This window comes from Bacteroides uniformis, assembly GCF_025147485.1.
GTDB lineage: Bacteria > Bacteroidota > Bacteroidia > Bacteroidales > Bacteroidaceae > Bacteroides > Bacteroides uniformis.
Window position 1 is genome coordinate 3042718 of the sequence record NZ_CP102263.1, and the last position, 115343, is coordinate 3158060.

Here is a 115343-nt window from a genome sequence, read left to right on the forward strand (position 1 = left end):
CAAGGATGACGAGATGGTCCAGCAGATTCTCGAAGTCGTGCGCCTGATGGGTGGAGATGAGCAGCGTGCTTTCATCGTCCATGCTGCGGCTGATGATACGTTTCAAGGCTTGGCGGGAGGTGATGTCCAGCCCGTTTGTCGGTTCGTCGAGCAGGATGTATGGAGTATGCAGGGCAAAGGCGTATGCCAGCATTGCCTTCTTCTGTTGTCCGTAGGAGACGGAAGAGAGTTTTTGTTTCCGGTTGATTTTCAGCTCTTCCAGGTTCAGCTCGAATTCTTCCTGATTGAAATGTGGATAGAATACGGAATGGCGTGCAGCGAAGCTGACGATACTCTCGGTTGGCATCTGCATCTCTTCGGGCAGGAAGAAGTAACGGTTCAACCCTTCGGGCTGTCTCTCCGCCGTGTTTCTTCCGTCTATGCTGCACTTTCCGTTTTTGGGGAAGAGTAGTCCGCAGATGAGATGCATCAGCGTCGTTTTGCCTACGCCGTTTTCTCCCAGAAGTCCATATATGCCGTTTCCTATTTCCAAAGATATGTTGTTGAAAATAAGTGGATTGGACTTGTAACCGTAGCTCGTATTCTCTATCGTTATCATAATTTTATTAGTGTTGCACTGATGTACAACACTGCAAACGTAGGGTAAGTTATGGAGAAAAGCAAGGGGGAGAGATACTTATTAACTTCTTTTAGCTGTTGTGCGCTTGCCGTTTGCTTACAGCATCTTCACCAGTATGTCCCATACAGCCACCATGTGGCAGGCTGAACCGCCCAATACAAAGAAATGGAAAACCGAATGCATGTACCGTGCCTTGCGCAAGGAGTAGAAAGCAGCTCCCGTGATGTAGCATACTCCTTCGGCAATAATCCAGTAGCAGGCTGTAGGGGAGAGGGCGAAAAGCTGCTTGAATACTACCAGTACGGACAGTCCCATCAGGATGTAACACACTGTTTCCACGTAACTGTGCTCCTCCATCTTGCGGAAGCTGACAACAGTGCCGATGATGGCGCATAGCCAGACGAAGCCGAAAAGTTCCCATCCCCAACCGCCGTCCTCTCTCAATGCAATGAGCGTGATGGGGGAGTAACTGCCTGCAATGTGCCAATAGATGGCCGCATGGTCCCAATGCCGCAAGCGCCGTTTCCACGGATTATGATGTTTCAGGGAGTGGTAGAGTGTGGAGGCAAGATAGGAGCCGCCCATGCCGAACAGATAGAGCCATACGCCGCATGCTGCCCAAAGGTTCTGTGCCTGGTAGCATTTTATCAGGAATAGTGCACTTACAATTACTCCCATGGCAATGCCGATGCCATGGGAGATGGAATTGATGGTTTCTTCTTTTTTACTATAAAATAGTCCGTTACGCTTTCTTTTCATCAGTCGAAGCATCCATAGCATGTGGGCAACAGTTTACGGTCTCCCAACGTGTTGTCTACGCGTGCCACGTTCACCCAGAACTTGTTTTCGCGCACGCTTTCTATCGGGTAGGCTGCCTTTTGGCGGGTATAACTGTGCTCCCATGTGTCGGCTACCACTTCGTATTCGGGATGCGGGGCATTCACCAGCACGTTGTCCGTCTTGTCGACTTCGCCGTTCTTCACCTCTTGAATCTCGTCCCAGATGGTCAGCATCACGTGGACAAAGTTGTCGAGTTCGGCAAGGCTTTCGCTCTCCGTCGGTTCAATCATCAGTGTGCCGTGTACCGGGAAGGAGAGGGTAGGGGCATGATATCCATAATCCATCAGGCGCTTGGCGATGTCGTTTTCGCTGATGCCCGTCTCTTCGTGCACCTTACGGCATTCCAATATCATTTCGTGTCCTACGAAGCCGGTAGCACCGCGGTAAACGATGCCGTATGTATCCTTGAGGCAGGCTGCCAGGTAGTTGGCGCTGAGGATGGCTATCTTTGTGGCCCGTGTCAGCCCTTCTGTTCCCATCATGCGGATATAGCCGTAAGTAATGGGGAGGATACCTGCACTGCCGAAAGGAGCTCCGGACACCTGGTTGGCGGCATTGCCGAACAATTTGTGTCCCGGAAGGAACGGAACCAGATGCTCTGCCACGCAGATGGGACCTACGCCCGGTCCGCCGCCACCGTGAGGAGAGGCGAACGTTTTGTGCAGATTCAAATGGCAGACATCCGCACCGATAAAGCCGGGATTCGTCAAGCCTACTTGGGCATTCATATTGGCGCCGTCCATATATACCTGCGCACCGCAGGCGTGTATGATGTGGCAGATTTCCACAATTTCCGTTTCAAAGATACCGTGTGTGGAAGGGTAGGTGATCATTAGGGCGGCGAGGTCCGCCTTGTTTTCTTCCGCTTTGGCGCGCAGGTCGGCCATATCCACATTGCCTTGTGCGTCGCAGGCGCAGGTCACGGTGGTAAAGCCTGCCTGGATGGCAGATGCCGGGTTGGTGCCGTGTGCGGATGCAGGTATCAGTATTTTATTGCGGTGCCCTTGTCCTATACTTTCCAGATAGGCGCGGATGACGCGGAGTCCTGCATATTCGCCTGCCGCACCGGAGTTGGGTTGCAGGCTGACACCGGCAAAGCCGGTAATTATCTTCAGCTCTTCACTGAGGTTGCTTATCAGTTCGCGGTAACCTTCGGCCTGGTCCTCGGGCACCAGGGGATGCATGTTCATGAATTCCGGACGGCTGAGCGGCAGCATCTCTGCGGCAGCGTTCAGCTTCATGGTGCACGAGCCGAGGGAAATCATGGAGTGTGCCAGTGAGATGTCCTTGCGGTCGAGACGCTTGATGTAGCGCATCATCTCCGTTTCCGTATGGTATTTGTTGAATACTTCATGTGTCAGATAGGTGCTTTGGCGTTTCATCTCCGCGCTGATGCTGCTTGCCATGGGTACGTCGCTTGCCTTTTCCCAATCCCTTCCGGCGGCAATGGCAAAGATGGAGAGCAGTACGTTGACGGCAGTGATGTCCGTAGTCTCATCGATGCTCATACCTACGTCCCCATTCTTGAAATAACGCAGGTTCACTTCCTTGCTCAAGGCGATGGTACGTATCTGCTGTGCCGAAATGGTGTCGGGCAGTGCAAAGCGGAGCGTGTCGAAATATTGTGCATTGACCTGCTTGTACCCCAGTCTGTTGATACTTTCTTCCAGAAATACGGCAATGCTGTGGATGCGTTCTGCAATGGTGCGGATGCCTTCCGGACCATGATATACGGCATAGAAGCCAGCCATCGTGGCCAGCAGTGCCTGCGCGGTACAGATGTTGGAAGTCGCCTTTTCACGCTTGATATGTTGCTCGCGGGTTTGCAGCGCCATGCGGTAGCACAGCTTGCCGTATTTGTCTTTCGACCAGCCGATGATGCGTCCCGGCATATTGCGCTTGTACTCGTCGCGGGTGGCAAAGTAGGCTGCCGACGGCCCGCCGTAGAACATCGGTGTACCGAGCCGTTGTGTGGTTCCGAAGACGATGTCAGCTCCCCATTCTCCCGGAGGGGTGAGCAGGGCGAGGCTCAGAATGTCGGCGGCAACGGCCACTTTGCAGTTGGCCGCATGGGCTTTTTCCACGAAGGCGCGATAATCTTCCACGTTGCCGGCGGCGTTGGGATATTGCAGTACGCAGGCGAAGATGTCCGGCGTGAATTCCATTTCATGGTATTTTCCTATACGCAGCTCGATACCTTGCGGAATGGCGCGGGTAGTCATTACCGCCAGTGTCTGCGGGAAGACGGCTTCGTCTACAAATACCACGTTGGCACCCGATTTCTGCATGTCGCGCGGACGCAGGGCGTACATCATCGTCACGGCTTCGGCTGCGGCAGTCGCTTCGTCCAGCAGGGAGCAGTTGGCAAGGGGCATGCCGGTGAGGTCGCATACGGCAGTCTGGAAGTTCATCAGGGCTTCCAGGCGTCCTTGTGAGACTTCGGTCTGATAGGGGGTATAGGAAGTGTACCAAACGGGGTTCTCGAATACATTCCGTTGGATAACGGCAGGAGTGATGGTATTGTACCATCCCATACCGATATAGGTTGTGTAAAGTTTGTTTTTGGCAGCCAGTCCTGCAATGTGCTGTCCGAATTCATACTCCGTCATTGTCTTGGGCAGAGCCAGCGGTTCTTTCAGGCGGATGTTGGCAGGAATGGTTTTATCAATCAGCTCGTCCAGGCTTTTCACTCCTATTTTTTGGAGCATCTTCTCCTCGTCTTTTTCGCTGATGCCGATGTGGCGGTAGGCCAATAGGTCGTTTTTCATGGCTGTAATGATTTAAAAGTTTGCTGTATATTTACCGGAAGAACGGATTCTCCGCTTTTTCTATTCCTATGGTAGTCGGTGCTCCGTGTCCGGGATAGACAATCGTGTCGTTGGGCAGGATGAACAGACGGCTGCAAATATGCTCTATAAGTTCGTCGAAGTTGCCGCCGGCAAGGTCGGCACGGCCGATGCTGCCTTGAAACAGCACATCCCCCGAGAACATGCAGTGGTCTGCCGCGCAATAGTACACCAGGCTGCCTGGCGAGTGTCCCGGCACATGGATGGCTTCCAGTTCTGTATTGCCGAAGGTGATGATGTCTCCATCGTGCAGATAAGTGCCCAGGGGCACGGGGGCTTCCTGCAGTTGGAAGCCGAACATGCGGCTTTGTTTCGGCGCTTCGTCAATCCAGAACTCATCGGCCTGGTTGGCTTCGGCCTTCAGACCGAACTCTTTCAGCATGAAAGGATTGCCGAAGATATGGTCCAGATGCAGATGGGTATTCAGCAGATGTTTCACATTCAGCCCATTCTTGATGATGAAGTTTTTCAAGGCCTGCTTTTCTTCCTCATAAAAACAGCCCGGGTCAATGACGACCGCTTCATTGGTTTCGTCCCAAAGCACATAACAGTTCTCCGGGAACATATTAAATTCGAATCTCTTTATTTTCATATTATGTATTTAGATTTATCCCCCTACATATACTACTTTCTTTGTCTCGAAGAACTCCTCTTCAAAGAACTCCTTCAAGTCCCACAACGTGGTCTTGTTCTTGACGGGCATGGTTTCATTTCCCAATTCGCCCCCCTTGAGGCAAATCAGTCCGTTGGGCAATGCATTCTGCTGTTTGGAGGAGATGTTCTTGCGGATAATCTTCAGTAGGTCTGTCAGCGGCATCACGGCACGGCTCACCACAAAGTCGAACTTCCCTTTTTCCTCTTCTGCGCGGGCATGGCGGAAGGTGATGTTTTTCAGCCCGATGCTGTTGGCTATTTCGGAGGCTACGCGTACTTTCTTTCCGATGCTGTCCACCAGATGGAATTGTACTTCGGGGAAAAGGATGGCAAGCGGGATTCCCGGAAAGCCTCCTCCCGTGCCGAGGTCCATAATTTGTGTCCCCGGTCTGAACCTGATTACCTTGGCTATGCCCAGAGAGTGCAGCACATGGTGTTCGTACAAGTTCTCTATATCTTTGCGTGAAATGACATTAATCTTAGAGTTCCAGTCCAGATAGAGGTCGTAGAGTGCGGCAAACTGCCGTTTCTGTTCTTCCGTCAAGTCCGGGAAATATTTGAGTATTAAATCCATTGTGAATTTTATATTGATAGACAATTGATTACAGTTCCTATTCGCCGTCTGTTTTTATAGCGCTGCTTAATACAATGAATTTACCGTTCATCAGAGGGGCTATGTCCTCATAAGACAACGTGATTTTGGTTGCTCCCATTACGTATGGGGCAATTTCATATACATTATAATAGAAGGTGATTCCCGTTGGGTCCAGGTAGAAATTCTCGATAGGCTCCAGGTCACCGGTGGTGGCGTAACCCATGTCCTCCAGCTCTTGGCGGGTGCTGACGTTGTTGTCTGCCATCAGCTGTTTCCAAAGCAAGTCGGTCAGCGCTTCCTTATAGTCGCCTTCAAAGAGGTCGTCCAGGCGGATGGGGCTTAGGGTCTTTAGGTCGAGGTTGAGGAAGGTGGACATATAGATGCCGTGTGCGCCGCCGGTATATTCGTTGTAATCTATACGGTAGGTCAGTACCAAGGTATTGCACAACTGCACATGGCTTTCGATTCCTTTATAATAGGAATACCAGGCTCCTATGCTTTCTTCGTCCTCCTTGTCCTGCTCATCCTTTTTGTACATAGGCTCCAGGTCATTGCGGTAGTCGCCGACATATTTCTCCGTATATTTCTTGACAGCTTCTTCGGGTGTCATCGCCATGTACTTGTCGCCGAAGCAGGCGGAGAGGAAGAAGGCGTTCAGACTGTCTTTCAGCCTCACGTCGGATGACTGGCTGGCGTAGGCAACGTTGAGGATGAGGTTGCAGGCCGGCTTGGCTGTGTCTCCGAAGAGATGTACGGTTTCGTTTACTTGTATACTGTCGAACTCCAACGCGTATGCGTTTTTGTTCACGGTGTTACCGCAGGAAAAGAAAAAGCCGCTTGCCGCAAGCAGAAGGACAAGTAGGCTGACAGTTTGCTTTTTCATATTGAATTTCGTTTATAAATCAACATATCAATCAAAAAACTTTATCGACAAATATAGAACTTATTAACGAACTGCACACATAAAAAAGGAAAAATTAATTCCGGCAAACGGTTAAAACTTTCTATCTTTGCAGCGCTTATGAAGGAACTCCGTTACATACTGGCTGTACTCTTTTCCTCCCTTATCATTATAAGCGGAGTGGGGATTTCTGTAGTTCAGTATTGCTGTGCCGGATGCGAGACGACGCAAAGCTGCTGCACTTCCGGCTGTTCCAAATGCCATAATACACATCGTGCCTCACGGCAAACATGTAAGGATACCGGCTGTACAGCCGTCTACTACAAGGTGGATTTCGTGAAGCATGCACACGAGTCTGTTTCGTTCGTGCCATTCCTTACACTGTTTTGCGAGCAACTGCCGCTGTTTGATCACTCCTTGCCGCAGGTGGCTTGTACTCCGAGAGTTGTTTCAGGAGCACCGCCATATGTCGTCGGCTCGCGTCATTATCTGGCGCTCTATTCCACGCTTCTCATTTAGTGTTGTTTTATACGGGGCAATGACATGAATTGTCCGGAGGGAACTGTTTGTTTTTTAATCACTTCTTTAAGTATAAAACAGAAATGAAATATAGTTTGATAGCCATTCTTCTGTTCTCTTTCACCGCCTTGCAGGCGCAGGTAAAGGGAACGGTAAAGGATAATTTGGGCGACCCGATTGCGGGTGCCAACCTCTTCTGGCAGGGAACCACTCAAGGCACCACCACTTCGGCGGACGGTACTTTCTCCTTGTCCAAACCCAATGACAAGCATATGCTTGTAGTCAGCTTTATCGGTTTTGAGAACGATACGATACACGTCAGTAACCGCAATGAGACGCTCGACATTGTCTTGCGCGAAGGGGTGGAACTGAGCGAGGTGAATGTGGTCAGCCGTAAGTTGGGCACCATGAAGCTGCGCAACAGTGTGATGAATGAAGATATGATAAGCAGCGCCGAGTTGAGTCGTGCCGCCTGCTGTAACCTGGGAGAGAGTTTTGTGACCAATCCCTCGGTGGACGTCACCTACTCTGACGCCGCCACCGGTGCCAAGCAAATCAAGCTTCTCGGCTTGTCCGGTACGTATGTGCAGATGATGACGGAGAATATCCCCAACTACCGCGGCTCTGCCGCCCCCTACGGACTGGGTTATGTACCCGGGCCATGGATGCAGAGTATTCAGGTGAGCAAGGGCAGTTCATCCGTGAAGAACGGCTATGAGGCCATCACGGGACAAATCAATGTGGAATTCAAGAAACCCCAGTTGCCCGAAGCCGATTGGTTTTCCGCCAACCTCTTTGCCAGCAGCACCAACCGTTATGAAGCCAATGCCGATGCCACGGTGAAACTCTCCAAACGTTGGAGCACCTCTTTGCTGGCGCATTACGAGAATGAGACCAAAGCTCACGACAGCAACGACGACGGCTTTGCCGACATCCCCCGCGTGGAGCAGTACAACCTCTGGAACCGCTGGGCATACATGGGCGACCGTTACGTCTTCCAGGCAGGCATCAAAGTGCTTACAGAAGACCGCAACAGCGGGCAAGTCAGCCATGGCAAAACGTCCCTGGCAGACCCTTATAAGATAAGTATAGGTACCGACCGCTACGAAGCTTTCACCAAGAACGCCTATATATTCAACAAGGAGAAGAATACCAACCTGGCATTGATTCTCTCCGGCTCCCTGCACAAGCAGGATGCCTTGTACGGACGGAAAATCTACGATGTGGACCAGCACAACGCTTATGCCTCCTTGCTGTTCGAGACGGAACTGACCAAGCGTCAAAGCCTTTCTGCCGGACTGAGCTTCAACTATGACTCCTACGACCAGCACTACCGCCTGGACAATGACGCCGCACAGCCTTTGACAAAGAAATTCACCAAAGAAGCCGTCCCCGGTGCCTACGTGCAGTACACCTACAACTGGGACGATAAACTGGTGCTGATGGGCGGTATCCGCGGCGACCATAGCAGTGAGTACGGCTATTTCGTCACTCCGCGTTTCCATGTGAAGTACAATCCCAACGAGTATGTACATTTCCGTCTTTCGGCAGGAAAGGGATACCGCACGAACCATGTGCTGGCCGAGAATAACTACCTGCTGGCAAGCAGCCGCCGGATAGACATCGCCAAACGTCTTGACCAGGATGAGGCCTGGAACTATGGCGCAAGCACTTCCGCCTATATTCCCTTGTTCGGCAAAACCTTGAACCTGAATGCGGAATACTATTACACGGATTTCAGCAAGCAGGTGGTGGTGGATATGGATACGGACCCGCATGCCGTTCTGTTCTACAACCTTCACGGCCGTTCCTGTTCGCAGGTAGTGCAGGTGGAGGCAAGCTATCCGTTCTTCCAGGGTTTCACCTTTACCGCGGCTTACCGTTGGACGGATGCCAAGACGAATTACAACGGAGAGCTGATGGAGAAACCCCTTACCAGCAAGTATAAAGGTTTGCTGACGGCTTCTTATCAGACACCTTTGGGATTGTGGCAGTTTGATGTGACTTTGCAGTTGAACGGTGGCGGGCGCATGCCGGCTCCATACGAACTGACAGACGGCAACTGGTCGTGGGAAAGGCGTTATGGCGGCTTCGAGCAGTTGAGTGCCCAGGTGACGCGCTATTTCCGTCGCTGGTCTATATACGTCGGTGGCGAGAACCTGACAAACTTCAAGCAGAAAAACCCCATCATCGATGCTTCCAATCCCTGGGGAAGCAACTTTGATGCTACGATGGTGTGGGGACCGATGCATGGGGCAAAAGCCTATGTAGGTGTCCGTTTTAACTTGCCGAGAATATAATATTATTTATTAAATCAATAGCAAAACAATGAAAACAAGAAGATTTTTAGTTGCTTTGGCAGCCGTACTGTTCTGTACGACTGCCGCAATGGCAAAAGACATCCGTACAGCCGTGTTCAAGGTGGCACAGATGAAGTGTGAGAACTGTGTAAGGAAGATAAACAATAACATCCGTTTTGAGAAGGGACTGAAGGACTTCCACACAGACCTGAAGACAAAGACGGTAACCATCACGTATGATGCCGACAAGACCAATGTGGAAAAGTTGAAAGAAGGTTTCCAAAAGTTCCATTATGAAGCGGAGTTTGTCAAGGAAACCAAGCAGGACGATAAGAAGTAATTGAACAAACTGCTCATTCCAGTTGTTGCTTTATTAAAGCGGAACAACAACCATCTAAAAAATAAATCGAATGAGCAATATAATTACTAAGGCACATCCCGTGCCGGATATGCACAGCACGGGATTGCGCGTCGTCGGTGCATGGCTTTTTGCCATCGTACTGATACTGTTTTCTACAGTCTTTGTGCATGTACCCTATACCCGTGAAATACAGATGGTACTGGCAATTCCGGTACTGCTGTTTTTCGGCGCTCCTTTTTATGCCGGTGCCTGGAAGGGAACCCGGTCGGGCCGCAACAATATAGACCGTCTGGTGGCGCTTACCACCTCTGTGGCTTTTCTGTTCAGTGTGTTCAACACTTTCTTCCCGGATTATTGGCTGGGCATCGGGCTGGAACCGAATGTCTATTATGGGGTTGCCGCCGTCATCATCGCCTTTTCCCTGACCGGCGACTTTATGGAGGAACGTGCCCGGCGAAATGTGTCGGCGGCTATCTGCCGGTTGGGAGGCTGGCAGCATAACGCAGCCCGCGTACTGCCGGAGAAGCAACGCATTGACGACCGTGTTGCCGAGCTTTTTGTCCCGGTCATTCTCATCATTTCCCTGCTGACCTTTTTTATATGGGTGTTCTTCGGAGGCATAGATGTAGTGTCACACGGTCTGTTTGCCGCTTTGTCCGTATTGGTGGTGGCTTGTCCGTGTGTGGTAGGGCTGGCCACTCCAGTAGCTTTGGCGGCGGGCCTCAATAAAGCTGCCCGCAATCATATCCTTATCAGGGACACTTCCGCTTTAGAGCAGATGCGTAATGTGGATGTGGTGGTATTCGACAAGACCGGGACTCTGACAGAAGGGCATCCTACGGTAATAGGCTGGCTGTGGGCGCAAGGGCAGGAGGAGCATTATAAAGATGTACTGCTTGCCGCCGAGTCTACTTCGGACCATCCTCTGGCAGAAGCTATCGTTACGGCCCTGGAAGGGGAGGAGCAGGTTATCCCTGCCCATTTGGACGGTTTCGAAAGCATTGCCGGAAAAGGTGTCAGAGTGGCCTATCAAGGTGCGGAATATTGGGTAGGAAGCCATAAACTGCTGAAAGATTATCAAGCCAATTTGTCGGATATTCTGGCCGATATGCTGACGCAATATGAATCGGACGGAAACAGCATAGTCTACTTTGGGCGTGAGAACGATTTGCTTGCCGTTATTGCCATCAAGGACCAGTTGAGGGTGACTTCTATGGAAGCTATCCGGGAACTGCGTATCCAGGACATCGAGATATGCATGCTTACGGGAGACGGTGAGCGTACGGCTTCTTCCGTGGCCGGCAGTTTGGGTATCATGCGTTTTGTGGCCGATGCCATGCCCGATGACAAAGAGGATTTCATCCATAAGCTGCAGCTTCAGGGTAAAACGGTCGCCATGGTAGGTGACGGCGTGAACGATGCGCGAGCCTTGAGCTGTGCTGATGTAAGCATTGCCATGGGAAAGGGGACCGATACGTTGATGGACACCGCCATGATTACTCTCAGGACTTCAGACCTGCTGCTGTTGCCCAAAGTTTTCCGGTTGTCTCGCCAGACTGTGAGCCTCATGTACCGGAATCTGTTCTGGGCTTTCATCTATAATACAGTAGGTATCTTTGTCGCAGCCGGAGTACTCTATCCCGTCTATGACATCCTGCTGAGTCCTGCGCTGGCAGGTGCTGCCATGGCTCTTTCCTGTGTATCCGTGGCTTTGAGCAGCCTTCGTCTGAGTTCCAGGTTCTGACGGCTGTATTCTCAGCTGTTCCTATACTCCAGCGGACTCATGCCCATGTGCCTCTTGAAGTATTTTCCAAAGAAGGAAGCACTGGGGAAGTTTAGGGAATAGGCAATCTCCTGAATGGTCATGTTGGTTGATTTCAGCTTGGCTTTCACGTCTACGATGACGACGTGGGCGATGATGTCCAATACATTTCTGCCGGTCACTTGCCTCACGGTGGTGCTGAGGTGTTGCAGGGAGATGCCCAGTTTGTCGGCATAGAATTGCGCGCGGCGTTCGCGGGTATAGTTTTCGATGACGAGCTGCACCAGTTCGCGGCATATTTCCTCTTTCCGGCTCTTATTCCCTTTTTGCATCTGCGGACGGTGGCAATACATTCTGTCTATGCCGCTGAGGAGCATGTTCAATGTGCTTTGAGCCATTTTTGTATCGGGAGGATAGGGACCGGTCGTGATGCGTGCCCATAAGGCAAAATAGTCCTTGAAATAGGAGGCGACGGTAGGGTTGACAGCCAGTACCGGATACTCCAGTATGTTGGAGAAGGAGCTTAATGTAGACTGGATGAGGTTGACTCCATTGAGGCAATGGGAAGAAAACCCCACGAATCCCAGGCATACTTTTTCCTTTTGTTCGTAAAACTGTATGATGGTTCCGGGAAGCAGGGTAATGAAATCCCCTTGCTTGATTTCCGTATCCATCAGATTGATGGATACCGTGATGGAACCTTCTATGCATAGTGCAAAGATGCATGCTTTCAGGCGGCACGACTGTTTGTATATGTTTAGAATGTCTTCCGTTACTTCAGTCCATGCAATCATGTCTACTGGCAGGTCGACTTGAGGAAATTCCATACGCTTTGTCGTTTAGAGTTCGCACAAAGGTAATTCTTTTCCGGGAAAAAGTAACGGAAGACATTCTGTTTTTAAAATGAAATGTTCTTTTTAGAATTCAAAAAAGTGCTATATTTGCTTGCATGAAACTGGAAATATCAGATTGGGACATGATTCCTTATGCCGGGGCGTGGAGCCGGCAGACGGAGTGGTTTGACGCACTTGTACATGCCAAGCAGGCAGGAGAGGGCTATGTCAATCATATTGTGCTCTGCGAGCATCCCCATGTCTATACATTGGGGCGTAGTGGGAAAGAAAGGAATATGCTGCTGGGAGAAGAACAACTGCGCAGGATAGGGGCTACGCTCTATCATATTGACCGTGGTGGAGACATTACGTATCATGGTCCGGGACAGTTGGTCTGTTATCCTATTCTGAACCTCGAGGACTTTTCTTTGGGGTTGAAGGAGTATGTGCATCTGCTGGAAGAGGCGGTAATTCGCGTTTGTGCTTCGTTTGGCATCGCTGCCGGACGCCTGGAGAAGGCAACGGGCGTATGGCTGGAGGGCGATACTCCCCGTGCCCGTAAGATTTGTGCCATCGGCGTGCGCAGCAGCCATTTTGTCACCATGCATGGATTGGCACTGAATGTGAATACCGATTTACGTTATTTCAGCTATATCAATCCCTGCGGATTCATAGACAAGGGTGTCACTTCTTTGCAGAAAGAGCTGGGACACGAGGTGCCGATGGAAGAGGTGAAGGAGTGTCTTTGCAAGGAGCTGGTAAATCTTTTGTCATGAACTACCTGGCACATATATTCCTTTCCGGTTCGAACAGAAAAGTACAGTTGGGCAATTTTGTAGGCGATGCCGTAAAGGGAAGCTCCTATAAGAATTATCCGCCGGATATAGCCAAGGGTATTCAGCTTCACCGCGCTATTGACGACTATACCGACCATCATCCGGCAGTTTGCGAGGTGGTGCATAGGCTTCAACCTGAATTCGGACGGTATTCGGGGGTATTGCTGGATATTTATTTCGATTATTTGCTGGCTTCCCGTTTCGAGTCGTTCTCCGGAGTTTCCTTGAGGAGGTATACCCGGACTTTCTATCTTTCCCTCCTCATCAATTACCGCTATCTTCCGGTACGGTTCAAACGTTTCATCTGGCATTTTATCCTGACCGACCGTTTGCAGAAATACGCCACTCTGAACGGAATAAGAGAGTCTTTGAACATCATGGTGGAATATCATCATATTGATATATCCGTAGACAAGGCTATTCGTTACCTTGAAGAGCACGATGAGGAACTGTTTGCTGTGTTCCAGCCATTTTTTATTGAATTGCAGAGGTTTTGCACTGAATACCGGCATGATTATAAGGTATAGTTTTAAGGACGAAGAAGAAATTCATATCGTGTCGGCAAGGAATTAATTTCCTGCCGGCACGATATTTGTTTTTTGTATCACACGTTATTGATTTCCTGCATGACATGTTATTGATAGCTTGTGTCCTGCGGAATCAGCTTCCCGTACTCCGCTTCTCCCTCGCCAGTACCGAGATGATGTATCCTCCCTTGCTGTTCACCTTGCTCCAGTTCGTCCCATTGAATATTTTCCAGACGTAGTTTCCCAGCCTACCGTAGTCCGATAACTTCAGAATCTTCCTGATTTCCTCCCGGTCGGTGATGTAGAGCTTTTCCAGATTCAGCATGAGGCATTCCAGGTTGTGTGTATTCCTGTTGTAGGCATATCCGGGAATGTCTAAATCAGGATTTCCCTGCGCTCCTCCGCTTTCCCCGGGGGGAGTAAGAGGGGGAAGTGCTCTACTTTCTTTTGCTTTGCTTTCTTTTACTTTGCTTTCTTTGCTTTGTTTGGAATTGCATGCATTTTCGGGGAAAATGTCTGTATCCTGCGTGCAATTTTCCCGTTTTTGCGTACAAGTCTTGTCCTTGTCCGGCTTGTCCTCTTCCGTCTCTACCAGCAGATAGGGCAGGGTGGTGAGGTCCCTTTTTCTTCGTTTGGTGGCTTCCAGCCATACCTTCTGTATCTCGGTAGAGGTCAGCACCCCTTGCTCCTTATAGGTTTTGGGGTCGAAAAAGGCTTTCTCCACCAGGATGTCCACGATTCCCTGCATCTCCTGCTCGTTGATGTCCTTTCCCGCCTTGTTTGTGAACAGTGTGCATTGCTCCGCGTTCCATTTCAGGTAATATCCGTTTTCCTTGTGTATCTTGCACAGCAGCTTCATTACCGCCGCCGTTCCTTTCAGTCCGAACTTGGCTTCCACCAGTTCCACTGCTATCTCTTCGAATAGATTTACTTTGAGGGGGAAGTATAGCATTCCCCCGTACATCATGGCCATTGTTTTTAGTGTTTAATGATTAGTGATTAATGATTAGTGATTAATGATTAATGATTAATGATTAATGGTTAGCATACGGGACTCCATTCGAGGACGTTTTCCAGCTGGAAGGTTTTCCATGCCTGCAGTTCCACGTCCCAGAAGGCTATGGTGCTTGTGACTCTTGTGATGTCATAATCTTTTCTGAAGTCTGCCTTGTAGGGCAGTAGGGTGGCTTTCGCCAGCCTGAATGTCCCGTCCTGCTTGTGGTAGGCTATGAGTGCGTGTCCGTATTGCATGTGGTCTATCAGGCTTTCTATCCGTTGGGCCATCCATGTGGCGCATGTTTCCGTGTAGTTCTTTTCCAGCATGATACGTATTTTCCATAGGTTTCTCAGTGCCTCGTGAAGTGGGGCGTTCTTTGTCGACTTTCTCATCTTGTTGTCTTTAAAATTAATAATTGTATTAGTTTGGCAGGAGGTACGCTTGTATATAAAAAAGATGCCGCATTCGTTGAGAAAGCGGCATCTATAGGCGGTGTGGCTTCATCCTTACCAAAGTGGCGGCAAAGATAAGTGGTTTATTCCTTAAGTTGTTTATATTTAATTGTTGTCAATAAGTTTCGTGGTTTCTGCCCTTTTTTGTTTTATTCCCTATATCTCTCCTGCTACCTTCATTTCCCGCCACACTTCACCGAACTCTTGTATTATAGTATTTTCTGACAGTCTTTTATAGTCTGGCGTTCTGAAGTCGAAATGTGAGTATGCCCATTGTGCTAATGCCTTGTTGCTTGTCGGCTTTTCTTCTATAAAGTATCTTGATTTTTTCCATAGGATGATGTCTTTAATGACTTCTTTCCTATATTGTGGCAGTATTCCTATAACCTCCCCACTTGAGGGACGTCCTACTCCCGCTTTCGGAGCTGATATGCCGTGCTTTACATTCGTTTCTAGGGGGGCTCTTTTTGTTTTTTTTCCTTACTTTGGAGTGTCTCTTTTGCCTTCATTTTCTAATGTTTTTGGGTTAATAATTAAAATTACTGTAGTTTGTAAAATAAATGCAAAGGTATATCAAGTTTTTTGTTTTTGCGGAGTAAGGATGGAGATAAAAAGCTGGGTTTTATCTTTATGATGGGTTAATGCGTTGATATATAAATGGAAATGACTTTGACTTGGAAGTGTTTTTTAAACGTTCGTTTAATGGACGCAAAGATAAGACTGTTTTTTATATCCTCAAAATGTTTAATAAAAATATTTTGGAAAACCCATCGTATTTCAGTTTAATCTACAGTAATTCAGTATATTAAGTATCTTATTTAATATTTAAAATTTCCATTCCCTTTTATTAACTCATTCCCTATTTCATTTCCTGAAATTTGACGTCCATTAAACGAACGTTTAAAAAACGCTTTTTGTTTGTAATCCGTTCGTTTATAGTCTCTTACCAGAAGGTAATGACGAACTGCAAAAAAACTGTTGGCAAGAAGGGCACAATGCTTGCTGTATTTTACATAAGTTGCTCGCAAATGATTGGATACCAGGTATATATCGAGGGTTCAAAGCCCCAGAGGAATACTCTTTTGTGAACAAAACAACGAAAATGGAAACGGATAACGAGGTTGAAGTCTGGCATGCCATGCGTGCCACATACCGCAGAGAGCTTGATGCGGTGCATCTTCTCGAGAAGGAGAACCTCGGCTGTTTTGTCCCCATGCAATATAAGGTAAGTATCCGTAAGGGTAAGAAAGTCCGTACTTTGGTTCCCGTCATCCGTAATCTGGTTTTTGTCCATGCACGTCCTTCCGACGTACAGCGTGTTAAGTCTCAAATTACTTATTTGCAATATATAACCGATACTCGCAGTGGTCAGAAGATAATTATTCCCGACCATGAGATGCAGCGCTTCATCGCCGTTGCCGGAACCTATAACGACCATTTGCTTTATTTCCAGCCCGAAGAGTTGAATCTGTCGAAAGGAACTAGAGTCCGTATTACGGGTGGTGACTTTGCAGGTCAGGAGGGTATTTTTCTGAAAGTAAAGGGTGCACGTGACCGCCGTGTGGTTATAGAGATACAAGGTGTCATTGCTGTTGCCATGGCCACCATCCATCCGGACCTTATAGAAGTGATCAAATAACGATCACTATGTAGGATGTGGCGAAGTATCTTTTTTCCTCTTTAGAATCTAAAATCATAAATCTGAAATAATATGTCTCTTTTAGAAGAAGCACTCCTCCTTCAGCGTGCTGCGCACGATCTGATGTATTTGGGTATGGACGGGAGTCCTATTTATAGTGATGACTTGTCGCGTCGTAATGGTGAAGTTTATCGTTTGACTACAACTTTATATAATTCCGGCACTTGGGGCACTACAGTGGAGGAACAGGCCAATGTATGTCTCGCTCTTTTAATGGGTTATAGTGCCTCGTTTGTCGACCACGGTGAGAAACAGCAGCATGTGCAGGAGGTTCTGAACCGTTGTTGGGATATTCTGGATACTCTTCCCGCATCTTTGCTGAAGCTCCGTCTGCTCACTGCTTGTTATGGAGAGGTTTTCGATGAGCCTTTGGCAGATGAAGCTCACTCCATCATTGCCTCTTGGAATGCTGCATTGCTGACTGCCGAACAGCAGGAAGCTGTTGATGAGTTTCAGAACGTGATGGAGAATCCTTATCCGTGGGAGGAAGTGAAAGACTAAGCGTCTCGCAATGTTCCCATTTGATGACCATTCATGCAGCTTGTTTAAAAAGAAGTTTGTTGCAAGCTAATGTTAAATTCAAAACTAATTAATTAACAAAACTCGGTTTAGGTCACAGTTATGTGCCCTTTCAAAGGGAGAGGCCCTGAATAGAGTGCTTACCATATATATGTTTAACTTAGAAAAATTTATAGCTGATTCGGTGACTTCACGTCCTGTCAGCATGTTTGCAGCAGATATTGAGGCGAACCGGAAAACACTTATCGCTGAAATTAAGAATAAGAAAGTATGTGTCATAGGTGGTGCCGGATCAATCGGTTCCAGCTTCATAAAGGCGGTGTTGCGCTTTGAACCAAAAAGTGTCGTTATCGTTGACCTCAACGAGAACGGACTGGCTGAGCTGGTTCGTGATGTGCGTTCTACTGAAGGACTCTATGTGCCAGAGGAGTTCCGCTGTTACACCCTCAATTTTGCAGATTCTATCTTCGAGCGTATCTTTCGCGAGGAGAAAGGTTTCGATATTGTAGCCAATTTCTCAGCTCATAAACATGTGCGTTCTGAGAAAGATCGCTATAGTGTACAGGCACTTATTGAAAATAACGATATCAAGGCAAAGAAGTTGATGGATTTGCTCACTGTATATCCACCAAAGCATTTCTTCTGCGTTTCTACAGATAAGGCCGCCAATCCAGTGAACATCATGGGCGCATCAAAGCGCATCATGGAAGATTTGGTAATGGCTTACAACAAGTATTTTAAAGTTACAGCTGCACGTTTTGCTAATGTAGCATTCTCAAATGGTTCACTTCCTGATGGATGGTTGCATCGTTTGCAGAAAAAACAGCCATTGGCAGCACCTTCTGATGTAAAACGTTATTTCGTATCACCAGAAGAATCGGGTCAGATCTGTATGTTGGCTTGTATTCTTGGTAAGGGTGGCGAAGTATTCTTTCCTAAATTGGGAGAAGACCAGATGCTGACCTTCTCTGCTATCTGTGACGACTTCGTGAAAGCTGAAGGCTTCAAGAAAGTCGAGTGTGATAATGAACCTGCTGCTAAGCAGTATGCAGCCAATATGAGTTACGAAAGTGATTCTTATCCTGTTGTTTATTTCAAGAGCGATACGACCGGTGAGAAGGCTTACGAAGAATTTTATGTTCCTGGAGAACAAATCAATATGGAGCGCTATATGGCGCTTGGTGTTGTAGAGGAAACAACAAGACGTCCTATGGAAGAGGTTAATCAGTTTTTCATTGATCTTGAAACCCTTTTCTCTAATGAAGATTTCACCAAGGCTCAGGTTGTAGAAGCTATTAAGAAGTTTATCCCTAACTTCGAGCATGAAGAGACCGGTAAGAACCTTGATCAGAAAATGTAATATTGAAAAGTATCCTTGAGAGTTTAACTCGAAAACAATAGAGAATAAACATGGCTGATTATAAAAATACGGTAGACTTTATTAAGTCAGTATATGGTAACCAAGAGTTTACCCCACTGGCTGTTCCCGTTTTTGTGGGCAATGAAAAGAAATATCTCAATGAGTGTATTGATACCACCTTCGTTTCTTCTGTAGGTAAGTTTGTTGATCGCTTTGAAGAAGATATGGCTAAATATACAGACGCTAAGAAGGCTGTAGTTTGTGTGAGCGGTACCAATGCACTTCACATGGCATTGCAGTTGGTTGGCGTCAAAAAGGATGATGAAGTGCTTACACAGGCGCTGACCTTTATCGCTACTTGTAATGCATTGAGTTACATTGGTTCTCATGCCGTATTTTTGGATGTTGACCGTTCTACAATGGGACTCTCTCCAGATGCCATGAAAGCATGGCTCCAAAAGAATGCAGAGGTTCGTAAGAACACTCGCATTGGAGAACTCGATAAGAGTTTTGATTTTGCATATCAAGAAGATGAACTTGCATGTTACAACAAGAATACTGGTCGTAGAATTAAAGCTTGCGTACCAATGCACTCATTCGGTCATCCAGTACGCATAGAGGAAATTGCAGCACTTTGTGCAGAATGGCATATCGAACTTGTTGAGGATGCTGCAGAATCTATAGGTTCAACTTATAAAGGCAAGCATACCGGTACCTTTGGTAAGGTAGGTGCTATCAGCTTCAATGGTAACAAAACAATCACTACTGGTGGTGGTGGTATGTTGCTTTTCAATGATGAGGAGTTTGGTGCTTATGCTAAGCATATAACCACTCAGGCTAAGATATCCCATCGTTGGGAGTTCCGTCACGATCATGTAGGCTACAACTATCGTATGCCTAACATTAATGCTGCCCTTGGTTGTGCCCAGCTAGAAAATCTTGATAAGTATGTGGCAAGCAAGCGCAAGGTTGCTGCAAAATATGAAGCATATTTCAAGAATGTAGAGGATATTGAGTTCTTTGTAGACTCTCCAGATACATATTCAAACTATTGGCTCAATGCTGTTATTCTCAAGGATAAGGAAGCACAGATTGATTTCCTTACTCAGACAAACGATAATGGTGTTATGACTCGTCCTATCTGGGAACTCATGAATCGTTTGCCAATGTTTGAGAATTGTGAGAATGACGGATTGAAGAACACTATCTACTTTGCTGATCGTGTAGTTAATATCCCAAGCTCTGTACGTCCTTCTGATTTATCAAGGGAATAATGAATAAACCACTAATACTTATAGGCGGAGGCGGTCATTGCAAGTCAGTGATTGAAGCTGCTGAGAGCGCTGGCTACAGCATTCTTGGGATACTTGATATGCCTGAGGATGTAGGTAATGAGGTACTCCCTGGTTATAAGGTGATTGGTACTGATGATGATATTCCTACATATGTTGATCAGGTAGAATTTGTCATTACTGTTGGCTTTATCATGAATCCGATCATTCGTATAAAGATTTTTAATAAAGTAAAAGAGGCTGGCGGTAAGTTGGCGACTGTTGTTGCCTCAACTGCTCTTGTATCTAAATATGCAACAATAGGTGAAGGTACAGTTGTTCTCCACCATGCATTTGTAAATGCAAGTGCAAAAGTAGGCAAGAATGTTATCATTAACACTTTTGTTAATATTGAACATGATGCCGAAATTGGCGACCAATGTCATATTTCAACAGGGGCAATGATTAATGGTGAATGCAAGATAGGAGAACGAGTATTTGTCGGTAGTCAATCTGTATTGGCTAATTGCATCACAGTCGGTGAAGACATAATTATTGGAGCCGGTTCCGTTGTCAGAAAATCTATATCAAAGAAAGGTATTTATGCAGGTAATCCAGCCATTATCAAAGTAAAAACGAAATGAATGATACTGTCATATTGACTTTTACTTATCCTCTGATAGAACCTTATTTTGAAGATTTTTTAAAATCTTGTGAAACTCAGACAAATAAGGAATTTGACATTATTATTGTGAATGATGGGCTTACATCATTACAATCAATGATCGATTGTCATCCATCACTGAATGTTTCTATAAAAGATTACAAAGGTACAATTTCAGAGAATCGTATTTATGGTTTGAATCTAGCTAAGCAGAAAGAATATAAGTATGTTATCCTTGCAGATAGCGACGATTTCTTTTCTGCAAACAGAGTACAGAAAACGAAAGATCTTCTATCCAAGTATGAGATTGTTGCCAATGAGTTTGATTTGGTTAATATAAATGGGGAAGAACTTGTTACTAATTATATTTCTCACAGATTGAAAAGTGGGATTATAATAGGTTTTGAATTTATCAAGGAGAAAAATGTAATAGGTTTTTCAAATTCTGCATTTCGTGCAGAACTCATACCGGAGAAACTATCAATACCCCAGGATGTTGCAGTAGTTGATTGGTTCTTTTATACATTACTACTTCATGCTGGACATAAGGCTGTCTTTTCAAATGAGATGATTACATATTATCGTCAGTATAGTGATAATATGATTGGTATCAATAATGAAACACTAGATAACTATAAAAAGAAATTGGCACTAAAAGCAATGCATTATAGATATCTTTCATCTTCTTTTACGGAATTTGAAGAATTAGCAAAAAAATATAGTAAAGAGAAAAATCTGACTGATATTCAGGTTTCTACTTTATTGCAAAATAATAAAATTACATATCCTCTTTGGTGGGAAAATATTAAAATATAAGATATGGGTAAATATCCTTACATCGTAGCAGAAATAGGTGGTAACCATAATGGTGATATCGAGTTAGGAAAAAAAATGATCAAGGCAGCAAAGGAATGTGGTGCTGATGCTGTTAAGTTTCAACTCTATAGAAGAGAGGATCTTTGGACAGAAGATCATTTGAAGGAACTTAATGATGGAGTTGTAAAATTGGAAAACGTTTCTAATTGGTCAACTAAGGAACTTGGGCTTAACAACATCTTTGAGCAGGTTGATAAGTTTGCAGTACAAGAGCAGGAGCACATTGAATTTTTTAATTACGCTCGTGAACTTGGTATTGATTATGGTACATCTGCATTCACAAAGAAGGATGTTGACTTCTGTATTGATCAGAAATGTGCAAATCTCAAGGTTGCATCTTGTGATGTAACAAATCTAGATCTTATAGAGTATGTAATTTCTAAAGACTATCCTACACAGATAGCACTCGGTATGGCAAGTCTTGCAGAGATTGAAGCTGTTGTAAAGCTTATACCAGAGAGATTCAAGCATAATGTGACACTTTTACATTGTGTTTCGCTATATCCTCCTAAGGATGAATATGTCAACCTCAATTTCCTTCATACACTTCGTCAAGCATTTGGCATGGAAGTCGGCTATTCTGACCATACATTTGGATTTTCTATACCTCTAGCGGCCATTGCACTTGGAGCTACTGTAATTGAAAAGCATTTTACTCTTGATAAGAATCTTCCAGGTTGGGATCACAAAGTATCTGCAAATCCTGAAGAAATGCGTATTATTGCATCAGAGTCTAAGCGAATTGTTGATGCGTTAGGAAATGGAATTAAGGTTGTTTCTGATGATGAAATAGCAAAGCAGAAAAAATTCCGTAGAAGCATTACAACTGCAGATTCGCTTAAAGCTGGTCAGGAAATCACTTATAACGATATTCTCTTCAAACGTCCTGGAACAGGAATCCCGGCAGATAGGTTTAAAGAAGTTATCGGTCGTCACGTAAATCGTGACATTGAGGAAAATAAAACTTTGTTTTGGGAGGATCTCGTAAAATGATAGCTATTATTCCTGCTCGTGGAGGTTCTAAAGGACTTCCAGGAAAAAATATCAAGGAGATGTGTGATAAGCCTCTGATTGCATATACAATTGAGGCAGCCCTTAAATCCAAATCTATTGATCATGTCATTCTTTCTACTGATGACGAGGAAATAGCTGCGGTTGCTAAAAAATATGGAGCAGAGGTTCCTTTTATGCGTCCTGCAGAATTGGCTTCAGACACTGCAATGGCTGTAGATAATTATATCTATACCATTGGCAGACTTGAAAAAGAATGGAACACAAAGATTGATTCATTTGTTGTTCTTCAGCCAACATCCCCTTTACGTATAGCTGAAGATATTGACGGTGCAGTTGAATTATTTAATGCTCGCAATGCAGACTCTGTTGTAACTTACGTGAAAGAAGCTCATCCTATTTTCTGGCATAAAAAAATAGACGAAAATAATAAGCTCGAAGATATTTTCGAAGGTACAATTGCTAATAGACAGGAACTTCCTATAACATATTATCCTAATGGGGCTGTATATGTATTCTCTACAGAAATGATTCGCCAAAAAAAATATTATACAGATAAATCTTATGCTTATATTATGCCGAGAGAAAGATCTATTGATATTGATTTTATTGACGATTTTAAGTATGCAGAATTTCTTATGAGCAATAGTAAGGACAAAAAATGAATTAAAATTTTATATTCTTTCTGATAGAATGATGTTGTATTTCATTATTCTTTTTTTAGAAGAATTATGAAATTATTTTCACCAGATTAAAAAATAATTACCTAGAATGTTTAAGGAAAACATCATACTATAGGCATCAAAATGGTCGTTTAAATTTATTATCCTATAAATATAATCAAATAAGACTGATAAAATTGTCATATATTCTTGGATTTAGTATCGGATTCGATTCTTTGGGATATGGATACTATCTACCCCATCATGGAACAATTGTTATAGGTGATAGTAATCTAATAGGCAAATATTCACAAGCATCTGGCTTACTGATATTGGTAAGGTGATTGATGATTCATGTTTGATTGGATCTGGTGTAATTATGACAAGTAACCTTACCTTGGGTAATAATGTTCAAATAGGAGCTAATTCACTTGTTAATAATACTTTCAATCAAAATGATATACTTATAGCAGGCTCACCTGCTCTTGTTCGAAAACAAGAACTTTCACCTTGGTGGGGGACTCAAAGGATATATAAGATTGAGCAACTAAAGAAATCAATGAATTTAGATATATAATCATATGTCAGAGAATATTATTTTGAGTACTGCTACTGTTATTGAGGCTTTAAATAAACTGGAATTTATTGAAAATAAAGTTTATACGCTCTTTGTTTTAGATAAAAGAACACTTCAATTAATAGGTACACTTACGGATGGGGATATTAGGCGTTATCTAATAAATGGTGGTTCTGTAAATGGTAGTATATGTGACGCAATGAATACTAACTTTAAGTATATTCTTGGAACTGATAAGAATACGCTTAGTAATTTGCACAAATTTCGTGAACTTGGAATTTGGGTAATACCAGTATTGGATAATGAGAAACATATAATTGAAGTGTTTAATCTTCGAACCCATAAATCTCTACTACCTATTGATGCCGTATTGATGGCTGGTGGTAAAGGCGAACGATTAAGACCTTTAACAGAAAAGATACCAAAACCATTAGTAAAAGTAGGTGATAAGTGCATTATCGATTACAATATTGATAGACTTATTGAGTATGGGGTAAAGCATATTAACGTAACTGTTAATTACCTAAAGGAACAAATGCACGAGCATTTCACCAAACCTTTTAACGGAGTTAAGGTAACAACTATTGAAGAACCAAAATTTCTTGGTACGATAGGAAGTGTTCAGTTCGTTAAAAAATTCTATAATGATACTGTGCTACTTATGAATTCTGACTTATTTACAAATATAGATTTTGAGGACTTTTATTTGCATTTTAAAGAGCATAATGCCATGATGAGCGTTGCTGCAGTTCCTTATAATGTTAATATTCCATTTGGCATACTAGACTTAAATGGAAGAAATATTAAGGGATTACTTGAAAAGCCTAATTATAACTATTATGCTAATGGTGGTATTTACCTTATCAAGCGTGAAGCACTTGATTTGATACCAAAAGATGAATTCTTTAATGCAACGGATTTAATTGAAAGACTTATTGGCAATAATCATAGGGTTATTCGATATCCATTAAATGGAACTTGGATTGATATAGGACAACAGGCTGATTTAGCTAAAGCAAGGGAGTTGGTAAAACATTTAAATAATAAGTAATATGAAGAAAATAGTATATATCGTACATGCAATTGATACAGAAGGTCCTCTTTATGAATCAACAAAAGCAACTTTTGAACGATTGGAATCTACTTTTGGTATTAAATTAAATCCAACATATGATAATCTGCAGAAGCTAAGAAATGAAGAAATCAAGCTTAATGGTATAGAGAATGAAGTGGCAAAATTTCTTGAACCAACCTTGCAAAATTATCATGATACATGGGATAAAATTGAATCTATGTTGTCAAAAATTATGTCTAAGGAGTTTAGATTTAAATATCCTGATTCATTCGGTGGAGGTTGGGTGTATAACTGGTTTTGTCTCGATCATGTTGGATATAAAGAAAATCCTCGCCATAGAGATATTGGATACAACAATGTTCATGATAGGTATGTTGAATTCTTAGATAAATATGGTGAATTTAATGATGATATACAATGGCATTTTCATCCGATGTCTCATTATCAAGAAGCACATAGAGCTGGAAAGTCTTATGAACACTCACATGAATTCCATAAAATACTTTCACATCGTATTATTGACAGAAATTTCTTTCCATCTTGTTTCAGAGCAGGTTGCGTAACAGAAAGACCGGATGCCAATTGGTTTCTTGAGCAATGGATTCCTTTTGATTGTTCAAATATGGCTGTCGAAAATGATAATAAGGAGAAGCATAAAGATCAAAGAAATGGACAGGCTGGTGATTGGAGAAGAGCGCCAAAAGATTGGAGTGTTTATCATCCAGATATTTATGATTATCAAATACCAGGATCATGTCATCGTGTTATAGGAAGATTTATGAATCTTGTATCACGTTATGGTAATATCACTTCTGATGAAATTGAGAAGGCTTTTAAGCGAGCAGATATTGGATTGCCAACTCTGTTAGGTATTTTTAATCATGATTTCCGTGATATGGGGTGGGAAATTGAATACTTTTGGGATTTGTTACTTCCTATTGTTGCAAAATATCCAGAGGTTCAGTTCAAGTACGAAAGAGCAAAGGATGCTTTTAATGCAGTACTCGGAAATGAACCTGAACCTTTTGAACTGGATGTTAATCTCGAAGGTAACGAATTGTCAGTTAAAACTGTAAAAGGAAAAGTTTTTGGACCGCAACCATATCTTGCTGTTAAGACAAAATCTGGACGATATATTCATGATGAATTTGATTTTGGTCTTGATGGTAAATCATGGTATTATGTTTTCAGTGAAAATATGATAAGATATGAAGATATTGATACTATAGGAATAGCATCTAATGATCAGTATGGGCAGACCTACATTAAAACAATTAAAATAAATAGTTAGAATTTTATATGGCAGGTGCATCATTCATGAGGGCTCTCATGAAACAGAGTAGCTGGTATTTTATATGTAATGCCTTAAATAATGGTCTTGCAATTATACTGCTCCCTTTTTTAAGTAGGTATTTATCCACAGAAGAATATGGTATAGTACAGCTTTCTACTGGAATTGGCTTGTTTTTACCTATGTTGTTTTGCGGAGGAATTGATAAAGCTATTTATCGATTTTATCATGAATTTAACGATAAAAAGAAGTCTGAATTAGTATCCACAATCTTTTGGTTTGTTGTTACTTCTGGCTTTATTATACTAAGCCTTTTTGTATTATCTTCTGGTTTATGTTTTGAAAGATTCCTTCATATACCCGCGTATCCTTATAGTTACTTGTTTGCATATCCATATCTGTTCCTTCAGATTGCGACAATAGGACTAAGTGTTTGCCAGCAGACATTTAATCTAAAAACAATGACTATAATAGAAGTTGTAGGTACAAGTATAAACTTGTTTTGCTCAATATTATTTGTCCTCTATGTATTTGATGATGGAGCATTCGCCAGATTACTCGCTATTTCACTTAGCTATGTTTTTAAAGCAGCTGCATATATTTTGCTACTATTGAAATTCAGATTGCTAAAGTTGAGAATATCCTTTAGATTAATCAAAAGTTCGGTTAGTTATTCTTTACCACTTTTACCAAATAGTATTGCATTATGGCTTATTAGGACTTTTGATAGGGTTCTAGTATCATACTTTTGTGGTCCTGCGATATGTGGTGAGTATTCTGTTGGCGTTCAAATTTCATTTGTCGTTTATTTTATTCAAGACTCTGTAATGCAAGCATTAGGCCCTTTGCAAATTCAATCTTTTATAGATGATAAAATTGCAGCCTTAAAAAGGTTATTTTCATTATCTCATATGCTATGGTTAATGATGGGCTTTATGACTTTTTTATATTGCACTGTAGTTCCAGAACTAATGAATATATTTTTGGACCATAAATTTGTACCTAATTACCTGACGGTGATTTTTTTAACATGTGTATATATATTCCAAGCACAGTATAGGCTTTTTTCAGATGTACTCAGTTTTCATAAAGTGACAAAATGGTTTATGTATGCTGCGGTTGTACAAGCTGCAATCGGTCTTCTCTTGAATTTTATATTAATCCCTAGTATTGGTTATGTGGCAGCTGGTATATCGAATTGTGTATCAGTGATTACTTACACTCTAATTATTATATTTGCTTCAAAACGTTACGAAGAAATTGATGTGAATTGGAAATTCTATTTATCACATCTTTCTTTTTGGGTTATTTCTTTTGGTGTTTCGTATTTTTTTATAGATAATATTTTGATCAAGTATAGTTATCTATCGATATTTATAATAATTTATTTAAGGTCTTTGTATAATGAAATCAAAAACAGACATATTGTCATTCACTTATTCAAGTAGAGGACGAGACGTTGATATTGTAGAGCCTGTTTTATCTAAGCTCGAGAAAGATTTAGATATAACTATTACAAGAAAATGGCTTTATGATAATTTCGTATTCGATATCTTGAAATATAGACCCAAATTAGTAATTGATGCAAATGCAATAGGATGTAGAAATCATCTTTGGGCATGCCGATTTGCTTCTATGATGGGGTGCAAAGTTGTTACTTTCGTGTCCGAAGGAGATTATAGATATATTGATGGTTCAATTACTACGATGCTGTTTGGATGGAATACTAAAGAGAGGCTTTATGAAGATCTACATTTAGAATGGTCTCAAAGAAACATTGAATATTTCAAAACAAGTAAAGGCTATGATAACAATAAGATAAAGTTATCTGGTGCAACAGGTTTTGATAAATATTCGTTGTTATCTTTTATGGATCGTCAATCTTTACTTTCAAAATATAAAAAGGATAAATTCACCAAAGTGGTCACCTTGGCAGGTTATACTTTTGATTTTATGTTTAATGAAAATCACAGTACAGGACCTATTTACTTCGGTAAGGAGTTGGAAGGTATTAAAGCCTCGTTGTTTGCTCTTCAAGATGGCTATCTAGAGCTTGTTAAAAATAATCCAGACATTTTGTTCATTGCCAAAAAACATCCTTTAACTGAAAATAAAAATTATGATGAGTTCTCCAAAATCGAAAAATTCAAGAATGTTTTGATTTTACAAACTGAAGAAAACGTATTCGACGTAATTAATGTTTGCGATATTTTAATAGCTTTTGAAAGCACAACAGCTTTAGAAGCATGGCTCTTGAAGAAACATACTCTATTATATAATCCAATTATTCAAAAGTTTAATAGGTCATCAATTTCTGAAGGCAGTCCTATTATTGAGAACATTGAAAATCTTCAAAAAGCTATTGATGAATATTATAGTACAGGAGGTATAAAGCTATTTGCAGATAAAGAGAATGATAGATTGAAGATAATAAAGGATGTTATCGGTTTTGCAGATGGCAAAAATTATCAAAGAGCAGCAGCTTATATTGAGGATTTATATTTGAATAAACAGAAGAATAAGATTGAGTTTTCTTTTTTTCTTTTTTATTCATATGATAATTTTGGGTACAAGAAACTATTTAAGAGATTTAATTGTAAATACGAAAATTTTCAGAAGATTTGCAAGAGTAAATCATTTCTATCTACGTACTCTTAATGATTATACAGATATAGAACGAATCAAATATAAGGGAATATATAGTAAAGCTATAGATAAATTTGAAGGAATAAATTAATTTCTTGTAATGAGTAAGTTTTTAGTATCCATTATAAATTATTTTTTTCTGCTTTTGTTTAGGAGGGAGTTGCATGTGATTTTCCATGCTTTTCTAGTCCGTTTTTTGTTATAAAAAAAACAAAAAATCTGCATAAGGTAATTTTAGCAAGTTCTTTTATTGGACGAGATGTAACATTATCAGATGGATGTTGTTTTCATGACAAAGCAATTTTATTCGGAAAGATAAGTGTCGGGCGGTATACATCAATTAATGGCCCTGGTACTCGTATATTTGGTGCTAAATATGGTGTTAATATAGGATCTTTCTGCTCTATTGCCTCAAATGTAATTATTCAAGAGCATAATCACAACATGAAAACAGTTAGTACTTGTGATGTAGTAGGTCATGTACTTGGAATTAAAAACGATAATATAGCGGTATCAAAGGGTGAAATAGTAATTGAGGATGATGTTTGGATAGGATCTAATTCTGTTATCTTATCAGGGGTAAAAATTGGCCGAGGTGCTGTTATTGGTGCAGGTTCTATTGTTACAAAAAATGTCCCTAAATACGCAATTGTTGCAGGAAATCCTGCAAAGGTAATTAAGATGAGATTTAATGACGAAGAAATATCAAAATTAGAAAAGCTTAAATGGTGGGAGTGGAGTTATGATAGAATCAAAGAAAATGCTGATTTTCTAAAAGACAATTTTATTATTAACAAATGTGAATATCCAGACTAAATCATATAAATATGAAATTAGCAAGATATGCAAAATATATATTTATAGTACTGATAATTTTAGCATTCTCACTTTCTAGTGTTGGTAATACATATTATCCACTATTGAATAAAATTCTTCAACTAATTGCTATTATATGGATTGTTCTTTCGTATTTTTTTAATTTTCGTTATTTTTCTTTCCATACTAAAAGAATATCAGTTATTTTATTTTTTTTATTGTTTGTATATTCACTATTCTATATCACTAGACTTGATGATTTATATACTTTAATAGTTACTTTTATAGTTCCAATATTTCTAGGCATGTACCTTAAAAGTAGGCAAGACAATTCTCAGATTATTTATTGGACTTTTATTTCAATAATTATTTTAAATTTTCTTGCTCTGGCAAATGAATTGATTACTGGTCAGGTTTTAGTTAATATATCAGAAGGATATGAAATTTATATTGGTGGACCTATTTATCATTTTGGTTTGTTCTCGGATCCTAAAAGCGGTGGAGTTTGTATAGCATTGATGACAATATGTTTGCCCCCAAAATATAAGTATGTATATTTTATCGCTTTTATTGAAACTATCTTAAGTGGTTGTAGAACATCTACAGTATTATTGATTTTACCTATCTTGTATTTCGTAAAAGAGAGTTCGAGACTGTCGAAGTTCGTTGTTATAGGATTTATCGTCTTTAGTTTCTTTGAAATTATATCTTATCTAAATTTAGATAGTAGAGTCCTTGAGAGACTTCTTAATGTTTTTAGCTTTGCTGATGCCGGAAATGAGGATAGAACTTTCTACATGCAAAAGCATTTCAATATATGGGTTAATCATTACAATCTCTTTCAGTATATTTTGGGAGATTATAACTATAGTAGAAAAATTGTTGGTAATGGAGCCGAATCAGCTATATTAAGTCTTTTGTTAGATTGTGGGCTAATAGTTTTACTTTTATATATGGAAGTATTATTTAAAAAAATAAAAAAACTTGTGATTTGATTGATAAGGCTAATTATTTTGTTTTATTTGTTCTAATGTTTGTCTCGGGTCTCGGTGTAGGTATCAATTCAGGATATATATTTTGGTATCTTATTTCCGATGGTATGAGTGCAAAAGGAAATAATAAAATCGGTATAGGTGTTTAGGGCGCATTTACAAAACTCCCTATTTAAGGCGTTTCGGCTATTATTTACCATTCTACGGAGGAGCACATCGAAGATTGTGCCCATTTGACTCCTTCTGTTGAACCTAAAATTCTCATCGAGATAACCTTGAAGACGTTTCTTCGAACAATGGTGGTGTATTTCACAAAGCCATCCTTTGATATTCATGATATGAATATGCATCTGCGGAAATCCTTTACCGTCATTAGATGAACGTTGCAACAAACGAGATAGTCATTTTTTATGGTTTGTATCCATTCCATTCATTGGTAATAACAGTAGTATCCTTGTTAATGTAGGTTTCAAAGGACGGTTTGAAAGACTTAGAGGAAACATCGTCTATAACTTGAGCATAGGCTTTGCCAAACTCTACTCCTTGCATTTCTAAGGCAACAACAATGAGTTTCTTTTTTCCTGCTTTTTGTCCAACGACACCTTCTTCCTCTTCACCAACATAGAATTCTCGATATGTACTTCTTCTGTAAATAGATGTGTTTTTAGAGCTTTGCATTGCTTGTTGTATTTTCCATTTAAATTCCCAACAAGTTTTCTGACGCAAACCATATTCTTCAGACAACTCCAATGAAGACATGCCTTTTTTCTTTGTACTAATCTTGAATGCTATGTGGAATGTCTGTTCAATGGAAAATTTGCACTTGTCAAACATTGTTCTAGCTGTTGGACTTTCATCGTACTTACATCTGGTACAATGACGAGAATAAGAAAGGCGGCCTTTACAGTAATGAATGTTTTCACACTTCTTGCATACATAGTCGTCTTTCCATTTGATTTCAGATAGATACTCATAGTATGGTTCTTCTGAATTGAAGCGATGGTAAAAATCAATAGACTTCACGCCTTTAAATATATTTCCTCTTCCCATATACGGTAAAGGCACGGAATTATTTTAATCGGTGTGCCCTAAACGCCTATACCGATAATAAAAATATTTTAATATAATTATGAAGACAGTCATGTTAGTTTTTGGCACTCGTCCAGAGGCCATTAAGATGTGCCCGCTGGTGAAAGAGTTCCAGAAGCACCCAGATGAGTTTAAAACTATAGTATGTGTTACAGGTCAGCATCGCGCAATGCTTGATCAGGTGCTTAACATTTTTGATGTGAAACCTGATTATGACCTCAATATTATGAAACAAGGTCAGGACTTAACAGATATTACTGCTCGTGTCCTCATAGGTCTTCGTGACCTGTTCAAGGAGTATCGTCCTGATGTAGTACTTGTTCATGGTGACACAACCACATCTACTGCGGGCGCTCTTGCTGCATTCTATGCACAGATTCCTGTAGGTCATGTAGAGGCAGGCCTTCGCACTCATAACCTTTATTCGCCATGGCCAGAGGAGATGAACCGCCAGGTTATAGGTCGTATTGCTAATTATGACTTTGCACCAACTCCTCTTTCTGAAAAGAATCTCAAGGAAGAAAATGTTCATGGTGAAATTTTCGTAACAGGTAACACTGTTATAGATGCTCTCCACATGGTTGTAGAGAAACTCAAGACAGATGGTTCTCTTCGTGCTGAACAAGATAAGGTTTTGTTTGAAGCTGGCTATGACGTTACTCGTCTTGCTGATGGCAAGAAACTTGTTTTGATTACAGGGCATAGACGTGAGAATTTTGGCGATGGCTTCATCCGTATGGTTTCTGCTATGAAGGATATCTCTGAGAAATATCCAGAGGTTGATTTTGTCTATCCAATGCACTTGAATCCAAACGTACGTAAACCAATTCATGAAGTTTTTGGAGAGGATCTTACTCGTCCAAATTTCTTCTTCATCGAGCCTTTGCAGTATCTTGAGTTTGTACACTTGATGAACAAGGCTAATATAGTTCTTACTGACTCAGGTGGTATACAGGAAGAGGCTCCTAGTTTAGGCAAGCCTGTACTCGTTATGCGTGATACCACAGAGCGTCCTGAAGCACTTGCTAGCGGTACCGTTTATCTTGTTGGTACTGATTATGATAAAATTGTCAGTAAAATTAGCACCTTGCTCGATGATGCATCTGCATATGAGAAGATGAGCAAAGCAGTCAATCCTTATGGTGATGGCAAGGCATGCTCACGCATTATTGCTGCTCTTAATGGTGAGAATCCTGCGCCTTACGGCAAATAAGTAAAAATAGAAATTTCAAAATATTAAAATCATGATTAATGTAGTTGGATTGGGTTATATCGGCCTTCCTACCGCCCTCATGATGGCGTCTCATGGCGTTGAGGTAATCGGTACAGATTACAACAAGGAATTGGTTGACACTCTCAACCAGGGTAAGACAACTTTCAAGGAAGATGGTCTTGATGAACTTTTCAATGCTGCGGTAAAGGCAGGTATTAAGTTCACCACTGAGTATCAGAAGACAGATATATACATTGTATCTGTACCGACTCCTTATGACAAGTTCTCTAAGAAAGTTGATGCTTGTTATGTAGTGGGTGCAGTTAAAGAAGTAATGAAGGTTTGTCCTAAAGGTACAACTGTCGTTATCGAGTCTACTGTTTCTCCTGGTACTATCGACAAATTCGTTCGCCCTGTAATTGAGGAGAATGGTTTTAAGATTGGTGAGGACATTAACCTTGTTCATGCTCCTGAACGTATCATCCCTGGTAATATGGTTTATGAGTTGGTCCACAACAATCGTACTGTTGGTGCTGATGATAAGGCTATTGGTGAGAAGGTAAAGAGCTACTATGCTTCATTCTGTCAGGGTGACATCGTTGTTACTGACATCCGTACAGCAGAGATGACTAAGGTTGTAGAGAACACATTCCGTGCTGTTAACATCGCTTTTGCTAACGAGCTTTCTCGTATTTGCCGTCACGACAACATGGATGTTTACGAGATCATCAAGATCTGTAACATGCACCCACGTGTGAATATCCTCCAGCCAGGACCAGGTGTAGGTGGCCACTGTATCTCTGTTGACCCTTGGTTTCTTGTAGGTGACTACCCTCAGCTTGCAAAGGTTATTGATGAGTCAATGAAGACAAACGATTCTCAACCAACATTCGTACTCGAGCGTATCTATGAGATCATGAAGGAGAATAATATCACAGACAATCGTCGCGTTGGTCTTTATGGCTTAACATACAAGGAGAATGTAGATGACTTCCGTGAGTCCCCAACACTCCAGATGCTTGATATCCAGCAGCGCCATTTGGCGCGTCCTTTGAAGTGCTATGATCCATTTCTCGAGAATCATAAGATTGCAGAGAATCAGTTCTCTGACTTTGATGAGTTCTTGAAGAATCTTGATATGGTTGTTGTTATGGTTAAACACGATCATATTAAGCAGAATTGGGATAAACTCAAAGGTAAGGTAGTATTGGATTGTTTCAATATTTGCCCACTCGAGGGTGTTTATCACATTTAATAATAAGGTTATCCGTCAACATAGGTGGGTCTTATGCTTATAGTTCGATATTGTCTGACGGAACAATTAAAAAAATTAATATGAAACCAAAAGTACTTTTGCTTAAAAATGACATTTCTTCCTATAATGTTCCTATTTATAATACTATAGCAGCTAATTATGATTTAACAGTAGCATACTATCGTAGTAATGGAGCGAAGGAGAAATGCTTATTTAAATTGATAAAATTAAACTTTTCCAAATTAGGTCCCTTTATATTTATTAAAGGAATTTGTCGCTTGACAAAACAATATGATCTTGTAAGCTTTGTGCCAGATCCTCATGTATTTAGTTATTGCATACTACCATTTTTGCCACATAAGTATGGACTTTTAAATTGGAGCATTGGATTTAGAGTATCATATACTCATCCGTATATTACAGATCGTAAACACACTATTATTGATAAGTTATATCAGACAATCTTTAGTCGTTGTGATGCTTCAATTTTCTATATGGAAAAAGCTAAAGAGTTTTGGAAGAATAGTTCTTTAGATATGGATAAGGTTTTTGTAGCACCAAATACCACGCTGGTAAAAAAAATCGATATAGAGAATAAGACAAAGAAAGATTTTCTTTTTGTAGGAACTTTATACAAAGGGAAGGGATTAGAGGTACTATTGGATTCTTATAAAAAGGCTATTGATAATTTTAATCATCAAATTCCTAAGTTGCGAATAGTAGGAGAAGGTGAAATGAGACCTTTTATAGAAGATTTTATTAGAAAGAACAAGTTAGAGAATAATATATCACTAGAGGGTGCTATTTTCGATGAAAATGTTTTAGCAGAGCAATTTAAAAAAGCAATTCTCTGTTTTTCTCCTTTGCAAGCTGGATTATCGGTGCCTAAGAGTATGGGATATGGGGTTCCTTTTGTTACTCAAAAAAACGCTATAACAGGTGGTGAATTATATCACATAACTTCAGGAGAAAATGGTGTTATGTATGATAATTCTGAAGAATTAGTTGAAATTATGAAAGACGCTATTTTAGATTCTGTTAAATATATTAATATGGGAATAGCGGCCCAGCAATATTATTATGGGAAGGCAACTGTGGATCATATGGCTCAAGGAGCTATTAGTGCATTTGATTTTGTTTTGAGTAAAAGGGAAAACAATTAAACTGCAAAATATGCCAAAATTATTGCAAATAAATGTGTGTAGTAACATATTAAGTATAGGGAAAATATCAGAGGATATTGCAAAAGTTGCTAAGAGGTATGGTTGGGAATGCTACATTTCATATGCAAGGATGCATAGAGACAGCATTAGCGAAGAGTATAAAATAGGTACGTTGTTCGATGTATATGAACACTATTTTGAGCATTGTTTTTTTGATAGAGAAGGTTTAGCCTCTAAACTTTCAACAAAGAAACTTGTGTCTTATATAAAAAAAGTCAATCCAGATGTTATTCAACTTCATGACATTCATGACCATTATTTAAATTATCCTATTTTATTTGAATTTTTGGCGTCTACAGATAAACCTGTAGTTTGGGTTCAGCATGATTGTTGGGCTTTTACGGGGGGGTGTATGTATTATGATATGTTAAACTGTCATCAATGGAAGACAGGCTGTCATTCATGCCCGCAAAAACGTGCTCTATTCAGAAATATTGCAGATAAACAATACCTTTTAAAGAAGTATTATTTTTCAAAGGTTAAACATTTATATTTAGTCTCAGTATCACATTGGATGTCAAACATGTTAAGTCAATCTTTTCTTGGCAGTAGAAGAATAGAGACTATTCATAATGGTATCGATTTGAATATATTTAAACCTTATGAGGAATCTAAGAAAAAGGATAACATTATAAAACTATTGGGGGTCGCAGCTGTTTGGGATGCAAGAAAAGGCCTTAATGATTTTATAGAACTTCGCCATAGGTTACCAGAAAATTATCAAATAAAATTGGTAGGATTAAGTAATAATCAAATAAAGAATCTACCGGATGGTATTCTAGGTATATCTAGAACGACTAATATGGAAGAATTGGCTCAAATTTATTCAGAAAGTACTGTATTAGTTAATCCCACATATTCAGATAATTTTCCTACAACAAATATTGAAGCACTTGCTTGCGGTACTCCTATTGTTACATATAATACTGGTGGAAGTCCAGAAGCTATAGATGACAAAACTGGTATTGTTGTTGAACAAGGCGATGTATCTTCATTAATAAAAGCGATTATGGATATTTCTAAAAATCCCCCTTTACAATATGATTGTCGGACTCGTGCAAAAAATCTTTTTGATAAAGACCAACAATTTAAAAAGTATATTAATTTGTATAATGAAGTTCTTAAGCAGGTATAAGGACGATTTTAAAGTTCAACGTTGTGGATATTAATAGACTTATACATTCAAATAATCCACTTCTAAAGATTGCTTTTAGAGTTTATAAGGTAATAAAATCAGAGTTGCTTAATTCTAATGAAATTGGTAATAATATTAAATTCCCACATTGGCTTGAAGGAATAATTTTGCATGGGAATACAACTGTAGAAGATAATGTTACGATATTCCATCAAGTAACTTGTGGTAGAGGCGACATATATAATATTGTTGATGACGCCCCTGAATCAAAGTTTGAAGGGGTGTCAGAGGGTTGTGTGTTATGTATTGGCTGTAAGGTTATTTGTAATGGCGGAACAGAATAGGCTTCGTGTTTTCTGAGCTCAGCGAAGAAAATCTGAAGTAGTAGTTGAACATTCATTGTTGTATAAATTATTTGTGGGGAGAGAAATCTGTTATCCCTCAGTATAATAAGTGGTGTATCAGACTCAAGAAGTAAAATTCGGGATATAATGTCGTCTCAAAACCCTTATTTAGGGCTTTTAAATGTTAAATTATTAAGTCGTACAACTTTTTATAGGTCAATTAAGATGATAAAAATAATTTATTTATGAGGACTTTGGGAAGAAGCGTACGCTTACTGAATAATCAATGCTATTTATGAAAATCTCTGTAATCACTGCTACTTGGAATAGCAGTGTAACTTTGTGTGACACTATGCGTAGTGTTGTCGAGCAAATTCCTGCTCTTTCGGAATTGAACGCAGAACTTGAATATATTATCATCGATGGTGCTTCTAATGATGGTACGGTTGATATTATTTGTGAATTTGAATCGCAGTTTGGTGATTGTCTTAAATGGATATCTGAACCGGATAAAGGTATCTATGATGCTATGAATAAGGGTATTGAAATGGCGACAGGTGATGTGATAGGAATATTAAATAGCGATGACTTTTATACTTCAAATGATTGCTTAGCGACCATTGTTAATGAATTTAGTCTTGATAATAATTTAGATGCTACTTATGGTGATATTCATTTTGTTAATGACAATAATCTTAATAAATGTGTTCGCTATTATTCTTCAAAATTATTTCGACCATGGATGATGCGATTTGGCATGATGCCCGCTCATCCGTCTTTCTATTGTAAACGTGAGATATATAAGAGATATGGTGTATTCAATATTGAATACAAAATTGGAGCAGACTTCGAAAATCTGTTAAGATTGATATTTAAAAATCATATTAAGACAGTATACATATCAAAAGATTTTGTTACGATGCGTACAGGTGGCGTAAGTACAGATGGATTGCAAGCTAGAATACGAATTATGCAAGAACATATCAAGGCTTTTAAAGCAAATGGAATATACTCAAATAGACTTATATTATCATTACGATATATTTATAAGATATATGAATTAATAAGAAAATAATATGATATCTAAGCAAAACATTGCCTTAATAACAGGCATCACAGGTCAGGATGGTTCTTTTCTTGCCGAACTTCTATTAGAGAAAGGATATGACGTGCATGGTACTATACGTCGCTCGTCAGTGGATTTTCGTGAGCGTATTGTTCATTTAGAGGGTAAGCCTCATTTCCACCTTCATTATGCAGATTTGGGTGATTCGATGAGTATTATTCAGGTGATGAATAAGGTGCGTCCTACTGAAATATACAACCTGGCCGCTCAAAGTCATGTGCAGGTAAGTTTCGATTCCCCTGAGTTTACGGCTGATGTGGATGCTACGGGCGTACTTCGTGTATTGGAAGCAGTACGTCAGTGTGGACTGGCATCTACTTGCAGAATTTATCAAGCTTCAACATCTGAACTCTATGGTAAGGTAGAGGAAGTGCCACAAAGTGAAAAGACTCCTTTTCATCCTTATAGCCCTTATGCCGTAGCTAAGCTTTATGGCTATTGGATAGTGAAAGAGTATCGTGAGGCATACAATATGTTTTGCTGTTCGGGTATTTTGTTCAACCATGAATCGGAACGCCGTGGTGAGACTTTTGTTACTCGTAAGATAACACTAGCTGCTGCCCGTATAGCACAAGGCAAACAAGATAAATTATATCTAGGCAATCTTTCATCTCTTCGTGACTGGGGGTATGCAAAAGATTATGTGGAGTGTATGTGGTTGATTCTTCAGAATAAACAACCAGAGGACTTTGTGATTGCTACTGGTGAACAGCACTCGGTTCGTGAGTTTTGTTACTTAGCATTCAAGCACGCAGGTATTGAATTGGAGTTCCAAGGTGAGGGAATAGATGAGAAGGGGATCGATAAGGTTACCGGTAAGGTGCTTGTAGAGGTATCGGAAGATTTTTATCGCCCTACTGATGTGGTTAATCTTTGGGGTGATCCTACTAAGGCTCGTACTGAGTTAGGTTGGAATCCGGGTAAAACACCACTAACAGAACTTGTTCGTATCATGGTGGATCATGATATGGAGAAGGTTGCCGTGGAACGTGTACAGGATGAAGTAAAGACAAACTTGGCAGAATATCTTGAAAAGGGCATCGTTAAGTAATTTAATTACCATGTTAGATAGAAACAGTAAGATATATATAGCAGGACACCACGGTTTGGTGGGTTCTGCCATTTGGAAGAATTTAGAGGCTCGTGGCTATCATAATTTGGTTGGTCGCAGTCACGATGAACTTGATTTGACCGATCAATATCAGGTTCAGAAGCTTTTTGATGAAGAGCAGCCGGATGCTGTAATATTGGCTGCTGCTTTCGTAGGTGGTATTATGGCTAACTCTCTTTATCGTGCCGACTTTATCATGCAGAATATGAAGATGCAGTGCAATGTATTAAGCAATGCACATTCTCATGGGGTTAAGAAGTTGTTGTTTTTGGGTAGTACTTGTATATATCCTAAAAACGCTCCTCAGCCAATGCGTGAGGATGCTTTGCTTACCAGTGAATTGGAGTTATACCAACGAGGAATATGCCATTGCAAAGATAGCAGGTTTGAAGATGTGTGAGAGTTACAACCTGCAGTATGGTGATAACTATCTTGCAGTAATGCCTACTAATCTTTACGGTCCTAACGATAATTTTCATTTGGAGAATAGTCATGTGATACCTGCCATGATGCGAAAAATCTATTTAGCTAAATTGATTCATGAGGACGATTGGCAGAGTATTGAAAACGATATGGACAAACGTCCTATCAATCCAAATGAAAAGTTGAAAGCTATAATAGGAGAGGGAAATGTAGATGGCTCAAATTCTCATGACCGCATTCTCTCGGCTTTAGAGTTTTATGGTATCTACGGCAACAAAGTGGTGCTTTGGGGTACAGGAACTCCTCTTCGTGAGTTTCTGTGGAGTGAGGATATGGCAGATGTCAGCGTACATGTATTGTTGAATGTTGATTTCAAAGATATTATCGGTATTGATAAGTATTCATCTGTACAATATGGTGTAAAGGCTGATGGTGCAGTTGACCGTAACAACTCAGATGGTCGTGGTGGTGCTATTCCTTCTCTTGGTGAGATTCGCAACAGCCATATCAATGTAGGTACGGGAAAGGAATTAACCATCCGTGAACTTTCTGAACTGGTGGTTAAGGTTGTAGGTTTTTCGGGAATGGTTGAATTTGATACTTCCAAACCTGATGGTACCATGCGCAAATTGATTGACGTTTCGAAGCTTCATTCTCTTGGTTGGTCGCATAAGGTTGAAATAGCAGAGGGTGTACAGAAATTATTCGAATGGTATCAAGAGAGTCTTCAAAATCATAGATGAGTACAAGAGTATTTGTTTCTGGTTGTTACGATCTACTTCATTCGGAGCATGTGTAGTTTTTTCTGCAAGCTGCACAATTTGGTGATCTGTCTGTAGGCGGCAAGACCATTATATAGACTCTTTGATGGAACGTGAGAAGCAGATTGAGAATGTCAAGAGAAAATGTCAAAGACACATGACACGTAAGGCAGAAAAGTGTCAAAGTCTCAATCTGTGGCAGATTTCTCCGTAGTAGTGTTGAAGTTCTTGTAGTGAGAAGGGAGGGGGAGCGAAGGGGGAAACGTATTCAGCGGATTGTATCGCGCAACTTGATAAACAGGACACAATGCAAGAAGCAAAACCATTTCAAATAGACAAAAGAATAATCTTTGAAGCCTTTAAGAAAGTAAAGTTTAATTAAGGTAGTTCAGGCATTGATGGTAAGAGATGAGCACTTATGAGCAAAATTGGGGTTTCAATCTTTATTATCTATGGAATTGCATGAACTCCGGTAATTATATGCCAAAGCAGTAAAATTTGTAGAAATACCGAAATTCAATGGCGGTAAAAGACCTTTAGGGATTCCCACTATTGAAGACCGTATTGCACAAATGGCTGTTGTAAATGTCATTGGGCCCCTCATAGAACCTTGTTTTTATGAGGATTCATTTGGATATCGTCTGCATCGCTCTGCTCATGATGCCATAGCTAAGGCAGAAAGGCGGGGAAGTATGCATGGGTTTTAGATATAGATATATCCAAATTCTTTGATACAATCGCTGTGGCTTATTAATAAAAGCGGTGGAGAAGCATATCAAGATAAAATGGACGCTTCTCTATATGAAACAATTCCCTTGGGTCTACTTGATAGGAACCATTCGAAAGCTTACTACTATAACTCACTTCATTACGGTAGTGATGCCGGTGCTGAAATGGCTGTAACTTATCACAGTGTGATTGGAATGATAAAGTTTCATAGTAGTTCTATCTGGAACTTCATCGGAACTTTTTTCAAAAATATCTTTAACGGTTACAAGGATTATGTTAACGTAGTTCCTGACAAAATCACCTTGGCTGCAAGCCAGTGTTAAATTCAAAACTAATTAATTAACAAAACTTGGTTTAGGGCACTGTAATGTGTCCTTTCAAAGGTGAATACCCTAAATCGAGTGCTTGCATGCATACGGTTCATGAGTTTGTAACTTTGTCTTTCAAGAAAGTCGGTGTTGAACTTTGTTGGGAAGGTGAAGGTGTGAATGAGAAAGGCATTGATGTGAAGACTGGCAGAACGCAGGTTGAAATCGATATCAATATTTTCGTCCTTGTGAGGTTGAGCAGTTGTTGGGAAATCCTATGAAAGCCAAGACGCTCAAGATACTACTGAGGGGGGAGTTCTACGAAGACAAGCTTTCCGGAATTAGTGAAGATGATGGTGGAGCATGATATGCGGTTTGTGAAGAAATTGTATCTGAAATCGCAAGTTGTTGAATGATTATTAGTATATCTCAAAATAGGTAAGTTTTTTTGTAAGAAAATGGAAGCTATGGGTAAGATGAAATCATATAAAGAACAAAATGAGAACAAACAAGTTGTTGGTGCTATAAAATATGTTCAAATAGCTCGCGAGGAAAGGACAGATGATTTCCAATAAGGTTGTATACGGATTGTTATCTGAAAAGTTAGAATGGAAGTAGTTTGGTCTGATTTATGGAAAGAAAACAGTTGATGATATCACCATTAAAATCATTTCCTTTATAGAATCATTGGGGCACGCGCCTCATTTGGGTAAGAAGGTGTTACGCTTATCTCAGTATGGAGAGATTAAGTGTGTTTTTTATAAACAGAACCATATTTATTATCAAATGTTTGAGGATAGAATTGAGATAATAATAGTCTGAGATGGACGGCAAGATCCTCGTCGTTTGCAAAATCTTCTAATTGATTTTCTTACTAAATAAGTGAAGATTTAAAGTTTTATTTTACTTCATGAACATACTTATTACTGGAATCCACGGTTTTGTGGGTTCCAACTTTGTTGTTGCCTTAAAGGAGCGTCATAACCTTTATGGGCTGGATATTGTCGTACCAGAAAAGGAAGGAGTGGTAAAGACTTTTTCTTGGAAAGACATTGAACCGGCTTCTTTTCCGATGCGGAATCTTCCGAAATTCGATGCCATTATCCATCTGGCGGGCAAGGCTCACGATACGAAGAACCGTTCTGCAGCCCAAACTTATTTCGGCATCAATACCGGATTGACCCAAAAGATATTTGATTTCTTTCTGGAATCGTCCGCGAAGAAATTCATATTCTTCAGTTCGGTAAAAGCCGCTGCCGACAGTGTGGTGGGGGATATGCTGACTGAAGATGTGGTGCCTGCCCCGGTAGGGCCGTATGGGGAAAGCAAGATAGCTGCGGAGAATTACATCCTTGGCCGGTTGAAGACTGAGGATGGCAGATTGAAAGCTAATCTATATGATGGCAAAGATGTCTATATCCTGCGTCCCTGCATGATTCATGGTCCCGGCAACAAAGGCAATCTGAATCTTCTTTATAATGTGGTGAGGAAAGGCATTCCCTGGCCTTTAGGGGCTTTTGAGAACAGAAGGTCTTTTACTTCAATAGACAATCTCTGCTACGTGGTGGAAGGTCTTTTGACCAAGGAGGTGGCGAGTGGTATCTACCACATGGGAGATGACGAAGCCTTGTCCACAAATGAGCTGATAGCTTTGATGTGTGAGGCTTTGGAGCGTAAGCCGCATATCTGGAAGATAAACAGAGGACTGATGGAGTTCTGTGCCCGTTTTGGGACTCTGCTCCATTTGCCTTTGAATGAAGAGCGTCTGCGCAAGTTGACAGAGAATTATGTGGTGAGTAATGCGAAGATAAAGGCTGCCCTGGGAATTGACAGAATGCCGGTGAGGGCAGAGGAGGGGATAGTGAGAACGATAAAATCGTTCTCAAATTAAAAGTTAAGAATTAAAAATTGATAATTAAAAATTAAAGAGGAAAATACTGTTATGTATTATCTGCTAATACTGGTTCTGCTGTTTTTAGCAGAACTTTTTTATTTTAGAATAGCTGATAGGTGTAATATCATTGACAAGCCCAATGAGCGCAGTTCCCATACGAAAGTGACTTTACGCGGTGGTGGGATTATTTTCTATTTCGGAGCGTTGGCTTATTTCCTGACGAGTGACTTTGAATATCCCTGGTTCCTGCTTGCCTTGACACTGGTGACGTTCATCAGCTTCGTGGACGATATAAAATCCACCGGACAGATGACAAGACTGCTTTTTCATTTCTCTGCCATGGCCTTGATGTTTTATCAGTGGGGACTGTTCTCCTTGTCTTGGTGGTGGATAGTCATAGCCTTGATAGTCTGTACGGGCATCATCAATGCCTATAACTTTATGGATGGCATTAACGGCATAACCGGCGGTTATTCTCTGGTTATTCTTGCTGCGTTGGCTTATGTCAATAAGGAGGTGGTTACTTTTGTGGAAGCGGATTTCATATATACCGTTATCTGTTCTGTTCTTGTCTTCTGTTTCTTCAATTTCCGCAAGCATGCCAAATGCTTTGCCGGTGATGTGGGTTCGGTGAGCATTGCCTTCATCCTTCTTTTCCTGATAGGCAGGCTCATCATTGAAACAGAAGATTTCAGTTGGATAGTCCTTTTATCCGTTTATGGTGTGGATAGTGTGCTGACTATCATTCACCGCCTGATGCTTCATGAGAATATCGGACTACCGCATCGTAAACATCTGTATCAGATTATGGCGAATGAGCTGAAGATTCCTCATGTAATGGTTTCTTCTATTTACATGGCAGTGCAGGCAATCATAATCGTAGGATATATAATGTGTTTGGATTCAGGCTACTGGTATCTGCTATGTACCATCCTCTTGTTAAGTCTTATTTATGTCTGTTTCATGAAGAGGTATTTTGGATTACATCAATCAATTTGAAATAAGCTTTCCTTTTTTTGATTAAGTTGGCTTGCCTAATCTGTCGACTTGTAAATCAATACTTTATAAACTTATCTCAGAAAACAGCTTCAGCGAGGCTGTTTTTTTTGTTTGCAGGCAAATATATCCTCACCTTTGCATTGTTGATCAACAAAACGAGATTAAAAACCATGTTGAATTAAAAATGTAAAAAGGAGAAAGAAAGTATGCCTTTATTTTATTATGCAAGACAGTCGTCTCTGGCGACAAAAGAGGGTGCCAAACTTTGGCATCTGAGTTTGAAGAAAGTGGGAAGAGCCGTGGATGCGCAACAGCTGGCTGAGGTGATTGCCGAGAAATCTTCCCTGACTCCGGGTGACGTACATAATGTAATCCGTAACCTGATGACGGTAATGAGGAGCCAGTTGCTGAACAGCCGTACGGTGCGTCTGGATGGCCTGGGCACATTCACCATGAAGGCCCGTACGCGAGGTAAGGGAGTGGTCAAATCTGAAGACGTGAATCCCAATCAGGTGACTGCTTTGCGCTGCCAGTTTACTCCGGAATATACGCGCCCGGCTGCCATCGGCACTACGCGTGCCCTGCTCCAGGGTGTGGAGTTTGAGAAATGGACGGGAGTGGTGACTGACGGTAAGGATGATGCCGGTGATGGTGGTAATTCCGGTGGCGGTTCCGACGGTGACCAGGGAGAGAACCCGTTAGGATAAGATGTATTTACTAATTTTGAAAGATTAAGACTATGAAAAAGAACGTTTGGGACAAAATTTTGAAGGTAGTGATAGCTGTTGCTTCCGCCATATTGGGAGCTTTAGGCGCCAATGCAATGAATGTATAAATTGTAGATTCATGTAGTAATATTAGGGGAAAGGCGGTGAAGGAAAAGCACTTCATCGCCTTTTTGTTATTTTCTTCATTTATAATTCCCTGCCAACCAAAAAATCTTATTACCTTTGCAGGTCACTTTTGGAAACAATAAAAATGTAATGATATGAATATCTCTTATAATTGGTTGAAAGAGTATGTCGATTTCGATTTGACACCGGATGAAGTTGCTGCGGCACTAACCTCCATCGGACTGGAAACGGGAAGTGTGGAAGAGGTGCAAACCATTAAAGGCGGACTGGAAGGACTGGTCATCGGCGAAGTGCTGACATGCGAAGCTCATCCTAACTCAGACCATATGCACGTCACTACGGTGAACCTGGGACAAGGTGAACCCGTGCAGATTGTATGCGGCGCTCCGAATGTAGCTGCCGGACAGAAAGTGGTAGTAGCCACGTTGGGTACAAAACTGTATGACGGTGACGAATGCTTTACCATCAAGAAATCAAAACTTCGTGGCGTGGAATCTGTCGGCATGATTTGTGCTGAGGATGAAATCGGTATCGGTACGGACCACGCAGGCATCATCGTACTGCCGGAGACAGCTGTTCCGGGTACGCTTGCCAAGGACTACTATAACATCAAGAGCGATTACGTACTGGAAGTGGACATCACTCCCAACCGTGCCGATGCTTGCTCACATTATGGGGTGGCACGCGACTTGTACGCCTACTTGATACAGAACGGTAAGCAGGCTACCTTGAAGAAACCTTCGGTAGACGCTTTTGCGGTAGAAAATCACGACTTGGATATTAAAGTAACTGTAGAGAACAGCGAAGCATGTCCCCGATATGCCGGCGTTACGGTGAAAGGGGTTACAGTAAAAGAAAGCCCCGAATGGTTGCAGAACAAGTTGCGTATTATCGGCCTGCGTCCTATCAATAATGTGGTGGATATTACCAACTATATCGTTCATGCTTTCGGCCAGCCGCTGCACTGCTTCGATGCGGATAAGATTAAAGGCGGTGAGGTGATTGTAAAGACCATGCCGGAAGGTACTCCGTTTGTAACTCTTGATGGCGTGGAGCGTAAATTGAACGAACGCGACCTGATGATTTGCAACAAGGAAGAGGCGATGTGTATTGCCGGTGTGTTCGGCGGTCTGGATTCCGGTTCTACGGAAACCACCAAGGATGTGTTCCTTGAAAGTGCCTACTTCCATCCCACATGGGTACGCAAGACAGCCCGTCGTCATGGATTGAACACAGATGCTTCTTTCCGTTTTGAAAGAGGTATTGACCCGAATGCCACTATTTACTGCCTGAAGCTGGCTGCTTTGATGGTAAAGGAACTTGCCGGAGGTACCATTTCTTCTGAAATAAAAGATGTGTGCGCCGCTCCTGCCAAGGATTTCCGTGTGGAACTTGCCTATGAGAAAGTGAACTCACTGATTGGTAAAGTTATTCCGGTGGATACCATCAAGAGCATCGTGACAAGTCTGGAAATGAAGATTGTAGACGAGACAGCCGAAGGGCTTACACTGGATGTTCCTCCTTACCGTGTGGACGTGCAGCGCGATTGCGATGTAATAGAGGATATCCTGCGTATCTACGGATATAATAATGTGGAGATTCCGACTACCTTGAAGTCTTGTCTGACTACCAAGGGTGAATATGATAAATCCAACAAACTGCAAAACCTGGTTGCCGAGCAGCTGGTGGGCTGTGGTTTCAATGAGATTCTGAACAACTCGTTGACGCGTGCCGCTTACTATGACAACTTGGAGTCTTATCCGTCGAAGAATCTGGTAATGTTGCTGAATCCGTTGAGTGCAGACTTGAATGCCATGCGTCAGACACTGCTTTTCGGTGGATTGGAAAGCATCTCGCACAACGCCAACCGTAAGAATGCAGACCTGAAATTCTTTGAATTCGGTAATTGTTATCACTTCAACGAGGAAAAGAAGAATCCGGAGAAAGTGCTTGCCGCTTATTCCGAAGACTATCATCTTGGTTTGTGGGTGACTGGCAAGAGGGTGACCAACTCATGGGCTCATCCGGATGAGAACAGCTCGGTATATGAGCTGAAGGCATACGTTGAGAATGTCTTTGCCAGATTGGGGCTGCACATGCATGATTTGGTTGTCGGCAATCTGACTGATGACATCTATGCTGCCGGTTTATCCGTACAGACAAGGGGTGGAAAGCGGTTGGCTACTTTCGGTATTGTAACAAAGAAGCTGCTGAAGGCATTCGATATTGACAACGAGGTTTACTATGCCGATTTCAACTGGAAAGAATTGCTGAAGGCCATCCGCAATGTGAAGGTGAGCTATACGGAAATCTCCAAGTTCCCTGCCGTGAAACGCGACTTGGCGTTACTGCTCGACAAGAAAGTGCAGTTTGCGGAAATTGAGAAGATTGCCTACGAGACGGAGAAAAAGCTGCTGAAGGAGGTTTCTCTCTTTGACGTTTATGAGGGTAAGAATCTGGAAGCCGGTAAGAAGAGTTACGCGGTGAGCTTCCTGCTGCAGGATGAGAATGCCACGTTGAACGATAAGCAGATTGACAAGATTATGTCCAAACTAGTGAAGAACCTGGAGGACAAGTTGAATGCCAAGCTGCGTTGATTCATTATTCAGAATTTATAATTCATAATTTAAAATACAGTTCCAATGGGAAGAGCGTTTGAATATAGAAAAGCTGCCAAATTGAAAAGATGGGGTCACATGGCAAAGACCTTTACAAGACTGGGTAAACAAATTGCTATTGCGGTGAAGGCCGGTGGTCCGGAGCCGGAAAACAACCCGACACTGCGTTCGGTTATCGCTACTTGTAAGCGTGAAAACATGCCGAAGGATAATATTGAACGTGCTATCAAGAATGCGATGGGTAAGGACCAAAGCGACTATAAGGGTATGACTTATGAAGGATACGGTCCTCACGGTGTAGCTGTTTTTGTGGATACACTGACCGATAACACTACCCGTACAGTAGCCGATGTGCGTTCCGTATTCAACAAGTTCGGCGGTAACTTGGGAACAATGGGTTCACTGGCTTTCTTGTTTGACCACAAGTGCGTGTTCACTTTCAAGAAGAAAGACGGTATCGATATGGAAGAACTCATTCTTGACTTGATAGACTATGACGTAGAGGAAGACTACGAAGAGGATGAAGAAGAAGGTACTATCACTATTTATGGTGACCCGAAAAGCTATGCAGCTATCCAGAAACATTTGGAAGAGTGCGGTTTTGAAGATGTCGGCGGTGAGTTTACCTATATCCCGAACGATATGAAGGATGTGACTCCCGAGCAACGCGAAACCATCGACAAGATGATAGAGCGTCTCGAAGAGTTTGATGATGTACAGACGGTTTATACTAACATGAAACCGGAAGAAGGCGGAGAATAATGACATATACATACAAGACGCAAGGTACGTGTAGCAGTAACATCGAACTGGATGTGGAAGATGGTATTGTGAAAGAAGTGGCATTTTGGGGTGGATGTAATGGAAACCTGCAAGGACTTTCACGTTTGGTGAAAGGCATGCCGGTAGATGCGGTGATTGCCCGTTTGGAAGGAATTCGCTGCGGAAGACGTTCCACTTCCTGCCCCGACCAATTGTGCAAGGCATTGCACGAGATGGGGTATTGAGCCTACTGCCTGAAAGAATGGATGAGAGCCCTTGACATTGAAAGATGCCAGGGGCTTTTTTTGAACCTAACATGGAGGTATTTGTTATTATTTGAGTATTTTTACGCTCTTAATTGAACAGACACAATGAAGAATATTTTTAAAGACTTGAAACGGAGAGACCACAAACGCTATCTGGGCGGTCTGGACGTTTTTAAATATATAGGTCCCGGACTGCTGGTGACTGTGGGCTTTATTGACCCGGGGAACTGGGCATCTAATTTTGCGGCAGGGTCTGAATTTGGCTATTCGTTGCTGTGGGTCGTGACTTTATCCACTATCATGCTGATTGTATTGCAGCATAATGTGGCGCATCTTGGCATTGTAACCGGCTTGTGCTTGTCCGAAGCCGCTACCAAATATACTCCTTCCTGGGTGTCGCGTCCCATATTGGGTACAGCAGTGCTGGCTTCCATCTCGACTTCGCTGGCAGAGATATTGGGAGGTGCCATCGCTTTGCAGATGCTGTTTGACATTCCCATCATATGGGGTTCTGTCTTGACTACCGTATTTGTAGTCGTCATGCTTTTCACTAATTCCTACAAGAAGATAGAACGTTCCATCATTGCTTTTGTTTCGGTCATCGGGCTCTCCTTTATCTATGAGCTGTTTCTGGTGAAGATAGATTGGTCGCTGGCTGCACAAGGGTGGGTGACACCTTCGTTCCCGCATGGGAGCATGCTGATTATCATGAGTGTGCTCGGTGCGGTGGTGATGCCGCATAATCTGTTTCTGCACTCGGAAGTGATACAGAGCCATGAATATAATAAGAAAGATGATGCATCCATCCGTAAGGTGTTGAAATATGAATTGTTCGACACGCTGTTCTCTATGATTGTGGGATGGGCCATCAACAGTGCCATGATACTGCTGGCAGCGGCAACTTTCTTTAAAAGCGGTATTCAGGTGGAAGAGTTGCAGCAGGCCAAATCTTTGCTGGAGCCGTTGCTGGGGAGCAGTGCTGCCGTGGTTTTTGCATTGGCATTACTGATGGCGGGTATATCTTCCACGATAACCAGCGGTATGGCGGCAGGTTCTATCTTTGCCGGTATTTTCGGAGAATCCTATCATATCAAAGACAGTCACTCGCAGGTGGGTGTGATTCTGTCGCTGGGCATTGCGCTGCTGCTGATTTTCTTTATCGGAGACCCGTTCAAAGGACTGCTGATTTCACAGATGATACTGAGCATCCAGCTGCCGTTCACGGTTTTCCTGCAAGTAGGACTGACTTCTTCGCGCAAGGTGATGGGGCAGTATGTAAACAGCAAATGGAGTACATTTGTACTTTATGCCATTGCTGCGGTGGTCACTGTGCTGAATATCATGCTGCTGGTATCCGAGTTGACATCTTGAATAATTCATTTTTAAGAAATCAAATAAGTAGTATGAAGATTATTACATATAACGTAAATGGGCTGAGGGCTGCCGTGACAAAAGGTTTTCCCGAGTGGCTGGCACAAGAGCAGCCGGATGTGCTTTGTTTGCAGGAAACAAAGCTGCAACCGGAACAGTATCCGGCAGAGGCGCTGGATGCTTTGGGGTATAAGCATTACCTATATTCTGCACAGAAGAAGGGGTATAGCGGAGTCGCTATTTTGAGCAAGCAAGAACCGGACCATGTGGAATATGGTATGGGTATTGAAGAATACGATAACGAAGGGCGCTTTATCCGTGCCGACTTCGGCGATGTGTCCGTTGTGAGTGTTTATCATCCTTCCGGTACCAGCGGTGATGAACGCCAGGCCTTCAAGATGGTCTGGTTGGAGAAATTCCAGGAATATGTATTGGAGCTGGAACGTACGCGTCCTAAACTCATTCTTTGCGGCGATTATAATATCTGCCATGAGGCAATAGACATTCACGACCCTATCAGGAATGCCACCAACAGTGGCTTCCTGCCTGAAGAGCGGGAGTGGATGACGCGCTTTCTCAATGCGGGATTCATAGATTCCTTCCGTTGGCTTCATCCCGACAAGCAGGAATATACGTGGTGGAGCTATCGCTTTAATTCACGTGCCAAGAACAAAGGGTGGCGCATTGATTATTGCATGGTGAGTGAACCGGTGCGCCCGATGTTGAAGGAGGCGAGAATATTGGGTGACGTTGTTCATTCGGACCATTGTCCGATGTTGTTGGAAATTACAGAATAATGATGATGGAAACAAAAAACAGAATCGAAAAAGCTGTGGAGCTTTTCAAGAGTGGCTATAACTGCTCGCAGTCGGTGGTGGGAGCTTTTGCAGATATGTATGGCTTTACAGAAGAGCAGGCTTTCCGGATGTCCGCCTCTTTTGGTGGTGGCATAGGTCGTATGAGGCAGACATGTGGTGCTGCATGCGGCATGTTCCTATTGGCCGGATTGGAAAAAGGAGCTGTGGAAGGCAAGGATCGTGAAGGTAAGGCGGCAAACTATGCGTTGGTGCAGGAGCTGGCTGCTGAGTTCAAGAAACGAAACGGCTCTTTGATATGTGCTGAATTGTTGGGGTTGAGAAAACCGGAAGGTTCGTCCGTTCCGGAAGCCCGTACCGAGCAGTATTATGCTAAACGCCCGTGTGCCAGGATGGTAGAGGTAGCTGCCCAAATTTGGACCGAATACCTGGAAAAAATGTCCTCAAAGTAAGAAAAAAGAACTTTTTTACCCCTTAGTAAGAAAAAAAGTGCCTAATAACGTGTTGTATAACATAAATATACCTATCTTTGCAGCGATATAAAAACACCGACATCTCTATCTTTGGAGATGAGGATAACGTTTAACTAAAAGCAAATAGAAATGTTAAAAGAAAAAGCTGGTAATGTTGCAGGACAGATTTGGACTGCACTGAATGGCACAGATGGCTTGACTCACAAGCAAATCAAGAAAGCAACTAAACTGATCGACAAGGACTTCTTCCTGGGATTGGGCTGGTTGTTAAGAGAAGACAAGGTCTCTACTTCTGAAGTGGAAGGCGAATTGTTTGTAAAGCTGAACTAAGCGAGGAATTGATTGGAATGTTATAAAAAGATGCGTTGGTACATGAATATGTTATCAACGCATTTTTTTTATTTGCTCTGTTTTCACTATCTTTGCGCACCCAATTAATAGATAGTTATTGACAATGAAGAATATACGAAATTTTTGCATTATTGCCCATATCGACCACGGTAAATCAACTTTGGCAGACCGTCTGCTGGAATTTACCAATACTATACAAGTAACTAACGGACAGATGCTGGATGACATGGACCTTGAGAAGGAAAGAGGTATCACCATCAAGAGCCATGCCATACAAATGGAGTATACCTATAAAGGTGAAAAGTATATTCTGAACTTGATAGACACTCCGGGACACGTGGACTTCTCGTACGAGGTGTCACGTTCCATTGCCGCTTGTGAAGGAGCCTTGCTTATTGTAGATGCTTCGCAAGGAGTGCAGGCGCAGACCATTTCAAACCTCTATATGGCGATTGAGCATGATTTGGAGATTATTCCCGTCATCAACAAATGTGACATGGCAAGCGCCATGCCCGAGGAAGTGGAGGACGAAATCGTCGAACTGTTGGGCTGCAAGCGTGATGAAATTATCCGTGCTTCTGGCAAAACAGGCATGGGAGTGGAAGAGATTCTGGCTGCGGTCATTGAGCGTATCCCTCACCCGGAGGGTGACGAGGAAGCTCCGTTGCAGGCGTTGATTTTCGATTCTGTCTTCAATTCTTTCCGTGGTATCATTGCATATTTCAAGATAGTGAACGGTGTGATTCGTAAAGGGGATAAAGTGAAATTCTTCAATACAGGCAAGGAATATGATGCGGATGAAATCGGAGTGCTCAAAATGGAAATGATGCCACGTCCGGAGTTGCGTACGGGGGATGTGGGCTATATCATCTCGGGTATCAAAACCTCTAAGGAAGTGAAAGTAGGTGATACGATTACGCATATTGCCCGTCCTTGCGAAGAGGCCATCGCCGGTTTTGAGGAGGTAAAGCCGATGGTTTTTGCTGGTGTGTACCCCATCGAGGCAGAAGATTTTGAGGACTTGCGTTCTTCTTTGGAGAAGTTGCAGTTGAATGATGCTTCGCTGACTTTCCAGCCTGAGTCTTCATTGGCTTTGGGCTTTGGTTTCCGTTGCGGTTTCCTTGGGCTGCTCCATATGGAGATTGTGCAGGAACGCCTTGACCGTGAATTTGACATGAACGTTATCACCACCGTGCCCAACGTTTCCTACAATATCTATGACAAGCAGGGAAATATGACTGAAGTGCATAACCCCGGCAGCATGCCCGACCCTACCATGATAGACCGTATTGAGGAGCCTTATATCCGCGCCTCGGTGATTACCACTACTGATTACATCGGCCCTATCATGACTCTTTGTCTGGGCAAGCGTGGCGAGCTGGTGAAGCAGGAATATATTTCAGGTAACCGCGTAGAAATATACTATGACATGCCTCTTGGCGAAATAGTTATCGATTTCTATGATAAATTGAAGAGTATCTCTAAGGGATATGCCTCTTTTGACTATCATCCCAACGGTTTTCGTCCTTCCAAACTGGTGAAGCTGGATATTTTGCTGAACGGTGAGCCGGTGGATGCTCTTTCTACCTTGACACACTTTGACAATGCCTACGAATTGGGACGCCGGATGTGCGAGAAGTTGAAAGACCTGATTCCGAGACAGCAGTTCGATATCGCCATTCAGGCTGCTATCGGTGCCAAGATTATTTCCCGGGAAACGATTAAGGCTGTGCGTAAGGACGTAACGGCCAAATGTTATGGAGGTGACGTGAGCCGTAAACGAAAATTGCTTGAGAAACAGAAGAGAGGTAAGAAGCGTATGAAACAGATTGGTAATGTGGAGGTACCTCAGAAAGCGTTCCTGGCAGTCTTGAAGCTGGATTGATGTCGAAAGGATGAAATCTTAAATCAAATATACTTCTTTATGATTATTTTACGTACTGTGAAAAACTTCTCGTCGCTGAATATAGCGGCGAGCATCTTGCTGTTTTTGATGGCTATTTTGGCGGCCGTTATTGCTAATTCGCCGATGGCTCCGTTGTATCAGGGCTTTCTTTTGCAAGAACTGCATCTGCGCATCGGAGACTTTAATTTGTTCTCCCATGGCGGTCATCCGTTGAAAATGATTGAGTTTATAAACGACTGCTTGATGACTGTTTTCTTTCTGGCTGTGGGGTTGGAGATAAAGCGGGAACTGCTGGTGGGTGAACTTTCTTCCTTTCGTAAGGCTTCTTTACCCTTTGTAGCGGCATGTGGCGGTATGCTGGTGCCGGTCATTGTCTATTCACTTTTGGTCGTTCAGGGTACTCCGGAAACGCGCGGTATGGCTATACCGATGGCTACGGATATTGCTTTTTCATTGGGTGTACTCAGTCTGCTGGGTAAACGGGTGCCTTTGAGTCTGAAAATTTTCCTGACGGCATTTGCAGTGGTCGATGATATTGGCGGCATTCTGGTTATTGCCATTTTCTATAGTTCCGAAGTGGCATACGGATATCTTATTGTAGCTGCTGTCCTTTATTTCTTCCTTTACTATATGGGGAAATTCGGTATGACACAGAAGATATTCTTCCTGCTTATCGGGGTAATTATTTGGTATTTGTTCCTTCAGTCGGGCATTCACAGCACTATTTCCGGAGTGATACTGGCCTTTGTAATACCGGCCCGTCCCCGTTTGGATGCCGGGAAATACATTAAACGCATCCGCGACATTATCGGTGATTTTCCGGTTACCAAATCAGATAATATTATATTGACCAATGAGCAGATTGCCACTCTAAAACAAGTGGAGCGCGCTTCTGATCATGTAATTAGTCCTTTGCAATCCCTGGAAGACAATTTGCATGGTGCGGTAAACTTTGTGATACTGCCGCTCTTTGCCTTTGCCAATGCCGGTGTGGTGTTCAGTGGAGGCGGTGGCGTTGTTGGAGCTGTTAGTATAGCGGTGGCTGCAGGATTGCTTCTTGGCAAGTTTATCGGTATTTTTCTGTTTACCTGGCTGGCGGTCAAGAGTGGTTTGTCCTCAATGCCTCCGGGAATGAATTGGAGAAGTGTTGCCGGAGTATCCTTGTTGGGGGGTATTGGCTTTACGGTATCTTTATTTATTGCCAACCTTTCTTTTGCAGGAGAATATCCGGATCTGCTGAACCAGGCGAAGTTTGGTGTATTGCTGGGAACGATTGTTGCCGGTATGTTGGGATATATGGTACTGAATGCGGTGTTGCCGAAGGTTAAGAACAAATAGATCTCCACTTTGGAATACTGGACGAAGAATCGGTTCTTTAGGGATATTCGGTAAATCCTCTGAAAGATAAGTTGGGATGTGTCAATGATTTAAGAAAACGTATTCTTTGTTACAGAAACAGAAGAAATAGTCCATTATTCTTAAAAAACATTCGTATCTTTGCTGGTACAAGTCGAAAGGACCTTCCGGATATGAAGCAAACAACGGTAGTTACCGTATATATATTGACGCTTTCCCTCTGCCTCGTGTGGTGTGCCTGCCCCGCCCATGCGGAGACGCGGCACATCGCACTGATACACTCTTTCGAGCCGGGCTATCCGCCTGCCACGAAAGCTCTGGAACTGCTGCAGAAAGAGTTCCGCCGTCTCGGCTTGGACTGCGATGTACGCGAATACTACCTGGACTGCGACCGCTACATGGAGGAGGTGGAGAACTTCCGCATGGCCGGCTTCGTGGACGACCTCTCCGCTTGGGGAGCCGAGCTAATAGCCGTGCTCGACGACCAGGCTGCCTATGCGCTGATGGCATGCGGGCATCCGCTGGCGCACGAAATACCCGTCGTGTTTAGCGGTGTGAACTATCCCAACATCTCCCTGCTCCTGCAATATCCCAACATCACGGGCTATGCCGACACGCCCGATTACCTGCGCACCATCCGCATGATAGAGAGTATCATGGGCAAGGCACGCATCTGTCTGATGAACGGCCAGACTTTTCTGGACCGCAAGATATGGCACGCGCTGAACGAACAGTGCGAAGGGCAGGGGCCCGACATCGTGACCTCCGCCCAAGGCTTTTACTTTGCTGGTTCCTCCTATCACTGCGTGCGCGAGGGGGAGACTATCAGCCCCATACTGAAACGGCAGAACATAGACATGCTGCTGGACACCACGAAGATTGTGCGCATGACGAGCGACTCCATAGCGATACGCCATCTGATGTGGCTGGGACGCGGCGACAACACGTTGCTGCTCTATACCAAGCGGGACTATACCACCAAGCGCGTGGGCATGCTCTTTGACAATCCCACGTTTCAGACCATCAACGAGGGCTTCGGCTTTGCCGACTACTTGCTGGGAGGATATTTCACCCCGCTGGAGAGCCAGATAAGATACATGGCGACCGGTATCAAGGAACGCCTCGAAGGGCGGATGCCCCGGCAGCAGGTGACGGAATGCGCTAAGCAGTACGTGCTGAACTGGCATGTGCTGCAGAAGTATGGCATCCCGCTCGAGAGCATTCCGGTGGAGTACACCGTGATGTACATCCCTTTCTCGGAGCGCTATCGTTACCATATACTCGTAGGCTCCATTCTGGGCGCTGTCTTCGTGCTGACGGTGATAGTCTTGCTCTCTTTCAGCCTACTGCACGAACGCAGGCGCAAGCGTGAGGCACTGCGAAACCTCCTCTACGAGCATGAGACCCTCTGCCTGGCCATCGAAGGAAATTCTACCTACGCCTGGCGACTGGAGGGAGATTCCGTGTCCTGCGACTCGCAGTTCTGCGAGCTTATTCACCACCGCTCCGGTCGTCTTCTGCTCAATGAAATCACTCCCTACATCCATCCCGGCGACTTACCCGTTTTCCGCAAGAACATAGCGTCAAGGCACGAACGTACGCACCACAAGGGACAGTACCGCTGTAACTTCACCGGCGAGTTCCAGTGGTGGGAGTTCAGCTACAATACCATCCACACCCCCGGACACGCACCCATCATAGCCGGACTGCTGCAGAACATCCAGGAACTGAAAGACCACGAGCAGGAGCTGATAGAATCCCGCGAGCTTGCGGAGCAAGCCGAACTGAAACAGTCGTTCCTCAATAACATGAGTCACGAAATACGCACTCCGCTCAATGCCATTGTCGGCTTCTCGGACATGCTGGCTAACGAGCCGGAGTTCTCCGACGAAGAGCGGCAGGAGTTTGTGGACATTATCAACACCAATACCAAACTGCTGCTGAAACTGGTGGGCGATGTGCTGGAACTGTCGCGCATCGAGTCGGGTAACCTCTCGTTCATCTTTCAGCGGGAGAGTGTGCGCCAGCTGCTCGATGACGTCTATCAGACGCATAGCCTGCTTATCCAGCCGCCGTTGCAGTTCCTCAAGGATTTCCCTCCCGAAGATGTGCAGGTGAATGTAGATCCCATGCGACTGACACAGGTACTCACCAACTTCCTGAACAATGCCAACAAGTTTACGAAAGAAGGCAGCATCCAGCTGGGGTATTGTTGTCCGTCCGGCATGAGCGAGGTACATCTTTATGTGGAAGATACCGGCATAGGCATTCCGCACAGCGAGCAGAAGATGATTTTTGAGCGTTTCTACAAGCGTAGCGAGTTTTCCCAAGGCGTCGGGCTAGGCTTGTCCATCTGTGTGCTCATCGTCGAAAAGATGGGAGGACGCATCGAACTCCGCTCCGAGGAAGGTCGTGGAAGCCGTTTCACGGTGGTGCTGCCTTGTATTGAATAAATCCTTAAAAAAATGTAATCATATTGTAATGTTCTTATATATAATTTTGCGTATCTTTGCCAGTGTTTTAAGAAATATAACGTTTTAGGAACTAATTTAAAAGACATTATGTTAAAGAGAGTAAGAATTGCACTGACAGCGTTACTGCTACTGGCTGCCGTAGGTGTAAATGCGCAGGTCACCACCGCCTCTATGGCAGGTAAGGTGACGGATGCAAGTAATGAGCCCATTATCGGCGCCACTGTACAGGCTGTTCATCAGCCTTCCGGTTCGCGCTACGGAACCGTGACCAACGTCGATGGACGCTATTCTATCCAGGGTATGCGCACTGGTGGTCCCTACCGGGTGGAGATTTCCTATATCGGCTATCAGACGGTTATTTATAAGGACATCACCCTTCAGCTGGGTGAGGTATACAACCTGAACGTAGAGATGAGTGAATCTTCCGAGTTGCTGAACGAAGTGATTGTGACGGCTGCCAAGACCAAGTTCACTGCTGAAAAGACGGGTGCCACTACCAACATCTCTTCTGCACAGATAACGCAGCTTCCCACCGTGAACCGCAGCATCAGTGACATTGCCCGCCTTTCTCCCTATGCCAACGGCATGAGTTTTGCCGGCGGTGACGGACGTTCCACGAACTTCACTATCGACGGTGCCAACTTCAACAATAACTTCGGACTTAGTTCCAACCTCCCCGGCGGCGGCAACCCCATCTCCATGGATGCCATCGAAGAGGTGCAGGTAGTGGTGGCTCCCTTCGACGTGCGCCAGACGAACTTCATAGGCGGCGGCATCAACGCCATTACCAAGAGTGGTACGAACACGTTCAGAGGTACTGCCTATACCTATTACCGCAACCAGGACATGCGCGGTAACCGCATCAACGGCGAGGACCTGGGAGCACGTTCCGACGAGTCCAAGACTACCTACGGCTTCACGCTGGGCGGTCCTATCATCAAGAACAAACTGTTCTTCTTCGTAAACTACGAAAAGGAGAAGACTCCGGGAGAGGTTATAAAGTATCGCGCGCGTGAGGACGGTGAAGAGGCAAAAGGTATGGTGTCCCGTACGCTGAAGTCGGATATGGAGAAGGTGTACAACCATCTGAAGGACAAGTACGGCTACGACGCAGGCTCTTACACAAGTTTTCCTGCTGACGAGGAGAACACCAAGATTCTGGCCCGCATCGACTGGAACATCACGGACCGCCATCGCTTGAGCCTCCGCTACAACAATACGAAGAATACGGCTTGGAATGCCCCGAACGGTAACTCTTCCGATACGGGATATCGCTTGAACAATACTTATCGCGTAGGTACGCAGTCTATGGCGTTTGCCAACAGCATGTATTCCATGGACAACAAGGTGCAGTCTTGGGCGACAGATTTGAACAGCCGCTTCACCGATAAGATTTCCAATCAGTTGCTGTTCACCTACACCAATATAGAGGACATGCGCGGCACCAATTCTTCTCCTTTCCCCTTCATCGACATCATGGCAGGCAAGGACGAGAATGGAAACCAGATTCTGGAACCGTACATGAGCGCCGGTTACGAGTTGTTCACCTACAACAACGGTGTGAAGAACAAGATTACGAACATTACCGATAACTTCACCTTCTTCACCGGTAACCACAAGCTGACGGCAGGTCTTAGCTATGAGCACCAGTTTGCCAACAACGCCTATATGCGTAACGGTACGGGATATTACCGCTATAACAGTCTGGAAGATTTCCTGAGTGGCGCAGCTCCCGAATCATTCGCTTTGACTTATGGCTTCAACGGTGTGGCCAACCCCAATGCTCAGGTTACCTTCAACCAGCTTGGTTTCTATGCCCAGGATGAATGGAACCTCGGCAACAGTCTGAAACTGACCTACGGTATCCGTTTCGACAACTTGATGTTCGACAACGACGACCTCCAGAGAAACGATGCCATCTATGAGCTTGACTTCGACGGGCAGCACATCGACACTGGCAAGTGGCCGGATTCCAGATGGCAGATTTCTCCCCGTATAGGTTTCGTTTGGGACGTGTTCAAGGACAAGTCGCTGAAAGTACGTGGAGGTACGGGTGTGTTTACCGGACGTCTGCCGTTGGTTTTCTTCACCAATATGCCGACCAATGCTTCTATGGTACAGAACTCCGTTACCTTTAAGACCCAATATGACAATGGAAAGGTGGTGGGCCATGATTCCCGTCTGGACCAGTTGGCAGGCGGCATGATTACGGACATGAACCAGATAATCGACAAGTTCAACCTCCCCACCACGATTGAGAAACACGTGGCGGGAAGCAAGATTTCCGGTGTGGCTCAGGACTTCAAGATGCCGCAGGTGTGGAAGTCGTCTATCGCGGTGGACTATCAGGTACCCGTATCTTTCCCCTTGACCGTGACGGGAGAGTTCATGTTCACGAAGAATGTGAATGCCGTTACCATCAACAACATCAATATCAAGAACCCCGACGAATGGAAGTACAATAAGCTGACCACCGTCAAGGGCGCTGATGGAAAAGACGTGACAACTACGGAACTGTTGCATACGGGTATGCAACGTTTCAATGGTGCGGATAACCGCATGGTGTACTCTTATTCTCTTTATGACAACCCCGACAAGAATGTGAAATATGCAGGCGACTTCGTGCATTACAATGGCAAGAATGCCGTGGTACTCGACAATACATCCAAAGGCTACGGCTATACGGCAAACATCACGGTGAATGCCCAGCCGGTGGATGACTTGATGCTGATGCTGGCCTATACGCACACGGAGTCCAAAGAAGTTTCCGGTCTTCCGGGCAGCGACCCTATCTCCACTTGGCAGGGATTGAACACGATTGATGGTTCCAATTATGTGGATGCACAACGGTCACAGTATGTGGTTCCCGATAAGGTGATTGCTTCTGTGGGCTACTACATCCCCTTCAGACACAAAGGCCTGCTTCGCGGCACACACCTGAATCTGTTCTATTCCGGCTATTCTTCCGGCGGTTACAGCTTCTGCTACACCAACGACATGAACGGCGATGGTATCAACAACGACTTGATGTACATTCCGAAGGACGATAGTGAAATCAACTTCAAGACAGAGGAAGACCGCGTTGCCTTCTGGAAATTCGTAGAGCAGGATTCGTACTTGAAGAATCACAAAGGACAGTATGCCGAGGCTTATGCTGCCCGCGCTCCGTGGGTGCACCGCTTTGACTTCCGTCTGCTGGAGGATTTCGAATTCAAGATTGGCAAGACCAAGCATTGCTTCCAGTTGAGTTTTGACATCATGAACGTGGGTAACCTCATCAACTCCAAATGGGGTATCTCCAAGACCAATACCGTTTCCAACAGCAACCGAATCCTGAAGTATGAAGGGGTGAAGAGCGCCACTGACCTGACTCCGGTATTCTCCATGTATAAGGTGAACGGTGAATATCCTACCAAGACTTACGACACCTATCAGAACTACAGCGAATGCTGGAAGTTGCAAGTCGGTATCCGTTACGTGTTCAACTAATCGGGTGCAGATAACCTCCGTTGAATGGCAGAATATGATAAGGCAAGGGCTGTTCCGGGATTTCCGGGACAGCCCTTATTATTTTTGGCTTTCTTTACTTTATTGTATTTCAACCTCCATAATCACTGGATTGTGGTCGCTGCACAAATCCAGGTCCGGAGAGTAGTATTCGATACCCTTCAAGCTAGGGGAGTGGAAGATGTAATCAATACGCAACATGCGTTTGGCATAGCGGTAGGTGTACATGTATCCGTTTCCGGCAGTGCGGAATCCGTCTTTGAGGGTTTTCCTCAAATGATGGTAGGTGTAGGAGGAAGGTATTGAGTTGAAGTCGCCGCATAGCAGCACGGGATAGGGGCTGGTCTTAGCGTAGTGGCTGATGACGTAAGTCTGCGTGGCCCGCTTCATGAAGTTTTCGTGCAGGGTGCCTGCGGCATCTTTGGCTGCCTGGACTTCGCGGCGGGTGTCGTCGGTGGCCAGCTCGCGTTCCCACTTCCTGCGCTTCTGGCTAACGCTGGTGGTCTGCAGGTGGTTGTTTATCAGACGTATGGTATCCGTACCCATCACTACATCGCACATCATGCTACAGTTGGAGCTGTGCTGGTAAGTGATGAAACGGTGGTTCGCCAATGGATAGCGGCTGAATACGGCGATAGGCAGTACGCCCTTGACGGAGTCTTCAGAAGGGATGAGCGCGTGTGACCAATGCGAGAGTACGCGCCGTATGCTGTCTGTGGGGAAATCGCTGTTGTCTCCGAACTCCTGGAAGCACAGCACATCCACGCCTTCCTGCTGCATGTACCGGGCTATCTCCTTGCAGGAATAACCGGTAATCTCACCTCCGAAGTTGTGTATGTTGTAGGTGGCTATCTTCAGATACTTGCCTGCCGGGGTTTTGTCTTTCGGCAGATGGAGCTGGAAGACAGACGTCAGATATCCCCAGTTGCAGAAGAATGCCACCAGCGGAACCAGTGCCCAGCGCTTACGGGCCAATGCCCAGCAGAGTGCCGTTATCAGATTGACAATCAGGAGTACGGGCACTGCCAGCCCCAGTAATGGCATGATGACGGAATCGACCGGAGCTACATTTCCTGAGAAGGCTGCCATTATGGTGATGGTGGCCAAGACGAATGTCGCTGCTATCAGACAGATGTAGAACAGACCTTTTACGGCGGACTTTCCCATGTTGTTTGCTTATTTATTCACTACGTTCACCGGCTTGCCGTCTTGGTAGGCCTTGATGTTCTCGAGCATAATCTGCATGAGGCGTTCGCGCGCGGCGGTGCTTGCCCAGGCAATGTGCGGAGTGATGTAGCAGTTGCGGGCGGAGAGCAACGGATTGTCGGCACGGGGAGGTTCTTGCGAGAGTACGTCTACGCCGGCGGCATAGATGGTACCGTTGTTAAGTGCATTGGCAAGGTCTTGTTCGTTGATGAGAGGGCCGCGTCCGGTATTGATGAGAATGGCGGTGGGCTTCATCAACCGAAGCCGTTCTGCATTCACCATCTCGCGGGTGGAGTCGGTGAGGGGACAGTGCAGACTGATGATGTCACATTCGCGGAACAACTCGTCCAGCTCCATCTTGCGGATTTCGGGAGGAAGCTGGAAGTTGGTCTTGGAGGTGTAGGCACATACCTTCATACCGAAGCCGATGGCGATGCGGGCGGTGGTGAAGCCGGTGTGGCCCAGGCCTACGATTCCAAGCTTCTTTTCGCGCAGTTCGATGAGAGGCGTGTCCCAGAAGCAGAAGTCCTTGCTTGCTGTCCAGCGGCCCCGGTGCACCTCTTCAGAGTGGTGTTGCACTTGCTGGGTGATGTTCAGAATATGGGCAAAGACCATCTGGGCAACGGAGTCGGTGCTGTAGGCGGGAATATTGGTGACAATGATGCCGCGTTCTTTGGCAGCGGCGGTGTCTACGATGTTGTATCCGGTAGCCAGCACACCGATGTATTTCAGTTCGGGCAGTGCCGCCATGTGCTCGGCGGTGAGCACGGTTTTGTTGGTCAGCAGGATTTCTGCACCAGCGGCGCGTTCCAATACTTCCGCAGGGGCGGTGCGGTCGTAGATGGTGCACTCGCCCAAGGCTTGCAATTCGTCCCAGCAGAGGTCGCCGGGGTTGGCGGCATAGCCGTCTAATACTACTATATTCATGGAGTTATGAGTTATGAGTTATTTGTTGTGGGGATTTTCTGTATCCGACTTTTAATCTCTAATTTTCAATTTTTAATTTGAATTGATAGTTTACCATTTCTTTTCCTCTCCCCAGAGTTGCTGCATCCGTTCCTTATGCTTTTGCTCGGCAGGGTTGAGTTGTGGCTCCCAGATACGGCGGTCTTTCAATTCGTCGGGCAGGAATTGCTGCTTGACGAAGTTGCCGGGGTAGTCGTGGGCGTACTTGTACTTCTCGCCGTAGCCCAACTGCTTCATCAGCTTGGTGGGCGCATTGCGCAGGTGCAGGGGGACGGGGAGGTTGCCCGTTTCGCGTACCAGTTCCAGGGCATTGTTGATGGCCATATAGGCTGAATTACTCTTGGGGCTGGTGGCAAGGTATATGGTGGCTTCTGCCAGGGGGATACGTCCTTCGGGCCATCCCACTTTCATCAACGTGTCGAAGCAGGCGTTGGCAAGTAGCAGCGCGTTGGGGTTGGCCAGTCCGATGTCTTCGGAAGCGGAGATGACGAGGCGGCGAGCTATGAAGGCAGGGTCCTCACCGCCTTCTACCATGCGTGCCAGCCAGTAGATGGCGCCATCCGGGTCGCTGCCGCGAATGGATTTGATGAAAGCGGAGATGATGTCGTAGTGCATCTCGCCGTCCTTGTCGTAGGCAAGAGGGTTCTGTTGAAGGCGTTCGGTCACCATGTCATCCGTGATGAGGACAGGGTCGGTGGCTTCGGAATCTATCACCAGTTCGAGGATGTTGAGCAGCTTGCGGGCGTCTCCTCCGCTGAAGCGGAGCATGGCAGTGGTTTCTTTCAGTTCTATTTTCCGTTCCTTCAGCACGGTGTCCGTGGTGATGGCGCGTTGCAGCAGTTCCAGCAGGTCGTCCTTCTCCAGTGACTTCAGGGTATAGAGCTGGCAGCGGGATAGTAGCGGGCGGATGACCTCGAACGAAGGGTTCTCCGTGGTGGCGCCTATCAGCGTCACGGTGCCTTGCTCCACGGCTCCCAACAGCGAGTCTTGCTGCGACTTGCTGAAACGGTGTATCTCGTCGATGAAGAGGATGGGACTGGCTTGCGAGAAGAAGCGGTTGCTCTTGGCACGCTCTATCACGTCGCGTACATCCTTCACACCGCTGGTCACGGCACTAAGTGTATAGAAAGGGGTTTCCAGCTTGTTGGCGATAATCTGTGCCAGGGTTGTCTTTCCCACTCCCGGAGGGCCCCATAAGATAAACGAAGAGATACGTCCTGCATCAATCATCTTACGCAGCACTGCACCCGGTCCCACTAAATGTTTCTGACCGATATATTCATCTAATGTTCTTGGTCTAAGCCGTTCTGCTAATGGTTGCATAGTATGTAACTCTTAAAAAATCATTAATATCATGAAGCGTATACCGCCCTTCTTCACTCCCGGTATATCCGTATAGGTCAGTCGGCGTACATATTCTATGTGGAGCAGCTTGAAGATATTGTAGATACCTACACTGGCTTCCACATAGGGAGTCTTGCCCATGACGTGGCTGGTGGGTACACCGTCGCGCATGGGGAAGAGGAACAAGTCGGGATTGTTGCTCTTGTATGGGTTGTTCTTGTCCGTCAGCGTGCCCCACAGACCACGGATGCGGAACATCTCACGCCACTTCAGCTTCTTGATGAGCGGGATGCGGTTGAAGAGTTTTCCGTTCATGTCGTAGCTTAGGTTGAGGGAGGCGTAACGGTCGTTCAGGAACTCCATGTTGTTGATGAGGTTGAAGGACTCGTTGTTCTGCGTGATGTACGAGAGGTTTGCCATCGGTAGGTTCAGCAGGGGGAAGGGAACGGTGTTCCATTGCGCACCGGCACGTGCCGTTACGTCCAGCTTGCCCCACGAGCCGAGCCAGAAGCGCTTCCGGATGCTGGCTTCCGTCAGGTTGAAGTTGTACTCTCCACCCAGCACGCCCTTGAATCCGGCGGTGTGGGAGAGGGTGAAGGTGGGCGCATCCAACGATACGGGCACGCGGCGCTGTTTGGTGTTGACGAAGGTTTCGCCGGGAGCGTAACGCAGGGTCACACCCAGCTCGGTAGTGGTGATGTCGTGCACCAGCGTATTCTTTTCATCCCACTGTCCGGGTGTTTCTCCGTTGTTCTTCCAGTATTGCAGTTGCCCCGCAGGCTGGTCGTTGCGGTGGCGTGCCATGGCCTGTACGGAGAAGCCGGTATTGGTTTCCAGCTCGTAGGTCAGCGTGGCATCGCGCATGTAGGACATCTGGTCTACCGTGGTCCATTTCCAGCCGACAAATAAGTTGTCCTTGTCCGTGGCGAGGTACTTGTCCATGGGAGACATCACGTCGTAGGTGTACTTGAAGGCGATGTAGTGCTTCGGGAACTCCCACAATACGTATTCGCGTTTGTTGAAGGAGTAGGCCACCTGCCCGGAGTAGAACCATTTCTTGTCCTTGGTTCCGTAGGCGCCGTAACCGCTCAGGCTCCAATGCGGGTCGAGGTTACCGGTTGTCATACCGCTCAGACGGAAACGGGTGCCGTTGACGTAGTTGCTGGTTATCATTGTATTGATAGGACCGAAGTCGAACTTACTGGGATGTTTCTTGCTGCCCGTTTCCACGAAGTTCTCAATCAAGGCTTTCGCTCCGAAGATGACGTACTTGAAGCCGGGAATCTGTTCGATACGGTTCATGAATACGTCCATCGTGCTCTCCTTCTTGGTGAGAGGCACTTGGCGCACTTTCGCCCAATACTCGTCGCTCTTGGCAAGCATGTTCGCCTCCTTGATGACATTTCCTTTCAGGCGGAAGAGGCGGGGTTCTATCTCTGTGAACTGATAGTCGCTGTACTTGGTGGTCCGCTGTACTTCCAGGCCTTGGATGCCTTTCACAAAGTGCAGTTCCACGGTCATGTCGTCATCGGTCAGCACCCAGTTTCCGTCGGGCAGTTGTTCGAACTGCTGCACGATGTCGAGGTTTTCCACGAAGTTGACACCCGTCTTCTTGGGCAGGTTCATGGTACATTTCTTCACGGCATAGGTGGAGTCCTTCACCACGTAGAGGTGCCCCGTGAAACCGAAGTCCTGTGGGTTCTGGGGAACGAAGGTGAGGTGCACGCACTCCTGCCTATCCACCATGAGCGTGTCCATCAAGTAGTATTTGTAGAAGCTGATGGCTCCGCGGCCGATGGGGCTGACGAAGCGGCGTTGCAGCAGGCGGATGTCGTCGTCGTAGATGTTGATGTCGGAAAATACGTCCGTAAGGATGGTCCCCAGCATGTCTCCGGTGTTGAAGAACTCTTCGATACCGGCGGAGTTCATACCTTCGATGATGGTCTTTTCGCTTTTGGGGCTTTTACGGAAAATGGTCTTGCTGGCCGTCTCCTTGATGGAGATGGGCAGAATCATTTTGTTGGTCTTGGGTGATACCTCCACCTGGTCTTTGAAGAAGGAGAATTTCTTGTAGATGCCTTTCTCCATTTTGTCAGGGGTGACGTCGTTGAGCGACATCTTCATCTTTTCGTACTTCTGGTACTGGTAGTAGTCGTTCTCTTCCAGTTTCAGCGCCTTCTTGTTCTCGATGACCTTCTTCATGAACTCCACGGCGGGGTTGTTCTTGCGGGAATATTTCTCCTTTTTGGGCTTCACCACGACCTCGGAGAGCATGATGTCATCCGATTGCAGTTTGACGTTCAGCACCCGGGTGCCGGGTTTCAGTTTTACTTTCTTGGTGATATAGCCTACGGCGGAGAACGTCAGCTCATCCCAGCCTTTGCGGGTTTCCACCTGGTATTCACCGTTTGCGTTGGAGATGCCGCCTACACCTTTCCCTTCATACTGTACGGTGATGTACATCAGCGGTTCGTTCGTGAGGGAGTCTGTGATGACACCCTTTATCTGGGCGGATGCGCTGATGGAGACGAACAGTGACAGCAGGAAAAGGGCGTAAATTGTATATCTTTGCTTCATAAGTTACAGATAATTCGGGCGCAAAGTTAACAAATTAAGGTTAATCAAGAAGCAAATATAGACTAAAGAAACGGGAGATATGGTTAAATGAACGTGAAAGTCGTATGTCTTGTTTGTCGGATACAGATAAAAAACGTACAGAATCCTTATAGAAAAGTTGCCGGATATAAAGGATAAAGTTGCACAACGTATGGAGAAAGTTCTATCCCAAGCCTTGGGATAGAAAAGCCCAAGCTTGGGATAAGCGTCCGTAGGTTTGGGATAGACGTTTGCAAGCTTGGGATAGAATTTATGGAGGATTATGAATTGTTGCCGTTCAGTAGTGTCTGTACGATGCGTTCCGCCGTTCGTCCGTCCCAGCGGTCGGGCAGGGTGGTGTGCTTCCATTCTCCGTGCAGCAGCTTGTCGAGCGAGGCGGAGAGGGCGAAGGAATTTTCGCCTACCAGCTCGTTGGTACCGATGCGCCAGGTTTCGGGATGCTCGGCATAGGTATTGAGGGTGATGCAGGGGACGTCGAGGAAGGTAGCTTCTTCGGCGATGTTTCCCGAGTCGGTGACGATGCCCCGTGCCTGGTTGATGAGGAATCCGAAGTGCAGGTAACTCTGCGGAGGCAGGATGTGCAGGTTGGGAGCATTCACTTCCAGCGACTTCACCGCCTTTTGCACGTAGGGGTGTAGCGGGGCGACGATAGGCATGCCGCCGGCCTTCTCGATGACGGTCTGGAGCAGGGAGTGCAGTACGGCTTTCTTCTCCAGCAGGTCGCGGCGGTTGAGGGTGAGCAGCAGGTAGTTCCCTTTCCGCAGGCCGAGGCTGGAGAACCACATGGGCTGCACCAGGCGGTGGCGGTTGAAACGGATGGTGTCAATCAGTATGTTGCCCACGTAGTGGATATATTCGGGTATCATGCCCTCCTGGTTGAGGTTGCGGTTGGCCACCATGCCGGCGGTGAAGAGATAGTCGGAAATGGCGTCCACGATGGTGCGGTTCACCTCGCGGGGCATGTTCATGTCGAAAGAGCGTGTGCCGGCTATGACGTGCGCCACCTTCAGTCCGCGCTTCTTGGCGACGATGGAGCAGCTCATAGTGGCGGTCATGTCATCTACCACCAGTACGACTTGTGCCGGATGCCCGTCCAACTCCCGCTCGAAGGCGAGCATGATGGAGGCTGCCACCTGCGAGTGGTTGTGTCCGGTGACACCGAGGTAGGCATCCGGTTTCCTCATGGAAAGGTCGGAGAAGAGCGAGGCATCCAGGCTGGTGTCATCCTGCGGACCGGTGTAGACGATGCGGTAGGAGATGTTCTTTCCTGCCTCTCTGGCGGCGTCGATGGCGCGGCAGATGGGGGCTATTTTCATGAAGTTGGGGCGTGCGCCCGATACGATTGTTATTCTCATTGTCGTAGTTGGTGAAAAATGATACGACAAAAATACGTTTTCTTAGGGAAATTATTTGTTACTTTGCCTATTATTTTCAGAGTGTCTGTTGAAAATACACACTTATTCAATGTTTAATTTATAATTTATAATTTTTAATTCTCAAAGTGATAATGCCAACATTTGTTCAGATACTCGATTTCATTGGCACATTTGCCTTTGCCATCAGTGGCATACGCCTGGCCTCGGCCAAGCGGTTCGACTGGTTTGGAGCGTATGTGGTGGGTTTTGTGACGGCCATTGGCGGCGGTACGATACGCGACCTGTTGCTGGACGTCACCCCGGGCTGGATGACGGATCCCATTTACTTGATTTGTACCGGACTGGCCTTGTTGTGGGTCATCCTCTTCGGTAAACATCTCATCCATCTGCACAATACGTTCTTCATATTCGACAGTATCGGCCTGGCACTGTTCACGGTGGTCGGCGTGGGCAAGAGCATCGCGCTGGGCTATCCCTTCTGGGTGGCCATCATTATGGGCAGCATCACCGGGGCTGCGGGAGGTGTGATACGTGACGTATTCATTAACGAAATTCCGCTGATATTCCGGAAGGAGATTTATGCGATGGCTTGTGTGGTGGGAGGAACCTTCTACTGGATGTGCCATCTTCTGAGGATGGAGTCTTTCGTGTGTCAGATTGTGGGCGGTGTGACGGTGTTCGTTACCCGCATACTGGCGGTGAAGTATAGGATTTGCCTGCCTATCCTTTCGGGCAATGAAGAGGAGCAGGAAGGGTAGTCCGTTATCTGCTGTCTGAGAATCTCAGGGATTTTCCGGTGAAATTCCGGGCAATGTGCAAAAGAACTTCAGGTGTTAAATATAAGATTCCCCGGCATTTGGAACCGAAATGTCGGGGAATCTTTCATATTCCTCGTTCCCCTGATAAGGGGGAAAGAGGATGGGATTGCTAAGGGGATAAAACAAGGTTAGAACAATGCATCCTTCGTGTTGAAAAGTTTGCGTTCGTTCAGTTTCACTACCTTGCCGAATTTTTCCAGCCGCTTCAGGTCAATGTTCTTAGGGTTGCCCATGATGGAAATGCAGTAAGGTTTGTCTTTGATGTTCTCTTCGTAGAATTTCACGATGTCGTCAAAGGTCAGTGCATCTACTTTCGGCAGGTTTTCCTTTGCTGGGTCGTCCGTGTAGCCTCTGTAGCCCAAGTCTACCAGTTCCATGGCTTTGTTGCGGAAGCTGGGGTGACTGGTCAGCATGGCTTGGCGGAGGTAGCTCTTGATGTTGTCGATACGTTCCGGATTCTTCGGCATGTCGTTGACGAGACCCATCAGCACGTCCAGTGCATCGTTTGCCTTGTCGTTCTGGGTACCGATATAGCCGCGCAGATAGCTTGCTTTTCCGGCTATGCCTTGCGTGCCGACGAATGCGTAGGCTGTGTAGGCCATGGAGCGTTTTTCGCGGATTTCGTTCAGAACGATGCCGGTGAAGTCAAGGCCGAAGTATTGGTTGAATGCGCTACGCAGCACGTCGTCCTTTTTGTCAGCCTTCTGCATCGGGATGTAGAGGTGGATTTGGGCTTGTTCTGCATCGTTGTTAGGCAGGAAGTAGACGGTGTTTTCGGTCACCGGCATCATGTCCTTTGCCTGCGGGGAGTTGGACGGGCGTTCGTTGGCCACCAACGGGAGGTTCTTGCTCAGAATGTCGTATACTTGGTCGAAGGGGAGTGTTCCGGTAAAGAACACCTTTGCCTCGTAGTTGGAGGCACGGTTGATGTCGCCCGTCAGTTCTGAAATCTGTAATTCGTAAATCTCCTTGTCGGTCAGCTCCTTGATGTAGTCTGATTTCTCTCCGTAGAGCATGTACTGTCGCAGTGCTTCGTTCAGGATGCTGACGTTGTCTTTGCGCTGCTGGCGCATACCCATTGCCGAACCTTTCAGACGTGCCAGTTGCTTTTCGTCCAGTTTTGGCATCAAAATCTGGCGTGAAAGTAGCTGGCAGGCTTGCGGCAGGGTGGCTTCGTAGCCCTCCATGATGATGTAGAGGTTGTCATCATCGGCTGTCACGTGGCAGGTTGCGTTCAGCTTGCTGAGTTCTTCTTTCAACTCTTGCGGTTCGTAGGCCCCCATGATGCCTGCGTTGTTCATCAACTGGGCGGCATAGCCAAGTTTTGGGAATTCGCGTTCACCGGCTCCGTATTGTACAACCAACTGGAATACGTTATTCTCCTTGTTGGGTGTGTAGTACATCTTTGAACGGTCGTTCAGTTGCTTGATTTGCACTTCGCCGTAGTCTGCGAATTTCTCCTCCATCTGTCCGATGGGCAGGTTTTTGAATTGTGTTGCATAGAGCGATTCTTTTCCTATCGGAGGTTCTACGGGTTTGTAACCCGGCTTCTCAATCTTGGCGTTCTTGTCAGGCTTTCCTTTTTCGATATATAGGGCCAGGTAATTGTCTGACAGATATTTCTTGGCTACTCGCTTGATGTCGTCAGTGGTGATGGCCATAATCTTGTCCTTGTAATTGAGTATGTCGCCCAAGTCCTGCTCGTTGTAGAAGGCGTTCATCAGTATCATGGCCTTGTCCTCGTTCGACTCCATTTCCAGGTCGAACTGGCGGCATTTCTCGGCTTTGATGGCATCAATTTTCCAGTCCTCGAATTCTCCGTTGGCGATTTGCTGGATGGCTTTCAAGGCTTTCTTTTCGGCGCTCTTGGTAGACTCGAAACGGCGCTGGTTTTCGTCGTAGAGGGGAATGGCCGCTACGATGGCGCGTCCTTGTTCGCGGAAAGTACGGGTGTAGGCTCCGGCGCTGGTCAGTTCACCGTCCAGTACCAGCTTGTCCATAGTTCCGGTCTGACTGTTGTTGTTCAGCAGTGCCAGAGCGATGTCCAGAGCGTCTTCGTCGGGATGTCCGGCAGGTACTCCATTGAATACCATTGCCACTTGCGGGTAGAATCCTACTTTAGCCGAATACTGTTTGCGGCCCTTTATTTCGAGGTTCTGGTAGACCTTGCGTTCGGGTGCGGGCTTAGCAGCCAGACGTCCAAAGGCGGCATTGATGCGTCCGCTGATTTGTTGGGCTTTGATGTTTCCTACGAGTACCAGTACCATGTTTTCGGGGACATACCATTGTTCGTAAAATTCAATCAGCTTGCTCAAGCGGGGATTCTTCAGATGTTCGGGCAGGCCGATGATGGAACGGGAGTAAGGATGTCCCTCAAAAGCTTTCTCCATCACGAACTGGTTCTGTGCACGTCCCTGGTCATCTTGTGAACGGTTATATTCTTCGTACACGTTTTCCAGCTCCGACTGGAAGGAACGGAATACGGGATGCAGGAAACGTTGTGAGGAGATTTCCAGCCATTTGTTTATCTGATAGGCAGGGAAGGAGCTGTGATAGAAGGTCCAGTCATAGTAGGTGCCTGCATTCACCCCTTTGGCACCCATGCTTTCCATCAGGTTGGAGTATTCGTTGGGAAGTCCCAATTTTCCAGCTTTGACGGTCAGCTCATTGATTTCCTTGCTGATGGCTTCTTTTTTTGCCGGGTCGGCTTCTTCGGCCATCTGGTCGTACTTGGCGATGATTTCCTTGTAGATCGGTTCTTCTTCCGTCCAGTTCAGCGCGCCTATCTTGTCTGTTCCTTTAAACATGACGTGCTCCAGGTAGTGTGCAAGTCCCGTGTACTCTTCGGGGTCGTTGATGGAACCGGCACGTACGCCTACCAGTCCGAACACGTCCGATTTGGATTCATCTTCCCATATATATACGGAAAGACCGTTCTTCAGCTTGAACGCCTTCAGTCCTTGTCCAAAGGAGGGCAGGGAAATGATGAGGGCAGCCAGCAGAAGAAGTGACTTAAATTGAAATGATTTCATAAAATAAAGTGTTTTTATGTAATAAAAGTGTTTTCCTATATGTAGGCAAAGCTATAAAAAAATCACGTAACATTTACGAAATCTTCGGAAAAATGATGGTTTTCAGTATATAATATCACCCGTAAACTATCAGAGAGGGGGGTGTAAACTGTCAAATGATAGTTTTCCCCCCTAATAAAAACCGTATTCCGTCCCCCCGGGGCTTCAAATCTTCCTTATACTTGCAATCGTAAAACCTAAACCATTATTAACTATTTAAAAATTGAGCAAAGTATGAATACTTACAGTTTTAGAAAAGATTTACTTGCAGTGCAAGAAGAACTGCTTCGCTTTGCATACAAGTTGACAGCCGACCGGGAAGAAGCGAATGATTTGTTGCAAGAGACATCTCTCAAGGCTTTGGATAACGAAGACAAATTTGAACCCGACACCAATTTCAGAGGTTGGATGTATACCATTATGCGCAACATCTTTATCAATAATTACCGGAAAATAGTTCGCGAACAGACTTTTGTGGACCAGACGGACAATCAGTATCACCTCAGCATGCCCCAGGACTCTGGTTTTGCCAGTACCGAGGGTGCCTACGACCTGAAAGAAATGCATCGCATCGTCAATGCCCTTCCACGCGACTATAAAGTCCCTTTCTCCATGCATGTGTCCGGTTTCAAGTACCGCGAGATTGCCGAACGCCTCGGCCTTCCGCTCGGAACGGTGAAAAGCCGCATCTTCTTTACACGCCAGAAGTTGCAGGATGAACTGAAAGATTTCATCTGATAATAATTTGATAGTAGCAATATGATATATAACATATTGTCAGTGATGAATTTTTAAGGGTTATTCTTGACTATATGTCAGAATAATCCTTTATATTTGTATATGTTAAGTTAACCGAAGGAAAAAATCTCTTATTACTGACTATGATGAAAAAGGAAATTAAATTCAGTCTTGTTTACCGGGACATGTGGCAGTCGTCCGGTAAGTATCAACCCCGGGTAGACCAGTTGGTACGTATTGCTCCGTTGATAGTTGAAATGGGTTGTTTTGCACGCGTTGAAACAAACGGAGGAGCTTTTGAGCAGGTAAACCTTCTGTATGGTGAAAATCCCAACAAGGCTGTACGCGCCTTTACCGCACCTTTTAGGGAAGCAGGCATACAGACGCATATGCTCGACCGCGGGCTAAATGCACTGCGCATGTATCCCGTTCCGGCAGATGTGCGCCGGCTGATGTACAAGGTGAAGCATGCCCAGGGTGTGGACATTACCCGTATCTTCTGCGGATTGAACGAGACGCGGAATATAATTCCTTCTATCAAATATGCTCTGGAAGCGGGCATGATACCGCAGGCTACGCTCTGCATCACGTATTCTCCCGTCCATACGGTGGAATACTATGCCAGTATTGCCGACCGGTTGATTGAAGCCGGGGCACCTGAAATCTGCTTGAAGGATATGGCGGGCATCGGACGTCCGGGTATGCTGGGACAGCTTGTCAGAACCATTAAGGAGAAGCACCCCGATGTGCTGATACAATACCACGGGCATAGCGGTCCCGGACTTTCCATGGCTTCCATTCTCGAAGTCTGTGAGAACGGTGCCGACATCATCGATGTGGCGATGGAACCCATGTCGTGGGGCAAGGTTCATCCGGACATCATCTCCGTGCAGGCCATGCTGAAAGACCTGGGTTTCCAAGTGCCCGACATAAACATGAAAGCCTACATGAAAGCCCGTGCCATGACGCAGGAGTTCATTGACGAGTTCTTGGGTTATTTCATGGACCCCACCAATAAACATATGTCCTCACTCTTGCTGAAGTGCGGTTTGCCGGGTGGCATGATGGGCTCCATGATGGCCGACTTGAAGGGAGTGCATTCCGGCATCAACATGATACTGCGCGGTAAGAACGAGCCGGAACTCAGTCTGGACGACCTGCTCGTCATGCTGTTCGACGAAGTGGAATATGTATGGCCCAAGCTGGGTTATCCTCCTTTGGTGACTCCTTTCAGCCAGTATGTGAAGAATGTGGCTTTGATGAACCTCATGCAGCAGGTAAAGGGAGAGGAGCGTTGGACGATGATAGACAACCATACGTGGGACATGATTTTGGGCAAGAGCGGACGCCTCCCCGGTACTTTAGCGCCCGAGATAGTGGAACTGGCCAAGTCCAAAGGCTTTGAGTTCGTGGATACGGACCCGCAGCTGAACTACCCGGATGCTCTGGATACATACCGGAAAGAGATGGACGAAAACGGTTGGGAATATGGCGATGATGACGAGGAACTCTTCGAGCTTGCCATGCACGACCGACAGTATCGCGACTATAAATCCGGCGTTGCCAAGAAACGTTTTGAGGATGACCTGCAGCGTGCCAAGGATGCGGCAATGGCCAAAAACGGATACTCGGAAGAAGAAATCAAGAAGCTGAAGCGTGCCAAGGCAGACCCGATAATCGCGCCTTCCAAGGGGCAAGTGCTTTGGGAGGTTTCCGTCGAAGGTCCTTCTTCTGCTCCTTTCATCGGACGCAAGTACCAGCATGATGAGGTGTTCTGCTACATCTCTACGCCGTGGGGCGAATACGAGAAGATATGGACCGGATTTACCGGACGTGTGGTGGAAGTCTGTGCCAAGCAAGGGGATGTGGTCAATAAAGGGGATGTGATTGCTTATATCCAGCGAAGTGATATTTTTGCATAAAGTGGAGGATGACTGTTTTTCAGTCATCCTTTATCATCCAGCCATTTCTTGATGGTTTCCTTCAGCACTTCTTGAGTGAAGGGTTTGGTAAGGAAGTCGTTGCAACCTGCTTCCAGGGCAGCTTGCTTGTCGTGCTCGTAGGCATAGGCTGTAAGGGCGATGATGGGGACGTCCGGTACCAGTTCACGGATGATGCGAGTGGCGTCGATTCCGCCAAGGTTGGGCATTTTCATGTCCATCAAGATGAGGTCGGGGTGGACTTCCTCGAACATCGTTACGGCTTCCATGCCGTCTTTGGCATGTTTCAGCCGATAGAGTCGGCCTAAAATGGCGTTAATTAGGATGAAGTTGCTTTCTGTATCTTCGGCAATCAGGATGGTCTTGAAAGGAGGGGTAGGGAGTGCTCCGACCTCTTCATTCTTCGGGGAATCTCCGGGGGCTGCATTTTTGCCCCTCTGCTCTGTGGAGTGTGTCTCTGCTGTCGTTTCCTGGTTGTCCTCTTCTTTCTTTTCCGCCTCTGTTTTGCTGGTGGATTCCAGCGGGAGAACAAAAGTAAATGTGGTGCCTTTACCCACCTCTGAAGTGACGGATATGTTGCCACCCAGACGTTCGATGATGGTTTTGCAGATAGAAAGTCCCAATCCGGTGCCCTGGGCAAAGTTGTTCACCTTGACGAAACGTTCGAATACCCGGTCCACCTTGTCCGGTGCAATGCCCATACCCGTATCGGTGACGTGGAATGCTACATACTTGCCTTCCCGGCGATACCCGTAACTGATGTGCCCGCTGGTGGTGAACTTGAAGGCATTGCCTATCAGATTGGAAATGACCTGGAAAATCCGGTTCTTGTCTCCGTCAATCACGATATTCTCGTCAGAGGGTTCGTATATCAGTTCCACTCCTTCGGGACAGCGGAAAATATGTGCGTCGTGTATCTCCTTGCAGAGTGGATGGAGGCGTACGGGCGTGATGGTGAACTCCACGATGCCCGATTCTATTTTTGATAAGTCGAGGATTTCGTTAATGAGCTGGAGCAGGCGTTCGTTGTTCGATTCCACTATTTCGTAATAGCCTAGCCGTTCTTCCTCGTCGGTACTTTCGGCAATAATTCGTGAGAAGCCTACAATGGCATTGAGCGGTGTGCGTATCTCGTGGCTCATGTTGGCGAGAAAGGCAGATTTGAGCCGGTCGGAGGTCTCGGCTTTCTCCTTGGCTACGAGCAGTTCCCGTTTCATCTGTTCCATTTCCGTGATGTCCCATTCGATGTTCAGCAGGATGGGGGAGAAGTCGTTGCTTTCAATCTTCATCTTCCGTTTGTCCAGATAGATGGGATTTCCGTTTCCGTCGCGTTCTTCCGCAATCCAGTGCATCTCTTTGCCGGTTCTGGCTATTTCGATGTCTTGCGCCCTCTTTTCCTGAGCAGTCTCCAGAGGATAAAAATCGAAGTCGTCCTTTCCCAATGCCTCTTGTATGGGGATTTCGCGGTTATACGATTCGCGGTTGCGGTAGAGGTACTTGAAGTTGTTGTTGATGTCCTTCACAACAATGCCTGCCGGGAGGTTTTCGATGATTTTGTCCAAAATCAGGTAGAACTGTTTGATTTGTTGCTCATGCCGGATGCGTGTGGATACATCCCTTCCGAAAGTCCAGACCGTCCCTTCGCCTTTGTCACTCGTCACCCAATAGGCGTTTCCTTCTATGGCGAGTACTTCCGGACGCAGTGGCAACGGATTGTGAACAATATAGCCTTGGGAGGTTTCTCCGCGTTTGACACATTCTGCAAATTCTTTCCACGATTTTTTGTCTCTTCCATACGAAGGCAAGTCGTATATTTTCAGTTTCGTGATGTCTTGGGTATTGCCGATGCCATGCCGCTCCTTGAAGCAGCGGTTGCCGAATATCAGTGTACCGTCTTCGTGTGCCGAGTAAATATCTTCGGTGGAGTTGTCGATGGCATGCGTCAGCAGGTTGATGTCGTTGCGCCGTTGCTGAATGTCGGTGATATTCTGTATATATCCTTCCAGAATGGTATTTTTGTCTTTATGATATTCGCGTGCAAAGGCCTTGAGACGTATATAGAAAATCTTTTCCTGGAGCAGGATGCGATAGTCCACACTGTTTTCCATTTTCCCTTTCAGGTTTTCTTTCAGCCAGTTGGTGAAAGATTTCCGGTCTTCGGGAAGTATCAGTTTCAGATAGTCGTTCAGATTGATTTCTTGTGTCTCCTCTGTGCATAGGATATTGGTGTGTCCGGCATATTTGAAGTTCTTGGTGTCTGAATCGTATTGCCAGTTTCCGATAAGCGCAGCTTTTTGGATTTCATTCAGCTCTTGGTTTTTTCTTTCGAGTTCCAGCTTGCGCTGGCTGCGTTCCGTGATGTCGCGGTATTGGCAGAGTACCATTCCGTCAAAAGGGGACATGATGCACTTGAAAAAATAATTGGTACCGTTTAGGGCCATTTCGTAGTTATGGATAGAGCGTATTTTGTGCGTCAGTACTTTTTTAAAGTCCGGATAGATTTGGTTATAAGTGGATAAGGGCATTAGTTGGAACAGATTCTTGCCCAGCAACTGGTCTTCCTTCAAGAACCAGAGATTGATGTTGTAAACTGCAATATCCACACAAATACCGTCTTTGTCCAGAAGAATCATGGTGTCGGACGTCAGCTTCAACAGTCTCTCAGCGTTTTCAGCTTGTTTCAAAATGTTTTTCATTCTTACAGTATTAGTTTCATGCCCTTCTGGCCTTCTCCCATGCGCCGCTTGCATTGCCTGTGCGCTTGTGCAGGTAGTTGAATCCTCGTATGACGTTGACGTTCATGAAGAGGAAATAGTAGGGGATGAAAAGTATCTTGTTTTTTATATGCTTCATTGAAAGGTAGTACCCCCAACTTCCCATGAGGTAGAAAAGAGCTTGTAACAGCCAGATGATGGCATACAGTAATGGCGTGCTTGTCGTAAAGATGAGAATTGTGTTGAGGGGAAGCAATAGGAACAATAGGATAGGAGTGAGCGACCAGCGCAGCACCCGGTGGGAAATATATTGGAAACAGAATGTGCCGTAACGGAATGGGTTGAGCAGCGGACGCAGCCGCCAGATGGACTGCAAGCCCCCGGCAGCGATGCGCACCTTGCGCTTTTCTTCCTCGCGCATGTCTGCCGAGCCGCTTTCTACGGCATAGGCATTGGCACAATAGGCAATGGTGTGTCCCTGCATGACGATGCGCAGGGAGAGTATGAAGTCGTCGAGCAGCGTATCTGTCTGCATTTCCTCGAACAGCTCGCGGCGCACGGCAAACAGTTCACCCGCTGCGCCTACTGCCGAATAGAGGCGTGCGTCGAGCGCTTTGAGGGTGGATTCGTATTTCCAGTATAGCCCTTCTCCCCCCGAGGCAGCATTGTCCTTGCTTTGCACGGCGATACGTTTTTCGCCTGCCACGCATCCCACTTTAGGGTCGGTGAAGGCGTGCACTATCTCCCGCAGGGCTTCGCGGTTGAGGTGAGTATTGGCATCGGTGAACACGACAAGGGGCGTTTCTACGAAATGTATACCGCGGTTCAGGGCGGCTGTCTTGCCTTGGCGTTGGGGTTGGTGGAGGACGATGGCTTGCGGCCAGTGGGAGAGGCGTTCGTTGGTATGGTCGTTGCTGCCGTCGGTCACCCAGAGGATGCGTAGCTTGTCGGCGGGATAATCCAGCTCCAGGCAGTTGTGCATTTTTTCATCCACTACATCTTCTTCGTTGTAGGCGGCGATAAATAGCGTCAATGGGGGTAAAGCATCGTCGGCAGGCATCGGACGGGGCGCAGGCTTACGGAAACATTCTTTTATCTTGACCAGGATATATAATAGTATACCATATCCTATATAAGTATAGAACACTATGAATAAACTTATCCAGAAGAGTACTTCAAGGGCTTTCATGTATCCGCTCGTTTGCTTTCTTTTTTGATAAAAAGAAATGTGATTGCCAAAAGTATGGATAATCTTTTACCGATGCAAGAAAAAGAAAAGAAAAATAAAATGTTTGTTTCTCAAGGTGTTCCGATGTTATAAGGAAGTGGGCTTCCTATAGAGGTGAGCTTGAATAACCTTGTGAGTGAGAGGCGATTAAAGGCTTTCAATCATCATTCTCCATAGGAAAGGGATGGGCAGGTAGGCAGGGCGTTACTCAAAACGCTTCTGTCATATTGAAGTAAAACAACATCTGGTTGTTTACCGTGTTTTTGCCTAAATCCAGGCGGACGTTCATGCGTGGCTGTACCTCAATGCGTAGACCTACACCATAGTTGGGCAGTACACCCTCTATCTTGCCGGGAGTGGGGCCCATGAAGCCGCAGCCGGTCCAGGCTACAAAACCTATGTGGTTGAGCATCCGCTTCACCCAAGTGCTGCGGTCGGTATTGAGCATCTGTCTGTACTCTGCCATGACCACATGCGAGGACTTGTCGCGATATTGCCCCATGTAGTAGCCGCGCAGGTCGAAAGGCGTTCCGGTGAGGGCATATTGCGTCAGAGGGACGTCACCGAACACGTTCTTGGTCTGTGCCGTCCACGCGAGCACCCTGCGCTTGCCCAGTGACTTGTATTGGCGGTAGTCTATCTCTAGGCGGTAGAAGGTCTGGTCGCTGCCGATGAACTTGGCGTACATCATGCCGCGGAAATCCAGATACATACCACGGTAGGCGTTGGCAGGGACGTCACGGCTGTCGTATGTCAGCAGGAAACCGAGGCCGGAGTTGAAGTTGTTATAGCCATTAGCCGTACCGCCTGCCTCTTTGTACGAGGGTTCGTCCACCAAGAACTTGCCGGGCTCCGTCAAGTGGTCGTAATTGATGTCGATTTGAGGTCCGGCAAAGATATTGCTGTTGCCCAGTCGGAAAAGGAACCAGGGGTTGATTTGCACGCCGCTGTACCGGTATTTGCTGGTACTGTCGCTTCGTACATAATCTTTATTGGTATTATAGCCGATGCCGTAAAAGTTTTCTTCCGTATTTTTATAGCTGAACTTTCCGAAGATACGGAAACGGTCGCCCTTAAAGAAGAGTTGCGGTTTGGAGAAGAGATTGATGCCACCGTTGAACATGAAGGCGATGGCCATGGGCACTACGGAGCGCAGCTGCGTGGTGTCGCTGGGGTTCATACGGAAGGTCATTAGGGCGCTTCCTCCCAGCACGGCACCGAAGTCGGGGGTGTAGCTGGGTCCGCCCAGAATATTGTAATGCAGATTCCGACGCGCTACCTTTTGCTTGCGTAGTTCTTTTTTGGTCAGTGCAGGAACGCTGTCGTTTGTGGCGGCCGCAGTCTGTTCCTGGGCATAAAAGGTGGTGGCGAACAGCACCAGTGCGATAATGCTTAGTATATATCTTTTCATGTCGTACGAAATGTGGGTGCAAAGGAAACTATTTTATCCCGAATAGTTTTCACTGTAATAGATAATAAATCTAAAGATGTCACTAAAATTATCAAAAAAGACATTACTTTTGTCTGCTTCACGAAGCAAGACATCAATAACTAAAAACACATAATCTGAATGAAGAAACGATTTTTATCTGTAATTGTTCTGAGTGCCGCACTGTTCTCTGTGCAGGCACAAGAGGGAAAAGGGGGTATCAGCCCCGAAATGCTTGGACAAATCAAGCAAAGTTATCAAGGCACGGCTGCCGACAAGGCGCTCCGCAATGCCATAGGCAATAATGACATCCGTAAACTGGCACTCAACCAGGAGAATATGCAGGGCATGGATACCCACTTCTCCATCAAGGTAGAATCCAAAGGCATCACCGACCAGAAGTCGTCTGGCCGCTGCTGGCTGTTTACGGGGCTGAATGTGATGCGTGCCAAGACTCTTGCCGAATACGGTTTCCAGTCTTTCGAGTTCTCCGAAGTCTATCCCTTCTTCTGGGACCAGTTGGAGAAGGCAAACCTCTTCTTGCAAGGCATCATCGACACCTCCAAGAGTCCCCTGACTGATAAGACCGTAGAATGGCTCTTCCAGCATCCGCTGAGCGATGGGGGTACCTTTACCGGTGTGGCCGACATTGTTTCCAAATACGGCCTTGTTCCCAAAGATGCCATGCCCGAAACAAACAGCAGTGAAAATACCTCCCGCATGGCCAACCTCATCTCTCTGAAGCTGAAAGAGTATGGTCTGCAACTGCGTGACATGGCTGCCGCCGGTGCCAAGCCCGAAGCTCTGGAGAAGGAGAAAACTACGATGCTCGGAACCATCTACCGCATGCTGGTGCTGAACCTCGGTGTACCTCCCACGGAGTTCGACTATGTCCGCCACGATGCCAAGGGTAATCCTGTGGAGACAGAGCATCACACTCCCATGTCTTTCCTTGAGAAATATGGAGACAAACAACTGCTGACCAACTACGTAATGCTGATGAACGACCCCAGTCGCGAGTATTACAAGTGCTATGAAATAGACTATGACCGCCACCGTTACGACGGCAAGAACTGGACTTATGTCAACCTGCCCGTAGAGGACATCAAAGAGATGGCCATTGCCTCCTTGAAGGACAGCACCATGATGTACTTCTCTTGCGATGTGGGCAAGTTCCTGAACTCCGAACGCGGTCTGCTCGATGTGAAAAACTATGACTACGAATCACTGATGGGCACCACCTTCGGGATGGACAAGAAGCAACGTATCCAGACTTTCTCCAGTGGCTCTTCCCACGCCATGACCTTGATGGCCGTTGACTTGAACAAAGACGGAAAGCCCGTAAAATGGATGGTAGAGAACAGTTGGGGAGCCGCTTCCGGTTATCAGGGACATCTCATCATGACCGACGAGTGGTTCAATGAATACATGTTCCGTCTGGTAGTGGAGACAAAGTATGTTCCCGCCAAAGTGATGGAACTGTTTAAACAAAAGCCCGTCTGCCTGCCGGCATGGGACCCGATGTTCGCTGAAGAAAAGTGATGATAAGGATTAGGGGTTAGGGATTAAGGATTAAGGATTAGTGGGCTGCACTATGATTCCGCAGGGTATTAATCCCTAATTCTTAACCCCTAATCCTTGTTCTCGTGTTCGTTAACGAAAGGGATTACGGAAATTTCTCCGTAATTCCTTTCTTTTTTACTCTTTATTCACGTTCTTTTTTGCTACTTTTGCGGCAAATTAATGAAACCATTATTTTAAATAAACGCATGGCAAATGTAATTAAGTTACGTAAAGGCCTTGACATCAACCTGAAAGGCGCTGCTGCCCAGGAACTTGTGTCTGTTAAGGAACCGGGATTCTATTCGCTGGTTCCCGATGACTATACAGGCATCACTCCGAAAGTGGTGGTCAAAGAGCAGGAATATGTGATGGCCGGGGGACCCTTGTTTATCGACAAGAATCATCCTGAATTGAAATTTGTTTCGCCCGTTAGCGGCGTAGTGACAAGCGTGGAGCGTGGTGCACGCCGCAAGGTGCTGAACATCGTCGTAGAGGCTGCCACTGAGCAAGACTATGAGGAATTCGGCAAGATGGACCCGTCCAAGATGAGCGGCCAGCAAGTAAAAGAAGCTCTTTTGCAAGCAGGTATGTTCGCTTTCATCCGCCAACGTCCGTACGACGTTATCGCTGATCCGACGGTAACTCCGAAAGCTATCTTCATTTCGGCTTTCGACAGCAATCCGCTGGCTCCCGATTTTGAATTCGCGCTGAAGGGAGAAGAAGCAAACTTCCAGACGGGACTCGACGCTTTGTCAAAGATGGCAAAGACGTATCTGGGTATTAGTGTAAAACAAAAGTCTGCTGCTCTTGTGCAGGCAAAGAACGTTACCGTAACAGCTTTCGACGGACCACATCCGGCAGGCAACGTGGGTGTACAGATTAACCACATCTCTCCGGTAGTGAAGGGTGAAACGGTCTGGACCATCAGTGCCGAAGCCGTACTCTTCATCGGACGTCTGATGAATACCGGTCGTGTGGACATGACCCGTACGGTGGCTGTAACGGGTTCCGAAGTGTTGAAACCCGCTTATTGCAAGCTGAAAGTCGGCGCTCTATTGACGAACGTTTTCAAAGGTAACGTGACTACCGACAAAGACCTCCGCTACATCAGCGGCAACGTGCTGACCGGTAAGAAAGTTTCTCCGAACGGCTTCCTCGGCTCTTTCGACAGCCAATTGACCGTTATTCCCGAAGGAGATGAAATCCATGAAATGTTGGGTTGGATTATGCCGCGTTTCAATCAGTTCAGCGTCAACCGCTCTTACTTCAGCTGGTTGATGGGCAAGAAGGAATATGTGATAGATGCCCGTATCAAGGGTGGTGAACGTCACATGATTATGTCCAACGAATACGACCGCGTATTTCCGATGGACATCTTCCCCGAATACTTGGTGAAAGCAATCATTGCAGGTGACATCGACCGTATGGAGGCTCTGGGCATCTACGAAGTAGCTCCCGAAGACTTCGCTCTCTGCGAATTCGTATGTTCTTCCAAAGTGGAAGTGCAGCGCATCGTACGTGCAGGGCTCGATATGCTTCGTGCCGAAATGGCATAATCGGGGCGTATGGCAAATCGTAAATTGTAAATCGTAAAATCGTAAATATATTAATGAAAGCGTTAAGAAATTATCTCGACAAGATAAAGCCGAACTTTGAGGAAGGCGGCAAATTCCACGCATTTCGTTCGGTGTTTGATGGCTTCGAAACATTCCTGTTCGTGCCCAATGCCACTTCGAAATCGGGAACGCATATTCACGACTCCATTGACAGCAAACGCATCATGTCGATGGTGGTCATTGCGTTAGTACCGGCGCTGCTGTTCGGTATGTATAACGTAGGTTACCAGCATTTCCACGCTACCGGTGCTGCCGGAGGCTTCTGGGAAATGTTCATCTACGGTTTTCTGGCTGTATTGCCAAAAATCATTGTATCTTATGTAGTAGGTCTCGGCATTGAGTTCGTAGTGGCTCAGTGGAAGAAGGAGGAGATTCAGGAAGGTTTCCTGGTTTCCGGTATCTTGATTCCGATGATTGTTCCGGTAGATTGCCCGCTGTGGATTCTGGCGGTGGCTACTGCATTCTCTGTAATTTTTGCTAAGGAAGTATTCGGTGGTACGGGTATGAACGTGTTCAACGTAGCTTTGATTACCCGTGCATTCTTATTCTTTGCTTATCCTACGAAGATGTCCGGTGATGCCGTTTGGGTATCGGGCGACAGTATCTTCGGTCTGGGACAGTCGGTAGATGGTCTGACGGTAGCTACTCCGTTGGGTGCAGCCGCTACCTCGGGCGCCGTTCCGGAGTTCTCCTGGGACATGGTGACCGGCCTTATTCCGGGTTCTATCGGTGAGACAAGCGTTATCGCCATCGCTCTGGGTGCCATTCTGCTGTTGTGGACGGGTATTGCAAGCTGGAAGACGATGTTCTCCGTATTCGTAGGCGGTGCCTTCATGGCATGGGTGTTCAATGCAATCGGTCCCGACACTCCGATGGCACAGATGCCTTGGTACGAACACCTCGTGCTGGGTGGTTTCTGCTTCGGTGCCGTGTTCATGGCTACCGACCCCGTTACATCGGCACGTACAGAGACCGGTAAGTATATCTTCGGATTCCTGATTGGTGCCATGGCTATCATTATCCGTGTGCTCAACCCCGGTTACCCCGAAGGTATGATGCTTGCCATCCTGCTGATGAATATCTTCGCTCCGCTGATTGACTACTGTGTGGTACAGGGTAACATCAGCCGTCGCGAGAAACGTGCAATCAAGTCTAACAATTAAATACCGGAAAAGAAATGAATACCAATAGTAATAGTTATACTATCATTTATGCTTCGGTAATGGTTGTTATCGTTGCATTCCTGCTGGCATTCGTAAGTTCTTCCTTGCGCGAGACGCAGAACAAGAATGTGGAACTTGACACGAAGAAGCAGATTCTTGCTGCACTCAACATCAAGGACGTGAAGGATGCCGAAGCTGAATATAATAAATATGTAAAGGGCGATATGCTGATGAACGTTGACGGTACTCTGACAGAGAATACCGGTGCATTTGCTACCGCTTACGAGAAGGAAGCCAAAGAAAATAACCGTCTGCACGTATTCGTGGCAGAGGTTGACGGTGAGAAGAAATATGTATTTCCCGTTTACGGTGCCGGTCTTTGGGGCGCTATCTGGGGATATGTTGCGCTGAACAGCGACAAGGATACCGTTTATGGTGTTTACTTCTCTCATGCCAGTGAGACTCCGGGTCTGGGTGCCGAAATCGCCAGCACGCATTTCCAGGGGGAGTTCCCCGGAAAGAAAACGTTGGAGAACGGCGAGGTAGTCCTCGGTGTTGTGAAAAACGGTAAGGTAGAGAAACCTGACTATCAGGTGGACGGCATTTCCGGTGGTACCATCACTTCTGTAGGTGTGGATGCCATGTTGAAGGCTTGTCTGAGCAGCTACAAGAACTTTTTAACTAATAATAATGAGGAGGAATAAGAATATGGGACAATTGTTTTCAAAGAAGAATAAAGAAGTATTCTCTACTCCGCTGGGACTGAACAACCCCGTTACCGTGCAGGTATTGGGTATCTGTTCTGCTTTGGCTGTTACTGCCAAACTGGAGCCTGCCATTGTGATGGGTCTTTCAGTGACGGTGATTACAGCATTCTCCAATGTAGTGATTTCACTGCTGCGCAAGACGATACCCAACCGTATCCGTATCATCGTTCAGCTGGTGGTTGTTGCCGCGTTGGTAACTATTGTAAGTGAGATTCTGAAAGCTTTTGCTTACGATGTAAGTGTGCAGCTTTCTGTATATGTAGGTCTGATTATTACCAACTGTATCCTGATGGGACGCTTGGAAGCATTTGCCATGCAGAACGGTCCCTGGGAATCTTTCCTTGACGGTGTGGGTAATGGTTTGGGATATGCCAAGATTCTGGTAATCGTAGCCTTCTTCCGCGAGCTTCTGGGTTCGGGAACGCTGCTCGGTTTCAACATCTTGAACTATGAACCTCTGCAGAAGTTGGGCTATGTGAACAACGGCTTGATGCTGATGCCGCCAATGGCGTTGATTCTCTGCGCTTGCATCATCTGGTATCAGCGTGCACGTCACAAAGAATTGCAGGAAAAGCAGTAATAAATAAATGAAGAATGAAAAATGAAAGAATGAAAAATGGGCTGCTCTGCTGCAGTACAAGTTCTCATTGCTTTAATTCTTTAATTCTTTAATTCTTAATTTATCGAAGAGATATGGAACATTTAATAAGTTTATTCGTCCGCTCTATTTTTGTGGACAACATGATATTCGCGTTCTTCCTCGGTATGTGTTCTTACCTTGCCGTATCGAAGAATGTGAAGACTGCCGTAGGACTGGGTATCGCCGTAACTTTCGTGTTGGTGGTTACGCTTCCGGTCAACTATTTATTGCAGACCAAGGTGCTGGCTGCCAACGCAATCATTGAAGGCGTTGACCTCAGCTTCCTGAGCTTTATTCTTTTCATTGCTGTAATCGCAGCTATCGTTCAGTTGGTGGAAATGATTGTAGAGCGTTTCAGCCCTTCGCTGTATGCTTCACTGGGTATCTTCCTGCCGCTGATTGCTGTAAACTGTGCCATCATGGGTGCTTCCCTTTTCATGCAGCAGCGCATCACGCTGGGTGAGAGCGACCCGAAATTCATCGGTGGCATTGCTGATGCTGTCTCTTATGCGTTGGGCTCCGGTATCGGTTGGTTGCTGGCTATCGTAGGCTTGGCTGCCATCCGTGAGAAAATGGCCTATTCTGACGTTCCGGCTCCACTGAAAGGACTGGGCATCACGTTTATCACTGTAGGTCTGATGGCAATGGCATTTATGTGTTTCTCTGGTTTGAACATCTAAAAGAAAGGAATAAAACAATGGATATGAATATGATATTAGCAAGCATTGGAGTATTCCTCGTGGTTGTCATCCTGCTTGTTGTTATCCTGCTGGTTGCCAAGAATTTCTTGGTGCCTTCGGGTAATGTAAAACTGACTATCAATGGCGACAAGGAACTGGACGTAGCTTCCGGTTCTACATTGCTGAATACGCTGTCTGTAAACGGTGTGTTCCTTTCCTCCGCTTGCGGTGGTAAAGGTTCCTGCGGACAGTGCAAATGCCAGGTAATGGAAGGTGGGGGTGAAATCTTGCCTTCTGAGACTCCGCACTTCAGCCGTAAGCAAATACAAGATCACTGGCGTCTGGGTTGCCAGGTGAAAGTGAAAGGCGATATGGCCATCAAGGTTCCCGAAAGCGTACTGGGCGTAAAAGAGTGGGAGTGCGAGGTTATCTCCAACAAGAATGTGGCTACGTTCATCAAAGAGTTCATCGTTGCATTGCCCAAAGGCGAGCACATGGATTTCGTTCCGGGTTCTTATGCGCAGATTAAGATTCCTAAATATTCGATGGATTATGATAAGGACATTGACAAGAGCCTTATCGGTGATGAGTATCTGCCTGCATGGGAGAAATTCGGTCTGCTGGGCTTGAAGTGCCGCAATGACGAAGAAACCATCCGTGCCTATTCTATGGCCAACTATCCTGCCGAAGGCGACCGCATTATGCTGACGGTACGTATCGCCACGCCTCCGTTCAAGCCGAAAGACCAGGGCCCGGGCTTCATGGATGTAATGCCGGGTATCGCTTCTTCTTATATCTTTACCCTGAAACCGGGTGATAAGGTAACCATGAGTGGCCCTTACGGAGACTTCCATCCGATATTCGACTCCAAGAAGGAGATGATGTGGGTCGGTGGTGGTGCCGGTATGGCTCCGTTGCGTGCACAGATTATGCACATGACGAAGACACTGCACACTACAGACCGCGTGATGAATTACTTCTACGGTGCACGTGCATTGAATGAAGTGTTCTATCTGGAAGACTTCCTGCAGATTGAAAAGGATTTCCCCAACTTCAAGTTCCATCTTGCACTGGACCGTCCCGATCCGGCAGCCGATGCAGCGGGCGTGAAGTATACTCCGGGCTTCGTACACAACGTAATTTACGAGACTTACTTGAAAGACCACGAAGCTCCCGAAGACATCGAATACTACATGTGCGGTCCCGGTCCGATGTCGAAAGCTGTTGAGAAGATGCTCGACGACCTCGGTGTTCCGGCTCAGAACCTGATGTTCGATAACTTTGGCGGATAATCTTCCTTGTCCGTCTTGAGATAAAAAAAACTCCGGCTTGTCCTTCAGGGCTTTGCCGGAGTTTTTTGTTCGGGGCATTTCCTCTCTAATGAAAGAAAGTGGAGTGGATTCTTCGTCGCTTTTTCTTTATTCCTTGATATGAATCGGTGCATTTGCCAGAATGGCTGTTACTTCTCCGGTGGTAATTCCTGTTGACACAGACCTCGTATGAATGGTTCTTGGTGAAGGAGAATGCGGTCTTTCAGAGTTTTCATGTTGGATGTTTTATTGAATGTTATCGTTTTCCTCTTCTGTTTCTTCTTGAATGGTATCTTTGGGCAGCAATCTTGGAGAAATGCGTTTCTTGGGAGTGAGGCTCATGCCTTTCAGCATTTCGGCTTGGCGCACTACGCTGCCGTTACCGTCCGAGAGCTGGTTGAAGGCTTTGTCGTAATCCCTTTGCAGGCTGGCCAGCCGGTCGCCGATACCGAGGAAGGTGTCGGTAAAGCCTGCAATCTTTTCATATAAGATGGTGCCGCGCTTGATGATGGCCTGCACATTCTTTACCTGGTTCTCCTTCTTCCAAAGGTCGAGCGAGAGGCGCAGGGCGCTAATCAGGTTGGTGGGGCTCATTAGTACCACCTTTTTGTTGTAGGCATATTCCCAGAGGTGGGCATCGCTTTGGATGGCGAGGAGGTAGGCACCTTCGGTGGGGATGAACATCATAACGAAATCCGGTGATTGGGCGTCGTAATGCGAGTAGTCTTTATGGCTGAGCTCGTCGATGTGGGAGCGGACAGATTGCAGGTGTGCTTTCAGGAAGTGTGCCTGCTCCTCCTTGCTTTCGGCAGAGGTGTAGGCAGCATAGGCAGTCAGCGACACTTTGGAGTCGATAATCATTTCCCGTTCGTCGGGGTATTTCACGATGATGTCGGGCTGCATCTTCTGCCCGCTTTCCTCGTTGATGATGGCTTCGCCCCGTTCGTCTTTTAGAAACTCCTGGCGGAAGTAGTGTTCGCCTTCAATCAGTCCGGAGGCTTGCAACAAACGTTCCAGAATCATTTCGCCCCAGTTGCCTTGCATTTTGGAGTCTCCTTTCAGGGCACGGGTCAGGTTGTTGGCATCTTCGCTGAGGCGGTTGTTCAGTTCCACCAGTTCCTTGATGCGTTCACCCAGCGAGAAGCGTTCTTTGGCTTCGGTGCTGTATACTTGTTCCACCTTTTGGCGGAAGTCCTTCAGGTTATCGCCCAGCGGGCGGAGCAGATTGCCCAGGTGTTCGGTATTCAGCCTGGTAAAGTCTTCGGCTTTGCTCTGGAAGATACGGTTGGAGAGATTCTCGAACTCGGTGTTCATGCGCTTGTGCAACGCTTCGGCTTCTTCCTTCTGCAGCTTCAATAATTCTATTTCCTTCTTTGTCCCGCTGATTTCTGCCCTCAGTGCGGCAGACTTGCGGTCTGCCGCCAGATAGCCGACTACGGTTCCGATGATTATCCCTATAATCAGTAATACTATCTCCATAGGTGTTTTGAAGTGTCCGCCTTATTGTGTCAATATTTCGTTTCCGTCTTCAGTAATCAGGATTTGGCTTTCCCATTGGGCAGAAGGCAGTCCGTCGTCTGTGCAGACGGTCCATCCGTCGGCTTCGTCGATAAAGACTTCGTAGCTTCCCATGTTAATCATCGGTTCGATGGTGAACGTCATGCCCGGCACTATCAGCATGCCCGTACCACGTTTGCCGAAGTGTTCCACATCCGGTTCTTCGTGGAACTTGACGCCGCAGCCATGTCCGCAGAGGTCGCGTACCACGCTGTATCCGTTCTTTTCCGCATGCTCCTGGATGGCGGCGCCTACGTCACCGAGGCGTGCCCAGGGCTGTGCGGTCTGTATGCCTATGTCACGGCATTCTTTGGTGACCTGTACCAGTCTCTGCATGTCGGGGCTGACTTCGCCAATCATGAACATGCGTGATGCGTCGGCAAAGTAACCTTTGTAAATGGTGGATACATCGACATTTACAATATCACCGCTTTTCAGGAATTCCCTGGTGCTGGGAATGCCGTGGCACACTACATCGTTGATGCTGGTGCACACACTTTTGGGGAAGCCTTCGTACATGAAGGGGGCGGGGATGGCGTCGTGGTCTGTGGTGAAGCAATACACCATATGGTCAATTTCGGCTGTGGACATGCCTTCGCGAATGTTCTCGGAGAGATAATCCAGCAGGGCCGTGTTGATTTTGGCGCTTGCGCGGATACCGGCCAACTGCTCCTCGGTGCGGAGTGCGCTTCGCATCGGCAGTTTATATCCTTCTTTCTTATAATGTTGAATTTTGGCTTCTACTTCGTCGGAATAGTTTTTAGGAGTAAACCGGACTCCTTTCATGAACTTTTTCATTGTCTTTTCTTTTTTATGAGACTGCAAAAATACACAATAATGCAGGTGCTTGTACTATCAAGAGCCGAAAAAACATTCGTTTTCTTTATCCCGATACCAGCTTAGAGGGTATTCACCACTTTTATTTCGCTTCTTGAACTGTCTATCCTCCGTACTTGTATCTGGGTCTTTATGCGCTCTTTCAGTCCTTCCACGTGACTGATGATGCCTACCTTCTTGCCGCCCATCTGGTGCAGTTTTTCCAATGTGTCCATAACGGTGTTCAGGTAGTCGCTGCTCAGTGTGCCGAAACCTTCGTCGATGAACAGTGTGTCTACCGAGAGGCTCTGGCGGCTGAGGGAAGAAAGTCCGAGGGCAAGTGACAGAGATACTAGGAAGCTTTCGCCGCCCGATAAGGTGCATGCCGGACGTGCCGCACCTCCTTGATGGAAGTCGCGCAGCAGGATGGTGAGCGAACCGGCCTGGCATTCCAGTTCGTAGCGGTCGGTCAAGCGTTGCAGATAGAAATTGGCGCCTGCCAGCAGTTCTTTCAAGACGAAGCTCTGGGCTATGTTGCGGAAGTTCTTTCCCCGTTCGTCACCGAAGTGACGGCAGAGGCGGTCCCACTTCAGATACTCTTCGCGTAACCGGTCGGCACGTTCCTTTTCTTCCTTTATCCGGTCGATGTTACGGGTGTTTTCTTCCAGGCGTAACTTCTGCTGGCCGATGGATTGGTTGCCGACGGTTATCTTTTCTTCGAGATTCGCGATGAGTGCATCCAGGGTTTCGAGGTTCTCGTTTTCTTCTATTTCGGGCTTCCGGCTGATGTGCTCTTCCACTTGTCCGGTGGCCAGATGAAAGGCGGTCGATGCAGCTACTTCTTCCTCTTTAAGTGTCTGCAATGAGGCACGCAATGCTTCTATCCGGGAGCCGGACCAAGCGGATAGGACGGTGATACGCTCCTCGTCGAGAGTGGGGTTGGCGGCATAGAACCCGGTTAAATCCTTTTGCAGCCTTGCCATTTGTTCTGCGGTGGAGGATATGCTTTGTTTCAGTCCGCTTGCTTGTGTATTCAGATTATTCCAGGCAATCCCCAGGTCCTTGATTTCCATTTCCTGTGTTGCTGCAGGTGCGTTGCGCCAGTCGGGGAATGCGGCATCGATGCTTTCCTTGTTGATGTTTATCCCTTCCAGCTCTTTGTGGATAAGGGCAATGGCGGATTTCAGTTCTCTTTGTTTTTCCTGCGCCAGACGGTAGTTGCGCGTAGCTTGCGTCAGGCGGTCAATAAAGGAGAGGGGGGAGTTCTCCCATTCCGTGTTCCATCCTTCCCAGAGGATGTGGGGAGTGACGCGGTCCATGGTGGCACGTATGTTCTCCTTTTCGTTGGCGGTGAGCGACTCGTAATTGACGATGCTGTTTTTCAGCTCATTCAGCACTCTGTCGGCAGAGTTGAAGGCTTGGCGTGCAGCGTCCACATGTTTTTGGCATTCGTCCTTTTGCCGTTGCAGAGCTATGATTTGTGCGCTGAGCTTTTGAACTTCCGTGAGCTTTTCGTTCAGTTTGTCTGCTTCCAGCTTGTTCTCTTCCAGTAGCTTCTTCAGGGTTTCGCCGGTGGTTGTGGAGAGGCCGACGCCGTTGCATTGGGCGCATTTGGCCTGTGCGTCAGTGTGGGCAAGGTTGTAGCTCCGGAGCGCTCTTGCTGTGGACTGACGGGCATTCTCTGCCAGCGTTCCGTAGGTATTGGATTCTGTCCGGTTGTTGTTCAATGCCTGCTCGGTTTCCTTGTATTCTTTCTCTTTTGTTTCCAGGGAGGTGCGTATGGGAGCAAGGACAGACTGGAAATCTTCATCTTTGCAAAGCGATTTTATTTCTTGTCCGCACACGGGGCAAGTATCCCCGACGACAAGCCGGGAGCGTGTTTCCTTTGCCCACTCTTCTACGGCTTCCTTTTGCTTGTCGTAGAGGGTGCGGATGTCATCATAACTTGTTTTCTTGCTGTCGAATGCCGTTTGCAGGAGGACGTATTGCTTTTGGCACGCCTCCACTTTGGCGTTCAAAGCCTTTTCGTTTTCCTTCGCCTCGTTCAGTGTCCTTTCCGTTTCAGCCAGTAAAGACAAGGCGCTCAATGCTTGCAGCAGGTTCTCCCGTCCGGCATCGAGTTTGTTTTTCTTGTCTTGCAGGGCAGGGCGGTCCATGGTTTCAAGCTGCTTGTTCCGGAGGTTTATTTCGTTTTGCAATGTATGGTTCTCTTGTTCTTTCCGGGTGAGGGCAGCTTCCTTGTCGGTACGCTCCTTGACTTTTACGGGTTGTTGCGCGGCAAGTCTTTCAAGGTGCGCGTTGTAGGTGCCGATGCGTGTTTGGGCATCGAGTGCGGATTTTAGGCCGGTAATGATGGATTGGCTTTGCTCGAACATGGGCAGTAAGGGCGAATGCTCTTGCAAGTACTTCTCGGCACGATGCAGCTTGTCTTCTTGCTCTTTCAGGAAACCGCATAGCCACTTGCTTCCTCCGTCCAGCCGGGCAAAGGATGCTCTCAGTATCCCGGCTTGTGCATAGTTCTGTTGTTGTTGCTGTTGCTGCTGTTTCAAGGTAGAGAGCCAGTTGCGGGCATCGGCGGTGGCGTTCCATTCCTTAATCAGCAGTTCTTTCTGTTTGAATTCGTCCGATTGCAGTTGCGCTTGCTTCCCTTCCCACATCTTCTTTTGCTGTTCACGGGTGAGGAGGAGTTCGGAGTATTTTTTCAGCCAGTCCCTTTTTGCGAGGGCGGTGGTTTTCTGCTCATTGGCTTCCTTGACTCCGGCATTTTGCGTGGCTATGGCTTCCTTGATTGTGGAGACTTCTTCTTCTGCCAGGATGTGGATGCCTTCCAGCTTCCGGTTCTGGTTTTCGTATTCCGTCCGTCTTTCCTTGGTGGCGGCATATATTTCGGCACCTATTTCGGAGTAGATACTTGTACCGGTCAGCTTTTCCAGAATATCCGATTTTTCGCTTTCCTTGCTTTGCAGGAACTTGGTGAAGTCGCCTTGCGCCAGCATGGTGGTGCGGCAGAATTGTTCGAAGGTCAACCCCACTGCAGCTTGTATTTCTGCCTTTATCTCATTCTTTTTGTTGAGCTGTGCGCCGCTTTTCTTGTTTTCCAGTGTCCAGCGCACATCTTGCACGGCTCCTGAAATCTTGCGGTGTGCCCGTGCCACGTACCATCGGGCGGTGTAGGGCGTTTCGTTCGAGCCGGTAAACTCCAGCTCCGTCCATGCTTCACTGGTGTTACGGCGCATCAGTTGCCTGCTGTCGTTGATGGCAACATCTTCCTTTTTGGCAGAGAAAGTCTGGCTCAGGTCTTTGTATTTTTCGTTCTCGGCATGGTCCATGCGGGGCGTTTCGTTGTAGAGTGCCAGGCAGATGGCGTCGAGAATGGTTGTCTTCCCTGCACCCGTCTCACCGCAGATAAGGAAAAGGGATTCCTCGCTTAGCGGTCCGTTCTCAAAGTCGATGACGGCATCTTCTATGGAGGCAAGGTTCTTTATGGTGAGTTTCTGGAGTTTCATGTTCCGGACAAATGATTAGGAGTTGTTCTTGCTTTTCACTTTTTGCATGACAGTCTCCATCAGCTGGCAAAGTTCTGGGTCCATCTCTTCTCCTTCGGTTTCGCGGTAGTAGAGTCTGGCTATTTCCAGGGGAGACATTTCCTGCATCTCTTGGATGGAGATAGGCTTGCTCTCGTCAGTGTCGGCCTGCCGCTCTCGGGTAGTCTTGATGTAGCAATATTTGCATGCCTTGCCTTTGGCGGCGTTCGAGGCTTTTTCGTTGCAGTCGGGGGGCAGGTAGCCTTTTGTCAGCACATTCAGACGGAGGTATGCAGGTTTCTCTTCCGGATATTCTTCCAGCAGTTTCAAGGCGTCTTCGAAAGGTGTCGGGTCATGGGGAAGTGTGACGAGCGGAATCGGATTTTCAATTTCCCTTGTACTGATTTGTGGCTCTGCCCCTTTCTCCAACTCGATGATGGAGACGGAGTGCGGATAGGTTTCGTCGAAGCTGACGGGGAGGGGAGTGCCGCAATAGCGTGCGTGGTGATGACTGCCTTTGATGTCCCGAGGGCAATGGATGTGTCCGAGTGCCAGGTAGTCGTACCCTTCTCCCATAGCGCTGAGGGGAACATACTCTATTCCGCCGATACTCTCATCGTGCCCGCTACGGTCGCTGCCTTCAATGGAGAGATGGGCCATGAGGACGACGGGAAGCTGTGCCGTATTCCGTTTCTTCACTTCGTCCAGCAGTGCTTGGAAGAAGCGTGCCTGCCGTTGGTCGCGCGGTGTTTCAGTGTCCAGCAGGGGGAAGTTTTGCGGATAGACGTGGGGCACGGCAATGACGTAGCCTTTTGTCTTTTTTTCATTGTTTATCTCGATGATGTGCTTGTCCAAATTCACTTCCTCGGCTGTACGTTCGATGTTTCCCACAACGTTCAAGCCGAAGTGCTGCCAGAGGTTGCTGTCTATCTCCAATTTGGAGCTGCTGTCGTGGTTTCCGGCGGTGACTACGATGGTCATTTCGGGGCAGGCTTGGTGAATGTTCAGCATGGCGTCGGTGTACATCTTCTGCGTGGCGGCAGCGGGAGAGGAGTAGTGGTAGATATCTCCGCTTACCACCATGGCGTCGGGCTGCTCTTCGGTTACTATGCGGGTGAGTTGCCGTAGGAAGGCCTGCTGTTCGACGGTGCGGTCGTAGTTGTAGAGGGTGTGTCCCAGGTGCCAGTCGCTGGTATGTAGTATCTTCATTGTTTTTGTTACTTCAATGGATGTGGGTTATGGTTTCCTTAGAATATAAATCTTGTGTGTTCCTCGTCCTTTGTAGTCGATGCCCGATTCGGGATTGGCTATCCATTCGCGCAACTCGCGGGAGGCGGCGGACTTCAATAAGCCGGTCAGTTGGCAATAGTCGGCTTGGGTCATGAAGCTGTTCTTTTCCAGGTATTTTTTTGCCCGTTCCAGCCGTTCCTGCGGAGAAAACACTTGTGAGGAGCGTTGGAATTTGTCGGTGGAACGTTTCAGGTGGCAATGGCGAGCGGTACGGTACAGTAGTTCTTTGTCCACCTTGAAATGTATGTCCTTCAGGCAGATGCTGACGGCGTTTCGCTTGGTGTCTCCTTCTTCGCCCGTCTCCCGTTCACGGTCTTGCCGCAGACCGAGGGCAGGGGTGAATACTCCTAAGTTGTCAATCTTCACGGAGTAACCTTGCCCCATTTGGTAGGCTATTTCGTCGGTGATGGCTTGCATCAGTCCGATGATGTCTCCTCGTGTGAAGGATGAGGCGTATGCTATCTTTTCGGTGATGGTTTCCAAGTTCACCTGCCCGTATAGTTTCATTCGTGGGTAGAGGATGCGTTTGCCGTCTTCTCCCGGCAGGTTCAGTTCCTGCATGTTGTATTCTGCCATGATGGTAGCGTTGTTATGAGGTTCGTTTGTTTATTGGGGCTTACAGAGTTTGTCCCAAGGTTGCGGATGTGTATGCCAAGGTTGGGGATTTCTATCCCAAGGCTTGGGATAGAAATCCCCAAGGGCGAAGGTAATTCTTTATCTCTATACTTGCAAACTTTACTATTAGTAGTTAGGAAGTTTTTTATTGGTAGTCGGGAAGTTTTTTGTTATAGGTTTGAGAGAGGAATTGAAAAAAACGTTATCTTTGTTACATAAGAGAAGTGCATGAATGATGAACAAAACTAAAATTAAGCGATATATGAAATATTATCCGGACTTATTATTGTTGTTTACCTTATTGTCCGTTACCACAATGATTAAAGCACAAATATCGATAAGACCTTATAGCGAATGGGAAGCAACCCAGTTTGTTGCAGTGAACGGACATCAGCCCGAAGACTATGTAACGCCAGATAATAATTGGGAAATACTATACAATTTACGGACTCCACGTACTCAAGCCGAACTTCGTGAAATGGGTATTAAATGCTCTGATAGCCAATTATTGTTATTGGAAGTAGGTGGACTTGTCAGTAAAACAAAAGGAAAATGGAAAGCTACTATACCCATTCTCGACAAAGAACAGACCAATTCTCTAAGAAGCTTAAGTAAGGAGATTGCTGAATCCATGTATGTCAAAACAAAGGCAGACTTTATATCATTGGCACAAAATATCAGTGAAATGGGATTCAAGAACAATGTACTCTCACTTGTTTTTTCATACCTTCTGGATGGAAAAATGTGGACAAAGTTAGTCTTGTTTGAGGATGTTGACAATTATACAAGCTGGAGTGGCTGTTACTGGGTATTATACGAATCAAGAAATGGCTTTGCATGCGGTACGAATGGTTTCGGAGAACAGAATTTGATTTTGACTTACATCAATAGCGGCATTGCTCCTGACAACGACATTATGGACCATTGTGCTGATGAAATAGCACAGTTCGGAAAAGTAACAGATGCCAAACTCGTTTCTCAGTTAAAACCTTATGGGCTGGTAGATGATAATGGAGATGTATTATTTCCTATTATAAAGAAACGGCAAGACCGCTTTCATCAAATAACTGAAAAATTGGTAAACTCTATCAGTGCGGAACTAAAGAATAATTGTGGCTCCTTAGCAAGCCAATATGGTATTGACAATGAAAAAGTGGCAATGGTGATGCTGTACCATGAAGTCATGTGGGATTTGGTAGATAATCTGATTCAAGATAGGATAATCTTCACTCCAGCTATTTTCAAAGATGAAGAATCGAATAAAGAACGATTGAATGAAGTCGTTTTCTTCATAGAAGGAGGATTAATGCAATAATAATTCGATAGAGAAAAGGACATTTGACTTTGAAGAGTTTTCTGTAAATGTATTTCAAGTGCATAGAAAATAGCCAATTAAAAATAAAGAATTATGTACGAATGGGCCAATGAAATGAACTGTGCCGTAACTGTATGCGACACAAAGGGAATCATCCTATATATGAACGAGAAAGCATGCCGTACGTTTGCCAAACACGGTGACCTGATAGGCAAGAATCTCTTTGATTGCCACAACCCGCAATCGCAAGCCAAGATACGCGAACTGCTGGAGACGGGGGGAGTGAATGCCTACACAATTGAGAAGAACGGTGTCAAGAAAATGATTTATCAGACGGCATGGAAGCAGGACGGAGTGGTCGGTGGCCTGGTGGAGATTTCGATGGAAATACCCGGAGAGATGCCACACTATATGAGAAAATAACAAAATGATATATGATATGAAAACACTTTCTAATTCAGAACTGACAATTAAAGTTTCACCGCATGGAGCCGAGTTATGCAGTATCTTGCATGATGGAAAAGAATATCTTTGGCAGGCAGACCCTGCTTTCTGGAAACGGCATTCTCCGGTGCTTTTTCCCATTGTAGGCAGCGTTTGGGAGAATGAATACCGCCACGAAGGCGTTTCCTATGCATTGACGCAACACGGTTTTGCCCGCGATATGGATTTTGAATTGATGCTTGAACTGGAAGATGAAGTGCGTTATCGACTGGTTGACAGTGAGGAAACACGCAAGAAATATCCTTTCCCGTTTTGCCTTGAGATAGGCTATCGGATAGAGGGAAAGAAGATTGAAGTGCTTTGGAAAGTCATCAATACCGGAACACGCGAAATGCACTTCCAGATAGGGGCCCATCCGGCTTTCTATTACCCGGACTATGATGCGGAGACAACGGACCGTGGATATTTCGGCTTTGATAAGACGGAAGGTTTGTACTATATCCTTATCTCCGAGAAAGGATGTGCCGCTCCGGATAAGGAATATTTACTTGAGTTGACAGGTGGCCTGCTGCCTTTGAACATCCACTCCTTTGATAAAGATGCCCTGATTCTGGAAAACAGTCAAGTGAAAGAAGTTACATTATATAATAAGGAGAAGAAGCCCTATCTCAGTCTGTATTTCGACACTCCGGTGGTGGGGCTGTGGTCGCCTCCGGCCAAGAATGCTCCGTTTGTCTGCATCGAGCCGTGGTACGGGCGTTGTGACAGTGCCCATTATAAAGGTGAATATAAGAATAAGGACTGGATGCAGCACTTGATACCGGGAGAAGTCTTTAATGGTGGGTATACAATTGATATAAGATAAAAAATGAAGAAGGATACTGAAAATAATTCGGTATCCTTTTTATTTGGAGAATGCAATGTCACTATCTTTGCGCCCGGTAAAAAATATAGGTTGTTTTTTTAAGGTATGAAGAAGAGTCTTATTGCATTGGCATTCGGTACATTGGGGCTGGGGATTGCCGAATTTACGATGATGGGTATCTTGCCCTATGTGGCTACTGATTTGGGAATCAGCATTCCCGTGGCCGGTCATTTCATTTCTGCGTATGCGTTGGGTGTCTGTTTTGGTGCACCCATGCTGCTCCTGGCCCGCAAACGTCCGTTGAAGCAGATTCTGCTGGTCTTGATGACATTAATGATTGTGGGTAATATTTGTGCGTCTATGGCACCCAATTATTGGGTCTTGCTGTTGGGACGTTTTGTTTCCGGACTTCCTCATGGCGCTTATTTTGGGGTGGCTTCCATTGTTGCGGGAAAATTGGCTGATAAGGGGAAAAGCTCGGAGGCGGTTTCAATTATGATAGCGGGAATGACTGTGGCCAATCTGTTTGGGGTGCCGTTGGGTACTTCGTTGAGCCATACACTGTCTTGGCGTGCCACGTTTCTGCTGGTAGGTGCCTGGGGATTGATAACATTGTACTACATTTGGCGTTGGGTACCGCAGGTCGAAGGACTGAAAGACACGGGATTTAAAGGACAGTTCCGTTTTTTGAAGAAGCCGGCGCCGTGGCTCATATTGGGAGCTACGGCTTTGGGCAACGGTGGCGTATTCTGCTGGTATAGCTACATCACCCCGTTGCTGACCGAGGTTTCCGGTTTTAGTGCGGAAAGCATTACAGCGCTGATGGTACTGGCAGGATTCGGAATGGTTGTCGGCAATCTGGTCAGTGGGCGCATGTCCGACCGGTACACTCCGGGGAAGGTCGGTACGGTGGTGCAAGGGATGATATGTGTTATTTTATTATTGATATTTTTACTCTCGCCCCATCCGTGGTGTTCGGCAATATTGATGACACTCTGTACGGCAGGTTTGTTTGCCGTCTCCAGTCCGGAGCAGGTGTTGATGATTCGTGTGGCCCCTGGAGGAGAAATGTTGGGAGGCGCTTGTGTGCAGATGGCCTTCAATTTGGGGAATGCTATCGGAGCCTATATCGGAGGTCTTGCCTTGAGTGGAGGATACCGTTATCCCGCATTGGCAGGCGTACCGTTTGCACTGATGGGATTTATTTTATTCCTTGTCTTCTACAAGAAATTCCAGGCTAAGTATTAAGTGTTTCATTTTTTTTGTGTATGTTTGTCCACAAGTATTAACTAAACTCGATAACTTATGAAGACTTTGAATTATGTGAAGATATTGCTGTTGTGTGTATTTACGATTGGGCTGGCGTCTTGTGGGGATGATGTATATTATACCATGCAGAATAGCGACGACAAATTGTGTGGGAAGACGTGGATAGAAGAATATCAGACGGAAAACAAAGATGGAGTTGAAGTGTTATGCAGTCATCAGCTGAAGTTTGCCAAGGCTGATAATTCTGGACAGGAAATCTGGGAGTATTATCGCGGAGGCGAGTCCCGTCCCTATGAAACGACTTCACGTACTTTTACTTGGAAATGGATGGATAAGTCTATGGAGGGGTTGACTCTGAATTATGGTGCCGGTGAAATCAAGTACTTTGATAATGTATGGGTGCGCGAACATTATTTATCCGGTAAACTGGATGGAGTGGTTGTTATGATGGTAGATGCTAATTATAAATAAAGTATGGCTTATGAATAATATGTTGAAATACACAAAAATGTTATTGTTGTTTGTCCTTGTATTAGGATTGACATCATGTGATAGTGAGGAAGAAACGGAATATAATCTGCCCGGTGAATGGTATACATCTGAAGAAATAGATTTCGGGGCATATACTTGGGGTAGGGGGACGATTATGACCTTTAACGCGCGCAACCAAGGTACTATTGGTTCATATGGCGACCCGAATTATTTGCTTTTCAGATGGAATTGGGTTAGTGGGGCTTACAATCTGATGGAATTGGAATTCTATGATGATGGCAGCATGGCTTACATTGAAGGAGCCATGGCTGATTCTTATTCTTTCAGTGGTACTTGGTATAATAGCTGGAGGGAATATCAAGATAATATTCACGGACAGCCTTTTCGTATGCGTCGGCAATGACGACATGCTTATCAATAAAAAACGGAGCAAATCAATTGCTCCGTTTTTTATTGTATGTCAGCTTTTTACTTATTCTTCAAAACCAATTTCTTGAACTCTCCCGGATAAGGTGTTTCAAACCGCATCAGCTCTCCCGTGACGGGATGATAGAAACAGAGTTTGAAAGCATGCAGGGCCAAGCGTCCGATAGGATTTACGTCTTCCAGTCCATAGCGTCCGTCGCCGATAATGGGATGCCCCAAATCCTGCATGTGTACACGTATCTGGTTTTTTCGTCCCGTTTCCAGGTTCAGTTCAACGAGAGAGTATCCATTGGCTCGTTTGATGGTACGGTAATGCGTAATGGATTCTTGTCCCCCGTCATCTGTCGGGCTGGAGTATACATACAGCTTACGGTCTGTCAACCAAGAAACCACGGTTCCTGCATCTTTTTCCATCTCGCCGACCACTACGGCTACGTATCGCCGGTCTGTTACAATGCCATGCCAGTTATCGCGTAGTGTACGTTGGGTCTTCTCGTCTTTGGCAAACATCATCAAGCCGGAGGTGTCACGGTCCAGGCGGTGCACGATGTGTACACGGTGCTGCTTGCCCGAGCGTTGCACGTATTCATTCAAGATGGTATAGGCGGTACGTTCCTTTTGCCGGTCAGTGTTGACGGACAGCAAACCCTGCATCTTCTCTATCACGATGATATAGGCATCCTCGTATACAATCTTCATCAGTTTATGGTTGAACTCTTTACGTCCCTTCTCACGGCTGATTTGTACTTTCATACCCGGTTTCAGGGGAAAATTGTATTGTGTAGTGATAACGCTGTCCACATATATAATGCGTTTGCTCAGCAATGATTTCAGCTTGGTGCGGCTGGCGTCCGGCATTTTAGCTGCCAGAAACTCCATGAGCTCCATCGGTTCCTTCACCATGTAGTCCGTATATTGTGTGCGGGCTCTTGCTGTAATTTTTTCTTTTGCCACGACTGGTTTTAATTTACGATTAGACAATTTACAATTTACGATTGAAAACTACTTGGACTTTCAATCTTTTAATTCCAATAATACTACGTTTTCCACATGGTGGGTGTGCGGGAACATGTCTACCGGTTGAACGGCCTTCACTTTATATTTCGCATCGAGCAGTTGCAGGTCGCGCGCCTGCGTAGCCGGATTACAGCTGACGTATACGATGCGTTTGGGTTCGGCAAACAGAATGACATCCACTACATCCTGGTGCATTCCGGCACGGGGAGGGTCGGTGATGATGACATCGGGACGGCCGTATTGGTTGATGAAGTCTTGTGTCAGCATGTCTTTCATATCTCCGGCAAAGAACAATGTATTTTTAATTCCGTTAATCTCGGCATTGACCTTGGCGTCTTCAATGGCTTCGGGCACATATTCTATGCCGATTACCTGGCGTGCGTGCTTGGATACGAAATTGGCAATGGTACCCGTGCCGGTATAAAGGTCATAAACAAGCTCGTTACCGGTCAGTCCGGCAAAGTTGCGCGCTACTTTGTAGAGGTTGTAGGCTTGTTCGGAGTTGGTCTGATAGAAAGATTTGGGACCTACCTTGAAGCGCAGTCCCTCCATTTCCTCGAAGATGTGGTCTTTTCCCTTGAAGGTGTGTACCTCGAGGTCGGTGATGGTATCGTTGCACTTATTATTAATAATGTATAGCAGGGAAGTGATTTCGGGGAATGTATCTGCTATGTATTGCAGCATTTGCTTGAACAGAGCCATTTCCTCCTCTTTCTCTATCTTGCAGATGAGGATTACCATCAGTTCGCCGGTGGTAGAGGTACGCACAATCATATTGCGTAGCATTCCTTCATGCGTACGCAGGTTGATGAAGGAATAGTTGTGCTGGTAGGCATAGTCGCGTACCGCATTGCGGATGCAGTTGGATATATCGTCCTGCAACCAGCACTTTTCTATGGCAAGCACTTTATCGAAAGCATTGGGAATATGGAAGCCTACGGCATTCATCTGTTCGTACACTACATTCTGCTGAACCTCTTCTGTCGTCAGCCAACGTTTGTTGGAAAAAGTGTACTCCAGTTTATTCCGGTAGAACTGAGCTTTTTCTGAACCTAATATCGGAGAGATTTCCGGCAATTCGATTTTGCCGATGCGGGTGAGGTTGTCCGTTACTTGTTTTTGCTTATACTTGATTTGCTCGGAATAGGGGAGAACCTGCCATTTACAACCGCCGCATACACCATAATGTTGGCAGAATGGAACTGCCCGTACTGCCGAATATTCATGGAATTTCACAGCCTCGGCTTCAGCATAATGATGCTTTTTTCTCTTAATTTGCAGGTCAACTACATCGCCGGGGACGACATATGGTACGAAAATCACCAAATCATTGACTTTTGCGATGGCTTTTCCTTCGGCAGCCACATCCGTAATTGTCACCTTCTCCAGTAGGGGAAGTTCTTTTCTCTTTCTTGCCACTTTTACACCAATCTAATAAATTCTTCGGCAAAAATAGACATTTTTTCGGGATTTCTCTCTATGAAATGAAATATTAAAGATTGCAATGTCGAAATTGCATTTTAGCATAAAGTTTTTTCTGAAAAAGTTTTCTAGTCTGCGAAATATACTTAGATTTGCGAACAGAAAAGAGAAATCACTATCAAAAACTTTAAATTTATATTATGGACAAAAAAAGAGTTTATACCTTTGGTAACGGCCAGGCAGAAGGAAAGGCCGATATGAGAAACCTTTTGGGTGGGAAAGGTGCTAACCTTGCAGAAATGAACCTTATAGGGGTTCCGGTTCCTCCGGGCTTTACAATAACGACAGAAGTTTGTACGGAATATTATGAAATGGGGCAGGATAAAGTCGTTGCTCTGTTGAAGAACGAAGTTGAACAGGCCATTGCCCATGTGGAGACGCTGATGCGTTCCAAATTCGGTGATGTGGAGAATCCGTTGCTGGTTTCCGTTCGTTCGGGTGCACGCGCTTCCATGCCGGGCATGATGGACACTATCCTGAATCTTGGCTTGAATGACGAAGTGGTGGAAGGCCTGACGCGTAAGACGGGCAATGCACGCTTTGCATGGGACTCTTACCGTCGTTTCGTGCAGATGTATGGCGACGTGGTGCTGGGTATGAAGCCGGTGAACAAGGAAGATGTAGACCCGTTCGAGGCTATTATAGAAGATGTGAAACATGCTAAAGGCGTGAAGCTGGATAACGAGCTTGAGGTGGAAGACCTTAAGGAACTCGTGAAGAAGTTCAAGGCTGCGGTGAAAGAACAAACCGGAAAAGACTTCCCGACTTGTGCCTACGAGCAGTTGTGGGGTGCCGTTTGTGCCGTATTCAACTCCTGGATGAACGAACGCGCCATCTTGTATCGTAAGATGGAGGGAATTCCTGACGAATGGGGTACTGCCGTAAGCGTTCAGGCTATGGTATTCGGTAATATGGGCGAGAGCTCTGCTACGGGTGTTTGCTTCAGCCGCGATGCTGCTACCGGTGAAGACCTTTTCAACGGTGAGTATTTGATTAATGCACAAGGCGAAGACGTGGTTGCCGGTATCCGTACTCCGCAACAGATTACAAAAATCGGTTCTCAACGTTGGGCTGAATTGGCCGGTGTAAGCGAAGAAGAACGTGCCAGCAAGTATCCTTCCATGGAGGAGGCTATGCCGGAAATCTATAAAGAATTGGATGCTTTGCAGACGAAGCTCGAAAACCACTACCGTGATATGCAGGATATGGAGTTTACCGTACAAGAGGGTAAACTCTGGTTTCTCCAGACCCGTAATGGTAAGCGTACCGGTGCCGCTATGGTGAAGATTGCCGTAGATTTGCTGCATCAAGGTATGATTGACGAAAAAACCGCATTGATGCGTTGCGAGCCCAATAAGTTGGACGAATTGCTCCACCCGGTATTTGACAAGACAGCGCTGAAGCAAGCCAAGGTATTGACCCGTGGTCTTCCCGCTTCTCCGGGTGCCGCTACGGGACAAATCGTATTCTTTGCCGATGATGCTGCCGAATGGCATGCTGCCGGCAAGCGTGTGGTGATGGTACGTATCGAGACTTCTCCGGAAGATTTGGCAGGTATGGCAGTTGCCGAAGGTATCCTGACTGCCCGCGGTGGTATGACTTCGCATGCGGCAGTGGTTGCCCGTGGTATGGGTAAGTGCTGTGTGTCCGGTGCAGGTGCCTTGAACATCGACTACAAGGCGCGTACAGTGGAAGTGGATGGTGTACTGTTGAAAGAAGGTGACTATATCTCCTTGAACGGAAGCACCGGTGAAGTATATAAAGACAAGGTGGAGACAAAAGCGGCTGAGCTGTCCGGTGACTTTGCGGAACTGATGGATTTGGCAGACAAATATACGAAGCTGCAGGTTCGTACCAATGCGGATACTCCTCATGATGCCGCAGTAGCACGTAATTTTGGCGCTGTGGGTATCGGTCTTTGCCGTACGGAACACATGTTCTTTGAAGGCGAGAAGATTAAAGCCATGCGCGAGATGATTCTGGCAGAAAATGCAGAAGGGCGCCGCAAGGCTTTGGCTAAGATTCTTCCCTACCAGCAAGCTGACTTCAAGGGAATTTTCAAAGCAATGGAAGGCTGTCCGGTGACGGTGCGTCTGCTTGATCCTCCTTTGCATGAGTTTGTTCCCCATGACCTGAAGGGACAGCAGGAAATGGCAGATACGATGGGCGTGAGCCTCCAGTATATCCAGCAACGTGTTGAGGCACTTTGTGAGCATAATCCGATGTTGGGTCATCGTGGTTGCCGTTTGGGAAATACATATCCTGAAATTACACAGATGCAGACGCGTGCCATCCTGGGTGCTGCTTTGGAATTGAAGAAGGAAGGTGTTGAAACCCATCCTGAAATCATGGTGCCTCTGACCGGTATCTTGTATGAGTTCAAGCAGCAGGAAGAAGTGATTCGTGCTGAGGCTGCCCAGCTGTTTGAAGAAGTGGGTGACAGCATCGACTTCAAGGTAGGTACAATGATTGAGATTCCGCGTGCCGCCTTGACTGCCGACCGCATTGCTTCCTCTGCCGAGTTCTTCTCATTCGGTACGAACGACTTGACTCAGATGACATTTGGTTATTCACGCGACGATATCGCTTCCTTCCTCCCGATTTATCTGGAGAAGAAGATTCTGAAAGTAGACCCGTTCCAGGTACTCGACCAGAATGGTGTAGGACAGTTGGTGCGCATGGCTACTGAAAAGGGACGTGCTATCCGTCCGGATTTGAAGTGCGGTATCTGCGGCGAACATGGCGGTGAGCCTTCTTCTGTGAAGTTCTGCCACAAAGTTGGCTTGAATTATGTCAGCTGTTCTCCGTTCCGTGTGCCTATTGCACGTCTGGCTGCGGCGCAGGCTGCCATTGAAGGCTGATTTCAATAATACTGAATAATGACATTTATGGGCTGCATGCTTTACTTGGTAATGGCATGCGGCCCATTTTGTTGGAAAAAACTGTAGTTTCTATTAATTTATTTGTATTTTCTTTAGTATATTTGCTTCCCATAATTTTATAGTTTCCAATAAGCAAGCAAAAAACGATGATATTGACAATTACGGCAGCATACGATGTTTGGACGAATGACTTCTATCAGAATAATGAAGCATTGGTATATAGTTTTGGGATAATTGTCATTCTGCTTTTGGTCATCATGATAATCATTTCCATCAGCAAGAGCAAAAGGTTGAAGACGTTGCAGCGCATCAATGAGGTTGCCGAAGAATCCAACCAGCTGAAGAATGCTTTCATCGCTAATATGACTCACGAAATTCGTACTCCTTTGAATGCCATTGTAGGCTTTACAACTATGCTTGCCGAAATGGATAATTTGGACAGAGAAACCCGTATGGCTTTTCTGAAGGAGATTAATGATAACAAGGACTCGCTGCTGCAACTGGTCAATGACTTGCTGGACTATTCGAAGATTGAGGCAAATACTCTGGAATATAACGATGGAGAAGTGGATGTAAACGCGCTGATTGATGAAGTCTGTACGACGGAGAATATGCGCTCGCATCCCACGGGCATTCAGGTGGAGTTTGTAGAACGGCTGCCTCAATGCCGTTTGGTGGTAGACCGCGTGCGTTTTGCCCAAGTCATAGGTAACTTGGTGAGGAACGCCTTGAAGTTTACGGAGATGGGCAGTGTGAAAATCGGTTGCAGGAGATTGAGCAACCATAACTTCTATTTTTATGTGGCAGATACAGGCTGTGGTATCGATGAAGTGGGAAGACATGCCATCTTTGAACGGTTTGTGAAGATGAACTACAATATCAAAGGTACGGGGTTGGGGCTTTCCATCACCAAATCTATTGTGGAGCACTATGGGGGAGGTATCGGTGTGGAGTCTAAGAAAGGGGAAGGCTCCACCTTCTATTTCACGTTGCCTGCCGGTATTGAATACAAAGAGTACGGTAAATTTTGATTTGCCAGTCCAAGAAGGCTCAATCAGCCATTTTCTTCAACTTCTTGAAGTGGCGGATTACTTCCAGATAATCGCGGTCGGTGCAGGCATTGAATTTATTCCATAAGTCACCCATTACAACGGCACCACCGAATCCGTAATCCTTAATCTCCAGTATGTTGTCGGGAGTAATGCCTCCCAAAGCCATGACTCTACTGTCTATGACCTTACTTTTTCCTGCTTGCCGCAACTCTTCGGCTGTGAAGCCGGACGTGACTCCGGACTTTGTGATGCAATTATATATCGGGCTTAGGAACAGATAGTCATAGAAATGCTTCTTGTTCTGCACTTCGTCCAGTGAATGGCAGGTGCAACTGATGTGGCCCGAATAGTCGTGGGGCTCTTTGGAATTGCGGGTGTTTAGATGAATCCCCATCAGGCTGAACTCTTCCTGCAGGTAGAAGTGCTCATGGGTAATGATGCGCTTATGGTATTTTTCGGGTATCAGCGTTAAAAGCCGTTCTGAATACATGGCGGGAGTTTCCGGCTTCCTCAGATGTAGAATATCCAGCCCCTCTTCGAATAGTGCCGTGATAATCTTGTCTTCTTCCACAAAAAATGTGGGTGCTGTTACTACGATGAGTTTCATTTCTTTTGTTTAACTTTTAAGTTTAGCAAAGTTAATGAATACTTATGGTAGAAGCCAAAGAATTTCTTTAAAATATGTTAGATGGCTATTTTAAACAAGAAAACGCATTCTTGAATCTTAGTTGCTCAAGAATGCGTCATTAACATGTTTAGTGGGACCTTGTTGCTTATTTCAGTCTTTTACCTACTACATCCCAGTCGATGATGCTCCACAGTTCGTTCACATGGTCGGCACGGCGGTTCTGGTAATCAAGATAGTAGGCATGTTCCCACACGTCGAATCCGAGTAGCGGAACAAGACCGGCGCGTACCGGATTGCTACCGTTGGCTTCTTTGGTGATGTGGAGTTTGCCGTTCTTGTCGGCAGACAACCAAGCCCATCCGGAGCCGAACAAGCCGACAGCTGCCGCGTTGAATTCCTTCTTGAAATTCTCAAAGCTGCCGAAGTCGCGTTTGATGGCTTCTGCCAGCTTGCCGGTAGGCTCGCTGTGGGCAGGCTTCGGAGCAAACTGTAAGAAGTATAATGTGTGGTTCAACACTTGTCCTGCATTGTTGAAGATGGCACCGTCCGGTGCTGTGGCAACAATGGTTACCAGGTCTTTGCCTTCAAATTCCGTTCCCGGAACGAGGTTGTTGAGGTTGTTCACGTAGGTTTGCAGATGTTTACCGTAGTGGTAATCTATGGTTTGCTGACTGATTACAGGTTCCAGTGCATTGTTAGTGTAGGGAAGTTTTGGCATTTCGTAAGTCATAACTGTTATCATTAAAATCGTTAATATTGTATTCATAAGTTTCAATTATTTAATTTTGGAACTTTACTATATAAACACTATAACCTATAGAAATGTTCGTACGTCTCCGAAGCTTTTTTTATCTTTGCCTCCGTAAAAACAAAGGAAGGAAAAATATCATCATTTTAAGATTATACGGATATGCCCGATTATATAGAGGAACTGAACGAAGGACAACGGAACGCGGTGTTATACAATGACGGTCCGTCACTGGTGATAGCCGGTGCCGGTTCGGGAAAGACGCGCGTGCTGACCTACAAGATTGCTTATCTGCTGGAGAATGGCTACCAGCCTTGGAACATTCTGGCATTGACCTTTACCAACAAGGCGGCGCGCGAAATGAAGGAGCGTATAGCCCGTCAGATGGGGCCGGAGAGGGCGCGCCATCTGTGGATGGGAACCTTTCACTCCATGTTCCTGCGCATTCTGCATGTCGAGGCCGGGCATATCGGCTTCACTTCGCAGTTTACCATTTACGATACGGCGGACAGTAAAAGCTTGATACGTTCCATTATCAAGGAAATGGGGCTGGATGAGAAAGTGTACAAGCCGGGGATGGTGCAGGCGCGTATCTCGAATGCCAAGAATCATCTGGTTTCTCCGGCAGGCTATGCCAACAACAAGGAGGCTTACGAAGGAGACCGTGCTGCCAAGGTTCCGGCGCTTCGCGACATCTACCAGAGATATTGGGAGCGTTGCCGGCGGGCGGATGCGATGGACTTCGACGATTTGCTGTTCTACACATTCCTGCTGTTCCGAGACCACCCCGAGGTGTTGGCACGTTATCAGGAGCAGTTCCGTTACATTCTGGTGGATGAGTATCAGGATACCAATTTTGCACAGCACAGCATCGTGCTGCAACTTGCCAAGAACCATCAGCATGTCTGTGTGGTGGGGGATGATGCACAGAGTATTTACTCCTTCCGTGGTGCCGATATTGACAATATTCTCTACTTTACGAAAGTATATCCCGATACGAAGGTCTTCAAGCTGGAGCAGAATTACCGTTCCACCCAGACCATTGTCCGCGCGGCCAACAGCCTGATAGAAAAGAACCAGTGGCAGATACGCAAGGAAGTGTTCTCGGAAAAGGAGAAGGGAGAGGCCATTGGTGTGTACCAGGCATACAGTGATGTGGAAGAAGGGGATATTGTGGTGAATAAGATAGCTGAACTGCGGCGTGAAAAGCGCTATGCCTACTCTGATTTTGCGATACTCTACCGTACCAATGCACAGAGCCGTATCTTTGAGGAAGCCATGCGCAAACGCAGTATGCCTTACCGTATTTATGGAGGCTTGTCGTTCTATCAACGCAAGGAAATCAAAGATGTTATCGCTTACTTCCGTCTGATAGTGAATCCCAATGATGAAGAGGCTTTCAAACGTATTATCAATTATCCTGCACGGGGTATCGGAGATACGACAGTGGGAAAAATCATTGCTGCCGCCACCGGGCACAATGTCAGTTTGTGGACTGTGCTTTGTGAGCCGTTGGCGTATGGCTTGAACTTCAATAAAGGTACGGTGGGAAAGTTACAGGCATTCCGCGAACTTATATCCGCCTTTATCACAGATGCTGCGGAGAAGAATGCCTATGAGATTGGTGCCGACATTATCCGCCAATCGGGCATCATCAATGATGTGTGTCAGGACAACTCTCCCGAGAATCTGAGCCGTAAGGAGAATATAGAGGAGCTGGTGAACGGTATGAGTGATTTTTGTGCCCAACGGCAGGAGGAAGGAAAACCGAACGTGTTGTTGGGTGACTTCCTTTCGGAAGTTTCCCTTCTTACCGACCAGGATTCGGATAAGGATGGGGACGATGAGAAGATAACCCTGATGACTGTACATTCGGCCAAGGGATTGGAGTTCAAGAATGTGTTTGTAGTGGGGATGGAGGAGAATCTTTTTCCCAGCGGCATGGTGGGTGACTCTCCCCGGGCATTGGAGGAAGAACGGCGGCTGTTTTATGTAGCCATCACACGTGCCGAAGAACACTGTTTCCTGTCGTATGCAAAGACACGTTTCCGGTATGGCAAGATGGAGTTCGGCAGTCCCAGCCGTTTCCTGAAGGATATAGATATACGTTTCCTGCGTCTGCCTCAGGATGCGGGAATGTTCCGCAGGGTAGAGGAGGAAGCCGCCGCTTTCCGCAGGGAGAACGCCAGAGGCTTTGCGCCTGATAGGGAAGATGCTCCGTATGGAGGAAAAGAACGTGTGTCTGTACGACCGAAACAGCAGATTATTGCGCCGACCGTTCCACGTAATTTGAAACGGGTGGCGCCTTCTGCAAATACGGCAAGTACATCGCCTTCTGCCGGCGGGTCTGCCAACTGTGTACAGCAGGGACAACTGATAGAGCACGAACGTTTCGGCCTGGGTGAAGTTTTGAAAGTGGAGGGCGAAGGAGACAATGCGAAAGCCACCATCCGCTTCAAGAATGCGGGAGACAAACAACTTTTGCTGCGCTTCGCGCGTTTCAAAGTGCTGTCATAGGATAGTCGCATCTTTTGTCTCACACAAAAACGGGATATTTGTAAGAGGATGATGGTATAAGTGTAGGACCGTGGTATCTTAAAAAAAGACAGTTAGAACGATACATACGGACAATTTAGAATAGTAAATATAGATAGAAGAATGACAAATAAAGACTTTTCCCTTTTCCCTTCTCCCTGCTATATTATGGAAGAAGGATTGCTGAGAAAGAACCTCGCACTGATAAAAAGTGTGGCCGACCGCGCAGGTGTGGAGATAATCCTCGCTTTCAAATCATTTGCCATGTGGCGTTCCTTTCCCATTTTCAGGGAGTATATAGACCACTCTACGGCAAGTTCCGTCTACGAAGCCCGTCTGGCATTGGAGGAGTTCGGAAGTAAGGCACATACGTACTCGCCTGCCTATACCGAGGCCGATTTTCCGGAGATAATGCGGTGCAGCAGCCATATCACTTTCAATTCGCTTTCGCAGTTCCACCGCTTTTATCCGGTAGTGGTGGCGGAGGGAAGCGGCATTTCCTGCGGTATCCGTATCAATCCCGAATACTCTGAGGTGGAAACGGAGCTTTATAATCCCTGCGCACCCGGTACTCGCTTCGGTGTAATGGCCGACCCGCTTCCCGAAGAACTTCCGGTGGGTATTGAAGGTTTTCACTGTCATTGTCATTGCGAGTCTTCTTCCTACGAACTGGAACACACATTGGAGCACTTGGAAGGAAAATTCTCCCGCTGGTTCTCACAGATTAAGTGGTTGAATTTAGGAGGCGGGCATCTGATGACGCGTAAGGATTATGATGTAGAGCATCTTGTCCGTCTGTTGCAGGGCTTGAAGGGACGCTATTCGCATCTTCAAATCATTCTTGAGCCCGGTTCCGCTTTCACTTGGCAGACCGGTGTGCTGAGCTCGGAGATAGTGGACATCGTGGAAAACCGCGGCATTCGTACTGCCATTCTCAACGTTAGCTTTACGTGCCACATGCCGGATTGCCTGGAGATGCCCTATCAGCCTGCAGTGCGTGGAGCGGAGATGGGTGATGCGGGTCCTTATGTCTATCGTCTTGGAGGAAACTCCTGCCTAAGCGGCGACTATATGGGACTGTGGAGTTTCGACCATGAGCTGCAGATAGGGGAGAGAATCGTCTTTGAGGACATGATACATTACACCACTGTAAAGACGAATATGTTCAATGGAATTCACCATCCGGCCATTGCAATGTGGACAAAAGAAGGAAAAGCTGAAGTTTTCAAGCAATTTTCTTATGAAGATTATCGTGGCCGAATGAGTTGATAATCAAAAGTCTGCTTGTATGCCTGGCGAAAATGTACACTTTTCTGTGTGAAAAAAGTCTGCGGAATGTTTGCAGGTTTAAGGAAAATATCTACCTTTGCATCCGCAATCGCGGAAATAGCTCAGTTGGTAGAGCATAACCTTGCCAAGGTTAGGGTCGCGAGTTCGAGTCTCGTTTTCCGCTCAACGCAGTTTAGATTGCAATTACCTATGCCCAGGTGGCGGAATTGGTAGACGCGCACGTTTCAGGTGCGTGTGTCGAGAGGCATGCAGGTTCGAGTCCTGTTCTGGGCACCAAGGTAAAGCAGTCGGTTCTTTGAATTGTTGAAAGTAAGTTGGAGAGGTGGCGGAATTGGTAGACGCGCTACTTTGAGGGGGTAGTGACAATTATGTCGTGGGAGTTCGAGTCTCCTTCTCTTCACGCTTTTATACATTGCGGAAATAGCTCAGTTGGTAGAGCATAACCTTGCCAAGGTTAGGGTCGCGAGTTCGAGTCTCGTTTTCCGCTCTTTCAGATGTATTGAAGATGACTTATGCCCAGGTGGCGGAATTGGTAGACGCGCACGTTTCAGGTGCGTGTGTCGAGAGGCATGCAGGTTCGAGTCCTGTTCTGGGCACTTTACTCCTCAAAAAAGGAGAGTCATCCCATGCGGAAATAGCTCAGTTGGTAGAGCATAACCTTGCCAAGGTTAGGGTCGCGAGTTCGAGTCTCGTTTTCCGCTCTTTTCAGATAAAAAAATCCCGCAAGCATTGTTCGGTGCTTGCGGGATTTTTTTGTTGTATGGAAGTTGTTGTTACAGTTTCTGTAATGAGAATCCGAGCATCATTCCGTCGTAGCTGTTGGCCAGCGAGCCGATACTCTTCAGAGTGGAGTTGCTGCTTTTGCTGGAGAGGAAGGTTATCAGTTTCAGTAGCTTGTCCGATTCGAACAGCAGGTCCATAGTTGTGGAGGTAGCGTTGACCTTGGCATTCATACCTATCAGCTTGGCGAATTTCAAGTTGACCTTTTGGGTGGATGCATCGTAGGAGTAGCTTCCCTTCATGCTCTTTTGCCCTACTTTGGCGCTGAATGTGCTGTCGGCGTTGAATGTGAATGACATTTGCCCGGCTTTGATGCCTACTTTGGCAAGCTGTTCGTCCAGTTTCTTTTCTGCGGCTGTGGCGGCAACGGCACCGCCGGCTTTCTGCAGCAGGTTGTCCGATTCGAATTCAATGGCGGAGCCGGTATACGACCAAGTGCCGGTCATATCCGCTGTTGACTTGCCGGTCACGGCATTTACCGCCTTCTCTATATTTTCTTTGTTGAACAAATCCTTGATGGATTGTGCATGACTATTGCTGGTCAGCAGTAGTGCGGCAACAAACAGTTGCCAAAAAACTAATCTTTTCATTTTACTTATTTCTATTGTTTGCTATTCAGGCTTTTGTTGATACTTTCGATATAGTCCAGCAGTTCTTTCCGTCCCATGCGGTTTTCAGAAGAGGTGATGAAGTAGGGGGGCAGCTCTTCCCATTGTTCCTTCAACTGTTCCAGGTATTCGTTGATGTGGGTGTTCAGTCTGCCGCCTTTCAGTTTGTCGGCCTTTGTGAAGACGATGGCAAAGGGTACACCGTTCTCGCCCAGCCATTCCGTAAACTCGAGGTCGATGGCTTGGGGAGCCAGCCGGCTATCTATAAGAACAAACAGACAAGTCATCTGTTCGCGTTGCAGTATATAACTTTCTATAATACGTTTGATTTGTTCCTGCCCTTTCTGTCCCCGTTTGGCGTAGCCGTATCCCGGAAGGTCTACAATGTACCAGCTCTTGTTGATGAGGAAATGGTTGATGAGCATGGTCTTTCCCGGTGTGGCAGAGGTCATGGCGAGCCCTTTTCTCCCGGTCAGCATATTGATGAGACTGGATTTTCCTACGTTGGAGCGTCCGATGAAAGCATATTCGGGAAATGTACCGGTGGGGCATTTCCGCACGTCTGTGTTACTGATGACGAATTCAGCGTTTGTAATATCCATTTTATTGCCTTTTTGGGGTTTTACGTGTGGCAAAGGTAGCACTAATTTCATAAGTTTGCACTATCTTTGCCCAGAAAGCGAAGATAGGCTGCACCTCAGCATAAAAAATGAACGAGTTCATTTTATTCTGCATTCGGTTTGCACTATCTTTGTGGCCAATAGGAGAATTTTAAGTATGAATGGACAGTTTCCCTCTACATTATTGGAGAAGGCGGTAAATGAGTTTGCCAAGTTGCCCGGAGTGGGACGCAAGACGGCTATGAGGCTGGTTCTTCACCTGCTCCGCCAGGATACGGCAGTGGTGGAAGCGTTCGGCAATGCCATCGTGACGCTGAAGCATGAAGTGAAATATTGCAAGGTATGCCATAATATATCAGATACGGAGACGTGCCGTATCTGTTCCAGTCCGCAACGGGACGCCTCTGTGGTTTGTGTGGTAGAGAACATCCGCGATGTGATGGCTGTGGAAGCCACACAACAGTTCCGTGGTTTGTATCACGTGCTGGGAGGCGTCATCTCGCCGATGGATGGCATTGGCCCCGGAGACTTGCAGATAGAAAGCCTTGTGCGGCGGGTAGCCGCCGGCGGCATCAATGAAGTGATTCTTGCGCTGAGCACGACGATGGAGGGAGATACCACCAACTTTTATATCTACCGCAAGCTGGAAAAACTGGGCGTGAAGCTCTCCGTCATAGCCCGTGGCATTTCCATCGGTGACGAATTGGAGTATACGGATGAAGTGACTCTGGGACGCAGTATTGTGAACCGCACTCCATTTTCCGGAACTGCCTGATTGTTTGGGGCCATTATCAATTATTCATTATCCACTATCAATTTACTAAATGGAAGAACAAATAAAGAAGACCGCAGCGCGTGTCCGAACAACTTTTGCCTATTTCTGGATGCTTCCCATCCTGCTCGTCCTGCTTGGAGAAACCGGAGGCGAATGGGTAGGTATGTATGCCGGAGATGTACGTGCCACCTATATGGCCGAGACGATAACCATTCTGCTGGCTGCCTCTTGCGTGCCCGTATCCCTGAAACTCTTTTCATGGGT

General features: G+C 45.9%; 93 protein-coding genes, 6 tRNA genes and 4 pseudogenes (2 of these 103 only partly in view). 73 read left to right on the top strand and 30 right to left on the bottom strand.

Annotated features, from left to right (window positions below; translation table 11 throughout):
* The 6 genes from NQ510_RS12010 to NQ510_RS12035 all read right to left on the bottom strand — a co-directional run.
* Window positions 1-598 carry the 5' portion of an ATP-binding cassette domain-containing protein gene (locus tag NQ510_RS12010; RefSeq protein ID WP_005828149.1) on the bottom strand. 227 nt of this gene lie to the left of the window's left edge, so only the first 598 of its 825 coding nucleotides appear in the window; the start codon lies at window positions 596-598; its stop codon lies beyond the left edge, outside the window.
* Window positions 599-715: 117 nt separating this feature from the next.
* Window positions 716-1399 carry a PAQR family membrane homeostasis protein TrhA gene (trhA, locus tag NQ510_RS12015; protein ID WP_080545839.1) on the bottom strand — a complete coding sequence of 228 codons (684 nt, stop codon included), beginning with the start codon at window positions 1397-1399 and terminating at the stop codon, window positions 716-718.
* Window positions 1378-4227: an aminomethyl-transferring glycine dehydrogenase gene (gene gcvP / locus NQ510_RS12020; RefSeq protein ID WP_005828153.1), complete on the bottom strand. Its 2850-nt coding sequence runs from the start codon at window positions 4225-4227 to the stop codon at window positions 1378-1380. Before gcvP ends, trhA begins: the two co-directional genes overlap by 22 nt.
* A 31-nt stretch (window positions 4228-4258) precedes the next feature.
* Window positions 4259-4897 carry an MBL fold metallo-hydrolase gene (locus NQ510_RS12025; RefSeq protein WP_005828155.1) on the bottom strand — a complete coding sequence of 213 codons (639 nt, stop codon included), beginning with the start codon at window positions 4895-4897 and terminating at the stop codon, window positions 4259-4261.
* Window positions 4898-4912: 15 nt separating this feature from the next.
* Window positions 4913-5533: a 16S rRNA (guanine(527)-N(7))-methyltransferase RsmG gene (gene rsmG, locus NQ510_RS12030; protein WP_005828157.1), complete on the bottom strand. Its 621-nt coding sequence runs from the start codon at window positions 5531-5533 to the stop codon at window positions 4913-4915.
* A 37-nt stretch (window positions 5534-5570) separates the two neighbouring features.
* Complete coding sequence (locus NQ510_RS12035; protein WP_005828159.1) at window positions 5571-6437, bottom strand: DUF3298 and DUF4163 domain-containing protein; 867 nt, start codon at window positions 6435-6437, stop codon at window positions 5571-5573.
* Between the two features lie 138 nt (window positions 6438-6575).
* Between NQ510_RS12035 and NQ510_RS12040 the strand changes: the two genes are divergently transcribed.
* The 4 genes from NQ510_RS12040 to NQ510_RS12055 all read left to right on the top strand — a co-directional run bounded on the left by NQ510_RS12040 (window position 6576) and on the right by NQ510_RS12055 (window position 11379).
* Window positions 6576-6974: a hypothetical protein gene (locus NQ510_RS12040; RefSeq protein WP_034523146.1), complete on the top strand. Its 399-nt coding sequence runs from the start codon at window positions 6576-6578 to the stop codon at window positions 6972-6974.
* Between the two features lie 83 nt (window positions 6975-7057).
* Window positions 7058-9274 carry a TonB-dependent receptor gene (locus NQ510_RS12045; RefSeq protein ID WP_005828165.1) on the top strand — a complete coding sequence of 739 codons (2217 nt, stop codon included), beginning with the start codon at window positions 7058-7060 and terminating at the stop codon, window positions 9272-9274.
* Window positions 9275-9302: 28 nt separating this feature from the next.
* A complete protein-coding gene (locus NQ510_RS12050; RefSeq protein WP_005828167.1) occupies window positions 9303-9614 on the top strand; it encodes a heavy-metal-associated domain-containing protein in 312 nt (103 codons plus the stop codon).
* Window positions 9615-9684: 70 nt separating this feature from the next.
* Window positions 9685-11379 (top strand): heavy metal translocating P-type ATPase, encoded by a 1695-nt coding sequence (locus NQ510_RS12055; protein ID WP_005828169.1) that lies wholly within the window; start codon window positions 9685-9687, stop codon window positions 11377-11379.
* An 11-nt stretch (window positions 11380-11390) separates the two neighbouring features.
* Here the strand turns inward: NQ510_RS12055 and NQ510_RS12060 are convergent, their stop codons facing one another.
* Window positions 11391-12224 (bottom strand): AraC family transcriptional regulator, encoded by an 834-nt coding sequence (locus NQ510_RS12060; RefSeq protein WP_005828170.1) that lies wholly within the window; start codon window positions 12222-12224, stop codon window positions 11391-11393.
* A gap of 110 nt (window positions 12225-12334) precedes the next feature.
* Between NQ510_RS12060 and lipB the strand changes: the two genes are divergently transcribed.
* Both lipB and NQ510_RS12070 read left to right on the top strand, forming a co-directional pair.
* On the top strand, window positions 12335-13006 hold the full coding sequence (gene lipB / locus NQ510_RS12065) for a lipoyl(octanoyl) transferase LipB (RefSeq protein ID WP_227212744.1): 672 nt from the start codon (window positions 12335-12337) through the stop codon (window positions 13004-13006).
* On the top strand, window positions 13003-13593 hold the full coding sequence (locus tag NQ510_RS12070) for an acyl carrier protein phosphodiesterase (RefSeq protein ID WP_005828174.1): 591 nt from the start codon (window positions 13003-13005) through the stop codon (window positions 13591-13593). The genes lipB and NQ510_RS12070 overlap by 4 nt, the downstream gene beginning before the upstream one ends.
* Before the next feature lie 133 nt (window positions 13594-13726).
* Here NQ510_RS12070 and NQ510_RS12075 read toward each other — a convergent pair whose 3' ends face one another.
* Together NQ510_RS12075 and NQ510_RS12080 are read right to left on the bottom strand one after the other, a co-directional pair.
* The gene (locus NQ510_RS12075) at window positions 13727-14566 is read right to left on the bottom strand and encodes a DUF4373 domain-containing protein (protein ID WP_005828176.1); all 840 of its coding nucleotides are present in this window, start codon (window positions 14564-14566) and stop codon (window positions 13727-13729) included.
* A gap of 68 nt (window positions 14567-14634) precedes the next feature.
* On the bottom strand, window positions 14635-14982 hold the full coding sequence (locus NQ510_RS12080; RefSeq protein ID WP_005828178.1) for an SH3 beta-barrel fold-containing protein: 348 nt from the start codon (window positions 14980-14982) through the stop codon (window positions 14635-14637).
* A gap of 1162 nt (window positions 14983-16144) precedes the next feature.
* Here NQ510_RS12080 and NQ510_RS12085 point away from each other — a divergent pair.
* From NQ510_RS12085 to NQ510_RS12150, 14 genes are all read left to right on the top strand, one after another.
* The gene (locus tag NQ510_RS12085) at window positions 16145-16681 is read left to right on the top strand and encodes a UpxY family transcription antiterminator (protein WP_005836355.1); all 537 of its coding nucleotides are present in this window, start codon (window positions 16145-16147) and stop codon (window positions 16679-16681) included.
* A gap of 72 nt (window positions 16682-16753) precedes the next feature.
* Complete coding sequence (locus tag NQ510_RS12090; protein ID WP_005828187.1) at window positions 16754-17242, top strand: UpxZ family transcription anti-terminator antagonist; 489 nt, start codon at window positions 16754-16756, stop codon at window positions 17240-17242.
* A 169-nt stretch (window positions 17243-17411) separates the two neighbouring features.
* On the top strand, window positions 17412-18620 hold the full coding sequence (locus NQ510_RS12095; RefSeq protein WP_005828189.1) for a UDP-N-acetylglucosamine 4,6-dehydratase: 1209 nt from the start codon (window positions 17412-17414) through the stop codon (window positions 18618-18620).
* Between the two features lie 50 nt (window positions 18621-18670).
* The gene (locus NQ510_RS12100) at window positions 18671-19894 is read left to right on the top strand and encodes a LegC family aminotransferase (RefSeq protein ID WP_005828191.1); all 1224 of its coding nucleotides are present in this window, start codon (window positions 18671-18673) and stop codon (window positions 19892-19894) included.
* The gene (locus NQ510_RS12105; protein ID WP_005828193.1) at window positions 19894-20535 is read left to right on the top strand and encodes an acetyltransferase; all 642 of its coding nucleotides are present in this window, start codon (window positions 19894-19896) and stop codon (window positions 20533-20535) included. The genes NQ510_RS12100 and NQ510_RS12105 overlap by 1 nt, the downstream gene beginning before the upstream one ends.
* Window positions 20532-21371: a glycosyltransferase gene (locus tag NQ510_RS12110; protein ID WP_005828195.1), complete on the top strand. Its 840-nt coding sequence runs from the start codon at window positions 20532-20534 to the stop codon at window positions 21369-21371. Before NQ510_RS12105 ends, NQ510_RS12110 begins: the two co-directional genes overlap by 4 nt.
* A 3-nt stretch (window positions 21372-21374) precedes the next feature.
* Window positions 21375-22424 (top strand): N-acetylneuraminate synthase family protein, encoded by a 1050-nt coding sequence (locus tag NQ510_RS12115; protein WP_005828197.1) that lies wholly within the window; start codon window positions 21375-21377, stop codon window positions 22422-22424.
* Window positions 22421-23107 carry an acylneuraminate cytidylyltransferase family protein gene (locus NQ510_RS12120; protein WP_005828199.1) on the top strand — a complete coding sequence of 229 codons (687 nt, stop codon included), beginning with the start codon at window positions 22421-22423 and terminating at the stop codon, window positions 23105-23107. The genes NQ510_RS12115 and NQ510_RS12120 overlap by 4 nt, the downstream gene beginning before the upstream one ends.
* Before the next feature lie 578 nt (window positions 23108-23685).
* Window positions 23686-24732 carry a nucleotidyltransferase family protein gene (locus NQ510_RS12125; protein WP_005828206.1) on the top strand — a complete coding sequence of 349 codons (1047 nt, stop codon included), beginning with the start codon at window positions 23686-23688 and terminating at the stop codon, window positions 24730-24732.
* 1 nt (window position 24733) lies between these two features.
* Window positions 24734-26047 (top strand): hypothetical protein, encoded by a 1314-nt coding sequence (locus NQ510_RS12130; protein ID WP_005828207.1) that lies wholly within the window; start codon window positions 24734-24736, stop codon window positions 26045-26047.
* Window positions 26048-26055: 8 nt separating this feature from the next.
* Complete coding sequence (locus NQ510_RS12135; RefSeq protein ID WP_005828209.1) at window positions 26056-27495, top strand: lipopolysaccharide biosynthesis protein; 1440 nt, start codon at window positions 26056-26058, stop codon at window positions 27493-27495.
* Entirely contained in the window at window positions 27452-28705 is a 1254-nt protein-coding gene (locus NQ510_RS12140; protein WP_259816711.1) for a BFO_1060 family glycosyltransferase, read from the top strand. Before NQ510_RS12135 ends, NQ510_RS12140 begins: the two co-directional genes overlap by 44 nt.
* Before the next feature lie 432 nt (window positions 28706-29137).
* Window positions 29138-29509 (top strand): CatB-related O-acetyltransferase, encoded by a 372-nt coding sequence (locus NQ510_RS12145; RefSeq protein WP_240053821.1) that lies wholly within the window; start codon window positions 29138-29140, stop codon window positions 29507-29509.
* An 11-nt stretch (window positions 29510-29520) separates the two neighbouring features.
* Entirely contained in the window at window positions 29521-30504 is a 984-nt protein-coding gene (locus NQ510_RS12150) for a hypothetical protein (protein WP_259816714.1), read from the top strand.
* Between the two features lie 173 nt (window positions 30505-30677).
* On the opposite strand, the pseudogene NQ510_RS12155 reads toward NQ510_RS12150, so the two are convergent.
* A pseudogene (locus NQ510_RS12155) lies at window positions 30678-31551 on the bottom strand (IS1595 family transposase); the annotation flags it as partial.
* Window positions 31552-31630: 79 nt separating this feature from the next.
* Between NQ510_RS12155 and wecB the strand changes: the two are divergent.
* From wecB to NQ510_RS12280, 25 genes and pseudogenes are all read left to right on the top strand, one after another.
* Window positions 31631-32803 carry a non-hydrolyzing UDP-N-acetylglucosamine 2-epimerase gene (wecB, locus tag NQ510_RS12160; RefSeq protein ID WP_005828221.1) on the top strand — a complete coding sequence of 391 codons (1173 nt, stop codon included), beginning with the start codon at window positions 31631-31633 and terminating at the stop codon, window positions 32801-32803.
* 31 nt (window positions 32804-32834) lie between these two features.
* Window positions 32835-34058, top strand: a complete 1224-nt coding sequence (locus tag NQ510_RS12165) for a nucleotide sugar dehydrogenase (protein WP_005828223.1) — start codon at window positions 32835-32837, stop codon at window positions 34056-34058.
* A gap of 80 nt (window positions 34059-34138) precedes the next feature.
* Window positions 34139-35221 carry a glycosyltransferase gene (locus tag NQ510_RS12170; protein ID WP_005828224.1) on the top strand — a complete coding sequence of 361 codons (1083 nt, stop codon included), beginning with the start codon at window positions 34139-34141 and terminating at the stop codon, window positions 35219-35221.
* Window positions 35222-35231: 10 nt separating this feature from the next.
* A complete protein-coding gene (locus NQ510_RS12175) occupies window positions 35232-36416 on the top strand; it encodes a glycosyltransferase (protein WP_074668562.1) in 1185 nt (394 codons plus the stop codon).
* 23 nt (window positions 36417-36439) lie between these two features.
* Window positions 36440-36760: an LbetaH domain-containing protein gene (locus NQ510_RS12180; protein ID WP_005828231.1), complete on the top strand. Its 321-nt coding sequence runs from the start codon at window positions 36440-36442 to the stop codon at window positions 36758-36760.
* Between the two features lie 295 nt (window positions 36761-37055).
* The gene (locus tag NQ510_RS12185) at window positions 37056-37835 is read left to right on the top strand and encodes a glycosyltransferase family 2 protein (protein WP_034525624.1); all 780 of its coding nucleotides are present in this window, start codon (window positions 37056-37058) and stop codon (window positions 37833-37835) included.
* 1 nt (window position 37836) lies between these two features.
* The gene (gene gmd / locus NQ510_RS12190; RefSeq protein ID WP_005828235.1) at window positions 37837-38937 is read left to right on the top strand and encodes a GDP-mannose 4,6-dehydratase; all 1101 of its coding nucleotides are present in this window, start codon (window positions 37837-37839) and stop codon (window positions 38935-38937) included.
* Window positions 38938-38947: 10 nt separating this feature from the next.
* Window positions 38948-40163, top strand: a pseudogene (locus NQ510_RS12195) (GDP-L-fucose synthase family protein).
* A gap of 875 nt (window positions 40164-41038) precedes the next feature.
* Window positions 41039-41233 (top strand): annotated as a pseudogene (locus NQ510_RS12200) (IS66 family transposase); the annotation flags it as partial.
* A gap of 86 nt (window positions 41234-41319) precedes the next feature.
* Window positions 41320-41634 (top strand): annotated as a pseudogene (locus NQ510_RS12205) (GDP-mannose 4,6-dehydratase); the annotation flags it as partial.
* A gap of 494 nt (window positions 41635-42128) precedes the next feature.
* Complete coding sequence (locus NQ510_RS12210) at window positions 42129-43109, top strand: NAD-dependent epimerase/dehydratase family protein (protein WP_005828255.1); 981 nt, start codon at window positions 42129-42131, stop codon at window positions 43107-43109.
* A 51-nt stretch (window positions 43110-43160) separates the two neighbouring features.
* Complete coding sequence (locus tag NQ510_RS12215) at window positions 43161-44111, top strand: MraY family glycosyltransferase (RefSeq protein WP_005828257.1); 951 nt, start codon at window positions 43161-43163, stop codon at window positions 44109-44111.
* 206 nt (window positions 44112-44317) lie between these two features.
* Complete coding sequence (locus NQ510_RS12220) at window positions 44318-44818, top strand: HU family DNA-binding protein (protein ID WP_005828259.1); 501 nt, start codon at window positions 44318-44320, stop codon at window positions 44816-44818.
* Window positions 44819-44850: 32 nt separating this feature from the next.
* Complete coding sequence (locus tag NQ510_RS12225) at window positions 44851-44946, top strand: smalltalk protein (protein ID WP_005828262.1); 96 nt, start codon at window positions 44851-44853, stop codon at window positions 44944-44946.
* A gap of 153 nt (window positions 44947-45099) precedes the next feature.
* Complete coding sequence (pheT, locus tag NQ510_RS12230) at window positions 45100-47562, top strand: phenylalanine--tRNA ligase subunit beta (RefSeq protein WP_005828264.1); 2463 nt, start codon at window positions 45100-45102, stop codon at window positions 47560-47562.
* A gap of 45 nt (window positions 47563-47607) precedes the next feature.
* Window positions 47608-48345 carry a YebC/PmpR family DNA-binding transcriptional regulator gene (locus NQ510_RS12235; protein WP_005828265.1) on the top strand — a complete coding sequence of 246 codons (738 nt, stop codon included), beginning with the start codon at window positions 47608-47610 and terminating at the stop codon, window positions 48343-48345.
* Complete coding sequence (locus NQ510_RS12240) at window positions 48345-48590, top strand: TIGR03905 family TSCPD domain-containing protein (protein ID WP_005828266.1); 246 nt, start codon at window positions 48345-48347, stop codon at window positions 48588-48590. The genes NQ510_RS12235 and NQ510_RS12240 overlap by 1 nt, the downstream gene beginning before the upstream one ends.
* A 126-nt stretch (window positions 48591-48716) precedes the next feature.
* Window positions 48717-49982, top strand: a complete 1266-nt coding sequence (locus NQ510_RS12245; protein WP_005828267.1) for an Nramp family divalent metal transporter — start codon at window positions 48717-48719, stop codon at window positions 49980-49982.
* A 32-nt stretch (window positions 49983-50014) separates the two neighbouring features.
* Window positions 50015-50779: an exodeoxyribonuclease III gene (locus NQ510_RS12250; RefSeq protein WP_005828268.1), complete on the top strand. Its 765-nt coding sequence runs from the start codon at window positions 50015-50017 to the stop codon at window positions 50777-50779.
* Window positions 50779-51249, top strand: coding sequence for a C-GCAxxG-C-C family protein (locus NQ510_RS12255; protein ID WP_005828270.1), 471 nt, complete (start codon window positions 50779-50781; stop codon window positions 51247-51249). The genes NQ510_RS12250 and NQ510_RS12255 overlap by 1 nt, the downstream gene beginning before the upstream one ends.
* A 150-nt stretch (window positions 51250-51399) precedes the next feature.
* Window positions 51400-51600 carry a winged helix-turn-helix domain-containing protein gene (locus NQ510_RS12260; RefSeq protein WP_005828272.1) on the top strand — a complete coding sequence of 67 codons (201 nt, stop codon included), beginning with the start codon at window positions 51400-51402 and terminating at the stop codon, window positions 51598-51600.
* 124 nt (window positions 51601-51724) lie between these two features.
* The gene (gene lepA / locus NQ510_RS12265) at window positions 51725-53506 is read left to right on the top strand and encodes a translation elongation factor 4 (RefSeq protein WP_005828274.1); all 1782 of its coding nucleotides are present in this window, start codon (window positions 51725-51727) and stop codon (window positions 53504-53506) included.
* A gap of 39 nt (window positions 53507-53545) precedes the next feature.
* Window positions 53546-54865, top strand: coding sequence for a Na+/H+ antiporter NhaA (nhaA, locus tag NQ510_RS12270; protein WP_005828276.1), 1320 nt, complete (start codon window positions 53546-53548; stop codon window positions 54863-54865).
* Between the two features lie 191 nt (window positions 54866-55056).
* Window positions 55057-57336 (top strand): sensor histidine kinase, encoded by a 2280-nt coding sequence (locus NQ510_RS12275; protein ID WP_005828279.1) that lies wholly within the window; start codon window positions 55057-55059, stop codon window positions 57334-57336.
* A 108-nt stretch (window positions 57337-57444) separates the two neighbouring features.
* Window positions 57445-60846, top strand: coding sequence for a TonB-dependent receptor (locus NQ510_RS12280; protein WP_005828280.1), 3402 nt, complete (start codon window positions 57445-57447; stop codon window positions 60844-60846).
* A 99-nt stretch (window positions 60847-60945) separates the two neighbouring features.
* Here NQ510_RS12280 and NQ510_RS12285 read toward each other — a convergent pair whose 3' ends face one another.
* The 5 genes from NQ510_RS12285 to NQ510_RS12305 all read right to left on the bottom strand — a co-directional run bounded on the left by NQ510_RS12285 (window position 60946) and on the right by NQ510_RS12305 (window position 68351).
* On the bottom strand, window positions 60946-62031 hold the full coding sequence (locus tag NQ510_RS12285) for an endonuclease/exonuclease/phosphatase family protein (protein WP_005828281.1): 1086 nt from the start codon (window positions 62029-62031) through the stop codon (window positions 60946-60948).
* Window positions 62032-62040: 9 nt separating this feature from the next.
* The gene (locus tag NQ510_RS12290; RefSeq protein ID WP_005828282.1) at window positions 62041-62997 is read right to left on the bottom strand and encodes a D-2-hydroxyacid dehydrogenase; all 957 of its coding nucleotides are present in this window, start codon (window positions 62995-62997) and stop codon (window positions 62041-62043) included.
* A gap of 90 nt (window positions 62998-63087) precedes the next feature.
* Window positions 63088-64359 carry a replication-associated recombination protein A gene (locus NQ510_RS12295; protein ID WP_005828284.1) on the bottom strand — a complete coding sequence of 424 codons (1272 nt, stop codon included), beginning with the start codon at window positions 64357-64359 and terminating at the stop codon, window positions 63088-63090.
* Window positions 64360-64371: 12 nt separating this feature from the next.
* Complete coding sequence (locus tag NQ510_RS12300) at window positions 64372-66957, bottom strand: DUF5686 and carboxypeptidase-like regulatory domain-containing protein (RefSeq protein ID WP_005828287.1); 2586 nt, start codon at window positions 66955-66957, stop codon at window positions 64372-64374.
* Between the two features lie 299 nt (window positions 66958-67256).
* Window positions 67257-68351: a UDP-N-acetyl glucosamine 2-epimerase gene (locus NQ510_RS12305; RefSeq protein WP_022401058.1), complete on the bottom strand. Its 1095-nt coding sequence runs from the start codon at window positions 68349-68351 to the stop codon at window positions 67257-67259.
* Window positions 68352-68503: 152 nt separating this feature from the next.
* Here NQ510_RS12305 and NQ510_RS12310 point away from each other — a divergent pair, with 152 nt between their 5' ends.
* Entirely contained in the window at window positions 68504-69130 is a 627-nt protein-coding gene (locus tag NQ510_RS12310; RefSeq protein WP_005828294.1) for a trimeric intracellular cation channel family protein, read from the top strand.
* A gap of 188 nt (window positions 69131-69318) precedes the next feature.
* Here NQ510_RS12310 and NQ510_RS12315 read toward each other — a convergent pair whose 3' ends face one another.
* Window positions 69319-72222 carry a M16 family metallopeptidase gene (locus tag NQ510_RS12315; protein WP_005828298.1) on the bottom strand — a complete coding sequence of 968 codons (2904 nt, stop codon included), beginning with the start codon at window positions 72220-72222 and terminating at the stop codon, window positions 69319-69321.
* A gap of 273 nt (window positions 72223-72495) precedes the next feature.
* Between NQ510_RS12315 and NQ510_RS12320 the strand changes: the two genes are divergently transcribed.
* Both NQ510_RS12320 and NQ510_RS12325 read left to right on the top strand, forming a co-directional pair.
* The gene (locus NQ510_RS12320) at window positions 72496-72999 is read left to right on the top strand and encodes an RNA polymerase sigma factor (RefSeq protein WP_005828302.1); all 504 of its coding nucleotides are present in this window, start codon (window positions 72496-72498) and stop codon (window positions 72997-72999) included.
* Between the two features lie 146 nt (window positions 73000-73145).
* Window positions 73146-74921 carry a biotin/lipoyl-binding protein gene (locus NQ510_RS12325; protein ID WP_025835515.1) on the top strand — a complete coding sequence of 592 codons (1776 nt, stop codon included), beginning with the start codon at window positions 73146-73148 and terminating at the stop codon, window positions 74919-74921.
* 23 nt (window positions 74922-74944) lie between these two features.
* Here the strand turns inward: NQ510_RS12325 and NQ510_RS12330 are convergent, their stop codons facing one another.
* The 3 genes from NQ510_RS12330 to NQ510_RS12340 all read right to left on the bottom strand — a co-directional run bounded on the left by NQ510_RS12330 (window position 74945) and on the right by NQ510_RS12340 (window position 80292).
* Window positions 74945-77635, bottom strand: coding sequence for a hybrid sensor histidine kinase/response regulator (locus NQ510_RS12330; protein WP_005828305.1), 2691 nt, complete (start codon window positions 77633-77635; stop codon window positions 74945-74947).
* 16 nt (window positions 77636-77651) lie between these two features.
* The gene (locus NQ510_RS12335) at window positions 77652-78842 is read right to left on the bottom strand and encodes a glycosyltransferase family 2 protein (RefSeq protein WP_005828306.1); all 1191 of its coding nucleotides are present in this window, start codon (window positions 78840-78842) and stop codon (window positions 77652-77654) included.
* A gap of 247 nt (window positions 78843-79089) precedes the next feature.
* Window positions 79090-80292, bottom strand: a complete 1203-nt coding sequence (locus tag NQ510_RS12340) for a BamA/TamA family outer membrane protein (protein ID WP_005828308.1) — start codon at window positions 80290-80292, stop codon at window positions 79090-79092.
* A gap of 159 nt (window positions 80293-80451) precedes the next feature.
* Here NQ510_RS12340 and NQ510_RS12345 point away from each other — a divergent pair, with 159 nt between their 5' ends.
* The 7 genes from NQ510_RS12345 (at window position 80452) to nqrF (ending at window position 88031) form a co-directional block, all read left to right on the top strand.
* Window positions 80452-81852 (top strand): C1 family peptidase, encoded by a 1401-nt coding sequence (locus tag NQ510_RS12345; RefSeq protein WP_005828311.1) that lies wholly within the window; start codon window positions 80452-80454, stop codon window positions 81850-81852.
* A 227-nt stretch (window positions 81853-82079) separates the two neighbouring features.
* Window positions 82080-83429 (top strand): Na(+)-translocating NADH-quinone reductase subunit A, encoded by a 1350-nt coding sequence (locus NQ510_RS12350; RefSeq protein ID WP_005828312.1) that lies wholly within the window; start codon window positions 82080-82082, stop codon window positions 83427-83429.
* A 53-nt stretch (window positions 83430-83482) separates the two neighbouring features.
* The gene (locus NQ510_RS12355; RefSeq protein ID WP_005828314.1) at window positions 83483-84652 is read left to right on the top strand and encodes an NADH:ubiquinone reductase (Na(+)-transporting) subunit B; all 1170 of its coding nucleotides are present in this window, start codon (window positions 83483-83485) and stop codon (window positions 84650-84652) included.
* Between the two features lie 14 nt (window positions 84653-84666).
* On the top strand, window positions 84667-85356 hold the full coding sequence (locus tag NQ510_RS12360; protein ID WP_005828316.1) for a Na(+)-translocating NADH-quinone reductase subunit C: 690 nt from the start codon (window positions 84667-84669) through the stop codon (window positions 85354-85356).
* 4 nt (window positions 85357-85360) lie between these two features.
* Window positions 85361-85999, top strand: coding sequence for an NADH:ubiquinone reductase (Na(+)-transporting) subunit D (locus NQ510_RS12365; RefSeq protein ID WP_005836455.1), 639 nt, complete (start codon window positions 85361-85363; stop codon window positions 85997-85999).
* A gap of 113 nt (window positions 86000-86112) precedes the next feature.
* Complete coding sequence (gene nqrE, locus NQ510_RS12370) at window positions 86113-86739, top strand: NADH:ubiquinone reductase (Na(+)-transporting) subunit E (protein ID WP_005828321.1); 627 nt, start codon at window positions 86113-86115, stop codon at window positions 86737-86739.
* A gap of 17 nt (window positions 86740-86756) precedes the next feature.
* Entirely contained in the window at window positions 86757-88031 is a 1275-nt protein-coding gene (nqrF, locus tag NQ510_RS12375; RefSeq protein ID WP_016272690.1) for an NADH:ubiquinone reductase (Na(+)-transporting) subunit F, read from the top strand.
* 264 nt (window positions 88032-88295) lie between these two features.
* Here nqrF and NQ510_RS12380 read toward each other — a convergent pair whose 3' ends face one another.
* The 5 genes from NQ510_RS12380 to NQ510_RS12400 all read right to left on the bottom strand — a co-directional run bounded on the left by NQ510_RS12380 (window position 88296) and on the right by NQ510_RS12400 (window position 95812).
* Window positions 88296-89528: a DNA recombination protein RmuC gene (locus NQ510_RS12380; RefSeq protein WP_005828327.1), complete on the bottom strand. Its 1233-nt coding sequence runs from the start codon at window positions 89526-89528 to the stop codon at window positions 88296-88298.
* A 21-nt stretch (window positions 89529-89549) separates the two neighbouring features.
* On the bottom strand, window positions 89550-90404 hold the full coding sequence (gene map / locus NQ510_RS12385; protein ID WP_005828329.1) for a type I methionyl aminopeptidase: 855 nt from the start codon (window positions 90402-90404) through the stop codon (window positions 89550-89552).
* Window positions 90405-90505: 101 nt separating this feature from the next.
* Window positions 90506-93928 (bottom strand): AAA family ATPase, encoded by a 3423-nt coding sequence (locus NQ510_RS12390; protein ID WP_005828331.1) that lies wholly within the window; start codon window positions 93926-93928, stop codon window positions 90506-90508.
* Window positions 93929-93943: 15 nt separating this feature from the next.
* Window positions 93944-95155 (bottom strand): exonuclease SbcCD subunit D, encoded by a 1212-nt coding sequence (locus tag NQ510_RS12395; protein ID WP_005828333.1) that lies wholly within the window; start codon window positions 95153-95155, stop codon window positions 93944-93946.
* 27 nt (window positions 95156-95182) lie between these two features.
* Window positions 95183-95812 carry an HU family DNA-binding protein gene (locus NQ510_RS12400; RefSeq protein WP_005828335.1) on the bottom strand — a complete coding sequence of 210 codons (630 nt, stop codon included), beginning with the start codon at window positions 95810-95812 and terminating at the stop codon, window positions 95183-95185.
* A 271-nt stretch (window positions 95813-96083) separates the two neighbouring features.
* On the opposite strand from NQ510_RS12400, the gene NQ510_RS12405 reads away from it, so the two are divergent.
* From NQ510_RS12405 to NQ510_RS12430, 6 genes are all read left to right on the top strand, one after another.
* Window positions 96084-97166 (top strand): hypothetical protein, encoded by a 1083-nt coding sequence (locus NQ510_RS12405; RefSeq protein WP_005828339.1) that lies wholly within the window; start codon window positions 96084-96086, stop codon window positions 97164-97166.
* A gap of 93 nt (window positions 97167-97259) precedes the next feature.
* Window positions 97260-97589, top strand: a complete 330-nt coding sequence (locus tag NQ510_RS12410; protein ID WP_005828341.1) for a PAS domain-containing protein — start codon at window positions 97260-97262, stop codon at window positions 97587-97589.
* Window positions 97590-97605: 16 nt separating this feature from the next.
* Entirely contained in the window at window positions 97606-98475 is an 870-nt protein-coding gene (locus tag NQ510_RS12415) for an aldose 1-epimerase family protein (RefSeq protein WP_034525631.1), read from the top strand.
* Between the two features lie 105 nt (window positions 98476-98580).
* A complete protein-coding gene (gene araJ / locus NQ510_RS12420; RefSeq protein ID WP_005828346.1) occupies window positions 98581-99723 on the top strand; it encodes an MFS transporter AraJ in 1143 nt (380 codons plus the stop codon).
* A 57-nt stretch (window positions 99724-99780) separates the two neighbouring features.
* Complete coding sequence (locus NQ510_RS12425) at window positions 99781-100215, top strand: hypothetical protein (protein ID WP_005828348.1); 435 nt, start codon at window positions 99781-99783, stop codon at window positions 100213-100215.
* A 10-nt stretch (window positions 100216-100225) separates the two neighbouring features.
* A complete protein-coding gene (locus NQ510_RS12430; protein ID WP_005836471.1) occupies window positions 100226-100639 on the top strand; it encodes a hypothetical protein in 414 nt (137 codons plus the stop codon).
* A gap of 65 nt (window positions 100640-100704) precedes the next feature.
* Here the strand turns inward: NQ510_RS12430 and NQ510_RS12435 are convergent, their stop codons facing one another.
* Window positions 100705-101616 carry an RluA family pseudouridine synthase gene (locus tag NQ510_RS12435; RefSeq protein ID WP_005828353.1) on the bottom strand — a complete coding sequence of 304 codons (912 nt, stop codon included), beginning with the start codon at window positions 101614-101616 and terminating at the stop codon, window positions 100705-100707.
* Between the two features lie 60 nt (window positions 101617-101676).
* Entirely contained in the window at window positions 101677-103098 is a 1422-nt protein-coding gene (gene rlmD, locus NQ510_RS12440; protein ID WP_005828355.1) for a 23S rRNA (uracil(1939)-C(5))-methyltransferase RlmD, read from the bottom strand.
* A 203-nt stretch (window positions 103099-103301) separates the two neighbouring features.
* Between rlmD and ppdK the strand changes: the two genes are divergently transcribed.
* Together ppdK and NQ510_RS12450 are read left to right on the top strand one after the other, a co-directional pair.
* Window positions 103302-106022, top strand: a complete 2721-nt coding sequence (gene ppdK / locus NQ510_RS12445) for a pyruvate, phosphate dikinase (protein ID WP_005828357.1) — start codon at window positions 103302-103304, stop codon at window positions 106020-106022.
* Window positions 106023-106189: 167 nt separating this feature from the next.
* Window positions 106190-107074, top strand: a complete 885-nt coding sequence (locus tag NQ510_RS12450) for a sensor histidine kinase (RefSeq protein ID WP_005828359.1) — start codon at window positions 106190-106192, stop codon at window positions 107072-107074.
* Window positions 107075-107093: 19 nt separating this feature from the next.
* Here the strand turns inward: NQ510_RS12450 and NQ510_RS12455 are convergent, their stop codons facing one another.
* Both NQ510_RS12455 and NQ510_RS12460 read right to left on the bottom strand, forming a co-directional pair.
* A complete protein-coding gene (locus NQ510_RS12455) occupies window positions 107094-107702 on the bottom strand; it encodes a thiamine phosphate synthase (RefSeq protein WP_005828361.1) in 609 nt (202 codons plus the stop codon).
* A 166-nt stretch (window positions 107703-107868) separates the two neighbouring features.
* On the bottom strand, window positions 107869-108489 hold the full coding sequence (locus NQ510_RS12460; protein ID WP_005828364.1) for a superoxide dismutase: 621 nt from the start codon (window positions 108487-108489) through the stop codon (window positions 107869-107871).
* A 144-nt stretch (window positions 108490-108633) separates the two neighbouring features.
* Here NQ510_RS12460 and NQ510_RS12465 point away from each other — a divergent pair, with 144 nt between their 5' ends.
* The 8 genes from NQ510_RS12465 (at window position 108634) to NQ510_RS12500 (ending at window position 112997) form a co-directional block, all read left to right on the top strand.
* Window positions 108634-110988: an ATP-dependent helicase gene (locus NQ510_RS12465; RefSeq protein WP_005828369.1), complete on the top strand. Its 2355-nt coding sequence runs from the start codon at window positions 108634-108636 to the stop codon at window positions 110986-110988.
* Between the two features lie 141 nt (window positions 110989-111129).
* The gene (gene nspC, locus NQ510_RS12470) at window positions 111130-112275 is read left to right on the top strand and encodes a carboxynorspermidine decarboxylase (RefSeq protein WP_008663287.1); all 1146 of its coding nucleotides are present in this window, start codon (window positions 111130-111132) and stop codon (window positions 112273-112275) included.
* 111 nt (window positions 112276-112386) lie between these two features.
* A tRNA-Gly gene (locus NQ510_RS12475) sits at window positions 112387-112459 on the top strand.
* 28 nt (window positions 112460-112487) lie between these two features.
* A tRNA-Leu gene (locus tag NQ510_RS12480) sits at window positions 112488-112572 on the top strand.
* Between the two features lie 40 nt (window positions 112573-112612).
* A tRNA-Leu gene (locus NQ510_RS12485) sits at window positions 112613-112696 on the top strand.
* A 14-nt stretch (window positions 112697-112710) separates the two neighbouring features.
* A tRNA-Gly gene (locus tag NQ510_RS12490) sits at window positions 112711-112783 on the top strand.
* A 27-nt stretch (window positions 112784-112810) separates the two neighbouring features.
* Window positions 112811-112892, top strand: a tRNA-Leu gene (locus tag NQ510_RS12495).
* A gap of 32 nt (window positions 112893-112924) precedes the next feature.
* Window positions 112925-112997: transfer RNA gene (locus NQ510_RS12500), tRNA-Gly, on the top strand.
* A gap of 72 nt (window positions 112998-113069) precedes the next feature.
* Here NQ510_RS12500 and NQ510_RS12505 read toward each other — a convergent pair.
* Both NQ510_RS12505 and yihA read right to left on the bottom strand, forming a co-directional pair.
* Window positions 113070-113666 carry a DUF4923 family protein gene (locus NQ510_RS12505; protein ID WP_005836520.1) on the bottom strand — a complete coding sequence of 199 codons (597 nt, stop codon included), beginning with the start codon at window positions 113664-113666 and terminating at the stop codon, window positions 113070-113072.
* Window positions 113667-113677: 11 nt separating this feature from the next.
* Window positions 113678-114286 carry a ribosome biogenesis GTP-binding protein YihA/YsxC gene (gene yihA / locus NQ510_RS12510; protein WP_005836522.1) on the bottom strand — a complete coding sequence of 203 codons (609 nt, stop codon included), beginning with the start codon at window positions 114284-114286 and terminating at the stop codon, window positions 113678-113680.
* Window positions 114287-114461: 175 nt separating this feature from the next.
* Here yihA and recR point away from each other — a divergent pair, with 175 nt between their 5' ends.
* Window positions 114462-115079 (top strand): recombination mediator RecR, encoded by a 618-nt coding sequence (recR, locus tag NQ510_RS12515; protein ID WP_005824669.1) that lies wholly within the window; start codon window positions 114462-114464, stop codon window positions 115077-115079.
* Window positions 115080-115128: 49 nt separating this feature from the next.
* Window positions 115129-115343 carry the 5' end (the start) of a hypothetical protein gene (locus NQ510_RS12520; protein ID WP_005824667.1) on the top strand. 241 nt of this gene lie beyond the right edge of the window, so 215 of the gene's 456 nt are visible here — the first part of the coding sequence; it begins with the start codon at window positions 115129-115131; its stop codon lies off the right edge, out of view.

Excerpts from the sequence above, each read along its gene's own strand:
- NQ510_RS12260 (WP_005828272.1), top strand. The coding sequence starts at position 51,400 with ATGTTAAAAGAAAAAGCTGGTAATGTTGCAGGACAGATTTGGACTGCA.
- NQ510_RS12450 (WP_005828359.1), top strand. The coding sequence starts at position 106,190 with ATGATATTGACAATTACGGCAGCATACGATGTTTGGACGAATGACTTC.
- NQ510_RS12315 (WP_005828298.1), bottom strand. The coding sequence starts at position 72,222 with ATGAAATCATTTCAATTTAAGTCACTTCTTCTGCTGGCTGCCCTCATC.
- NQ510_RS12350 (WP_005828312.1), top strand. The coding sequence starts at position 82,080 with ATGGCAAATGTAATTAAGTTACGTAAAGGCCTTGACATCAACCTGAAA.
- ppdK (WP_005828357.1), top strand. The coding sequence starts at position 103,302 with ATGGACAAAAAAAGAGTTTATACCTTTGGTAACGGCCAGGCAGAAGGA.
- NQ510_RS12130 (WP_005828207.1), top strand. The coding sequence starts at position 24,734 with ATGAAGAAAATAGTATATATCGTACATGCAATTGATACAGAAGGTCCT.
- NQ510_RS12380 (WP_005828327.1), bottom strand. The coding sequence starts at position 89,528 with ATGGAGATAGTATTACTGATTATAGGGATAATCATCGGAACCGTAGTC.
- NQ510_RS12145 (WP_240053821.1), top strand. The coding sequence starts at position 29,138 with ATGAAAACAGTTAGTACTTGTGATGTAGTAGGTCATGTACTTGGAATT.
- NQ510_RS12210 (WP_005828255.1), top strand. The coding sequence starts at position 42,129 with ATGAACATACTTATTACTGGAATCCACGGTTTTGTGGGTTCCAACTTT.
- NQ510_RS12305 (WP_022401058.1), bottom strand. The coding sequence starts at position 68,351 with ATGAGAATAACAATCGTATCGGGCGCACGCCCCAACTTCATGAAAATA.
- NQ510_RS12410 (WP_005828341.1), top strand. The coding sequence starts at position 97,260 with ATGTACGAATGGGCCAATGAAATGAACTGTGCCGTAACTGTATGCGAC.
- NQ510_RS12245 (WP_005828267.1), top strand. The coding sequence starts at position 48,717 with ATGAAGAATATTTTTAAAGACTTGAAACGGAGAGACCACAAACGCTAT.
- NQ510_RS12465 (WP_005828369.1), top strand. The coding sequence starts at position 108,634 with ATGCCCGATTATATAGAGGAACTGAACGAAGGACAACGGAACGCGGTG.
- NQ510_RS12395 (WP_005828333.1), bottom strand. The coding sequence starts at position 95,155 with ATGAAGATACTACATACCAGCGACTGGCACCTGGGACACACCCTCTAC.
- NQ510_RS12405 (WP_005828339.1), top strand. The coding sequence starts at position 96,084 with ATGATGAACAAAACTAAAATTAAGCGATATATGAAATATTATCCGGAC.
- NQ510_RS12255 (WP_005828270.1), top strand. The coding sequence starts at position 50,779 with ATGATGATGGAAACAAAAAACAGAATCGAAAAAGCTGTGGAGCTTTTC.
- NQ510_RS12035 (WP_005828159.1), bottom strand. The coding sequence starts at position 6,437 with ATGAAAAAGCAAACTGTCAGCCTACTTGTCCTTCTGCTTGCGGCAAGC.
- NQ510_RS12060 (WP_005828170.1), bottom strand. The coding sequence starts at position 12,224 with ATGGAATTTCCTCAAGTCGACCTGCCAGTAGACATGATTGCATGGACT.
- NQ510_RS12115 (WP_005828197.1), top strand. The coding sequence starts at position 21,375 with ATGGGTAAATATCCTTACATCGTAGCAGAAATAGGTGGTAACCATAAT.
- NQ510_RS12025 (WP_005828155.1), bottom strand. The coding sequence starts at position 4,897 with ATGAAAATAAAGAGATTCGAATTTAATATGTTCCCGGAGAACTGTTAT.
- NQ510_RS12360 (WP_005828316.1), top strand. The coding sequence starts at position 84,667 with ATGAATACCAATAGTAATAGTTATACTATCATTTATGCTTCGGTAATG.
- araJ (WP_005828346.1), top strand. The coding sequence starts at position 98,581 with ATGAAGAAGAGTCTTATTGCATTGGCATTCGGTACATTGGGGCTGGGG.
- nqrF (WP_016272690.1), top strand. The coding sequence starts at position 86,757 with ATGGATATGAATATGATATTAGCAAGCATTGGAGTATTCCTCGTGGTT.
- NQ510_RS12460 (WP_005828364.1), bottom strand. The coding sequence starts at position 108,489 with ATGAATACAATATTAACGATTTTAATGATAACAGTTATGACTTACGAA.
- gmd (WP_005828235.1), top strand. The coding sequence starts at position 37,837 with ATGATATCTAAGCAAAACATTGCCTTAATAACAGGCATCACAGGTCAG.
- NQ510_RS12300 (WP_005828287.1), bottom strand. The coding sequence starts at position 66,957 with ATGAAGCAAAGATATACAATTTACGCCCTTTTCCTGCTGTCACTGTTC.
- NQ510_RS12335 (WP_005828306.1), bottom strand. The coding sequence starts at position 78,842 with ATGAAAGCCCTTGAAGTACTCTTCTGGATAAGTTTATTCATAGTGTTC.
- NQ510_RS12340 (WP_005828308.1), bottom strand. The coding sequence starts at position 80,292 with ATGAAAAGATATATACTAAGCATTATCGCACTGGTGCTGTTCGCCACC.
- NQ510_RS12090 (WP_005828187.1), top strand. The coding sequence starts at position 16,754 with ATGTCTCTTTTAGAAGAAGCACTCCTCCTTCAGCGTGCTGCGCACGAT.
- NQ510_RS12390 (WP_005828331.1), bottom strand. The coding sequence starts at position 93,928 with ATGAAACTCCAGAAACTCACCATAAAGAACCTTGCCTCCATAGAAGAT.
- NQ510_RS12170 (WP_005828224.1), top strand. The coding sequence starts at position 34,139 with ATGAAACCAAAAGTACTTTTGCTTAAAAATGACATTTCTTCCTATAAT.
- NQ510_RS12275 (WP_005828279.1), top strand. The coding sequence starts at position 55,057 with ATGAAGCAAACAACGGTAGTTACCGTATATATATTGACGCTTTCCCTC.
- NQ510_RS12365 (WP_005836455.1), top strand. The coding sequence starts at position 85,361 with ATGGGACAATTGTTTTCAAAGAAGAATAAAGAAGTATTCTCTACTCCG.
- NQ510_RS12285 (WP_005828281.1), bottom strand. The coding sequence starts at position 62,031 with ATGGGAAAGTCCGCCGTAAAAGGTCTGTTCTACATCTGTCTGATAGCA.
- NQ510_RS12050 (WP_005828167.1), top strand. The coding sequence starts at position 9,303 with ATGAAAACAAGAAGATTTTTAGTTGCTTTGGCAGCCGTACTGTTCTGT.
- nspC (WP_008663287.1), top strand. The coding sequence starts at position 111,130 with ATGACAAATAAAGACTTTTCCCTTTTCCCTTCTCCCTGCTATATTATG.
- NQ510_RS12220 (WP_005828259.1), top strand. The coding sequence starts at position 44,318 with ATGCCTTTATTTTATTATGCAAGACAGTCGTCTCTGGCGACAAAAGAG.
- NQ510_RS12040 (WP_034523146.1), top strand. The coding sequence starts at position 6,576 with ATGAAGGAACTCCGTTACATACTGGCTGTACTCTTTTCCTCCCTTATC.
- NQ510_RS12135 (WP_005828209.1), top strand. The coding sequence starts at position 26,056 with ATGGCAGGTGCATCATTCATGAGGGCTCTCATGAAACAGAGTAGCTGG.
- trhA (WP_080545839.1), bottom strand. The coding sequence starts at position 1,399 with ATGCTATGGATGCTTCGACTGATGAAAAGAAAGCGTAACGGACTATTT.
- NQ510_RS12325 (WP_025835515.1), top strand. The coding sequence starts at position 73,146 with ATGAAAAAGGAAATTAAATTCAGTCTTGTTTACCGGGACATGTGGCAG.
- gcvP (WP_005828153.1), bottom strand. The coding sequence starts at position 4,227 with ATGAAAAACGACCTATTGGCCTACCGCCACATCGGCATCAGCGAAAAA.
- NQ510_RS12045 (WP_005828165.1), top strand. The coding sequence starts at position 7,058 with ATGAAATATAGTTTGATAGCCATTCTTCTGTTCTCTTTCACCGCCTTG.
- NQ510_RS12185 (WP_034525624.1), top strand. The coding sequence starts at position 37,056 with ATGAAAATCTCTGTAATCACTGCTACTTGGAATAGCAGTGTAACTTTG.
- yihA (WP_005836522.1), bottom strand. The coding sequence starts at position 114,286 with ATGGATATTACAAACGCTGAATTCGTCATCAGTAACACAGACGTGCGG.
- wecB (WP_005828221.1), top strand. The coding sequence starts at position 31,631 with ATGAAGACAGTCATGTTAGTTTTTGGCACTCGTCCAGAGGCCATTAAG.
- NQ510_RS12310 (WP_005828294.1), top strand. The coding sequence starts at position 68,504 with ATGCCAACATTTGTTCAGATACTCGATTTCATTGGCACATTTGCCTTT.
- NQ510_RS12125 (WP_005828206.1), top strand. The coding sequence starts at position 23,686 with ATGTCAGAGAATATTATTTTGAGTACTGCTACTGTTATTGAGGCTTTA.
- map (WP_005828329.1), bottom strand. The coding sequence starts at position 90,404 with ATGAAAAAGTTCATGAAAGGAGTCCGGTTTACTCCTAAAAACTATTCC.
- nqrE (WP_005828321.1), top strand. The coding sequence starts at position 86,113 with ATGGAACATTTAATAAGTTTATTCGTCCGCTCTATTTTTGTGGACAAC.
- NQ510_RS12295 (WP_005828284.1), bottom strand. The coding sequence starts at position 64,359 with ATGCAACCATTAGCAGAACGGCTTAGACCAAGAACATTAGATGAATAT.
- NQ510_RS12250 (WP_005828268.1), top strand. The coding sequence starts at position 50,015 with ATGAAGATTATTACATATAACGTAAATGGGCTGAGGGCTGCCGTGACA.
- NQ510_RS12075 (WP_005828176.1), bottom strand. The coding sequence starts at position 14,566 with ATGGCCATGATGTACGGGGGAATGCTATACTTCCCCCTCAAAGTAAAT.
- NQ510_RS12100 (WP_005828191.1), top strand. The coding sequence starts at position 18,671 with ATGGCTGATTATAAAAATACGGTAGACTTTATTAAGTCAGTATATGGT.
- NQ510_RS12175 (WP_074668562.1), top strand. The coding sequence starts at position 35,232 with ATGCCAAAATTATTGCAAATAAATGTGTGTAGTAACATATTAAGTATA.
- NQ510_RS12320 (WP_005828302.1), top strand. The coding sequence starts at position 72,496 with ATGAATACTTACAGTTTTAGAAAAGATTTACTTGCAGTGCAAGAAGAA.
- rsmG (WP_005828157.1), bottom strand. The coding sequence starts at position 5,533 with ATGGATTTAATACTCAAATATTTCCCGGACTTGACGGAAGAACAGAAA.
- pheT (WP_005828264.1), top strand. The coding sequence starts at position 45,100 with ATGAATATCTCTTATAATTGGTTGAAAGAGTATGTCGATTTCGATTTG.
- NQ510_RS12225 (WP_005828262.1), top strand. The coding sequence starts at position 44,851 with ATGAAAAAGAACGTTTGGGACAAAATTTTGAAGGTAGTGATAGCTGTT.
- NQ510_RS12080 (WP_005828178.1), bottom strand. The coding sequence starts at position 14,982 with ATGAGAAAGTCGACAAAGAACGCCCCACTTCACGAGGCACTGAGAAAC.
- NQ510_RS12070 (WP_005828174.1), top strand. The coding sequence starts at position 13,003 with ATGAACTACCTGGCACATATATTCCTTTCCGGTTCGAACAGAAAAGTA.
- NQ510_RS12120 (WP_005828199.1), top strand. The coding sequence starts at position 22,421 with ATGATAGCTATTATTCCTGCTCGTGGAGGTTCTAAAGGACTTCCAGGA.
- NQ510_RS12355 (WP_005828314.1), top strand. The coding sequence starts at position 83,483 with ATGAAAGCGTTAAGAAATTATCTCGACAAGATAAAGCCGAACTTTGAG.
- NQ510_RS12095 (WP_005828189.1), top strand. The coding sequence starts at position 17,412 with ATGTTTAACTTAGAAAAATTTATAGCTGATTCGGTGACTTCACGTCCT.
- NQ510_RS12165 (WP_005828223.1), top strand. The coding sequence starts at position 32,835 with ATGATTAATGTAGTTGGATTGGGTTATATCGGCCTTCCTACCGCCCTC.
- NQ510_RS12290 (WP_005828282.1), bottom strand. The coding sequence starts at position 62,997 with ATGAATATAGTAGTATTAGACGGCTATGCCGCCAACCCCGGCGACCTC.
- NQ510_RS12105 (WP_005828193.1), top strand. The coding sequence starts at position 19,894 with ATGAATAAACCACTAATACTTATAGGCGGAGGCGGTCATTGCAAGTCA.
- NQ510_RS12235 (WP_005828265.1), top strand. The coding sequence starts at position 47,608 with ATGGGAAGAGCGTTTGAATATAGAAAAGCTGCCAAATTGAAAAGATGG.
- NQ510_RS12455 (WP_005828361.1), bottom strand. The coding sequence starts at position 107,702 with ATGAAACTCATCGTAGTAACAGCACCCACATTTTTTGTGGAAGAAGAC.
- NQ510_RS12505 (WP_005836520.1), bottom strand. The coding sequence starts at position 113,666 with ATGAAAAGATTAGTTTTTTGGCAACTGTTTGTTGCCGCACTACTGCTG.
- NQ510_RS12280 (WP_005828280.1), top strand. The coding sequence starts at position 57,445 with ATGTTAAAGAGAGTAAGAATTGCACTGACAGCGTTACTGCTACTGGCT.
- NQ510_RS12085 (WP_005836355.1), top strand. The coding sequence starts at position 16,145 with ATGGAAACGGATAACGAGGTTGAAGTCTGGCATGCCATGCGTGCCACA.
- recR (WP_005824669.1), top strand. The coding sequence starts at position 114,462 with ATGAATGGACAGTTTCCCTCTACATTATTGGAGAAGGCGGTAAATGAG.
- nhaA (WP_005828276.1), top strand. The coding sequence starts at position 53,546 with ATGATTATTTTACGTACTGTGAAAAACTTCTCGTCGCTGAATATAGCG.
- NQ510_RS12330 (WP_005828305.1), bottom strand. The coding sequence starts at position 77,635 with ATGAAAAACATTTTGAAACAAGCTGAAAACGCTGAGAGACTGTTGAAG.
- NQ510_RS12110 (WP_005828195.1), top strand. The coding sequence starts at position 20,532 with ATGAATGATACTGTCATATTGACTTTTACTTATCCTCTGATAGAACCT.
- lepA (WP_005828274.1), top strand. The coding sequence starts at position 51,725 with ATGAAGAATATACGAAATTTTTGCATTATTGCCCATATCGACCACGGT.
- NQ510_RS12150 (WP_259816714.1), top strand. The coding sequence starts at position 29,521 with ATGAAATTAGCAAGATATGCAAAATATATATTTATAGTACTGATAATT.
- NQ510_RS12415 (WP_034525631.1), top strand. The coding sequence starts at position 97,606 with ATGAAAACACTTTCTAATTCAGAACTGACAATTAAAGTTTCACCGCAT.
- NQ510_RS12055 (WP_005828169.1), top strand. The coding sequence starts at position 9,685 with ATGAGCAATATAATTACTAAGGCACATCCCGTGCCGGATATGCACAGC.
- NQ510_RS12240 (WP_005828266.1), top strand. The coding sequence starts at position 48,345 with ATGACATATACATACAAGACGCAAGGTACGTGTAGCAGTAACATCGAA.
- NQ510_RS12215 (WP_005828257.1), top strand. The coding sequence starts at position 43,161 with ATGTATTATCTGCTAATACTGGTTCTGCTGTTTTTAGCAGAACTTTTT.
- NQ510_RS12430 (WP_005836471.1), top strand. The coding sequence starts at position 100,226 with ATGAATAATATGTTGAAATACACAAAAATGTTATTGTTGTTTGTCCTT.
- NQ510_RS12400 (WP_005828335.1), bottom strand. The coding sequence starts at position 95,812 with ATGGCAGAATACAACATGCAGGAACTGAACCTGCCGGGAGAAGACGGC.
- NQ510_RS12425 (WP_005828348.1), top strand. The coding sequence starts at position 99,781 with ATGAAGACTTTGAATTATGTGAAGATATTGCTGTTGTGTGTATTTACG.
- NQ510_RS12140 (WP_259816711.1), top strand. The coding sequence starts at position 27,452 with ATGAAATCAAAAACAGACATATTGTCATTCACTTATTCAAGTAGAGGA.
- NQ510_RS12345 (WP_005828311.1), top strand. The coding sequence starts at position 80,452 with ATGAAGAAACGATTTTTATCTGTAATTGTTCTGAGTGCCGCACTGTTC.